91 protein-coding genes (2 of these 91 cut by a window edge) are annotated in these 115,343 nt (G+C 41.1%); 51 read left to right on the top strand and 40 right to left on the bottom strand.

Features of this window, described 5'->3' with window-relative positions:
• The 4 genes from L2672_RS05730 to L2672_RS05715 all read left to right on the top strand — a co-directional run.
• Positions 1 to 534, top strand: the end of a protein-coding gene (locus tag L2672_RS05730) for a YifB family Mg chelatase-like AAA ATPase (protein WP_248994877.1). 993 nt of this gene lie to the left of the window's left edge; only the last 534 of its 1,527 coding nucleotides appear in the window; its start codon lies beyond the left edge, outside the window; its stop codon occupies positions 532 to 534.
• 76 nt (positions 535 to 610) lie between these two features.
• Complete coding sequence (locus L2672_RS05725; protein WP_248994876.1) at positions 611 to 1,558, top strand: acyltransferase; 948 nt, start codon at positions 611 to 613, stop codon at positions 1,556 to 1,558.
• Positions 1,559 to 1,564: 6 nt separating this feature from the next.
• Positions 1,565 to 2,491, top strand: coding sequence for an acyltransferase (locus tag L2672_RS05720; protein ID WP_248994875.1), 927 nt, complete (start codon positions 1,565 to 1,567; stop codon positions 2,489 to 2,491).
• 223 nt (positions 2,492 to 2,714) lie between these two features.
• Positions 2,715 to 7,172, top strand: coding sequence for an EAL domain-containing protein (locus L2672_RS05715; RefSeq protein WP_248994874.1), 4,458 nt, complete (start codon positions 2,715 to 2,717; stop codon positions 7,170 to 7,172).
• A 71-nt stretch (positions 7,173 to 7,243) separates the two neighbouring features.
• Here the strand turns inward: L2672_RS05715 and L2672_RS05710 are convergent, their stop codons facing one another.
• Positions 7,244 to 9,253 carry a S9 family peptidase gene (locus L2672_RS05710; protein ID WP_248995102.1) on the bottom strand — a complete coding sequence of 670 codons (2,010 nt, stop codon included), beginning with the start codon at positions 9,251 to 9,253 and terminating at the stop codon, positions 7,244 to 7,246.
• 175 nt (positions 9,254 to 9,428) lie between these two features.
• A complete protein-coding gene (gene dgt, locus L2672_RS05705; RefSeq protein WP_248994873.1) occupies positions 9,429 to 10,895 on the bottom strand; it encodes a dGTPase in 1,467 nt (488 codons plus the stop codon).
• A 190-nt stretch (positions 10,896 to 11,085) separates the two neighbouring features.
• On the opposite strand from dgt, the gene L2672_RS05700 reads away from it, so the two are divergent.
• The 3 genes from L2672_RS05700 to L2672_RS05690 all read left to right on the top strand — a co-directional run bounded on the left by L2672_RS05700 (position 11,086) and on the right by L2672_RS05690 (position 13,218).
• The gene (locus L2672_RS05700; RefSeq protein WP_248994872.1) at positions 11,086 to 12,330 is read left to right on the top strand and encodes a serine hydrolase domain-containing protein; all 1,245 of its coding nucleotides are present in this window, start codon (positions 11,086 to 11,088) and stop codon (positions 12,328 to 12,330) included.
• Positions 12,331 to 12,482: 152 nt separating this feature from the next.
• A complete protein-coding gene (locus L2672_RS05695) occupies positions 12,483 to 12,734 on the top strand; it encodes a DUF2999 family protein (protein ID WP_248994871.1) in 252 nt (83 codons plus the stop codon).
• A gap of 16 nt (positions 12,735 to 12,750) precedes the next feature.
• Positions 12,751 to 13,218, top strand: coding sequence for a hypothetical protein (locus L2672_RS05690; protein ID WP_248994870.1), 468 nt, complete (start codon positions 12,751 to 12,753; stop codon positions 13,216 to 13,218).
• Positions 13,219 to 13,305: 87 nt separating this feature from the next.
• Here the strand turns inward: L2672_RS05690 and L2672_RS05685 are convergent, their stop codons facing one another.
• The 8 genes from L2672_RS05685 to L2672_RS05650 all read right to left on the bottom strand — a co-directional run bounded on the left by L2672_RS05685 (position 13,306) and on the right by L2672_RS05650 (position 26,818).
• Positions 13,306 to 13,938 (bottom strand): HAD-IA family hydrolase, encoded by a 633-nt coding sequence (locus tag L2672_RS05685; protein ID WP_248994869.1) that lies wholly within the window; start codon positions 13,936 to 13,938, stop codon positions 13,306 to 13,308.
• Between the two features lie 316 nt (positions 13,939 to 14,254).
• The gene (locus L2672_RS05680; protein ID WP_248994868.1) at positions 14,255 to 16,258 is read right to left on the bottom strand and encodes a family 43 glycosylhydrolase; all 2,004 of its coding nucleotides are present in this window, start codon (positions 16,256 to 16,258) and stop codon (positions 14,255 to 14,257) included.
• Between the two features lie 127 nt (positions 16,259 to 16,385).
• Positions 16,386 to 17,888 (bottom strand): L-arabinose isomerase, encoded by a 1,503-nt coding sequence (gene araA, locus L2672_RS05675; RefSeq protein WP_248994867.1) that lies wholly within the window; start codon positions 17,886 to 17,888, stop codon positions 16,386 to 16,388.
• Positions 17,889 to 17,918: 30 nt separating this feature from the next.
• The gene (locus L2672_RS05670) at positions 17,919 to 18,614 is read right to left on the bottom strand and encodes an L-ribulose-5-phosphate 4-epimerase (RefSeq protein ID WP_248994866.1); all 696 of its coding nucleotides are present in this window, start codon (positions 18,612 to 18,614) and stop codon (positions 17,919 to 17,921) included.
• Entirely contained in the window at positions 18,611 to 20,275 is a 1,665-nt protein-coding gene (locus L2672_RS05665) for a ribulokinase (RefSeq protein ID WP_248994865.1), read from the bottom strand. Before L2672_RS05665 ends, L2672_RS05670 begins: the two co-directional genes overlap by 4 nt.
• A gap of 296 nt (positions 20,276 to 20,571) precedes the next feature.
• Complete coding sequence (locus L2672_RS05660) at positions 20,572 to 22,134, bottom strand: sodium/sugar symporter (RefSeq protein WP_248994864.1); 1,563 nt, start codon at positions 22,132 to 22,134, stop codon at positions 20,572 to 20,574.
• 313 nt (positions 22,135 to 22,447) lie between these two features.
• Complete coding sequence (locus tag L2672_RS05655) at positions 22,448 to 23,944, bottom strand: tryptophan halogenase family protein (RefSeq protein WP_248994863.1); 1,497 nt, start codon at positions 23,942 to 23,944, stop codon at positions 22,448 to 22,450.
• A gap of 63 nt (positions 23,945 to 24,007) precedes the next feature.
• Complete coding sequence (locus L2672_RS05650) at positions 24,008 to 26,818, bottom strand: TonB-dependent receptor (RefSeq protein ID WP_248994862.1); 2,811 nt, start codon at positions 26,816 to 26,818, stop codon at positions 24,008 to 24,010.
• A gap of 520 nt (positions 26,819 to 27,338) precedes the next feature.
• Between L2672_RS05650 and L2672_RS05645 the strand changes: the two genes are divergently transcribed.
• The 4 genes from L2672_RS05645 (at position 27,339) to L2672_RS05630 (ending at position 33,371) form a co-directional block, all read left to right on the top strand.
• Positions 27,339 to 28,340: a LacI family DNA-binding transcriptional regulator gene (locus L2672_RS05645; RefSeq protein WP_248994861.1), complete on the top strand. Its 1,002-nt coding sequence runs from the start codon at positions 27,339 to 27,341 to the stop codon at positions 28,338 to 28,340.
• A 416-nt stretch (positions 28,341 to 28,756) separates the two neighbouring features.
• Entirely contained in the window at positions 28,757 to 30,250 is a 1,494-nt protein-coding gene (locus L2672_RS05640) for a lytic polysaccharide monooxygenase (protein WP_248994860.1), read from the top strand.
• Between the two features lie 242 nt (positions 30,251 to 30,492).
• Positions 30,493 to 31,554, top strand: a complete 1,062-nt coding sequence (locus tag L2672_RS05635) for a polysaccharide lyase family 7 protein (RefSeq protein ID WP_248994859.1) — start codon at positions 30,493 to 30,495, stop codon at positions 31,552 to 31,554.
• 167 nt (positions 31,555 to 31,721) lie between these two features.
• The gene (locus tag L2672_RS05630; RefSeq protein WP_248994858.1) at positions 31,722 to 33,371 is read left to right on the top strand and encodes a SulP family inorganic anion transporter; all 1,650 of its coding nucleotides are present in this window, start codon (positions 31,722 to 31,724) and stop codon (positions 33,369 to 33,371) included.
• Positions 33,372 to 33,451: 80 nt separating this feature from the next.
• Here the strand turns inward: L2672_RS05630 and L2672_RS05625 are convergent, their stop codons facing one another.
• On the bottom strand, positions 33,452 to 34,132 hold the full coding sequence (locus L2672_RS05625; protein WP_248994857.1) for an oligogalacturonate-specific porin KdgM family protein: 681 nt from the start codon (positions 34,130 to 34,132) through the stop codon (positions 33,452 to 33,454).
• A gap of 508 nt (positions 34,133 to 34,640) precedes the next feature.
• On the opposite strand from L2672_RS05625, the gene L2672_RS05620 reads away from it, so the two are divergent.
• The 6 genes from L2672_RS05620 to L2672_RS05595 all read left to right on the top strand — a co-directional run bounded on the left by L2672_RS05620 (position 34,641) and on the right by L2672_RS05595 (position 42,491).
• Positions 34,641 to 35,408: a gluconate 2-dehydrogenase subunit 3 family protein gene (locus L2672_RS05620; RefSeq protein WP_248994856.1), complete on the top strand. Its 768-nt coding sequence runs from the start codon at positions 34,641 to 34,643 to the stop codon at positions 35,406 to 35,408.
• A 3-nt stretch (positions 35,409 to 35,411) separates the two neighbouring features.
• The gene (locus tag L2672_RS05615) at positions 35,412 to 37,181 is read left to right on the top strand and encodes a GMC family oxidoreductase (protein ID WP_248994855.1); all 1,770 of its coding nucleotides are present in this window, start codon (positions 35,412 to 35,414) and stop codon (positions 37,179 to 37,181) included.
• Positions 37,178 to 37,855, top strand: coding sequence for a c-type cytochrome (locus L2672_RS05610; protein ID WP_248994854.1), 678 nt, complete (start codon positions 37,178 to 37,180; stop codon positions 37,853 to 37,855). Before L2672_RS05615 ends, L2672_RS05610 begins: the two co-directional genes overlap by 4 nt.
• A 245-nt stretch (positions 37,856 to 38,100) precedes the next feature.
• Positions 38,101 to 39,684, top strand: coding sequence for an alkaline phosphatase (locus L2672_RS05605; protein ID WP_248994853.1), 1,584 nt, complete (start codon positions 38,101 to 38,103; stop codon positions 39,682 to 39,684).
• 13 nt (positions 39,685 to 39,697) lie between these two features.
• Positions 39,698 to 41,608 (top strand): alkaline phosphatase, encoded by a 1,911-nt coding sequence (locus L2672_RS05600; protein ID WP_248994852.1) that lies wholly within the window; start codon positions 39,698 to 39,700, stop codon positions 41,606 to 41,608.
• A gap of 115 nt (positions 41,609 to 41,723) precedes the next feature.
• On the top strand, positions 41,724 to 42,491 hold the full coding sequence (locus L2672_RS05595) for a hypothetical protein (protein WP_248994851.1): 768 nt from the start codon (positions 41,724 to 41,726) through the stop codon (positions 42,489 to 42,491).
• Between the two features lie 39 nt (positions 42,492 to 42,530).
• Here L2672_RS05595 and L2672_RS05590 read toward each other — a convergent pair whose 3' ends face one another.
• Positions 42,531 to 44,243 (bottom strand): sensor domain-containing diguanylate cyclase, encoded by a 1,713-nt coding sequence (locus L2672_RS05590; protein ID WP_248994850.1) that lies wholly within the window; start codon positions 44,241 to 44,243, stop codon positions 42,531 to 42,533.
• A gap of 352 nt (positions 44,244 to 44,595) precedes the next feature.
• Here L2672_RS05590 and nhaC point away from each other — a divergent pair, with 352 nt between their 5' ends.
• Positions 44,596 to 46,074: a Na+/H+ antiporter NhaC gene (gene nhaC, locus L2672_RS05585; protein WP_248994849.1), complete on the top strand. Its 1,479-nt coding sequence runs from the start codon at positions 44,596 to 44,598 to the stop codon at positions 46,072 to 46,074.
• 9 nt (positions 46,075 to 46,083) lie between these two features.
• On the opposite strand, the gene L2672_RS05580 is transcribed toward nhaC, so the two are convergent.
• A complete protein-coding gene (locus L2672_RS05580; RefSeq protein WP_248994848.1) occupies positions 46,084 to 46,992 on the bottom strand; it encodes a LysR substrate-binding domain-containing protein in 909 nt (302 codons plus the stop codon).
• Positions 46,993 to 47,161: 169 nt separating this feature from the next.
• On the opposite strand from L2672_RS05580, the gene xapA reads away from it, so the two are divergent.
• From xapA to L2672_RS05565, 3 genes are all read left to right on the top strand, one after another.
• Positions 47,162 to 47,992 (top strand): xanthosine phosphorylase, encoded by an 831-nt coding sequence (gene xapA, locus L2672_RS05575; protein WP_248994847.1) that lies wholly within the window; start codon positions 47,162 to 47,164, stop codon positions 47,990 to 47,992.
• Between the two features lie 8 nt (positions 47,993 to 48,000).
• Complete coding sequence (locus tag L2672_RS05570; RefSeq protein WP_248994846.1) at positions 48,001 to 49,263, top strand: NupC/NupG family nucleoside CNT transporter; 1,263 nt, start codon at positions 48,001 to 48,003, stop codon at positions 49,261 to 49,263.
• A 107-nt stretch (positions 49,264 to 49,370) separates the two neighbouring features.
• Positions 49,371 to 50,264: a DMT family transporter gene (locus L2672_RS05565; RefSeq protein ID WP_248994845.1), complete on the top strand. Its 894-nt coding sequence runs from the start codon at positions 49,371 to 49,373 to the stop codon at positions 50,262 to 50,264.
• Here L2672_RS05565 and L2672_RS05560 read toward each other — a convergent pair.
• Together L2672_RS05560 and L2672_RS05555 are read right to left on the bottom strand one after the other, a co-directional pair.
• Entirely contained in the window at positions 50,261 to 51,640 is a 1,380-nt protein-coding gene (locus L2672_RS05560) for an NAD(P)/FAD-dependent oxidoreductase (protein WP_248994844.1), read from the bottom strand. The genes L2672_RS05565 and L2672_RS05560 overlap by 4 nt on opposite strands.
• Positions 51,641 to 51,679: 39 nt before the next feature.
• On the bottom strand, positions 51,680 to 52,231 hold the full coding sequence (locus L2672_RS05555; RefSeq protein WP_248994843.1) for a GNAT family N-acetyltransferase: 552 nt from the start codon (positions 52,229 to 52,231) through the stop codon (positions 51,680 to 51,682).
• Positions 52,232 to 52,382: 151 nt separating this feature from the next.
• On the opposite strand from L2672_RS05555, the gene L2672_RS05550 reads away from it, so the two are divergent.
• The 4 genes from L2672_RS05550 (at position 52,383) to L2672_RS05535 (ending at position 56,107) form a co-directional block, all read left to right on the top strand.
• Complete coding sequence (locus L2672_RS05550; RefSeq protein WP_248994842.1) at positions 52,383 to 53,084, top strand: spondin domain-containing protein; 702 nt, start codon at positions 52,383 to 52,385, stop codon at positions 53,082 to 53,084.
• Between the two features lie 11 nt (positions 53,085 to 53,095).
• Complete coding sequence (locus L2672_RS05545) at positions 53,096 to 53,821, top strand: spondin domain-containing protein (RefSeq protein WP_248994841.1); 726 nt, start codon at positions 53,096 to 53,098, stop codon at positions 53,819 to 53,821.
• Between the two features lie 79 nt (positions 53,822 to 53,900).
• Complete coding sequence (locus tag L2672_RS05540; protein ID WP_248994840.1) at positions 53,901 to 54,632, top strand: response regulator transcription factor; 732 nt, start codon at positions 53,901 to 53,903, stop codon at positions 54,630 to 54,632.
• Positions 54,632 to 56,107, top strand: a complete 1,476-nt coding sequence (locus L2672_RS05535; RefSeq protein ID WP_248994839.1) for a sensor histidine kinase — start codon at positions 54,632 to 54,634, stop codon at positions 56,105 to 56,107. Before L2672_RS05540 ends, L2672_RS05535 begins: the two co-directional genes overlap by 1 nt.
• Positions 56,108 to 56,217: 110 nt before the next feature.
• On the opposite strand, the gene L2672_RS05530 is transcribed toward L2672_RS05535, so the two are convergent.
• Together L2672_RS05530 and hemE are read right to left on the bottom strand one after the other, a co-directional pair.
• Positions 56,218 to 56,436 carry a hypothetical protein gene (locus tag L2672_RS05530; protein ID WP_248994838.1) on the bottom strand — a complete coding sequence of 73 codons (219 nt, stop codon included), beginning with the start codon at positions 56,434 to 56,436 and terminating at the stop codon, positions 56,218 to 56,220.
• 292 nt (positions 56,437 to 56,728) lie between these two features.
• Positions 56,729 to 57,793, bottom strand: a complete 1,065-nt coding sequence (gene hemE, locus L2672_RS05525) for a uroporphyrinogen decarboxylase (RefSeq protein WP_248994837.1) — start codon at positions 57,791 to 57,793, stop codon at positions 56,729 to 56,731.
• A 450-nt stretch (positions 57,794 to 58,243) separates the two neighbouring features.
• Here hemE and rsd point away from each other — a divergent pair, with 450 nt between their 5' ends.
• Positions 58,244 to 58,711: a sigma D regulator gene (gene rsd, locus L2672_RS05520; protein WP_248994836.1), complete on the top strand. Its 468-nt coding sequence runs from the start codon at positions 58,244 to 58,246 to the stop codon at positions 58,709 to 58,711.
• A 74-nt stretch (positions 58,712 to 58,785) separates the two neighbouring features.
• Here rsd and L2672_RS05515 read toward each other — a convergent pair whose 3' ends face one another.
• The 3 genes from L2672_RS05515 to L2672_RS05505 form a co-directional block, all read right to left on the bottom strand.
• Complete coding sequence (locus L2672_RS05515; RefSeq protein ID WP_248994835.1) at positions 58,786 to 59,835, bottom strand: MJ1255/VC2487 family glycosyltransferase; 1,050 nt, start codon at positions 59,833 to 59,835, stop codon at positions 58,786 to 58,788.
• A gap of 20 nt (positions 59,836 to 59,855) precedes the next feature.
• Positions 59,856 to 60,365, bottom strand: coding sequence for a phosphatase PAP2 family protein (locus L2672_RS05510; RefSeq protein ID WP_248994834.1), 510 nt, complete (start codon positions 60,363 to 60,365; stop codon positions 59,856 to 59,858).
• Between the two features lie 215 nt (positions 60,366 to 60,580).
• A complete protein-coding gene (locus L2672_RS05505) occupies positions 60,581 to 60,841 on the bottom strand; it encodes a uroporphyrinogen decarboxylase (protein ID WP_248994833.1) in 261 nt (86 codons plus the stop codon).
• Positions 60,842 to 61,203: 362 nt separating this feature from the next.
• On the opposite strand from L2672_RS05505, the gene rraA reads away from it, so the two are divergent.
• The 12 genes from rraA to hemB all read left to right on the top strand — a co-directional run bounded on the left by rraA (position 61,204) and on the right by hemB (position 72,345).
• A complete protein-coding gene (gene rraA, locus L2672_RS05500) occupies positions 61,204 to 61,689 on the top strand; it encodes a ribonuclease E activity regulator RraA (protein WP_248994832.1) in 486 nt (161 codons plus the stop codon).
• Positions 61,690 to 61,845: 156 nt separating this feature from the next.
• The gene (locus L2672_RS05495; protein ID WP_248994831.1) at positions 61,846 to 62,895 is read left to right on the top strand and encodes a formimidoylglutamase; all 1,050 of its coding nucleotides are present in this window, start codon (positions 61,846 to 61,848) and stop codon (positions 62,893 to 62,895) included.
• A 454-nt stretch (positions 62,896 to 63,349) separates the two neighbouring features.
• A complete protein-coding gene (ubiE, locus tag L2672_RS05490) occupies positions 63,350 to 64,105 on the top strand; it encodes a bifunctional demethylmenaquinone methyltransferase/2-methoxy-6-polyprenyl-1,4-benzoquinol methylase UbiE (RefSeq protein ID WP_248994830.1) in 756 nt (251 codons plus the stop codon).
• The gene (locus L2672_RS05485; protein WP_248994829.1) at positions 64,105 to 64,725 is read left to right on the top strand and encodes a ubiquinone biosynthesis accessory factor UbiJ; all 621 of its coding nucleotides are present in this window, start codon (positions 64,105 to 64,107) and stop codon (positions 64,723 to 64,725) included. Before ubiE ends, L2672_RS05485 begins: the two co-directional genes overlap by 1 nt.
• On the top strand, positions 64,722 to 66,371 hold the full coding sequence (gene ubiB / locus L2672_RS05480) for a ubiquinone biosynthesis regulatory protein kinase UbiB (protein WP_248994828.1): 1,650 nt from the start codon (positions 64,722 to 64,724) through the stop codon (positions 66,369 to 66,371). The genes L2672_RS05485 and ubiB overlap by 4 nt, the downstream gene beginning before the upstream one ends.
• 106 nt (positions 66,372 to 66,477) lie before the next feature.
• Complete coding sequence (gene tatA / locus L2672_RS05475) at positions 66,478 to 66,708, top strand: Sec-independent protein translocase subunit TatA (protein WP_248994827.1); 231 nt, start codon at positions 66,478 to 66,480, stop codon at positions 66,706 to 66,708.
• A 6-nt stretch (positions 66,709 to 66,714) separates the two neighbouring features.
• The gene (gene tatB / locus L2672_RS05470) at positions 66,715 to 67,122 is read left to right on the top strand and encodes a Sec-independent protein translocase protein TatB (protein WP_248994826.1); all 408 of its coding nucleotides are present in this window, start codon (positions 66,715 to 66,717) and stop codon (positions 67,120 to 67,122) included.
• Positions 67,123 to 67,125: 3 nt separating this feature from the next.
• Complete coding sequence (gene tatC / locus L2672_RS05465; protein ID WP_248994825.1) at positions 67,126 to 67,884, top strand: twin-arginine translocase subunit TatC; 759 nt, start codon at positions 67,126 to 67,128, stop codon at positions 67,882 to 67,884.
• A gap of 129 nt (positions 67,885 to 68,013) precedes the next feature.
• On the top strand, positions 68,014 to 68,577 hold the full coding sequence (locus tag L2672_RS05460; protein WP_248994824.1) for a hypothetical protein: 564 nt from the start codon (positions 68,014 to 68,016) through the stop codon (positions 68,575 to 68,577).
• An 8-nt stretch (positions 68,578 to 68,585) separates the two neighbouring features.
• A complete protein-coding gene (locus tag L2672_RS05455; protein ID WP_248994823.1) occupies positions 68,586 to 69,386 on the top strand; it encodes a TatD family hydrolase in 801 nt (266 codons plus the stop codon).
• Between the two features lie 10 nt (positions 69,387 to 69,396).
• Positions 69,397 to 71,331, top strand: a complete 1,935-nt coding sequence (locus L2672_RS05450; protein ID WP_248994822.1) for a sensor domain-containing diguanylate cyclase — start codon at positions 69,397 to 69,399, stop codon at positions 71,329 to 71,331.
• Positions 71,332 to 71,334: 3 nt separating this feature from the next.
• On the top strand, positions 71,335 to 72,345 hold the full coding sequence (gene hemB, locus L2672_RS05445; protein ID WP_248994821.1) for a porphobilinogen synthase: 1,011 nt from the start codon (positions 71,335 to 71,337) through the stop codon (positions 72,343 to 72,345).
• Positions 72,346 to 72,422: 77 nt separating this feature from the next.
• Here hemB and L2672_RS05440 read toward each other — a convergent pair whose 3' ends face one another.
• Positions 72,423 to 72,830: a hypothetical protein gene (locus L2672_RS05440; protein ID WP_248994820.1), complete on the bottom strand. Its 408-nt coding sequence runs from the start codon at positions 72,828 to 72,830 to the stop codon at positions 72,423 to 72,425.
• A gap of 272 nt (positions 72,831 to 73,102) precedes the next feature.
• On the opposite strand from L2672_RS05440, the gene L2672_RS05435 reads away from it, so the two are divergent.
• Entirely contained in the window at positions 73,103 to 73,594 is a 492-nt protein-coding gene (locus L2672_RS05435; RefSeq protein WP_248994819.1) for a TIGR00645 family protein, read from the top strand.
• A gap of 69 nt (positions 73,595 to 73,663) precedes the next feature.
• Here L2672_RS05435 and L2672_RS05430 read toward each other — a convergent pair whose 3' ends face one another.
• From L2672_RS05430 to L2672_RS05420, 3 genes are all read right to left on the bottom strand, one after another.
• Positions 73,664 to 74,638: a coiled-coil domain-containing protein gene (locus L2672_RS05430; RefSeq protein WP_248994818.1), complete on the bottom strand. Its 975-nt coding sequence runs from the start codon at positions 74,636 to 74,638 to the stop codon at positions 73,664 to 73,666.
• Positions 74,639 to 75,154: 516 nt separating this feature from the next.
• Entirely contained in the window at positions 75,155 to 76,798 is a 1,644-nt protein-coding gene (groL, locus tag L2672_RS05425; protein ID WP_248994817.1) for a chaperonin GroEL, read from the bottom strand.
• A 57-nt stretch (positions 76,799 to 76,855) separates the two neighbouring features.
• A complete protein-coding gene (locus tag L2672_RS05420; protein WP_248994816.1) occupies positions 76,856 to 77,146 on the bottom strand; it encodes a co-chaperone GroES in 291 nt (96 codons plus the stop codon).
• 203 nt (positions 77,147 to 77,349) lie between these two features.
• On the opposite strand from L2672_RS05420, the gene L2672_RS05415 reads away from it, so the two are divergent.
• The 3 genes from L2672_RS05415 to L2672_RS05405 all read left to right on the top strand — a co-directional run bounded on the left by L2672_RS05415 (position 77,350) and on the right by L2672_RS05405 (position 81,066).
• On the top strand, positions 77,350 to 78,717 hold the full coding sequence (locus tag L2672_RS05415; protein WP_248994815.1) for an MATE family efflux transporter: 1,368 nt from the start codon (positions 77,350 to 77,352) through the stop codon (positions 78,715 to 78,717).
• A 54-nt stretch (positions 78,718 to 78,771) separates the two neighbouring features.
• A complete protein-coding gene (locus L2672_RS05410; protein ID WP_248994814.1) occupies positions 78,772 to 79,140 on the top strand; it encodes a hypothetical protein in 369 nt (122 codons plus the stop codon).
• Between the two features lie 114 nt (positions 79,141 to 79,254).
• Positions 79,255 to 81,066: a methyl-accepting chemotaxis protein gene (locus L2672_RS05405; RefSeq protein WP_248994813.1), complete on the top strand. Its 1,812-nt coding sequence runs from the start codon at positions 79,255 to 79,257 to the stop codon at positions 81,064 to 81,066.
• Positions 81,067 to 81,174: 108 nt separating this feature from the next.
• Here L2672_RS05405 and L2672_RS05400 read toward each other — a convergent pair whose 3' ends face one another.
• Complete coding sequence (locus L2672_RS05400) at positions 81,175 to 81,750, bottom strand: FxsA family protein (RefSeq protein WP_248994812.1); 576 nt, start codon at positions 81,748 to 81,750, stop codon at positions 81,175 to 81,177.
• A 283-nt stretch (positions 81,751 to 82,033) separates the two neighbouring features.
• Here L2672_RS05400 and cutA point away from each other — a divergent pair, with 283 nt between their 5' ends.
• The 5 genes from cutA to L2672_RS05375 all read left to right on the top strand — a co-directional run bounded on the left by cutA (position 82,034) and on the right by L2672_RS05375 (position 88,438).
• A complete protein-coding gene (gene cutA / locus L2672_RS05395; RefSeq protein WP_248994811.1) occupies positions 82,034 to 82,357 on the top strand; it encodes a divalent-cation tolerance protein CutA in 324 nt (107 codons plus the stop codon).
• Positions 82,354 to 84,228, top strand: a complete 1,875-nt coding sequence (locus L2672_RS05390; RefSeq protein WP_248994810.1) for a protein-disulfide reductase DsbD — start codon at positions 82,354 to 82,356, stop codon at positions 84,226 to 84,228. Before cutA ends, L2672_RS05390 begins: the two co-directional genes overlap by 4 nt.
• A gap of 172 nt (positions 84,229 to 84,400) precedes the next feature.
• Entirely contained in the window at positions 84,401 to 86,035 is a 1,635-nt protein-coding gene (locus L2672_RS05385; RefSeq protein ID WP_248994809.1) for a cation:proton antiporter family protein, read from the top strand.
• 195 nt (positions 86,036 to 86,230) lie between these two features.
• Positions 86,231 to 87,373: a galactokinase gene (gene galK / locus L2672_RS05380; protein ID WP_248994808.1), complete on the top strand. Its 1,143-nt coding sequence runs from the start codon at positions 86,231 to 86,233 to the stop codon at positions 87,371 to 87,373.
• Between the two features lie 33 nt (positions 87,374 to 87,406).
• A complete protein-coding gene (locus L2672_RS05375; RefSeq protein ID WP_248994807.1) occupies positions 87,407 to 88,438 on the top strand; it encodes an aldose epimerase family protein in 1,032 nt (343 codons plus the stop codon).
• Between the two features lie 109 nt (positions 88,439 to 88,547).
• Here the strand turns inward: L2672_RS05375 and pmbA are convergent, their stop codons facing one another.
• On the bottom strand, positions 88,548 to 89,906 hold the full coding sequence (pmbA, locus tag L2672_RS05370) for a metalloprotease PmbA (protein WP_248994806.1): 1,359 nt from the start codon (positions 89,904 to 89,906) through the stop codon (positions 88,548 to 88,550).
• Between the two features lie 146 nt (positions 89,907 to 90,052).
• On the opposite strand from pmbA, the gene yjgA reads away from it, so the two are divergent.
• The 3 genes from yjgA to L2672_RS05355 all read left to right on the top strand — a co-directional run bounded on the left by yjgA (position 90,053) and on the right by L2672_RS05355 (position 92,289).
• The gene (yjgA, locus tag L2672_RS05365; protein WP_248994805.1) at positions 90,053 to 90,601 is read left to right on the top strand and encodes a ribosome biogenesis factor YjgA; all 549 of its coding nucleotides are present in this window, start codon (positions 90,053 to 90,055) and stop codon (positions 90,599 to 90,601) included.
• Positions 90,602 to 90,766: 165 nt separating this feature from the next.
• Positions 90,767 to 91,648 (top strand): LysR family transcriptional regulator, encoded by an 882-nt coding sequence (locus L2672_RS05360; RefSeq protein ID WP_248995101.1) that lies wholly within the window; start codon positions 90,767 to 90,769, stop codon positions 91,646 to 91,648.
• Positions 91,649 to 91,791: 143 nt separating this feature from the next.
• Positions 91,792 to 92,289 carry a hypothetical protein gene (locus L2672_RS05355; RefSeq protein WP_248994804.1) on the top strand — a complete coding sequence of 166 codons (498 nt, stop codon included), beginning with the start codon at positions 91,792 to 91,794 and terminating at the stop codon, positions 92,287 to 92,289.
• A gap of 105 nt (positions 92,290 to 92,394) precedes the next feature.
• On the opposite strand, the gene L2672_RS05350 is transcribed toward L2672_RS05355, so the two are convergent.
• The 5 genes from L2672_RS05350 to tldD all read right to left on the bottom strand — a co-directional run bounded on the left by L2672_RS05350 (position 92,395) and on the right by tldD (position 98,970).
• Positions 92,395 to 93,543: an ABC transporter permease gene (locus tag L2672_RS05350; RefSeq protein WP_248994803.1), complete on the bottom strand. Its 1,149-nt coding sequence runs from the start codon at positions 93,541 to 93,543 to the stop codon at positions 92,395 to 92,397.
• Positions 93,540 to 94,736, bottom strand: a complete 1,197-nt coding sequence (locus L2672_RS05345) for an ABC transporter permease (protein ID WP_248994802.1) — start codon at positions 94,734 to 94,736, stop codon at positions 93,540 to 93,542. The genes L2672_RS05350 and L2672_RS05345 overlap by 4 nt, the downstream gene beginning before the upstream one ends.
• Positions 94,737 to 94,741: 5 nt before the next feature.
• Positions 94,742 to 95,722, bottom strand: coding sequence for an HlyD family secretion protein (locus L2672_RS05340; protein WP_248994801.1), 981 nt, complete (start codon positions 95,720 to 95,722; stop codon positions 94,742 to 94,744).
• Positions 95,709 to 97,223 carry a TolC family protein gene (locus L2672_RS05335; RefSeq protein ID WP_248994800.1) on the bottom strand — a complete coding sequence of 505 codons (1,515 nt, stop codon included), beginning with the start codon at positions 97,221 to 97,223 and terminating at the stop codon, positions 95,709 to 95,711. Before L2672_RS05335 ends, L2672_RS05340 begins: the two co-directional genes overlap by 14 nt.
• Positions 97,224 to 97,521: 298 nt before the next feature.
• A complete protein-coding gene (gene tldD, locus L2672_RS05330; protein ID WP_248994799.1) occupies positions 97,522 to 98,970 on the bottom strand; it encodes a metalloprotease TldD in 1,449 nt (482 codons plus the stop codon).
• A 531-nt stretch (positions 98,971 to 99,501) separates the two neighbouring features.
• Here tldD and L2672_RS05325 point away from each other — a divergent pair.
• Entirely contained in the window at positions 99,502 to 100,584 is a 1,083-nt protein-coding gene (locus L2672_RS05325) for a fimbrial protein (RefSeq protein ID WP_248994798.1), read from the top strand.
• Positions 100,585 to 100,617: 33 nt separating this feature from the next.
• Here the strand turns inward: L2672_RS05325 and L2672_RS05320 are convergent, their stop codons facing one another.
• The 9 genes from L2672_RS05320 to L2672_RS05280 all read right to left on the bottom strand — a co-directional run.
• The gene (locus tag L2672_RS05320; RefSeq protein ID WP_248994797.1) at positions 100,618 to 101,457 is read right to left on the bottom strand and encodes a carbon-nitrogen hydrolase family protein; all 840 of its coding nucleotides are present in this window, start codon (positions 101,455 to 101,457) and stop codon (positions 100,618 to 100,620) included.
• Positions 101,381 to 105,685 carry a YhdP family protein gene (locus tag L2672_RS05315; RefSeq protein ID WP_248994796.1) on the bottom strand — a complete coding sequence of 1,435 codons (4,305 nt, stop codon included), beginning with the start codon at positions 105,683 to 105,685 and terminating at the stop codon, positions 101,381 to 101,383. The genes L2672_RS05320 and L2672_RS05315 overlap by 77 nt, the downstream gene beginning before the upstream one ends.
• Entirely contained in the window at positions 105,685 to 107,175 is a 1,491-nt protein-coding gene (rng, locus tag L2672_RS05310; protein WP_248994795.1) for a ribonuclease G, read from the bottom strand. The genes L2672_RS05315 and rng overlap by 1 nt, the downstream gene beginning before the upstream one ends.
• Before the next feature lie 78 nt (positions 107,176 to 107,253).
• The gene (locus L2672_RS05305; protein WP_248994794.1) at positions 107,254 to 107,838 is read right to left on the bottom strand and encodes a Maf family protein; all 585 of its coding nucleotides are present in this window, start codon (positions 107,836 to 107,838) and stop codon (positions 107,254 to 107,256) included.
• Between the two features lie 77 nt (positions 107,839 to 107,915).
• Positions 107,916 to 108,407 carry a rod shape-determining protein MreD gene (mreD, locus tag L2672_RS05300; RefSeq protein WP_248994793.1) on the bottom strand — a complete coding sequence of 164 codons (492 nt, stop codon included), beginning with the start codon at positions 108,405 to 108,407 and terminating at the stop codon, positions 107,916 to 107,918.
• Positions 108,404 to 109,348, bottom strand: coding sequence for a rod shape-determining protein MreC (mreC, locus tag L2672_RS05295; protein WP_248994792.1), 945 nt, complete (start codon positions 109,346 to 109,348; stop codon positions 108,404 to 108,406). Before mreC ends, mreD begins: the two co-directional genes overlap by 4 nt.
• An 80-nt stretch (positions 109,349 to 109,428) precedes the next feature.
• Positions 109,429 to 110,478, bottom strand: a complete 1,050-nt coding sequence (locus tag L2672_RS05290) for a rod shape-determining protein (RefSeq protein WP_248994791.1) — start codon at positions 110,476 to 110,478, stop codon at positions 109,429 to 109,431.
• A gap of 179 nt (positions 110,479 to 110,657) precedes the next feature.
• The gene (locus L2672_RS05285) at positions 110,658 to 115,223 is read right to left on the bottom strand and encodes a DUF6701 domain-containing protein (RefSeq protein WP_248994790.1); all 4,566 of its coding nucleotides are present in this window, start codon (positions 115,221 to 115,223) and stop codon (positions 110,658 to 110,660) included.
• 34 nt (positions 115,224 to 115,257) lie between these two features.
• Positions 115,258 to 115,343, bottom strand: the 3' end of a protein-coding gene (locus L2672_RS05280; RefSeq protein ID WP_248994789.1) for an MSHA biogenesis protein MshP. Its footprint extends 358 nt past the window's final position; 86 of the gene's 444 nt are visible here — the last part of the coding sequence; its start codon lies beyond the right edge, outside the window — the gene reads right to left on this strand; it ends in the stop codon at positions 115,258 to 115,260.

Genomic DNA, 115,343 nt, shown 5'->3' with positions numbered 1-115,343 from the left:
TCGCGCGCTGCCGCCAAATTAACCTTTTCTAGCCGCTTTCAATTAATTGCTGCCATGAACCCAAGCCCATGTGGAGACACCGAACATGCACGTTCAACTCCCGACCAAATTAATCGATACCTTTCAAGATTATCAGGGCCTTTTTTAGATAGATTCGATTTAACCATAGATGTACCCAAGCTCCCTTCTGGCGCATTAACTCAACAAACCGTCACATCAGAAAGTAGCGCCACTATCGCTAAAAGAGTTAATGCTGCCCGAGACATTCAACGACAGCGCAATGGCTGTTTAAACAGTGAGTTAAGCCCCAAAAAGCTCAACCTTTACAGCGGGATTAGTCAACAAGACTTACTGTTTTTAGAACAAAGCGTCACTCAATTAGGGTTATCAGTGCGCAGTTTTCACCGTATTCAACGAGTTGCAAGAACCATCGCCGACTTACAATGCAGCCAACTTACTGAACGAAAACATATCGCTCAAGCCTTAGGTTATCGTGCAATGGACAGACTTTTAGCCAGTTTGAACCGTCAATAATTAAGAAAAAAAACACTACTGATTGAGCTAAACCAACACAACGAGTAACATAGGCCACCATTTAAAGGAGGGATAGATGTCGTTGTTTTCACAAATTAAAGGATCGATAGCGTTTATTTGCTACGTTGTTAATACACTTTTCTGGGCCTTGCCTATCTTAGCGTGCGGAATAATTAAGCTGATCCCTCTGAAAATTATCGATAAAATATGTAGCTATCTTGCGGATGCTTGTGCTTCTGCGTGGATATATGGCAACGTCATCACCGAAAAATGCTTGCACCCCGTCAAATTTGAAGTTAGTGGTGATACCCACTTTGATCGCAAGCAATGGTACATGGTGATTGCTAATCATCAATCATGGGTGGATATATTAGTGTTACAACGCACCCTAAATGGCAAAATTCCCTTTTTAAAATTCTTTTTGAAACAGCAACTGCTTTATGTTCCTGTACTCGGTCTGGTGTGGTGGGCATTAGACTTTCCATTTATGCGCCGCTTTACCACAGCACAACTGAAAAAGAATCCATCACTTCGCGGTAAAGACATTGAAATAACTCGCAAAGCCTGTGAAAAATTTAAAACTAAGCCGGTTAGTGTGATGAACTTTGTCGAAGGGACTCGCTTCAGTACTGCCAAGCACAACAAACAAGCGTCACCATATCAATATCTATTAAAACCGAAAGCGGGAGGGATGGCCTTTGCGCTTTCAGCAATGGGTGAACACATTAATAAGTTAGTTAATGTTACTTTGTACTACCCCGGTAAAGTGCCTTCTTTTTGGGAATATTTATGCGGCCAAACACAGGTGATCAAAGTCGATATTCGTATCACTGATATTCCAGATACATTGCGAGGTGACTATATCAATGATCGCCAATTTAAAATTGAGTTCCAAGAGAAACTCAACCAAATCTGGTTAGCAAAAGACAAGAACCTTCAACGTTTTCATCAAAATAGTTCTATCGACACAGAAATCAACACCTCCTGTGACGAGCACAAAATAAAGTCAAAGCAAGAGGTATAAAGTCCCATGTTATCGTTTTTACCAGGCCCAGTATTATTTGCCATCAGTTCAATTTTGCTTTTCATCAATACTATACTTTGGGCATCACTCATTAGCATCGGCGGCTTCATCAAACTCATACTGCCGATTAAGTTTTTACGACTTGGGCTGGCAAAAATCATGAATCGTTTCATGTGGTGCTGGGTTGTCTGTAATGGTGGTATTTTGGCTTTAATATCCAAAATGGAATGGCAAGTAGAGGGGATGGAAAACCTTAAGCAAGATGGTTGGTATCTTATTATCAGTAACCATTTAAGTGGCTTCGATATTGCAGCGCAAACCTACTTACTGCGCAATCAAATCCCTATGCTGAAGTTTTTTTTAAAGAAAGAATTACTTTATGTGCCGATTATGGGGTTAGGTTGCTGGGCACTAGACATGCCCTTTATGAACCGCACTAGCCCAGCAAAATTACGTAAAAACCCCAAGTTAAAAGGCAAAGATTTAATCGCCACACGCAAAGCCTGTGCTCGCTTTAAAGACCTCCCCACCTCCATCATTAATTATGTTGAAGGTAGCCGCTTTACCGAAGAAAAAAGGCTCCGCCAACAGTCACCTTACCAACATTTGTTAAGGCCTAAAGCGGGCGGTATTGCGTTTACTCTGTCAGCCATGGGAGAGCAATTTACTAACTTACTTAATATTACCTTAGTTTATCCAGATGCTTCGCCAGACGAGGATATTCTATTTGGCGTCATGAGTGGCAAAGTCAGAAAAGTTATCATGAAAGTAGAGTTATTACCGGTTCCTCAAGTGGATGCAACGGCTTACTTTTCTCAAGCTGATTACCGCGTAGACTTCCAAAGATGGTTAAATGAGATTTGGGCAGAAAAAGACGCTCAAATAAATGGCATTATGCAAGCATACAACAATAATCAGAGCCCAAAAGCCTAACAGTTAAATTAGTTCGGCATCTAAGTTAATGTAAACTATACTTATGTAAACAGTGTTAACCAGCAAATGTTACAGCTTTGTGTGCGATAATAAATTGAAATTTCGCTATCAAAAGTTATTATTGCTGTAAACTTTTTTCATAAATATAACAACTAACTATAGGTGCCGTTTGATACTCCGCATAATAACCTTTTTCAATGTTAGTATCCTGCTTGCAGTAATCATGCTTGCCGCTCCCGCCACGGCACAATACTTAGGTAAATATGCTGATATTTCTGAGTTAAAATTTGAGCACTTTAGTACCGATGAAGGGTTAAACCAAAATAGCATCACCACCCTGTTTATGGACAGAGCTGGCATGTTATGGATTGGCACCCAAGATGGCTTACATAGTTATAACGGTGTTGATTTTAAAGTTTACCTTAAAGATCCCAATAACCCCCAAAGTTTGGCAGATAATTACATTACCGACATCATTCAAGCTCCAGATGGCGCATTATGGATTGGTAATTACAACAACGGTATTAATCGATTAGATCTTCAAACGGGAATCATTACCCGTTATGGTAAAAAAGACGGATTAGATGATGGCCAAGTGACTCAACTTACCATTATCGGTGACACATTATGGATAGGTACCCGTGCGGGATTATTCATGATGTCGTTAAAAAATCATAAAATCACCCCCATTACTTTAGGAAATAATCCACAGGCTGAAATCACCAGTTTAGCTAACGTGGGGGATAAGTATGTTATTGTTGGAACAGAAAAAATAGGCACATTTGCCATTGATTCTAATACGATTAATCGCCTAGATCTGCCAGTAAAAACACCCGTATACCGTTTACGCTCTACTTCAATGTTCTCGATATGGTTAGCGTTAAACAACCAAATTTGGCGTTATGACTTAGATACTCATGAAAAGGAACTTATCTGGCAATTACCTACCAGCAAAGGAAAATCGAATTCAATTACTGACTTTATCATTGCCAATGACCAACAAATTTGGGCTATTGGACATGATGCAGGCTTAATTGAGCTCTCTCAAAAAGGTGAAAACTGGCACGCTAAATACCACAAAAATAAACAAAGTAAATCGAGCAGTATTAATGAAAATACCCTGCAAACTCTGATGCTAGATCCCAATGGCACTTTATGGATTGGTACATTATTTTCAGGAATTGAGAAGCTCAATTTAACCCATCAATATTTTGCTCATCTTTACGATAATACCGTGCCAAATACTAAGCTAGCGAACAAAATTCGCTCGATCTATCGAGATCACAAACAGAGGCTTTGGCTAGGCACTGATGGGCAAGGGCTTAAATACCTTAACCAAGATTTAAAGTATGTATATTTCAATCATCAAATAGCCCAAATATTAGATATTCCGGTAAGTGAGCTGAGCTTATATGTCAACGACATATTAGAAGATCATCAACAAACCCTGTGGTTTGCAACCAATTTAGGAGTTTTCACCCTAGATAAAAATGATAAATTAACCCAAGTAAAACCTGCTAACCCTTTATTTCATAACGACCTTTTATTCAGAAGCCTAGCCATTGATGACAAAAACCGTGTCTGGTTGTCAAGTAACTTAGGCATGTATTTTATCTCCAAAGATAATCAACAAATGTTGCCCTATAATTTTGGCTTCCAAAAAGATTATTCACCGTATAAATATCAAATTTTAACGCTATATTTCAGTGATGGATATTTATGGTTAGGCACCACAGGAGGGATTGTAAGACTCAAACCTGAAGAAAAAGAGCTGATGTTTGTCAGTAACGAACCAGAAAACCCCTATAGCCTGAGCGACAATCGAGTCAGAGACTTTTTAAAAACTCAAAATGGAGATTTTTGGGTCGCGACTCATGCTGGCATTAACAAGCTCACAACAGATTATGGTATTTTTAAGTTTGATCGTGTCGCAATCAATAATAAATTCACTACGACAACCGTTTATAGTTTGTTAGAAGATGAAAAGCAAAACTTATGGTTAAGTACTAATAGAGGCATATACCGCTATAACCCTGCAGAGAAATCTTTCACTTCGTTTAATACCAGCGAAGGACTACAAGGTGCAGAATTTAACGGCGCGGCGAGTTTTAAAGACACTAATGGCGATATGTGGTTTGGTGGCATTAATGGGCTAAACTACTTTGCTCCACAGAAAATCCCCTTAAAAAGACCGCCAATAAAACTTGCATTAACCCAGTATTCAATCGGCGCAGTAGATCATTCTATTCTTGATTTAAGCAAAACCCCTCATATAAAAATGCCCTATGAAAAACAAATAATTAGTTTTGAAATTGCCGCATTAAACTTCAGTTACGGCAATATTAGCCAATACAGTTATTTTCTGGAGGGCTTTGACAAAGAATGGCACTCCTTAAATAACAGCAACAAAATTATCTATACCAATTTATTGCCAGGCGATTACAAGTTACTTGTTAAACACGCTTTAGGCTCAAATGCTTATGATGAAAATGAGCTTATTGTGCCAATTAGTGTGATACCGCCATTTTACATGAATAATATCGCTTATTTTCTATACGGCATTCTAGGCTTCGGTTTACTGTCTTTTATTATGTATTCACGTCATAGCAAACAAGAAAAGCAAAAAGAGTTTGAGCAAAGCATTCGCGCGTCTGAAGAACGCTTAAAACTGGCTCTTTGGGCTTCTGGTGATGGTATGTGGGACTGGAATATTGAAAAAAACAAAGTTTATCGCACCAATATGGTGCCGCAAATGAGTTTTGAAAATTCAGATGACCTACTGATCAACAATATCCATATTGAAGACCGGACTCGAGTAGAAAAACTTTTAAAAGAGCATTTAAACGGACAGAGTGAATTTTTTGAAGCTGAGTATCGAGTAGAAACAGGTAACGGTAAATGGACTTGGTTACTTGACCGCGGTCAAGTTGTTGAACGTGATACTAAAGGCAATCCTGTACGTATGGCGGGCACTCATAAAGATATTACCAATCGAAAAGAAACTGAGAATGAGTTAAAGCTCTCTTCGCAAGTATTATTCAGTATGAATGAAGCCGTTGTGGTAGGTGAACTTGATTATAGCATCCGCTCAGTGAACCCTGCATTTAGTCGTATTACTGGCTTCAAGCCACGTGAAGTGACCGACAAACATTTCTTATTCTTATCTATGGGTAAGCATTCGAAAGAATTTTATATGGCCGTTGAAGCACACCTTCTGCGTCATAAACATTGGGCGGGAGAAATTAAAATTCGTACCCGTGACCGTAAAGGCATTCTTGCATGGCTTGAAATCAATCAAGTTATTGATAACAAAGGTGAGACAAGTCATTTTGTAGCCGTATTTACCGATATTACTGATCGTAAAAAAGCGGAAGAAGATTTACGTGTTTTAGCCAACTTTGATCCATTGACTAATTTACCTAACCGAACTTTATTTCAAGATAGGCTAAAGCATGCCATTACCAAAGCAAACCGTTCCAATCAAATAGTCGGATTGCTGTTCTTAGATTTAGATCGCTTTAAACATATTAACGATTCAATGGGGCACCATATCGGTGATTTATTGTTGAAAGCGGTGGCCAGTAGATTACAAAGCTCTATTAGAGAAGGCGATACCGTAGCCAGACTCGGTGGCGACGAGTTTACCTTAATTTTAGAAGGCATGAATAAGCCAAAAGCGGCAACCGTAATTGCTGAAAAAGTGTTGAAAGCATTTGAAGCGCCATTTTTACTCGATGATAAAAACCTCACCATTTCACCATCTATTGGGATCAGTCTATTCCCTATCGACGCAACCGATATGACATCACTGATTAAATATGCTGACACCGCCATGTATCACGCAAAGTCATTAGGCAGAAACAACTTCCAATTTTATACCTCTGAGTTGAATCAATACGCCGTTCGTCATGTTGAGTTAGAAGCTGGCCTTAAACAAGCCATTGAATTAAAAGAATTATCATTAGTTTATCAACCTAAATTTGATGTCAAAACCGCTAAAATTGTCGGTTTAGAGGCTTTGTTACGCTGGAATAGTAAATCACTAGGGGTAATTTCTCCGGCAGAGTTTATTCCACTTGCCGAAGAAACTGGGATAATCAATGAAATTGGTCACTGGGCCATTAGCGAGGCTTGTGAGCAATTAGCACAGTGGTATCAACAAGGGTTTGATGATATTACTGTTGCCGTTAACTTGTCGGCCAGACAGCTAAAAGCAGATATTATTTCCACCATTGAAGTTGCTCTGGCAGTATCAGGTTTGCCTGCAAGCTCATTAGAGCTAGAGCTGACGGAATCCATGATTATGGGCAACCCTAAAGACTCGGTGGAAATTTTAAATCAGCTTAAAGCAATTGGATTAACCATTTCAGTAGATGATTTTGGTACCGGTTACTCAAGCTTAAGTTACTTAAAACGTTTCCCTATCGACACCTTAAAGATTGATCGAGAATTTGTTCGTGATATTACCGAAGACCCTGATGACGCTTCTATTACCAGCGCCATCATTACCTTAGCACACAGTTTAGAACTCAACGTGGTTGCTGAAGGAGTTGAAACCAAAGAGCAGTTAGCCTTTTTACATAAAGGAGGCTGTGATCAAGTACAAGGATTCTTGCTGAGTAAGCCTCTGAATCCGGATGATTGCTTAGCTCGCTTAAAGCAAGAGCGTAACAAAGGTTAATTCATCTAGTGACAAAAAAGGTTGCCCTATGGCAACCTTTTTAATGTATTACAAATCAATTATTGTACAGCTTATTGCCCACCTGGCTCAGCAAAACGAGTCATCCACTGTTCCACTTGGTTGTACCAATAAATAGAATTATTGGGCTTCATAATCCAGTGGTTTTCATCTGGAAAATAAATCATTTTAGACTCAACACCACGGGTTTGTAGAGTACGGAATAACTCAAAACCTTGTCCCACTGGCACACGGTAATCAAGTTGACCGTGGATCACTAAAGTTGGGGTATTAAAGTTTTTAGCCCCATAGTGTGGCGAAATAGACTGATAAATTTCAGGGTTGTCCCAGTAGTTACCAAAACGTGGGCTATGTACTGCAAAATCAGCCGCCATTTGTGAATACATGTTATACACTGCAGCATGAATTAATAAGGCATTAAATGGGTGTTCTTCACCTAAAATGATCGAGGTTAAATACCCGCCATAACTGGCTCCCCCCGCCACTAAACGCTCGCTATCAATCCAGTCCTGTTGCTTAAACCATTCAGTGGCTTTAAACACATCTTCTAACGACTTATTTTTCCAGTCTGGGTTGATGCTGTCAGCAAAATCTTGGCCAAAGCTATTTGAACCATGAAAGTTAGGCCATGCGGTCACATAACCCCATGATGCAAAGGTTTGCGCATTCCAACGATAGTGGAAACCATCTGAAATAGCACTATGGGGGCCACCGTGAATTAACATCATTAATGGATATTTTTTACTGCGGTCAAACCCAGGAGGATAATGCACCCACATTTGAATATCTTGATCGTTATAGCCTTTATAAGTCACCGACTCATAAGTGCCCATGTCAACATCGGCTAAGATATCGTCGTTAAAACTATCTAAGCGAGTTGTTTGACCATTTCGAGGATTAATACTGACTAAGCGAGCTGGGTACAAAAAGCTATCATTAGCCGCCACTAAAGTGCCATTAGCAGCAATATCTGGCTTATTAAAGTTAGTCGATTTGGTAATGGCTTTGACCTTATCTTTTTTCGCATCGATGTGAAAAATTTTACGTGTTGCGGCATCATCAATCGCGGCGTAAAAACCTTTGCTATCAGGGGTCCAAACTAAGTTACCAACTGAACGGTCCCAATCTTTCGCTAAGGTTGTAAAACGCTTTTTAGCAATGTCATAAAGCATTAACTTTGCAGTATCCGCATAAAATCCTTGAATTTTTTGACGGGTAAATGCCAGTGTTTTACCATCAGGGCTAAACATTGGATTAGCATCTGGGGCATTATTGTCAGCGGTGATGTTAACCGCTTTGTCACTGCCAATTTCAGCTAAGAAAATATCAATTTTAGGGTCAACCTGATTGTCAGAACCATTGCTGTTAAATGCAATCCAACGCTCTGTTGGGTCTACATCATAACTGCTAGCACCTTGTGCTGAACGCGGTAGTTCAATGGCCAACTTTTGGGTGATGGCTTCAACATCTCCGCCACTAGCGGCAATACGAAATACATGGGCTTGTTTATCTTCTTCAATCCAGTGATCAAAGTGAGAATATGGCAAAGCATTCCATTGTCTCGCAGACACTTTACTGTCGCGGTCAGCCTTTAATTGCTCTGCAATTTCATCCCAGCTTTTACCAGGGTACACACGGCTGATAAAGTAAATGTGTTGTCCAACCCATTTAATGCCGTTGACACCGCTGGGTACGTTAGTCAGGCGTTGCGCTTCACCAGGTTGTCCCATTGGCAGCAAATAAACCTGACCCACATCGTCTTCATCACGCTGACTTACAAAGGCTAACGTTTGCCCGTCAGGTGAAAATACCGCTTGGCTGACACTCAATCCTTTCGCAGTAATTGGACGTTGCTTGCTGCCATCAGGATTAAATAACCACAGTTGAGTCGAACCTTTATCACCCTCTACATCGTACTGAGTGACTGGGGCAATAATAAAGTCGCCTTGTGGAGAAATAGTTGGATTGCCAATACGGCTAAGTTGCCAAAGCACATCTACCGACAGTTTTTTAGTTTGTTCAGCCATTGCTGATGCCATAGGTAGCATCAAACACAGCAGCATTACGACTTTTTTCACAAGTCGACTCCTTGTTTTTGTTTGTTATTTGTTATTTATTGTTTTATGAATTTCAAGTTTTTTAGTTAGTGACTTAACTTAGTCTTACCCAAGCAATACAATAATGACTCATTGTTAACGTCATTGTCGGGTTTGACACTTAAATAAAACTTAACGGTCATTAAAACTCATCAATTACATGAAAAGCCCGATATTCATCGTAGGCAAACTGATCGGTCATGCCACTGATATAATCAATAATTAACCGAGTTCTGAAGTAAAACTCTCGACAAGATTCATCAGCAATAACCCCTTGTAAATGATTATCTTTAATCGCTGTTTGGTAGGCAGCGAGATGTTTAGAGGAAAGCTTTTTAAATAAACGTTTTGGGTACAGCGGAATTGCCACCTTAGAGTCTTGCATGATCAGCGCTGTAAACTGGGTTTGAGTTAGCTCAAGTAAAGGTTGATAACACTGCATTAATCCGCTAATGACTCGATAGCCTTGCAATTCTCTTGCTTCAACTTCAGGGTGACAAAACGCTCTCTCAAGCGCCACTTTTTTAAACGTTTCCACTATCATATGGTTAACGCTGTTGTCTTCAATTAATGCTGCATTAAAGCTACCGTTAAACACCGCTTCAAGATTATCAATGAAGCGTTTTTGCGCGTGCTGAGGTAAACGCCCATTCACCCCCACTCGCAAAAATACAAAAAACATACTGTCGTTATCATGAGCACTGTTTGAAGCTTTCGCTAAAATATCATCCATGACGTTTTGCTCAGCAAGATTCAGGTGTGCAGCCAGTTGTTTAAACTTATCACTTAAAGCCTGCTTCATTTCGGCCACGGTTAACACGCCTTTTTCAACAGCATCTTCTAGGTCGGCAATACCATAAGAAATATCATCTGCGGCTTCCATAATGTAGGCAAATGGAGAGCGGCAATGTGGCGCAATGTTAAGGTTTTTTCTTAACTCAGCGACGTAATCAGTTTCACTTAAATAAAAACCCACTTTCTTTTTTAAATAACTGAAAGGATCATCATCTGCTTTATTGGGCTTAGGCTCTGTACCACAACGGGTATACTTCAAAATACCTGATGCTTGTGAATACGTTAGGTTTAATTTCAGCAAAGTATGAATAAGTCTTAATCCTTGAGCATTACCTTCAAAACTAATTAAATCTCGGGCAATATCTTCAGGTAGCGCTGTAGAAGCGTTTTTTTGATAAATGGTTTGTAAGTTAGATTGAAGCCAATCAATTAATGCCGCTTCACCAAAATGTCCAAATGGTGGATTGCCCACATCATGCATAAGGCACGACATTTCAACCAAGGTTTCAAGCTCTCTAGCATAGCCAACTAAACCACCTGACTCATTTTCATCTTTTGTTTCCAGAGCATCACAAATTAGCTGGCTAATGTAGCGCCCGACTTGCTGAACTTCCATTGAATGCGTTAAGCGACTGCGAACTGCGGCATTACGCTCCAGAGGAAACACTTGGGTTTTCTGCTGTAAGCGCCGTATTGCCGCAGAATTAATAATCCGCCCTCGATCACTTTCAAACTGCCTTAGTATTGGGCCTTTAGAGGCAAATTTTTGAAAAGGTCGGTCAGTTTTAATTTTTTGACTAAAGTGGATACTCATAACAAAGCTCTGGCATATAAGATGTTGAAGTAAAACTACAATACCTTATTTTAGCTTACAACACCTCTACAGATTGCGCCCTTCCACAACTCCGTTTGTAGGATGCCACCATTCAAACGCGATAATGAGTTTAGTCAAAAAAACCATAAAGTGTGATTAATCAATTTGTACGAAACACTTAGAGAGCAATATGCCTGATCACACTCAGCAACATGAACATGTCGATTTAGTGGATGTAACAAACATCCACCAGTTTTACGCTGATCCTCATAACCGTGTACAAATGCAATTTCCCACGCCAGAAAACCAATATACATGGCAGCATATGTCACGGTTTTACCCCACTGCAGAAATCCTTCGTTCAGGGGCTGTTTTTGAGCTTAAAAAGCATTTAGACAACAGTATTGAACACATTAAGTTTCCATTTAAAGGCACTCTAAAAACTGTTGAAGAACATCTAGACACTGCGCCCATTGATGCCTTTATTGTCATTAAGCAAGGTGAATTAGTTTTTGAGCGATACAACAGCATGCGCCCAATAGATAAGCACAACTGGTTCTCTAATGCTAAAGCCACTACCGGTGTGTTATTGGCGATGTTCATTCATGAAGGTCTTATTATTGCAGATCATAGTGTAAGTGAGTACTTACATGAATTAAAAGGAACAGCATGGGATAGCGTAACCGTACAACACACTGCAGATATGTGCACTGGGCTAGATTCAACAGAACACGATGAGCCTCAGCACGACTCTCGCACCAATCCTGAACAAGGTTGGTTTAAGTGGGCAGCCAGTATCGACCTTGTTGCAGGACAACAATCACTTTCTCCCTTGGAAGTCGTGGCGACAATGCAACGTCGACAAGATCCGGGACAAAGCTTTGAATACAATTCAATTAATACATTTGTGTTAAGTCGTATAATTGAGAGGGTATCAGGAAAATCGCTTAACGAACTGTTTTCAGAACGGTTTTGGCAAAAAATGGGCGCGAGTGCAGATGCCTATGTGGCGGTCTCTAAAAACGAAGGTTATCCACTACACTTTTTCTCGGTAAATTCAAATTTAGAAGATATGGCTCGCTTTGGTGTGGCTCTGACTCCCAGCGCAAAAAGAATGCCTAATGGCCAGTTTGTTGCCGATGGCGTAATTAAATTGATGCAAAATGCAGGTGACACCAAAGCCTATGGCAAAGGATATGTTGGCCAAAAGTTTATGCAGTCATTTAGTGAAGACCGCAACCTGCGCAATGGCTTTCAATGGGATGCTATTTTTGAAGATGGTGACCTTTTTAAAGGTGGCGTAGGTGGACAAGGTCTTTATGTTTCACCGACAAAAGATGTGGTTATAGCTTGGTTTTCTACCGGAGACGGCACTCACCAAGAAGAAACGATGGCCCGCTACATTGCTAAAAGTGTCAGTTTAATAAAATTTTAAGTTAATCTGAGGCGCGAATAAGAGGTTTGCTCATGTTAACTTATTCACTCCACCATTGAGCCACTTCATGTGGCTCTTTTAGATATTCTGCTTCGCCCCATATCAATGCTAGAATAACGGCCATATTCACTTAACTAACAACAGGTAATGCAATGAACCCAATTATTGCCATCTTAAAAGAGCACAACATTAGTGATGAAACCATTCATCAGCTATTTCAAACTTTAACCGAAAACCCATTAATGGCCATGAATAGTATTAGCCAGCTGGGTATTCCTGCTGAGAAATTGCAGCAGTTAATGGGCTTAGTCATGCAAAACCCAGCATTAATCAAAGAAGCAGTTGAAGAGTTAGGGCTAGACTTTGCTAAAGTTGAAGCAGCCAAAGCACAATTACAAAAATAAATTTATGGAGCGTTTTATGCCTACAACCAAAATGTGGTTAGTCTCATTACCAATAATGTTTGCCTTAACAGGGTGTAATGGGACAGAGGAAGTTAAACAACCTCAACCTGAACAGCCTAAAGCAGAGCAAATACCTGCCAAAGCTGACGTTCAAGCGACAGAAACTAAACATGTAGAGCAAGCTGATAAACTAGTTTCAGTTAAACCTCAAATATCACCTCAAAAAGGGATAAAAATGATGCAGGGTACAGTACGCTACATGAACTTGGAAGGCGGTTTTTGGGGAATTGTAGCTGACAATGGTCAGCAAATATTGCCACAGTCATTACCTCAAGAATTTAAACAGGACGGTTTACGTTTAAGTTTCACATCAAGTGAAATCACTGACATGATGACCATTCAACAATGGGGCACATTATCTAACGTCAGTGATATCAAAGTGATTGGTGAAGTCGACAGCAAAGCGAATCACCCAACTCACTAAATTATCACTATTTACCCTGTTGTTGGGTACATAAATACCAAAGCCATTGGGTAACCCAATGGCTTTTTTAGCTAAAAATCTATATCTTCAGCTGAGGAAATAATCATTTTCAATGTTGAATTCAGCCTGAACATCAACCACAAACATCCCTGCTGACTTGGCTGCAATAATGCCTTTTTCAGCATCTTCAAATACAATACATCGTTCAGCGGCGACGTCCATCAACTCTGCACAGCGTAAGAAGGTATCTGGAGCAGGTTTAGGTTGCGTTACTAGATCTGCTCCTACAATAAAATCAATGACATTTGTTAACCCACAATACTCAATAATACTCACGGCTTCTTCAGTGTAAGCACCTGTTCCAATTGCCATTGGGCGGATATTTTTATTGGCTATTGCTAACTCAGACAACACCGTTGGCTTAACAAAATCCTTCATAGTACGTTTAACGATTGCTTCTTTAAATTGATTCACTTCAGCTAGAGTATGATTCAAAGTGACTTGAAAGCGTTCAACTAATATCGCCGCGGTTTCAATCGTCGGCACCCCAGCTAAAGAACGCATTAATTGAGGATTGATAGGAATACCAAAATGGTTAAGGGTTAAACGCCATGCATTTTCATGTAACTTACCACTATCAATTAAGGTGCCATCCATATCAAATATGATCGCATCATAATCTGGATATAGGTTATGGGTAAGAAGGTTTTTGTTGAGCATGTTATTGTTACCAATTTGAATAATAAATTAAAATAAAGCCTGTTCACATTAATGACTTTTTTACCAATAAGGTGATTTAAATTATTTACTTCAGTGAAAAATTAAAGAGAACGATAGCTTAATATTACTAACTAATGTTATGAGCATCCCAAAATAGCTAGTTAGTTTGTAAGAATAAACCAGCTCAAAATAAACTTTTAATTACCATTAAAAAATGGAAAACATAAAATTTAATCTGAGCTAATTTAATCTGAGCTATTTTAACTAGCAAATTTTAGCTACATGCTTAAACGACTTTATTGTCCTGATAGTGTGTTTATTCAACGACTAAAACATCAACATTTCGAGACTGTTCAGGAATAAATTTCCACTGTTGGCAAGCACCTTTCCAGTTCGCCCACAACGCAATGTTTGCGCCCGATCTCGTAGAGCATCCTGCAACCTCGACTACCAAACCATTAATTTTTGAAATAATGGCAAACCACTCAGCACTAATATGCTTGATAGAAAATTTCTCACAATCAGTATTAGCAGAAGATTGTTGAATATTCGCACCGAGGTTAACCGAGCAATTAGCAACACTTAATGCTTTGCCAGTAGTTTTGGCCATAATGCGATAATACCCATCTTCAGTAGGCTCAACCTGCCACTTTTGGCAATCATCATTTAATAGATCAAACTGCTGAACATTACCACCTTCATCTTTGTTACAGTTAGCTAAATCCATGGCTTTACTACTTTTTTTAGAAATAATTTCATAGCTACCTGCAGCAATGCTTGGCTCAGGGGCTAATAAATCTAAAAAGAAGCGCTGTTGCTGGTTACCATTCGCTTGGTAAATTTGTAAATTTGCACCATTATTATTACCGCCAAACTGAATGTCTAATAGCTTGTTAGCTGCCACATTGGCGATGCTATAAGTACCATCATCATTAGCGATAATGTCCCACTTTTGGCAGATAGACCCATTTGAGATGCCCATATTAACATTACTGCCATTAGTGGTTAAGCAGTTTTCTAGCTGTAAGGCTAACCCACCAGCAACAGCACCTATCCAAAAGTGGCCGTCATCGGTTGCCTGCACAATCCATTTTTGACAATCTGAATTATTCGTTTCCCACTGCCTAACATTGGTTCCTAAATATGGTGAACAATTCTCTACATCAAGCGATTTGTAAGTTGCATTAAGTGGAGTTATTTTATAAATCCCGTTCACCAACAATTGACTCGTTGGGAGCGCGGGTTCACCAGAAGGCGCTTGGATTTTTACACCTGTTCCCTCTGGAACACCAAAATCAGGAAAACCATTTTCATCAAATTCAATTTTCTGAGCACGAGCTGTCCGTGAACTTTCTCTTTCTGTTACTCCACAATACCCACTAGCTCGTGCTGTTGCATGATAAGCCATCCAAGTTTCAGTGCCATCAGGGGAGTTGAAAAAAGAGTGATGGCCGGTCCCATATACACCTTTACCAGGATTCTTTGAAAACTGTGCTTCTGTTAATTTGGTCCAAGAAGAAAGATCCATCGGGTCGTCAGAATCATTCATCCACAACATGCCAATAGCATAGTTTGGTGTCCAACAACCACTACCAGAGTAGGTAAGAAATGTTTTCCCGTTACGTCGTAATACCGCTGGCCCCTCATTCACATAACCATCAGTTTCAAAAGCAAACTCAGGGCTACTCAATAACACCCGGCCTGGCGATAAAGAAAGTGGTGATTGCATTCGATTAATATATAAACGTTGTGGTTTATCGCCATCTCTAGGGTCTGCAACGGCAGAATAAACCATATACAATTCGTCTCTTAATTCAAATACCGTAGGGTCTATCGCCCAAATGTCATTAGAAGGATCATAAATACGCCCACGATTTAGCCATTCACCGTTATAAGGATCATCTGAAGTATTTTCTAGTACCCACATTCTCTGGCCAGCAATTGAGCCAATTGTGTTAGCGGTATAATAAATGTACCAAGTGTTATTTATACGGTGCATTTCAGGCGCCCAAAAGTCACAACAAGGTCCGCCTTTTTGAGGAGTATAAACAAGTTTCAGTGGTGAAGTTTTTAATTCCTCCAGTGTTTTGGCTCTGCGCATACTAATACTGTTATATGCAGTACCTATAAAATAGTACCACCCATTATCATAAACGATATTAGGATCTGCTAACTCACCAATTGGTGACACAAAAGTATGTTCCGTAGTGATTAAACCATCCTCTTGAATGGTGCTATCTTGACTATTCGCCATACAATGAGAACTAAACACAAACAAGGTGAGCCAAAAAAATATATAGGTAAGTTTATTTTTTATCATTGTGTTTCCTTACTTTATTTATATTGACAGCAATACTTCAATATCACTTTAACCTTCTGTCGTTAAAGACCTATTTTCACACCAATAAAACTCATAAATAGTAATAAAATGGGAAAAGTAGATAACATTACAACCCTTGAGATAAAGCGTAATATGCTGCATTTTGACGTAATTCATTTTTAAACTGTCGAATATTTGTGTCAGCATCAATAACAGTTAACTCCACTCCCGCCATATCGGCATAATCACTAATATTTTCTGTAGTGAGGGCTTGGCTATATGCTGTATGGTGTGCCCCACCTGCATAGATCCACGCAGCAGCTGCGACCGACAAGTTAGGCCGAGGTTGCCATAATGCAGAAGCAACAGGTAAATGTGGGGTATCTGTAGGTGGCGTGACTGCATCAACTTCATTAACTATGATTCTAAAACGGTTACCCATATCAATAGGCGATACATTGATTGCAGGCCCAGATTCTCCGGTAAATAATAATCTTGCGACATCACAACGCATTCCAATAGTGTGTAGGTGAACATCTAAAACGGGTTTTTCAGCAGCAATAGACGGACAAACCTCTAACATATGGGCTCCTAGTACTTGATCCGTCACACCAAAATTATAAGTATAATCTTCCATAAATGACGTCCCTCCCTCTCGACCTGCAGCCATCACTTTCATGATCCGCACCATCGCAGAAGTCTTCCAGTCACCTTCGCCACCGTAACCATAACCTTTGCTCATTAACCTTTGTGTTGCCAGCCCAGGCAGTCCGGTTAAACCAGATAAGTTTTCGAAACAATTAGTAAAAGCTTGGTATTCGCCCGCCACTAAAAATCGCTCCATTGCTAGCTCTAACCGTGCTTCATTTTTAAGCATTTTCAGTTTATATTCGTCATGAGAAAGCGCCGAACTCACATGATAATCCTGATGATATAACTCCAGCTGGTGTGCTACATCTTGTTCAGAAACATCTGCAATAACATCAACGAGTTCACCTAAACTATGAGCATTAACTTCATAGCCAAATTGAATTTGTGCAGCCACTTTATCACCCTCAGTAACGGCAACCTGGCGCATATTATCCCCGAATCGAGCAACTTTTAGATGCTGACTTTCATGCCAGCCTGCCGCTGCTCGACACCAATCATCAATTTGAGCTTGTACAGGCTCTGTTTGCCAATGACCCACCACCACTTTGCGTTCTTTACGCATGCGAGTGCCGATATAGCCAAACTCACGGTCACCATGCGCACTTTGATGAGTGTTCATATAGTTCATATCGATATCGGCCCAAGGCAAAGCCGCATTAAACTGAGTATGTAAGTGCATAAAAGGTTTAGTCAGCTCTTTTAAACCGGCGATCCACATTTTGGCTGGTGAAAATGTATGCATCCACATGATCACGCCAATGCAGTCATCATCTTGATTTGCGGCTTGGCATACCGCATGAATTTCACGAGGTGACTTTACTGTGGGCTGATATAACACTTCTACTGAAATAACAGATGATTGGTTAAAATCAGCTACGATTTGCTGACTATTACGGGCAACTTCTTCCAGTACTTTGGCGCCATATAAATCTTGTGAACCAGTAATAAGCCAAACTTTTTTCTGAACAAATTGTTTCATATTATTCTCACTTAAACCTTCTGATAGGCATTAATTGTTTTGACCGTAATAAGCATCTTTACCGTGTTTACGTAAATAATGTTTGTCGACTAACGCTTGCTTTAATGAACCTATATTGGGCTGTAAGGTTTTAGCGAGATAAGCCATCTTGGCTATTTCTTCCAATAAAACAGCATGGTAAACCGATTTTGCGGCGCTCTCTCCCCAAGTAAAAGGCGCGTGCCCTGCAACAATCACCATGGGTGATTCAATGGGAGAGCGTTCTCCAAAACAGTTAATAATCTGTGCGCCAGTTTCCTCTTCATAATCACCTGCTATAAGTTGTTCAGTCATTACTGGTGCGCAAGGTATTTCCCCATAAACATAATCTGCATGGGTTGTCCCTAAACATGGAATCGCTATTTGTGCTTGAGACCAAGCTGTCGCGTAAGTTGAATGGGTATGGGTAATGCCGCCAATTTCATGCCAATGACGATATAAATAAGTATGAGTTTTGGTATCTGATGAGGGGTTATATCGACCTTCAACAATGCTATTTTCTAAATCGACAATAACAATATCATCCACTTTTAATTGTTCATAAGGTATGCCACTGGGCTTAATCGCAACCACCCCCTTTGCGCGGTCAACTTGAGACACATTACCAAAGGTGTAAGTCACTAATTTACGATGCTCAAGCTCCATATTTGCTTCATAAACTTCACGCTTTAATTCTATAAAACTCATGACAACTCTCCTTCAACAAACTGCCCGAGTCGAAGATATTTTTTATAAAGCTCTTGATAAGTTGCTACTTTTTCAGCATCAGGTTGATAAGATTTTGCCACTGGCGAATTCATGACTGACTGTGCTGCGGCAACATCAGGATAAATGCCTGCAGCAGTAGCAGCATAAATCGCAGCCCCTAAAGCACAGCTTTGTTCACTTTCTAGTACGTCAATGGAACAGTTCCAAACATCAGCACACGTTTGCATGATGTAATCAGACTTTTTAGATATCCCGCCAATCGTTACAACATGATTAATGACAATTCCCTGCTCTACAAAACGCTCGATAATCGCCTTTGCACCAAAAGCAGTTGCTTGTACTAACGCGTTAAAAATCTGTGGAGCCTGTGTGCCCATAGTTAACCCACTAATAGCCATTGCAACACTTTGGTTAGCGTCAGGGGTTCGACGCCCATTCACCCAGTCCAGAGCAATTACATGAGTGTCGTAAAGATCAATTTTGGCCGCTTCTTCGCCTAATGCGATTAAAGTTTGAGTTTCAATTTTATCGATGAGGGCTTTGCGGGTTGGCTCATCAAGCAAGTCAGCAAAATTAATCTGATTAAGTGGCCAGTTGATGAGATTTTTGAACCATGCATATAGATCGCCAAAAGCAGATTGCCCCGCTTCCAAACCGATCATCCCCGGCATAACAGAGCCATCAACTTGTCCACATATGCCTTTAATGCATTTATCTTCGATAGCTTGATAACTGGCAAGGGTAATATCACAAGTTGATGTCCCCATGACTTTTGTTAATACACCAGGCTTAACATTGGCTGCAACTGCTCCAGCATGGCAATCAAACGCGCTAAAAGAAACAATAACATCAGTTGATAAACCTAACTTCTCAGCCCATTCAAAAGTAAGATGCCCACAAACTTGATCAGCAGTAAATGTCTGCGCAGATAGCCTGTCACGTAAACCATCTAATAAAGGATCAATATCCACAAAAAATGTATTTGGAGGGTAACCTTGCCAACTTTCATGCCACATCACTTTATGACCAGCTGCACAGCGACTAGCTCTAAAATCATTAGGATGAGTCGTACCAGTTAAAAGTGCAGACATCCAATCGCAATGTTCGACCCAAACATAAGCTGCCGCTCGCACAGCTTCATCATGGCGTAATACATATAACACCTTGGCCCAAAACCACTCCGATGAATAAATACCTCCTTGATATTTTAAATAGTTAACCTTTGAAAGGTTGGCCATCGCGGTGATTTCTTGAGCTTCTTTAATAGCACTATGATCTTTCCATAAAATAAACATCGCATTTGGGTTATCAGCAAACTCTGGTGTTAAAGAAAGCGCTTGCCCATGTTCATTAAGTGCAATAGGTGTTGAACCTGTAGTATCAAAACTTATTGCTTTAACTTGCTCTGCAGCACCAGCAGGGGCAACGTTCCATAGTTGATTGACTGCAACAATTAAGCTTTCAATATAATCTAGAGGATGCTGCCTGAACTGACTTTTATTCGGTTGACTATATTTTCCTTGCTGCCAGCGGGGATAGAGCTCAACACTAGTAGCCACTTCAGTGCCTGTTTGAGCATCTACTAATAACGCTCTAACTGAGTCAGAGCCATAGTCAATACCAAGAACATATTCAGCCATATTGTTATCCTTTGGATTTAATATTATTACAACAATTACGTTTAGTTTTTTAATCGATATAAAAATTACTCAAGACAAAACTTATATGCGGACCCGTTATTTAGCTTGAATTCAATACCTGAAATTAATTCTCTTAAAAAAATCAATACAACAATTAAATAGAAACAGATATAGGAAAATTAGTATATGTAAGGGGCATAGCCCACCCCTTTCATATCCACCAACGATAAGTCCTAATTTTAATATACCGAACTTTAATATACCGAACTTTAATAGCTTCAAAAAAATAAAACTTATTACCACCACAAACCATATAACACGATCAATATAGCAACCACACCAAAAGCAGAAATATTAAACGAGGTGGAGGTATTAAAACTAATTAAACTTAAATCAACACTTTCATTTTTTGAATTACCCTTAAACAATAAAGAGGCAATAATACAAATTGCGAAACAAAGTAGAAAAACAATCCCCATACGGTCTAAAAAGGGAAGTGCTGGGTATAAGAATTTTAATATTAGAGAAAAAGCAGCAGACCCTATCGCTGCAGATATTGCACCTGCGGAACTCGTTTTAGACCAAAACATTCCCATTAAGAAAATAACCACAATTCCTGGAGAGAAAAAACCAGTAAACTCCTGAATATATTGAAATGCCTGTTCAAAATTGCCCAACAACGGCTTAGCCGCAAAGAAAGCTATCGTCAGTGAGACCACCACTGAAAGTCGTCCTATCGCAACATAGTGTCGCTCAGGTTTACCCGGCTTGAGCATGGCATATATATCCATGGTAAAAATAGTCGAAATACTATTCGTCATAGAGGCAAGTGATGAGACAATTGCAGCAACCAAAGCCGCAAAAACTAACCCTTTCAACCCGACTGGCATCAAAGACATCATTGACGGATACGCTTGATCGGGTTCAGAAAGTTGAGGATAAAGAATAACTGCCGCGATGCCTGGTAATACTACGATTAATGGCATCAATAATTTTAGATATGCTGCAAAAGCTATCCCCTTTTGAGCCTCACTAACATTTTTAGCGGCAAGTGTTCTTTGGATAATATATTGGTTGAAGCCCCAATAACTTAAATTAACAATCCACATTCCACCGACTAAAACAGAAATCCCTGGCAAGCTAATATAATCTTCATGATCAGGGGCTAATATCATGTCGAAGTGACTCGATACTTCAGTCGTTAATACTGAAAAGCCAGCAATAACGCCTTGCCCTTCTGACACAGCATCCAGAGCAAGGTAACTGAGGAGAAGTCCACCAAAGATTAATAATACAACCTGCAGAATATCGGTATACGCAACAGCTTTTAAACCACCATATAAAGAGTAAGTAACCGATAGAACAGCAAGAAATATCATTCCTTCCATCCAACCGACACCAGTAACTGTTTCAATTGCTAAACCGCCTAACCATAAAATAGAGGTTAAATTAACGAAAATATAAACCACGATCCAAAATAGCGCTAATGTCGTTTTGACACGACGATTAAATCGCTGTTCTAAATATTGAGGCATGGTATAGATGCCATTCTTTAGAAATATTGGTAACATATATTTACCAACAAGAAGAAGAGTTAACGCCCCCATCCATTCATAGGATGCCACCGCTAAACCAATTGCATAGCCTGACCCAGACATACCAATAATTTGCTCAGCTGATATATTTGATGCAATAAGTGATGCCCCTATAGCCCACCACGGCAAAGCTTTACCTGCTAAGAAGTAATCTTCAGTATTTTTACCTCCCTTTTTATCTTCTTTTGAAATCCACAGTGCTATAAATAACAAACCGCATATATAGGCAATAAAGACCCCTATATCTATTGTTTCTAACTTCATAATAATACGTCCTTGGTTTTTATATTTCTAATTTATTATAAAAAACAACCAGCCCACATCCATAACAGATAAACTAAAAAATCCTTTTTACACAATACGTTAAAGGCAAAACCGTTTTTGATCGATTAATAACAAATTCAACTCCCTAGATAGTTTCATAAAATTATAGTTTTTATAATATAATGACTAACCCCACGAGCTTTAATAAAGCTTATTAATTATTATTAAAAAGCTGAACTTTTATAAACCACCCCTGAAACAGAATAAAAAACAATGGTATTAACGCAATAATTAACTGTAATTATTCTAATTATTATATTGTTTTAACTTTTTGGAATATTAATTGTTGTAAATATTCCTGGTGGCTCGGTATTTTATTTGTTGAATGTTGCAATGCTAATGCCCTTTTTTGCAGCATCTCTTTGACGACTTGTAATGAGGAGATATGACATAAGGGATCGATGTCTTTAGGCTTCTGATCCATCCCAGCCAAAATCGAGTACCAGCTGTCTGATGCAAAAAGATCTAAATCATTGTTGACTAAGCGGCCTTGTTCCATGAACAGATTTAACTTCTGTTTCAATGAGCATGGTATCTCAGCAGTTTGCCACCATTGCCAAAAATTTGAATCGGTACGTTGAGATAAACAATAGTGTGCAACGATAAAATCGCGAATACATTCGAACTCGATATCCATTAAGCGATTAAACTCATCAATGGTTGCTTGATGTAAACTTTCCGAAGGCAGCATTTGCATAAAAGTCAGCATCGTTTTCATGATTAAATGAATACTGGTTGACTCAAGTGGCTCGAGAAAACCTGATGATAAACCGACTGCAAGACAATTTTGATGCCATATTTTATCTCTTTTACCGGTGGTAAATTTTATAAAATGCGCTTTGGTAAGCTGCTCTCCATCAATATTGTCGAGCAATAATTTGTAGGCTGTTTCATCATCACAAAAACGACTACTGTACACGTACCCATTACCCGTTCGACTTTGCAAAGGAATTTTCCAACGCCAACCATGTTCATGAGCAATCGATTCAGTATAAGGGGGCAGACTTGTATTTTTTTCAGACTGAATCGCAACAGCTCGATCAACGGGTAAATATTCACTCCAATCTTGATAACCCACATTTAAAGACTTCTCTATAAGCAAAGCATGTTGCCCTGAGCAATCTATAAAAAAGTCTCCTGTAACAATACGATTATCCGTTAATTTAAGTGAGGCTATTTTTTCATTATCTTTATTAACAGCACTGACTTCACATGAAATATGTTCGACTCCATTTTTCAGGGAGAAGTCTTTTAAGTATGCAGCAACTTTAATAGCATCAAAATGCAATGCATAATCAGAAGATGAAAATAAATTAGCTTTATTACCTTGAGGAATAAAAAACTTATTATTTTTTGCCATGACTATTGCTGGAGAAAAATCGGTATATTCTGATTTCAAACCATTTTCATAGCATAAGCTCCAATGATGAAAAAAAGGTAGCGTATCAATTTTACCGCCCACTGAACCGAATGGATGCCAATAATGATGATCAACCCGTAACCAATCAACAAATTTAATTCCTAATTTAAAGGTTGAGTCTGTAACTTTTATAAAGTCTTCTAAAGAAATATTTAAATATCTTAATAAATCAATAATGGAAGGAATAGTCGCTTCACCAACACCAACAGTTGCGATATTAGGTGACTCGATTAAAACGATTTCAACATTAGTATGTTTTAATACGTTACTTAATATTGCTGCGGACATCCACCCCGCGGTTCCGCCACCCACGATGATATATTTTTTCAATTTAAAACTCCTCACCTTAGCTTGAGACCATGATTAATTAAGTCTCAAGCTAAGAATTTTAGTTTAAAAAGTATATCTGCCTGTTAAGAAAAACCTGCGTCCGGTATAGGACAAGTTAGTCACTCTATCGCGGCTATCTGCATACTGAAGTGATCTTTCATTTGTGAGGTTAATAGCCTCTAATGCAATAGAGAACTTATCAGTAAAATTATATGAAGAGCTGAAGTCCAACTGACCATATGAGTCTGTATGCTCAGGAATACCTGATGAGCCAATAATGCCAGTCCTCGCTAACAAGAAACTATCACGCCAATTATAAGCTAACCTACCTTGGAACTTACCGTCATCATAAAATCCTACAACGTTATAGGTGTTCTTTGCTAACCCTTCTAAACCAACAGGTTCTGTGACATTAGGTAAACCAATCGTATCACCCTGCTCATCTTTACTCGTCACATAGGTATAGTTGGCTTGAATACCAAAGTTACTCCATATGCCAGGTAATTCATCAAAATTATATAAGGCAGAAGCTTCGATACCTGAAACAGTCCCCCCTTCACGATTTAAATTGGTATTGGTTACCTGAATTAAATCTTTACCGCCAAGCTCTTTAGTTAAAGCAGGATCAATTTCAATGCTAGGGTCATTAAATGGGCTAGATTGTGTTAAAGTTGAAATAAATTGATCAATTTGCTTATAAAAGAATCCGAGTGAATATGCATTGCCATTATCTGCATAATATTCAAAAGACAGGTCTCCTGAAATCACTTCATAAGGCTGAAGCATAACATTGCCACCGGTTACTGTAACAACTCCGCCCTCTTCAACTGATACGGCTCTATCAACGCCTAAATGCTCCATTGCTGGACGAGACATCGTTTTACCCACACCACCTCGAATAATGTAACCATTTAAAAAATCTAATTTAAAGTTGGCGCTGGGTAAAAAGTTATCAAATTTATTAGTTTCAGAAACAGGAGTCGCCTCTGTCGAAATAATATCAGCTCTGATTTCAACAGCACCAGGTTGTGAAGTTAACAATATTTTTTGTGGAATTTGACGGAAACCTGCAGATTCAACTTGAGTATCACTATAACGCAGACCTAAATCAGCAAACCATTCAAAGTGATCCGCACTGCCCTCAAAATTAAATTGAGTATACAAAGATAATACATCCTCACTTATTTCGCTTGAACGAGATGGAACAAAGGGGGCATTAAATGGGTCACCCGGAATACCAAGTTGAGAGCGAATAGCCAACGTCGCATCTTTATAAGCTTGAATATCAGGGATTCCAAATATATTACTTGGAAACTGACCAGATTCTTTCGACAAATAATTTTGTACGTGGTTTTTAACAAACAGGTTATCATCATAATCTGCTGCACCACCACATGGGCTACAACCAGTATCTACATCGGTAAAATTATCGAAGAACTTACGGTTTTTCGTTCTCTGAGTGTATTCACCACCAAATTTAATAGTACGTAAAATCCCATCATCAAAATTATAGTTAGAATGTAGTTGAGTTTGAAAAACTTCATCATCAAATTGCGCGCTGTCGCCACCATTCCAGTGAGTTCTAATCGCACTAGGGTCATTCAAATTAATACCGGTATCAAATTCAACAACATCTCCCCCACCTGAAGCGGCTAAATTATTAATAGAAAAGCTGACATCTGAACCTGTAATTTGTGGTACGAGTTGTACATAAGTAGGCGAAGCTTCTGCTTTTGAATAAGAAACATCAAATTCTAATTCTAAATTATCGTTTACTTGCCAATTAGCATTGGTACCTACAGCTAATATAGATTGATCTTCACTGTTATCTTCTGACTCTCCATCAATATTAGTGCCTGAGATATCTGCAGAGACAATAGTACCGCCTCGATTGATCACAACATTGCTATAATTACCGGCTTGTGTGGGTAGTTGAAATCCCGCTCCAATATTTTCTCTTTTTAAGTCAACACTTAATGCATCAAAAATGATTTCAACACTATCATTAGGTACAAACTGAATAGAGCCTGCTAACGCTAAACGCTCTCTGCGTTCCTGTTCAGATAAAAACCGCACTCTACGAGGGTGTAAAATAGCGACATCTTTTGGCGCGATAGAGCCATCAGTATATTTCACGTTTCCTTGTAGATTTGATACCGATGATGATTCGCCCCAACGAATCCCTTGATATCGATCAATACGAGTTTCTGACTCTTCATAACCTAAAGCAAACATGACACCCACGGTATCATCTGCAAATGTATTGGAGACTAAACCTGAAAACCGTGGAGTTGTTTCTTTTGACTGGTCTTCGTACCTAGCTCCTCCAGCAACAGTGGCATTAAACCCTCTTGAAGACAAAGGACGCATCGTTTGAAGGTTGATATACCCTCCTAAACTACCATCGGGCAAATATGCTTGGGTTGACTTATAAACATCTGCACCACGAATAACCTCTGAAGGTAGAACTTGAAAATCAAACCCTCGGTCACCATCTGCAGCTGCCAATGTTCGTCCATTTAACCTTACATTATTAAAACGAGGCCCAAATCCACGAATAGTAACCCCATCACCTTCACCATTAGTCCTAGAAATTGAAACACCGGTTAATCGTTGAAGAGACTCAGCGACATTTTGATCTGGGAATTTACCAATATCTTCAGCAACAATACTTTCCTGAACACCACTAGCACTTTGTTTTACATAAGCTGCTTTAGCTAAACTGCCCCTTACACCTTTAATTTGTATAACTTCAACGTTATCAAGCTTCTCACCTTCAGTATTAGCTTCTTCTGCCATAGCCATCTGACTCATCGAACCTGACATTAATATTAAAGATATCGCAATAGACAAATTTGTTTTTTTCATTTTCATAAGGTATCTCCGTCACCTGAATAATTATTTTTATTATGCCTACACAAAAACAACTTAAAATATAAAGTTATGTGTAAGTAACACGGTTTAAATATTAACTTCACTAACCTTATAAAATAACCACAACAAGTAGATCAACACCTTTTTGTAAACGTTTACAATTTTAGTTTAATATACAAAAATACAATAATATACAAATATAACGCTCAATCATCACCTTAGGACAAACATCATATTAAGTATATTCAGTGATATCATTCAAAAAATAGAACCTTTATGACGCAATTAGACTAAACAGTCTTAAACTTTAAAAATAAAATAGAAACAAAACGTATAATCCAAACTTAACAAAATAGAATTAACAAGCTTCAATTACCGGAAAATCTTTCGATAAAAATGAACGGTTGCAGCCTAAAAAAACAAAATAACAAAACAGATTTATTTAATTGGAGAATATCACCTTTACCAAGACGGGTTCATAATATATAAAAGAAATTAAATTCAACTCTAATATATATATATGGCCACTATAAAAGATGTAGCAAAAGCCGCTAGAGTATCAATAGCCACAGTTTCAAGAGTAATTAATAATACGGATAAAGTTGGAGAAGTTAATCGCTCACGCGTTATTAACGCAATGAATCAATTAAATTATACTCCAAATGCTAACGCTAGGGCCTTAGTCAAACAAAAATCATCCACTATCGGCGTTGTTGTGCCTGATATAACCGATCCTTTTTTTGCATCTTTAGCTAACGGGGTAGAAGAAGTCGCCCGCGCATCAAAAATGCAATTATTATTAAGTACAGGTAAGCAGTCAGAGGCTTCTGAGCTTGAAGCGATAAATTTACTGATAGAACGGCGCTGTGAAGCCATTGTGGCATACAGTAAATTAATACCTGATGATAAGTTATGTTTATTGTCTAAAAAATTCCCAAGTTTAATCTTAATCGATCGCTATATAGCTGATATCGCAGACAGGTGTATTTGGTTGGATAATATTGAAGGAGGCAGAATTGCCGCAAGACACTTATTATCATTAAACCATCAAAAATTAGCCGTAATCAATAGCAACTATAAAATTGACGACCCGCTTTTACGCTTAACAGGATTTAAGCAAGTTGTTGAAAAACAAAACTTAACATTACCTAAAAACCTTGTTGTGAGTTACGAGCCAACACTCAAGGGAGGGGAATTAGCCGCACAAGATTTATTGGAGCAAAAGTTAAGTTTTACCGCAGTATTTGCTTATAACGATGCCATGGCCATTGGGGCAATATCGGTATTTGAGGATAATGGTTATAAAGTCCCTAGCGACATTTCCATTATTGGCTTTGATGATGTGTTACTTTCACAATACTCACGTCCAAAGCTGACAACATTACATTACCCAATAAATAAAATGGCCACTAACGCAGCCAAACTCGCGATTACTTACAATGCTGAAAATATTCAGCAAGGATTTGACTTTAAAAACACTCCTCACTTAATAAAAAGAGATTCTACCGCGTTAAAACGTTAAACATATCTCTTTAGAAATGTATTTCAAATAAATTGGTGTGTTAGCTAATCTTTTATCCACAGATCAGATTAAGCAGGTTCTGAATATGTCTTCCTAGCAAAATTACACGTTAAACTCTACGGCATAAATGTAAAAAAAATAAAAAATTCATAAACTTAATCAAAAACAAACATACCAATCTCGCCAGCTGTAAACACAAAAGCAACAGCAAATAATACAAACAACACCTCAATCGCTCACTTAATGAACACGTAGGGGTGAAATCACTATATTTGTCAGAAACTTACCTACTTTATCTTGCAAAGAATTTATAATCACACTCGGCCATTAAAACTTATAAGTTACTGTAAAAAATAGTTTTATATGCTTTTTATCATCATCCCAAATGGGGATACAAAACAATAAAGGTCTTTTTAATGAAAAGTACATCAATTTTAGGCGCAACGTTGGCTTTATCAGCCATACAACTTGCCTTCCCTGAACAACAAGCTCACGCTCATGGCTGGACAGAATACCCAGAAGCAAGACAATCTATTTGTTACGAGCAAGGTGGCCTGTGGTCTGGTACTCCACCTAATGCTGCTTGTGCACAAGCAAAAGCATTATCGGGCACTTATCCATTTGTGCAGCGTAATGAATATGCCATCAATATTGCTGCACCACATTACAATGATATGGATGCTGTCAAAGCCGCTGTACCTGATGGCAGCTTGTGTTATGCCAACGACCCACAAAAGAGTGGTATGGGTGCAGAGCATAGCGAATGGACACGTACAGAAATGCAACCGGGTACATTTGAGTTAGTGTTCAATGCCACCGCGCCGCACAACCCTTCATTTTGGCAGTTTTACCTCACCAAACCAGGTGTTGATGTCTCTAAGCCGCTTAAATGGGGTGATTTAGAGTTAATTCAACAATATGGCAATATCGCTGTAGACGGTGATAAAAAATACCGCATGGAAGTGACCATTCCAGCTGATCGCAGCGGTGATGCGATTTTATATACACGTTGGCAACGAGACGATACTGTTGGTGAAGGATTTTATAACTGTAGTGACATTACCATTTCAGGTGATGGCCCAATTGACCCACCGGAACCAGGCTTACCTTATTTAGAACAAGGCGAGGCATTTATTCCAAGTGATATTAACCTTACGACTCCAGCTCTGGGCGAGTCAGTTAACTACACCGTATTTAATCAAAGCGGTGAAGTACACAGCCACTTTTCATTAACCATTACCGCAGATAACCAAGCAGATTGGGATCGCTTGCTTGCATCTCAAGTCAATGGCTACTACGAAACCAATTATGGTGGACAAGTGTTTATTGGACGCTGGCATGCAGAAATGAATCACTATATGTATTTCAGAAATGAGCTACATAATAACTTCATCAACAGTAAAGATGGCCAAGCTTATGGTGAATTAAGCATTACCCCACCTAACGAGCACATTGAAGCAGTCATTACCCCAGCGGTGTTACGCACCATTGAAAACGCAACGGTAACGCATGGTGATTACGTGGTGCTGACACCTAAAGACAGTGTGGGCGATGTCGAATCGGTAAGTTGGCAACAAATCAGTGGTGCCCCCATAGAAACTGAAATCGGTTCAAACAACGAACTCATTATCAATACCGAGCATCTCGAAAATACCACTTATCAATTAAGCTTCGAACTAACTATTAATGGTGAAAGTGAACAAGATACTGCGGTATACAGTTTTACTATTGAACCCTCTGAGGAGACTCCTGCGCCTGGTCCAGGACCTGAGCCAGGAAATGACTGGAACTCAAGTACCGTTTATACCGGTGGAGAAACCGTGACCCATAATGGTCAAGAGTGGACAGCCCAATGGTGGACCCAAGGTGAAGAGCCCGGTACAACTGGCGAATGGGGTGTTTGGCGCTAATCGAGCTAAATCGCTTAGTTAACGACTAATAGCTCATTGATAAACGGCCACATGTTGGCCGTTTTTTATTATGGACATTTTCTTATGGCGATGTTTTACGATGACACTTAACACCATCGGACAATAAAAATGTGACCATCACCACCGAAGACAAGCTTAATACATGGTTCCGATCACACTATTGTAATACAATAGTATTGTAGTATCTTATAAAACTTGTCAGATATGAAAGGGTGAAAACCATGAAAAAGCGTTACCTGAGTTTGATCGTAGCAGGCCTTATGGCTGGCTGTTCTGCAACCGCTCCAGAGCCACAGGTTAAACAAGAGTTCAATTATGATTTAACCAAATACAATCTTGACCCTGCAAAAGCACCAGCACAAAACTTTGACCTATCAAACTGGAAAATTACCTTACCTGAACTCGCCACTGAAGGTTCAAAAAAGGGCAAGGCACTAGAAATTCAAAAAAATGAACTTGCCAACACCCAAACACCTTACGTACATGACAAATGGTTTTACACTGACCCCAAAACGGGGGCAGTCGTTTTTGTGGCTCCTAATGAAGCGCCAACAACCCCTAACAGTAAAAACACCCGTAGTGAATTGCGCGGCATGTTAGCGCAAAAATATGATGATCCTAAAAACAACTTTGTTGTGGCTTCACATCCAGATGCGGCTGAATATGGCGCAATTGGTGGTCAACTAAAAGCAACCTTAACTGTCGACCAAGTTAGCACCAGTGGTAACTACAAAAAGAACAATGCGTTTGCTGTTGTGATTGGGCAAATTCACGGGTCAGACAACGAGCCATTGAAAATTCTTTATCGTAAATTACCTGAGCATCAGTACGGTTCACTTTCTTGGAATTACGAGCTAAACCCAGTACCTGAACTGCAAGATGCCGTTGACGGTAATGGTAAAAAGTTGCGTAAAGACATACGTCATGACGTATTTGGTAAGCATAACTTACGTCAAGGTTCGGCTGATCCTGTTGACGGTATCCAACTTGGTGAAATGTTCTCTTATGAAGTGAATGTAAAAGGCGACATCATGCACCTAACCTTCACTAAAAACCCTGACTCAGATAACCCAGTCACTAAAACATTTGAGGTAGACTTGGTTAAAGGGAATTACCAAGGCCATGATGTTGACCAAGGTTATCAAAATGACTGGATGTATTATAAAGCGGGTGTTTACAACCAGTGTAATACTAAGAAATCTAGCTCCGATTGTGAGTGGCGTGGTATGGAAGCGGGCGATTATGCACAAGCTAGTTTCTATGAGCTAGAGCTAAACCAGTAATCGTTATTTCCCTACTCTATTAGTGATAGGTATACCTAAACCGTATCACTCATAATTAAACCGTCTGATAAAACATCACCAGGCGGTTTTTTATGTCATTTTGTGATTCATATCTCATTAAAATTTTGCTAAAGTCTCGTAAATTTTGCGTGTGGTAGGTTATCAACGTGTTTAAAGAGCGCTTTAAAGATATCAGTCTCAAAGGTGATTTATTTGGCGGTGTCACTACGGCAATTATTTCATTACCTCTTGCTTTAGCCTTTGGTGTTGCATCGGGCGCGGGCGCAGAAGCCGGTTTATGGGGAGCCATTCTTGTTGGCTTTTTTGCCGCACTGTTTGGTGGTTCATCAACCTTAATATCTGAGCCTACCGGTCCCATGACCGTGATCATGACCGCGATTTTAACCGCCATGGTCGCCAAATACCCCGAATCTGGTATCGCCATTTCATTCACAGTTGTCATGATGGCTGGAGCATTTCAGTTTTTACTGGGTATGTTAAAGCTTGGCAAATACGTCACCTTGATGCCTTATAGCGTAGTATCTGGGTTTATGTCGGGTATCGGTGTAATTTTAATTATTCTACAATTATCCCCTTTGCTTGGTCATGCTGCCCCCGCAGGCGGAGTACTAGGCACCTTAAATGCCTTACCCGACACATTAGCCAATATTGATTTTAAAGAGCTGTTTTTAGGACTATTAACCTTAGCCACGCTGTTTTTATTCCCGAAAAAATATCGTAAATATGTGCCTGCGCAACTCGTGGCATTAATTGCCGTTACCTTAATTTCAATCATTTTCTTCAGTGACGACAGTATTCGCCGAATTGGTGAAATTCCTGCAGGTTTACCTTCATTAGTTATCCCCCACTTTAACAGTGAAATATTCACCACCATGGTGATAGATGCTTTGGTGCTGGGCACTTTAGGTTGCATTGATACTTTGCTTACCGCTGTTATTGGTGACTCATTAACCCGTAAAGAACATGACTCTGATAAAGAATTGCGCGGCCAAGGCTTAGCCAATATGTTGTCTGGCTTTTTTGGCGCATTACCCGGTGCCGGCGCCACTATGGGTACAGTAACCAATATTCAAGTGGGCGCTCGCTCACCTTTATCGGGTATGACCCGCGCTGTGGTTTTAGCACTAGTCGTGTTAGTGGCTGGCGATTTAACCGAACCTATTCCTATGGCAGTGTTAGCAGGTATTGCGGTGTATGTTGGGTTTAATATCTTAGACTGGAGCTTTATTCAACGTGCCCATAAAGTCAGTATGGCAGGCATGGCCATTATGTACGGCGTGATGTTACTGACCGTTTTTGTAGACTTAATTGTCGCCGTAGGTTTAGGGGTATTTATTTCTAATATTATTATTATTGAACGCTTAAGCCGCGAACAAGCCCGTCAAGTTAAGGCCATTAGTGACGCTGATGATGATACCGTCCCGCTCACCCAAAGTGAGCGTGAACTGTTAGACCAAACTAAAGGCAAGGTTCTCTTCTTCTATCTTTCTGGGCCGATGATTTTTAGCGTATCTAAGGCGATTTCAAAACAGCATAGTAGTATTGATGATTTTGAAGCAATGATTTTAGACCTAACCGATGTGCCTATGATTGACGTAACCGTAGGCCTTGCACTTGAAAACGCCATAAAAGATGCCACCGACGCCAATTGTGAAGTGTTCTTGTTGTGTCCGAATCAACAAACTCGTGATCAACTCAATAAATTCCATGTTATAGACTCTCTACCAAAAGAGAAAACATTCCGCTTCCGCTATGAGGCACTTCAAGCTGCATTAGCCCATGTAAAAGAAGCATAAATACATTTCAGGACTGGATACTGAATAACTAAAAAAGCCCGAACTCTGGTTCGGGCTTTTTTATATTTTTAGTTCAAGAATTAGAAGCTATAACGAATACCGACTCGGCTTCTTAACTCTCTATCATTACTGTCATTAGAAATTGACACATCACCAAATTCAACCCAAGGGGTCCACTTACCCATTTTATAATTAATGGTTAAGTTATTTTCGTAATTGGTTCTGTCGTCATCATACAAAAGGTATTCAGAATTATCAGCGTAATAATAGTTACCCTCAAAATTGAATGACCATAAGTTATATTTATAAACAATATTGGCCGTATATCGATGACGATAACGCTTAATATCTTCACCCGGTTTTAAATCTAAACGATAACGCCCACTAAAAGACCAGCCTTTTAGCGCGGCAGGCTGATAAGTTAAACGAATCTGAGGCTTATAAGTCGAACCAGAGTTACCAAACTCAATAGGCATTCCGGGCGCTAACGTCCATTCATCATTCAGCTTAATTTTGTAACCTACATCAATCTCTGTACCATTAGATTGAAGGTTATCCATAAACTCGCCGTTCTCACCTTTGAATTTAAGCTCAAGTGAAATAGACAGGTTATTATCAAAGGTGTTACCCATTTTTATACGACTAGCATGTTGGTCCGTTTCGCCTTTATATTCATGACGAAAATCTATGGAAGCGGCACTTGCATCAAAACATACACTGCTCACAATAGCAGTAATTAACAACAGACTTCTAGATTGCATAAATAACCTCAATAAGTTGCTCCCCACCCCTTCTATTGTATTACAATACGATTATATTAATTGTCCAATACAATATATTTCTATTTGTGATCGCGCTCATTAACAATTGATAAACAAGCTAAAAATAAAACACACAGAACACCTCGAAGCCACAGAGCAGCAACATATTTAACAGTGTACCTACACATAAAAGCACCTTACAGAGACACTATTAGCAGAGAAGTTATCAACCTAAGTCTCTCAACAACAATAGCAGCTAGCTACAACAACATATCATTCAAAATGTAACGACCCATAACTTTATATCATTTGCCTTTCACCCTAATTAGAATATTAAATCAACGTCATTTTGTAATACAAAAAATGAGAAAAACAATCGATTAATATATTCCTAAAAATTGGCCCTATATATTTTGTATACATTCATATTTGGCAACTACACTTAAATGTGTTGGATAAATTTTAGCCACACAGACATAAATTACGCTTTCATGGAGGAAGTAGCTGGATGAAAAAAAATGAAACTGAAAAAGAAGAAGCCGTTGATGTAGGAAGGCGAACACTATTTAAAGCAGCGGGCTTAGTTGCCGCAAGCGCTGCTGTAAGCTCAACAGTCGCCACGAGTTCGGCTGTCGCTGATATCCCCCCGCATCATGACATGAAAGCTACGCAGTATGTTTTTTTGCATCCTGCAGAAGTGACCTTTCTTACCGCAGCTACCGCTAGACTGATCCCCTCAGATGCTAACACCCCCGGAGCACTTGAGGCCGATGTCACTAATTTCATCGATAAAGCATTAGCTAGCCCTTGGGGAGGTGGTTCTGATATGTACGTCAGTGGCCCTTGGAAACCAGGTACACCTGAACAAGGTTATCAACTTAAATTCACGCCATCAGAACTGTACCGCACCGCATTAACGGCCATCAATAAACAACTCGCCGCAGCGAATACCCCCTTTGATAAAATGACACAAACTCAACAAGATGCCTATTTAACCAAATTAGAATCAGGTTCAGTAGATTTAGACGGGGTACCCTCAGCCATCTTTTTCTCGATGTTATTGCAAAATACTATTGAAGGATTTTTAGCCGACCCTAGTTATGGTGGCAATAAAGATATGCTTGGATGGAAAGCGATTGGCTTCCCTGGGGCTTATGTGTCGTGGTATGACCTAGCTGACAAACATGGCATTAATTTAGATTCCAGAACCGCTAATCCAATCAGCATGGCAAATGCTCCAAAACACGATATGTCACATTCAGGGAAGGGGGAGTAACTTATGGCAAAAACACTAGAAGCGGTGGATGCCGTTGTTATTGGTGTCGGAATGAGCGGTTCAATTATTGCCCATGAACTAACCAAAGCAGGACAAAAAGTAGTGGGATTAGAGCGAGGTGCTGGTCGAAATACCGTACCTGACTTTCAAGCCCCTGCAATGCACGACGAGCTTAAATATTCTGTTCGTAAAGGGTTAATGCAAAGTGCTCAAAATGAAGCCGTTACTCTGAGAAATAACACTGATCAGACAGCTTTACCCATTAGACGATGGCAAGCATTTCTTCCTGGTACAGGATTAGGCGGTTCCGCAGTACATTGGAATGGTAATATTTGGCGTTTTCAAGAAGCTGATTTCGTACTGAAATCACATATTGAAAAACGTTATGGTAAAGATTTTATTGACCCAAGGCTGTCAATCCAAGATTGGGGCGTCACCTATGCCGACCTAGAGCCACATTACACGCGCTTCGAAAATCTTTATGGTGCTTGTGGTAAAGCAGGTAATATTCAAGGCAAAGTTCAGCCCGGTGGCAACCCTTTTGAAGCCCCAAGGTCAACGGAATATCCAAACAAACCGATGAAACAAACCTATGCCTGTAGCTTATTTTCTAAAGCTGCTGAAAGCCTAGGCTATAAACCTTTCCCAATGCCATCTTGTACCATGTCACAGCGATATACCAACCCACTAGGGTTAACTATGGAAGCCTGTGTAATGTGTGGTTTTTGTGAACGATTTGGCTGTGAACACAAAGCCAAAGCCAGCCCACAAACCACCATTTTACCTGTATTACTAAAAAGTGATCTTTTTGAGCTCAGAACCCATGCTCAAGTTCAAAAAGTACAACTTGATAAACAAGGTAAAAAAGCCACTGGCGTGACCTATATTAATGCTGCCGGAGAAGAGGTATTTCAACCTGCAAAACTGGTAATTATGAGTATGTTCTCACTTAATAACGTACGCATGATGCTGTTATCTGGTATAGGTAAACCTTACGATCCTAAAACACAAACTGGTGTTGTAGGCCGCAATTATACCTATCAAACCATTAGTGGTGCTCAAGTCTTCTTTGATGACGATGTTAGAGTTAATCCATTTATGGCATCTGGCTCAACCATGTCAGTAATTGACGAGTTTTCTGGAGATAATTTCGACCATTCAGAGCTCGGTTTCATTGGAGGTGCTTATCTTTATTCCAATATTACCAACGGTCAGCCCATAGGTTTTCACCCCGTACCTCCCGGAACACCTCGATGGGGTCAAGAGTTTAAGCAAGCCATGCTGAAACACTACAATCACACGGTAAAACTTGGGGCTCATGGCTCTTCCATGCCCACGCCAACAAACTACCTTGACCTTGACCCAACCTATAAAGACGCGTGGGGACAACCCTTATTGCGAATGACATTCGACTTTACTGAAAATGATATAAAAATGTCGGCTTATATCACCAGTAAACTAGAACAAATAGGTAAAGCTATGGGAGGAAAACAAGTGGTCGCCAGTCCAAGAAAAGGCCCTTTTGATAGCAATATATATCAATCCACTCATAACTGTGGCGGTGCTGTAATGGGGGCAGATCCCAAAACAAGTGCAGTTAACCCCTACCTCCAATGTTGGGATGTCTCCAATGTGTTTGTGGTGGGTGCGTCAGCCTTTGTACACAACGGAAGTTACAACCCCACGGGTACATTAGGTGCGCTAACCTACCACGCCGCTGAAGCATTAACCACTAAGTACCTAAAATCACCAGGACCATTGGTATCATTATGATGAGAATACATATCTTTAAAGCCTGTTTATTGGTCGTTTCAAGTGCCGTCATGTTGCCATCCATAGCAGCAACGCCACTAACTGCTGATATTAATGCAGGTAAAACATTAGCGAATCAAGGTGGAGGAACTACTGCTCCATGCATGACATGTCATGGAGTAAACGGTGAAGGTATGGCTGTTAGTAACTTTCCTCGTTTAGCCGGTTCAAGCCAATATTATTTACGTAAACAGTTAGAAGACTTTAGATCCGCTAAACGTCAGCAACCCTTAATGCAGCCTATGGCAGCCGGACTTAATGATCAACAAATACTGGATGTATCGGCTTATTATGCAAGCTTGCCCTCGACAAACTTGCCCGAGCCAACGGCGGTAGACCCTAAAGCCTATGCTGCAGGTGAACAACTTGCCGAGCGAGGAGATATTGAACGTCAACTTGTTGCTTGTGCAAACTGTCATGGTCCACAAGGAATAGGCCTTCCCCCAGCTATTCCAGCATTAATAGGTCAAAGTAGCGGTTATATAGCTGCACAACTGAATGCATGGCAACAAGGCCAACGCAAAAATGATGATGGCGGGTTAATGGCTGAAGTTGCCAGTAATTTAACCGCTGAAGATATTGCTGCAGTAGCCGCATATTACTCGGCTGTCCGCCAAAATGAGGCTAAACCTTAACAGAGTAAAGAGTTAATTTAATATTCTAAACATGAAAAAGTCATCAACAGCTAAGTTGGTGACTTTTGTGTTTCTGTAATAAGGAAAAACCACTTCCGCCCCCTATTCACACCTCTGTCATAATTTAGACTCAAAAATATCAATTTACTGTAAGCGATTAGTCATAACCGAACTCTATGCTGCTTTGCGTCTCTTTAGTGAAAAACCCAATAGAACGCAACTCGTCAAATAGGATAGACAACGTAATGAATAATACCTTCAAAGCATCATATGCCGTGCTTGCATTAGTTGTTTCAAGTGCACTTAATGCTGACGTACTGCCGTCATATCAAACAAACAGCGCTTGGTATACTGACGCACAAAACAGCATTAACAAAAAGCTCAATAGTAACAATCAGTTTAAAGCTAAAAATGTCATTATATTTGTTGGTGATGGTATGGGTGTTTCAACCCTAACAGCAGCGCGCATTTTACAAGGACAACAAGCTGGAAATAATGGTGAAGAAGGCTACCTCAGCTTCGAAACATTTCCTCATACCGCGTTGGTTAAAACTTACAATGTTGATGCACAAACACCTGACTCAGCTGGCACCATGACGGCCATGATGTCAGGCTTAAAAACCGATGTAGGCGTTATTGGTGTTGATGAAGACATTGTTCGAGGCGACTGCTCAACGGTTGCTGGCAATGAAGTGGTTTCCGCACTTGAGCTAGCCGAAATTAAAGGCTTATCAACTGGTATTGTATCTACCGCACGCATCACCCACGCCACACCTGCAGCCACCTTTGCAAAGTCAGCAGACCGTAACTGGGAAGATATTTCTGACATGCCTGAAGATGCGGTTACTGGCGGCTGTAAAGATATTGCCGATCAATTAGTTAATTTTGAAGCTAACCTAGAGGCTCGTTTCAAAGGCGTAGACGTTAATGGTATTGAAGTGGTAATGGGGGGTGGTCGCCGTCACTTTTTACCCAAAGATGCCAGTTTTAACTCTTCTGATGCCGTAAGTGAAGTAGAAGGTGACAGAACCGACGAACGTGATTTAACTGCAGAATGGCAAAGCCAATATAGCAATGGGGTTTACGTTATGGATCAAGCCGGTTTTGATGCCATAAATACCGAGTCCACAGAACGTGTAATGGGGCTATTTAACGAGTCACATATGCAATACGAAGCCGACCGTCAAAATGACATTGCCGGTGAACCTTCAATAGCCGAAATGACCTCTAAAGCCATTGATATATTAGACAATAACGACCAAGGCTTTTTCTTAATGGTGGAGTCAGGCCGTATTGACCACGGTCATCATGCTGGTAGTGCTTATAACGCCTTAACTGACACGATTGCACTGTCTGATGCGGTAAAAGCCGCGGTAGAAAAAACAGATCCTAACGAAACACTTATTCTCGTCACAGCCGACCATGGCCATGTGTTTACCATTGCAGGTTACCCCAAGCGCGGTAATCCAATTCTTGGCAAAGTGGTAGGCATTGGTAGTGACAAACCTGCAACAGCGTCAGACGGCCTACCCTACACCACCTTAGGCTACACAAATGGTAATGGTATGCATGACTTAGGCTCAGAAACCAACGCAGATGCAGGTTACAGCGAAGAGATTAACGCAGGTAGACAAGACCTGACTAATGTCGACACAACAGCCTCTGGTTTTCATCAAGAAGCCTTAATTCCAATGAGCTCTGAGACTCACTCTGGAGAAGATATCGCACTACACGCTCAAGGCCCCGGAGCACAATTGGTACAAGGTGTCGTTGAACAAAGTGTTGTATTTCATCTTATTGAGCAATCTCTAGACCTAATTCAAGAATAAGCAGGATAACTAAATGAAAAACCTAAATTTAACGCTAGTTGCCATAGCCATAATGAGCTTAACCGCCTGTTCAGATGGCGATGACGGACAAAACGGCACAGATGGTTCAAATGGTGCCACTAGCCTGATCACCCAAACAGCACTGCCCCTTGGCGATGCTAACTGCCCTAATACAGGGGTAAGAATCGACTCAGGTGTCGACACTGATGCAGACGGTACGCTACAAGCAAGCGAAATTAGCGCAACAGAATATGTTTGTGCCCCAGGAAAAACCAGCGTAAGCAGTAATGAGTTGCTAACCAGTGTTAACAACGAATGGTTTCTAGCTGGCCAACAGCAAATTGCTAAAGCACGCCAAACTTGGTTAAACGCAACCGCTTCTGAGGCTGGAGCAAACTCGCAAGCTAATAACGCTAAAACAGCCAGTACATTACAAGTATCGCAAGCGGCCAATTTAGCTTCACTAAAGGGAACGGCTAAAAACATGATTTTATTTGTAGGTGACGGTATGGGTATTTCTACCGTCACAGCAGCACGTATTTTAGAAGGACAATTAAAAGGCAAAATGGGTGAAGAACATAACCTGTCTTTTGATACTTTTGCGTTCTCCGGGTTGGCTAAAACCTACAACGTTGATGCACAAACCCCTGATTCAGCAGGCACTATGACCGCAATGATGAGCGGGGTAAAAACTGACGCTGGAGTCATTGGGGTGAATGAGCAAGTTGAGCGTGGCGACTGTAGCACAGTGGCTGGAACTGAACTGGTTACGGCCCTTGAGCTGGCTGAAATTGCCGGTAAATCAACAGGCATTATTTCAACCGCGCGCATCACTCACGCAACCCCTGCTGCCACTTATGCCAAATCAGCAGACCGTAATTGGGAAGATATTTCCGATATGCCAGCAGAGGCGGTAACAGCAGGCTGTAAAGATATTGCCGATCAGTTAGTCAACTTTGAAGCGAATCTTGAGGCCCGTATTACAGGTGCAGATGTTGATGGCATTGACGTGGTGATGGGTGGTGGTCGTCGACACTTTTTACCCAAAGACACCGCATTTAATTCTCCCGATGCCGTCAGTTCTACCGAAGGTGATCGTACCGATGGTCGCGATCTCACTGCAGAATGGCAAGCCAAGTATGCCGACGGTGTTTATGTTTATGACCAAGCCGGATTCGATGCGGTAGACGCCAATAGCACCAAGCGTTTAATGGGCTTATTTAACGAGTCGCATATGCAATATGAGGCTGACCGCCACAACGACATTGCAGGTGAACCTTCAGTAGCCCAAATGACCGCTAAAGCAATTGATATTCTTGATAACAATGATGAGGGTTTCTTCTTAATGGTCGAGTCAGGTCGAATTGACCATGGTCATCATGCAGGCAGTGCTTATAACGCGTTGACCGACACAATTGCCTTTTCAGATGCCATAACAAAAGCCGTTGAAATGACCGATATGTCAGACACATTAATCATTGTTACCGCCGACCATGGCCATGTATTTACCATTGCTGGTTACCCTAAGCGAGGCAACCCAATTCTGGGGAAAGTGGTGGGAGTTGGCAGTGAAGAACCTGCTACCGCTTCAGATGGCATGCCATACACGACTTTGGGTTACACCAATGGACGCGGCTTTAAAAACTTAGGCACAGAAACCGATGCTGACGAAGGTTATGGCCATGATATTGCTGCAGGTCGTCATGACTTAAGCGATATTGATACTCAAACAGCGGGCTACCATCAAGAAGCATTAGTGCCAATGAGCTCTGAAACCCATGCTGGTGAAGATGTGGGTATTTATGCTCAAGGCCCTGGGGCATTATTGGTTAACGGCACCAATGAACAAAGCGTGGTTTATCACGTAATGGACTTTGCTGCAGACTTAACTACTCAAGCTAACGCAGCTTTAGCAGCCAATTAACCTTTAGCAATACAAAGCAGGGCATTGTTTTGCCCTGCTTTATTACTAACAAACTTGTGTTCATCAACTTGGTAAACAACCGCCAATGCTTAATCTATTGCATCGAGAATTTATTGTGAAAAACAACTACCTATTAACACTCGCCTTAACTACAATTTCCGGTTTATATTCAGCACAAACCTTTGCCCAGTGTGAATTAAACCCAGATATCCTTAACGCTAGTTATCAGCTTACATCATCCTCAAACCAAACAGCCAAAACAGTGCATCAAAGCCAAATTAACCTTTGGCGTCAGGGAAACACCGTTGCGCACCAATATCCACAAACTGACATTACCGAGTCTTGGTATTTGCTGGCTAATCAACAAATAAAACCCAGCCGATATTTTGATGGCTATCAACGTGCTATTGAGTATCAACCGGGTGAAGTGGTTCACGGAAAAACTGAAAAAGATTGGTCTTATCGTTACCAACTGGTATCAAACAAGCTTATTGAGCAGCTCACCTTAGTTAACGAGTCGGGACAAGGCTGCAAGCGTACTCAAAGGTTTAGTAAAAATTCACCAAACGGGTTAGTAACGTTAACTTGGTTACCTGAGCTCAAGCTAATTAGCCAATTTAGTTGGCAACAAGGCAAAGGAAAACAGCAAGTAACTGAAGACTGGAAATTGATTGAGGTTGGGCATAACCCCGCTACTATTAAGGCGTTTTTCAACAATTTATCTCAATACAAAACCACAGATTATGCCGACATTGGTGATGACCATAGTGATCCATTTTTAACTCAAATGGTCACCCTAGGTTTTGTTGAGCATGGTGCTAGCGGGTTTTATGATGTACAAGGTCATGCCCTTGAAGCCAATGGCCACCAGCATAGCCATTAAATGACTCATTCAGTGATTCGCATCTCATCGGGAAAAACATTAGATTGAAAAATCGGTTATCGCGGTCTGTTCAATAACTTGATTTTTGCCGCTATTTTTAGCTTCATACAAAGCTTTATCAGCGGCATTTATCATGGTTTCAAAGCTGTTGAGTGACAAAGGCTCATTGCAATATTGGCCATCAGTTGAACCGGCTACGCCTATACTCGCAGTAACCGTTAACGCCTCACCTTGAGCGGTTAAGTCAATGGCTTCTATTGCCGCCCGCAAACGCTCAGCTTGTATCATGGCGCTTTTTTGCGAGGTTTCAGGTAAAAATATGATAAATTCTTCACCGCCCCACCTAGCCGAAATATCACCTTTACGGCATGTTTGAACAATAGCTTGAGCCACGGATTCCAATACTTCATCGCCTTTACTGTGACCATAAATATCATTCACTGACTTAAAGGCATCAAGATCAATCAATACCACGGAAATATCTCTTCCGTTTCTGACAATCTGTTGCCGAGTAGATTTGGTCGAGCCATAAAACCCGCGACGATTATTTAATTGCGTTAATGGATCGGTATGAGCAAACTTTTCAGCAACCACCTTTTCAAGTTGCGCCACTCTAAATTGTCGCGCCAAAATCGACGCTAATAGAATTGCCTCAAACGCCATCCCCACCTCAATGGCTTTAAAGGTGTAATCGTTATACGGCACTAGAATACCCGCAACAGCCAAGGTAGAAACGGTAATACAAATTGCCGCTGTAACAGAAGATAAAATAAAGATCATCGCAAATGGCTTTTTGGCATAAAGCGCCTTGACACCCATCGCGATAAATAACAATACAAAACAACTATTTAATAAAAATGATAATGCCATTGCAAATAGCAACTGATTAAACACCAGTCCAATTAGCATACCCAATGGAATATAAATAGTAGTCCGCACAATGAAAGCATCTAACTTAGGGGCATAGTCAATGGTTTGCAGTAATGAACGACCAAAATGAAGCCCTGCCACGCTATAGGTGATCATTAAAAAAATATCGACCCAGTCTTGAAAGTAAGGGCCAAAATCAGCGGTAAAAATGGTGTGCAATTGCCCAGTATACGACAAGCTATTAAGCACAAAGCCCACTAGATACAAGCCATATAAGCCATATTCTCGACGACGAATAAAGGCAAACAGCACTAAGTTATATAATGCTAAAGCCACCATAATGCCGTACAACGCACCAAACTGATAACCGCTGGCAATATCACGACTAATGGCCTTTTCAACCGAGTTAAATTGCACCGGCAACGCCATCGGCCCCTTAGTTTCAACCCGCATAATTACTTGAGTCACGCCCACAGGATATGCATGTTCAAACGCATAATATCGATATTGCATAGGCCTTTTGGCAAACGCTACACCATCGCCACCTTTGACATGAGTTAACACTTCACCATTGTGAATTAACCAAGTATCAATGTAATCAATCCAGGGGGTTTCGACTGACAAGCGATAAAGCAGAGCTTCAGCGGTAGTGTTATTTATTGAAAAGGTCATCCAAACCGGATCAACACCAATCCCCAAAGATATAGAGTGGCTGGTTCCTTTAGTGAGCTCTTCAGTTTGAAATTTTTGCCTAGCTTGTTGGAGGGAGATTTTACCATCACGTTCACGAAAATATTCAATGTGCTTTCCCATACTACCATGGGACAAACGGGATAAATCAACAGGCTCAGCCACCGAGACAAAACTGACTTGAATCAACATTAGCACCAAAAAAAAAGCCCAAGATGCCCATGAAAAATAACGGTCATGTACCAACGGTTTATTGTTTTTATTATTACGGAGGCTAAAAGTAAACATAAGTCATCGAAACTTTAGTTAACAAATTGTAAAAAATAATCATACCACTGAAAAGCCCAACAAACGAGAGCCACTTAAGCCTGTAATTCATCCTTAACAAGCAAACTGAAACTTAAGCTAGGTCAAAGACTCGACTTATTGATAAGACTTATGTCAGGATAGCGCCAAAACAAATTATTAACAAAAGTAACAATCAGCATTAAGATAATTTGTGCTGCATAAATTGATCATAATAAGAATAACGACAAGGATCTTCATGTCTTCGCAACCGCAATCAATCACTAAACAACCTAGCTTATTAGATGCTCTTATCCCACTATTTGCCTTGATATTGATGTTAGCGGCAGCGGTATATTTGTTTTCATCAGATAGCTCCTCTGGCGCCAACCAAATTGCTTTAGTGCTAGCGGCTTGCATCGCTATGATTATCGGTTTCAAAAATGGTTTTAGCTGGAACCAAATGGAGCGAGGCATCGTTAAAAGTGTTGGTGTGGCCACTGGCGCCTTACTGATTTTGTTTAGCGTGGGGTCATTAATCGGCACGTGGATTTTAGCCGGTACCGTTCCCACCATGATTTACTATGGCATGACCATATTAGACCCACAGTACTTTTACAGTGCTTGCTGTATTTTATGTGCCATTGTAGCCATTAGTATTGGCAGCTCATGGACTGTGGCAGGCACATTAGGTATTGCGTTAATAGGTATCGCTTCAGCTATGGGGTTAGATATCAACATTACTGCGGGAGCCATTATTAGTGGCGCCTATTTTGGCGATAAAATGTCACCGATGTCTGATACCACTAATTTAGCGCCAGCAGTAGCAGGCACAGATATTTTCAGCCACATTAAACACATGACATGGACCACTGTACCCAGCATTATATTGGCGTTGATTGGGTTTACTATTTTAGGATTAACCGCTGAAGCGTCACCGGTGAAAAGTGAACTGAGTCAGACTCTTGAATTACTTGAGCAACACTATAACGTCGGGGCTCACTTATTAATTCCGCTATTCGTGGTGTTGTTTCTAGCCAATAAAAAAATGCCCGCCTTTCCCACCGTTATTATTGGCACCTTAGCTGGGGCTCTTTGTGCAGTTATTTTTCAGTTCGATAATGTAGTCGATTATGCACAAACCCCTGACTTATTGCCTGCTGTTGCAGTAATAAAAGGGATTTGGATTGCCATGTTTGACGGCTACGTGGCCAATACCGGCAATACAATGCTCGACAATTTACTCAGCCGTGGCGGTATGAGCAGTATGGTCACAACCGTGTGGCTAATTATTTGCGCAATGGCCTTTGGTGGGGTGATGGAAGTGACTGGATTACTAGGGCGAATCCTGCAAAGTATTCTGTCTTTAGTGACCAGCACCTCCAGTTTAATTATTACCACATTAGGCGTGTGTATTGGTGCGAATGTGATTACTGCCGACCAATATATTGCCATTGTGTTACCCGGTAGAATGTTAAAAATGGAGTACACCAACCGTAAACTTGCCGCAGTTAATTTAAGCCGTTCATTAGAAGATTCAGCCACCGTAACTAGCCCGCTAGTGCCGTGGAATACTTGCGGTGCGTTTATGGCCAGTACTCTGGGAGTGGCAACCATAGCCTATCTGCCCTATGCTTTTTTCAATTTGATTTGCCCATTAATTAGTGCAACTTATGCTTACTTCAACGTTAAAATTGAGCCATTAGTAGAGCCTGTAGAAACACCAGCGGTAAGCTGATAATGCATATTATTGTGCTTCAGAAATGCACTTTATGAATAACTGGGCAGCGTCTGAGTAAGAATGGTTATCATAAATAGCACACAAACTGGCAGGAATTTTTTCTTTTAAAGGAACAAATTGAATCCCCTCCCATTGGTGGGCAGTAAAACTTGATGCCACCACGGCAATACTTTGGCTAATGGCCACATATGCCATCAAACTTGTAGGTTCAATAAACTCTTTACCCACTTCAGGAATGAATCCCGCTTGAGTACATTCATTAATTATCAGCGCCGCTGAAGCAGAGTTTTCACGGCGCATAAAACTGAATCGTTGATTACGTAATGCCGATAAGGTGGTTATTTCTTGCTGGGCTAACGGATTGTCTTGCGCCACAGCCACCACAAAACACTCATTGGTTAAGGGTGTGCTGGATAGAGGATGAATCTCTAAAGCATCAGCAAAACGCACTAAGCCTATATCAATGTCTTTATTTAAAATGGCGTGCTTTTGTGCTCGTGGTGACATTTCAATAATATCCACCTCGTAGTCAGCATACTGCTGATTAAAGCTTTTCACCATTTCACCCAACCCTGCCCAAAATGCCGAGCTGACAATTCCTAACCGAATATGTTTACTCTGTTGGCGATCGGCATGCTTCACTTTCTGCATAGAGTGTTCAACAGATCGAAAAATGTGATCACACTCTAACTTCAGTACCTTACCTGCTGTGGTTAAGCTCACATTTCTGGAGTTTCTTTCCACTAATGCAACCCCTAAAACCGCTTCCAACTCTTTAATTTGAGAACTTAATGGCGAATTAGTGATGTTCAAATTATTAGCTGCTTTGCCAAAATGTAAGGTATTTGCTAGCTCAAAAAAATAACGCAGCATTTTAAATGTCACTTTATCTATGAATTCATTATGTTTTTTCATAAAGCGTTTCTCACCATCTATTCTCCTCCCTTCGAGTTTGCTTAAGGAGCATTATCTCATCGCAAAACCATGCTGAAATATAGCATGATTAAGCGGTTTTTAACGATGTTTAGCAAAAATAGCTTTGTTAGTATCGATGAGGTCAAACACTAATGTTTTCGAGGTAATCATGAGCACAGATCCCGTCGTTGTCGCAATTAACACTATCAAACAACATAAACCTAACTTTGAGCCGAAAGCCGCCTTTATTCTAGGTTCAGGTCTAGGCGTCATAGCCGATGAGTTACAAGATAAAGTAGTGATTCCTTATGAGTCATTAGCAGGCTTTCCTGTTAGCACAGTTCAAGGTCACTCTGGAGAATTAGTGCTAGGTACCATGAATGGCGTTGATGTGATTTGTATGAAAGGTCGCGGCCACTTTTATGAGCATCAAACCATGAAAGTGATGACCACTCCAGTGCGTGTTTTCAAGCGCTTAGGTTGTGAATTTTTACTGGTAACTAATGCTGCAGGCTCATTAAGACCCGACCGCATTGATGTTGGTTCATTGGTGGCATTTAGTGATCATATAAACACCATGCCAGAATCGCCAATGTGTGGCCCAAATGATGAAGAATATGGCCCACGTTTCTTTAGCCTTGCCAATGCCTATGACAAAACTTTACGGGCAGAAGCGCTTACGGTGGCAAGCCAAAATGACATTACTTTAAATGAAGGTGTTTTTGTCTCTTACACCGGCCCAAATTTTGAAACCCCTGCAGAAATTCGCATGATGCAAATTATTGGCGGCGACGTGGTGGGAATGTCAGTGGTTCCTGAAGTGATTTCTGCAGCACATTGCGGCTTGCCGGTTTTAGCCATTTGCGCCATTACCAATATGGCCGAAGGTTTAGGCGATGTAGAACTGTCTCATGACCAAACATTAAAGTGCGCCAAACTCGCTGAGGGCAACTTTATCATCTTAATCAATGAGTTTATGAAGAACCACTTTAACTCATAGGAGGCGTTATGTTTGCTATCGGCTTTTTAGGGATTACCGCGCTACTGGTGATTGGTTATTTATGTTCAACTAACCGTCAGGCTATTTCACTGCGCGTTGTTGGGTCAGCTTTTGCTTTGCAAATGGCCATCGGCGCACTGGTGTTATATGTGCCAATTGGCCGCTCAATTTTAGAGGGTATGTCCCATGGTGTTCATGCTGTATTAGACAGCGGTAAGTCAGGTATTCAATTTTTATTTGGCAATCTAGTTAACTTTTCAGTTGAAGGTATAGGCTTTGTTTTTGCCCTTAATGTGCTGCCGTTAGTGGTATTTTTCTCTGCTTTAATTTCAGTACTTTATTACCTAGGCATAATGCAATTTATTATTCGCATTATTGGCGGAGCTGTTGCTAAAGTGGTGGGTACAAGCCAAGCAGAGTCAATGTCGGCAGTATCAAACGCTTTTGTTGGTCAAAGTGAAGCGCCCCTAGTAGTTAAACCTTATATGCCTAAAATGTCCGATTCTGAGTTTTTTGCCATTATGTGTGGTGGTATGGCGTCAGTTTCTGGTACGGTTTTAGCGGGTTACGCTATGATGGGAGTCAATATGGAATACCTACTTGCAGCCTCATTTATGGCGGTTCCTGGCGGTATTTTATTTGCCAAAATTATCGTGCCTGAAACAACTACTCCAACTTACACCATTAGTAAATCGATTACATTTACCGACAAACCGCCGGTAAATTTACTGGCTGCTGCCGGTGAAGGAGCAATGAGCGGTCTAAAACTTGCTGCCGCCATTGGTGCAATGCTAATTGCCATGATTGGCTTAGTTACCTTAGTCAATACTATTTTAGGTGGTGTGGGCGATATATTTGGGGTCACCTTAACCTTAGAGTTAATTTTAGGTTGGATATTCGCGCCATTAGCTTTTTTACTGGGTGTACCTTTAGCTGATATAGGTATTGCAGGTTCGATGATTGGCAAAAAGTTAATTGTAAATGAGTTCGTCGCTTATTCAGATTTGTCACCTTATTTACAAGATCCTAAAATGGTTGCCGAAGCCGGCTTACAAGTTTTAGATGAAAAAAGTAAAGTGATAATCAGCTTTGCCTTATGCGGTTTTGCCAACATTGCCTCAATGGGTATTTTGATTGGAGGCTTAGGTACACTTTGCCCTTCACGTAAAGACTTTATTGCACAATACGGTGTACGCACTCTTATTGCAGCGAGTTGCTCTAACCTGTTAAGCGCTGCTATTGCAGGGATATTTATTTCATTTACCTTGTAATCTCACCCCCTTATTCAACTTTTATATTGATACAATAGCCATAACGAATCCTAGCTGGGTTCGTTATGTCTTTTGCCATTTTCTTTGGCCGCTACTGGAAATTTTTAATGAATATATTATTAGCCATGATACCGGCGTTTTTTTGGGGCACGACTTATGCTGTGACTCAATTTACCTTGCCAGATTGGCCGCCGTTATTACTAGGGGCGTTACGCGCATTACCCGCTGGACTAATTTTATTAATCCTCAAACCCACTGTGCCCGCTAAACAAGACTGGCCAATTATGGGTGCAATAGGCTTAATCAACATTGGGGTGTTTTTCAGCTTAATTTTTGTTATGGCATTAACATTGCCTTCAGCAATATCTGGCGTTGGCATGATATCGGTTCCGGTTTTTGCCATGTTATATCATTGGGTTGTAAGTAAGGTTAAGCCTAAAAAAATACAGGCGCTAAGTGGTGCAATATTAATATTATTGTCTTGGTTACTATTCGACCCCAGTGCAATCAGTTTAAACCCGATGGGATTAGCGGCAATGTTCGGCGCTATTATGTGCATTATTGTTGGCAGCACCTTGGTGAAAGGGATTGGCAATCGGATTCATTGGTGGTCAGTGCTGACATGGCAATTAATTATTGGCGGAGGGTTATTAACAGTTGCGGCTGCAGTACAAATGCTAATAACCCCTGAGCCATATTGGCAAGCGTTTGAGCAATTCAGCCAAACCAATATGCTAGGTTTAGTGTGGATTATTGTATTAAACACCGCAGTAGGTTACGGCATGTATGTGTGGTTATTGCAAAAAATGTCGGTGGTTGATTTCACCTTTGGCGGCATTGCCAACCCTATTGCAGGTATTGTGTCAGGCTTAGTATTGATGAGTGAAAGCTTTAGCTTTTATCAATATAGCTTAATGTTCGGTATGATTTTTATGTCATTGTTACCCAACTTCTTCACCCGATATAAACAACGGCAAAATTCACCAGCAGATACCCCTTAACCGAATCGGTCTTTTAGCCAGCCATAATGATAGTAACCCCATTGCCCTATTCGCTTCACTTGCCCAAAAGGCAGTATGCTTGAAGGGTGCGAGGGTAATGGCTGGCGATATAAAGGCAAGTTTGGCAAGGTTTCACCGGCAATAGCCTGCGCTAATCGATAAGCCGCTTGGCTACTAAAAGAAACGCCCGCACCACAATAACCTAACGAGTACCCCAAGCCATTTTGACAATAAACATGGGGCATGTCGTCAAAGGCCGCTGCAATCCAGCCGGTCCAATTAAACTGCACTTTTTTATTTGCTAATATTGGAAAGCATTTATCTAAGGCTAATTTAAGACGCTGGCCATAAATGGGCTGATGGGCATCTTTACCCCACACAGCGCCACGACCGCCAAATAGCAAACGGTTATCTGGCAACAGCCGATAATAATACTTCAAAATACGGGTATCCATGGTCACTTGCGTTGTGTGAATACCAGCAATGTGTAACTCTTCAGCAGTTAACGGTTCGGTGACGATTACATTGCTTAAAATAGGTAAGTACTTGTTATCTGTGGCCGCATGAAAGCGTTTCGGCGTATAAGCATTACCCGCCATAATCACCTTATTAGCAAGCAATTCTCCTTGGTCAGTTATCAAGCGATGTTGATTATTTTCTTGCTGCCAATCAATCACACAAGATTGCTCGCTCAAGGTCACCCCTTGTTGCAGCACCATGTCTTTGTAGCCTAGCAATAGTTTAAGCGGATTAACGCCAAAACCATCATTAAGCCGTAAAGCGCCATAAGCCTGATGATGATTTAAATACTCGGCTCGAAATGTATCAGCATCAATAAACTCAGCTTGAAATGCCCTAGAGTCAGATGCGCCATTGTTGCTCCCCTCAAGTAATTTATGCTGAATATAATCTGCAGCGGCTTGAAGTTGTTGCAGTGCTTTAGGGTTATGCGCCACTTTTAAGTAGCCTTTTTGTTGTGGCTCACATTGAATATTATGTTGTTGTATAAGCTGTTCGACCCGAGCCACCGCTTGGCTAAACTCAGCATATATGCCCTTTGCTGTGTTTAAATCCCAACGTTTTTCCATCTCGGCATAACCTAAACGCCCAGAGCCTTTCAACACAAAACCGGCATTACGAGCACTGGCACCAAAGCCCACTTGATTGGCTTCTAGTACATGGCAGTCAATATGATATTGACTGGCAAGATAATAGGCAGTCAATAAGCCAGTATAACCCGCGCCAATAATAGCCACATCGGTATGCTGGCGACCTTTTAATGGCGGTAAGGCATGACCAAGCTTAACGGTGCTTGCCCAATAACTCTCACAAAAAGGTTGTTTTGCGGGCGTTGAATTTACCAGAGGGTCATACATGATTCAGCCTTTTAGTTATGACGCAAAATAAGTGAAAAATTAAAATACCAATAACATTTCACAGGCCACACAGTGACAATCATTACCACATAGCACACAAACATACTGTGGCCCCATGTAACGTTGATGCCAGCGTTGAGGGTGTTGCTTTATTAATTTACCACCCGCCTTGGTAAAATATCTCACCGCAGCATTGTTCGGACTTTGTTGCCATAAATGACTCACTCCAGCCTTAGCCCCTTGCTTGATCACCGCATCTATAGACGCTTGTAATAATTGCCCACCCAGCCCCTTACCTCTAGCATGTTCAGCAATGGTATTTGACTTGAAATAGCATACCTCGCTTGCATCAACTCCCCACTCATCAAGGGTGCACCATTGATCTGGTTGCCAATTTCCAGCGGCATACGTCAGCCTAAAGCCTATTAGCTGATCATTTTCAATAATGACAAAATTTGCATTAATACCCTGCTTAATTCCTTTGTGATAAATGGCTTCTAATTCAGCCATATCCATATAACCTTGGCCATGAACTTGCTCACCCAAGGTTAAAACATCTAAAAAGTGCTCTGCAGTCAATTCTTTTATCATATTGTTTATTCTTATATTTTTATTAATTATTAATGCTTAACTCGGTAAATATTGCCGCCAATCACGATGTTATACTTTCGTGATAATTTGGCGATAAGCCAGTGATATCCGTTTGCAATACTGAGCTCATTCAAACAAAAGGAGCTCGGTTATGAAAAGATCAATTATTAGCATCAGTTTATTAGCAGCAGGATTGTTTAGTGTATCAACACAAGCAGCCAACATTGAAGTCAGCGTTACAAATCTTACCCACGGAAATCATTTTACCCCCATTTTAATTGCCACACACGACGGTGATAGCCAATTATTTAACGTCGGTGAAAAAGCGACCCCCGCTTTACAAAAAATGGCTGAAGGTGGGGAAATAGCTGACCTTAATACAGCCGTTACCGGTGCTGGCGGAATGACCATAATGAACCCCGCCAAAGGACTACTTGCCGCAGGTCACACTGCTGACTCAGACATGCTGGATACCGGAGACAACAATTACTTATCTATAGTCGCCATGGTATTACCCACCAATGATGCCTTTATCGGATTAGACAGCTGGATGATTCCCTCTGAAGCAGGCCGCTATACCGTGTACATCAACGCGTATGATGCTGGCACCGAGGCTAATGATGAAATTATTAACGGTGGCGGAATGCCAGGGGTTGCCGGTATTCCTTTTGCACCAAGCGATGATGGTGGTGAAAATGCCAACGGAGTAATGGATGGTTCGCAAAATATGCACGTGCACATCCATCCCGGCGTATTAGGGGATACCGACCCTGCTGGCGGAGCCAGTGACTTAGATAGCCGTATTCATCGCTGGCTAAACCCTGTTGCCAAAGTTGTGGTAACCGTAAAATAAGGAGGTAGCTCATGAAACGCACTGACTTAACATTTAAGCCCAGCTTAGTTGCCATCGTTTTAGCCACCACCCTGCTGTCAGCCTGTGGTGATGACAATGATAATATGCCACCAGTAGAGTCCACTCCGCCTGCGGCAGTAATGCAAACCTTTACCGTTACGGTAACTAATTTAACGGCTAACCAACCCTTATCTCCCGTTTTCTTAGCGGCTCATAACGCTGAAACTTACTTATGGAAAGTAGGACAACCAGCTAGCGTTGCCATTGAGATGATAGCTGAAGGCGGTGACGCGTCAGGTTTAGAGGCATTAGAAAACTTAACCGCAAGTGTAACAGGAACAAACCCCATTTTGCCGGGAATGAGCGAAACATTAACGCTATCGGTTGAAGAATCAGCTGTAGCCAACATTAGCTTAGCATCAATGTTAGGCAATACTAATGACGGATTTACCGGTGTGAATAGCTACAACATTGCCGGTATGGAAGTTGACGCACCAATCATGATGAGAAGAATGGCTTATGATGCTGGCACCGAGGTTAACTCTGAAGCAAAAGGGACAATTCCTGGCCCTGCTGATGAAGGAGAAGGGTTTAACGAACAACGAGATGACATTAACTTTGTGCACGGTCACCCTGGTGTAATAAGCCAATATGATGGCCTTGCTGACTCTGTATTAATGCCCTCACATCGATTTGATAACCCTGTGGTTGCCATAAAAATTGTTCGTACAGAATAAAATTTAATCAATTTGAAATTTTATCACCTCAATTCAGGTCTTTTGCAAAGAACACAAGGATCTGTTTTGAGGAATATGTATGAACAGTTCGGCCAAACACCATACACACACAAGCCCACAACACATATTATTGGTTGAGGATGAACAAGATTTAGCCAAACTAATTATGCTGAATTTGACAGCCCTTAATTATCAAGTGAGTCACGCAACAACCCTTAAACAAGCAAATCAAATTATTGACTTTCACAAAGTCGATTTGATTTTAATGGACAGAATGTTGCCCGATGGAGACGGCATTATGCTTTGCCAACAACTCAGACAAGCGCAAAAAGAAATGCCCATCATGTTGCTTACTGCCAAAGACACTGAAGCCGATGTGGTGCTTGGTTTAGAGTCTGGCGCAGACGATTACCTTGTAAAGCCTTTCAGCGTATTAGAGCTCAGAGCCAGAGTAAAAGCACAATTAAGACGAGGTTTGGTTGAACATGAACATCATCAACAAATTGATTATGATGGTGTCAGTATTAATGCCAGCACCCGCCAAGTTACCGCCTTTAACAACCCCCTTGAGTTAACCGCACGCGAGTTCGATTTATTATTATTTTTAGCCAAACATCCGCAACAAGTTTTTAGTCGACTACAACTGCTAGAAGCCGTATGGGGCTATAACTACAGCGGTTATGAGCACACTGTAAACAGCCATATCAATCGTTTACGAGGAAAGCTTTCTCGTTGTAGTGAACACGACCTAGTAAAAACCGTTTGGGGTGTCGGGTATAAATTTGCTCCACCAGAGGCGCATGCCCACTAATGACCCGTTTATTTACAAGGCTATTTTTAGTCGCAAGCGCCATTGTGTTGATGTTATTTATTGCACTATGGCAATGGTTGCAACTGAACCATGAATTTAGCCGTAATCAAGTTCAGCAGTCTTTACATAAAGAACTAGCTGAACACATGGCGCACATTAACCCTTTATTATCACAAGGGGTCACTTCTGATGCCGCGCTCAAAGAAGCTTTTCATGACTTCATGCTATTAGGGCCAAGCTTTGAAATATACACGCTTGACCCTGAAGGAAATGTGATTGCTTATGATGCAAAAGAAGAAAAAATAAAAAAGCATCGAGTAGACATTAATAATATTGAGCAATTTCTTAACGGCCAAAACTTACCGATTTTAGGCACAGACCCACGCTCAACTGATGTCAAAAAAATATTTTCTGTCAGCCAATTAATCACTGCAAACGGGCTTCATAGTGGATATTTATATGTGATTATAGGCGGCGAGGATTATGACAGTTGGCAAGCGTTAATCAATGCCGAAAATCGCCCCAAAATTTGGGGAGTCACCATAGGTTATTGGATTATTTTCGCGTTGATACTATTAATGCTGTTGCTACACTATTTCACTCGTCCAATTCAAAAATTGGTTAATGATTTACAACACTTAAAAAAGCAGCCACTTGGTCATCAATTAAGGTTACCAAAACGCTATAGAGGCAGCTTAGAGATCAACCAATTAAGTGAACATATCAACCAATTGTTAGTCGAAATACAGCAACAACAAAAACAGGTAAAACAGCAGCAACAAGCCAAGCAAGATTTTTTACTGCACTTGTCGCACGATCTAAAAACACCACTAACCGCGTTATTAGGCTATATAGATACTTGGTTGATTTTACCTAAAGAGCAACGTGATGCTGCGCTAATTCAATACGCTGCAAACTCAGGGCAAACTTTACAGCAGTTACTGGCACAATTGTTAGAATTAGCGGCGCTTGAAAATGGTCAAATAGAAGCACAGGTTAAGCAAGTAGACTTAAATGAATTATTAGCTCAAGTAAGGCAAACTTTCACCCCCAGAGCAGAAAGCTTAAATGTGAGCCTTAAGCTAGAAAACCCCAACAACCAAGTTATTTTAACCGACCCACAATTGATGCGCCGAGTATTAAATAATTTGGTTGATAACGCCCTACGTTACACCCCAAGTGGCGGCACTATTTCTATTTATACCCAGCTAAAACAAGGGCAACTATGGCTTACGGTTGAAGACACTGGCGCCGGAATGCATCAACATGAAGTAGAAGCATTAACCCAGCTATCCCTAAACCAAGGTGAGTCAAAACCGGTCTATGTTAAATACGACAATGACAATTCGCTGCCCCAATTAGGCGTCGGCCTCGCCATTGTCAGGCAACTACTCACACTCTTGAGATGCCCAATTAATATTAACAGCACACCCGGTGAAGGCAGCCAGTTTATGATTGAAATAGCCCCACAATAAGAAGTTCAACAGCCCCCCCATACAACAAAGCCATCTAAATTAGATGGCTTAGTGTTATATGGGTAATACCTTATGCAATACCTGCAAAAGTATCACTCAAACGCTAGTTGTTATGCGTTCGCAATTGATTGGTAAAGCGCTTTAATTTTGTGGAAAAATAAACTCGCAACACCGGCGGCTAAACTGCCCCACATTAATAAAACGGCTGCAACGGTAACAAACTGACCCATGTAGTAATCAGCATTAGCAACATAAATATAATGAGTACCAGGAAGCAACGCAGCGAAGATAGCAAAGAACACTAAGGCAACAATAATTTGAATTTTCATAATTAACTCTCTTTAGGCTAAAGCTGCTAGATGTGGCTTCCATCCCATCAGTAAACAAAGCTAGTCAGCTAAACAATATTTTAATTTCAGGCTGGAGAAATTATCAAATTAACCAACATAAGAGTTTTGCAAAGATCACAAATTAGAATATAAACTTTTGAGTTTGTGACAAAGGCCACTAATACAATAAAAACAGCTATTTATTAACCGTCATCACTCACTTGTTGGCCATAAAAAAAGACGAGCAAGGCTCGTCTTTTCTGGCATCATCACAATGCATTAGCTTGCACTATTACTTATGATATTTAGCCGATAACTCATGTACTGAGTTAATGAAAGCCCCTGCATGTTCAGGGTTAACATGTTGGTGAATACCGTGGCCTAAGTTAAATACATGACCAGTACCTTCACCATAAGAAGCTAAGATTTGATCTACTTCTTGGTGGATACGCTCAGGAGAAGCGTAAAGTACAGATGGGTCCATGTTGCCTTGCAGCGCCACTTTTTCACCAACACGACGACGAGCATCGCCAATATCAACGGTCCAATCTAAGCCTAAAGCATCACAACCGGTTTCAGCCATTGCTTCTAACCATAAACCGCCACCTTTAGTGAATAAGGTAACCGGTACAGTGCGGCCATCGGCATGACGAGTTAAACCGTCAACAATTTTTTGCATGTAACGTAATGAGAATTCACGGTAGGCGTGATGTGATAATGCACCGCCCCAAGAATCGAAAATCATTAACGACTGCGCGCCATTGGCAACTTGTGCATTTAAGTACAAGGTCACTGAATCAGCCAGTTTGTCTAACAATAGGTGCAATGTTGCTGGCTCTTCGTAAGCCATTTTTTTGATTTTCTCAAACGCTTTGCTTGAACCACCTTCAACCATGTAAGTGGCAAGAGTCCAAGGCGAACCAGAAAAGCCAATTAACGGTACTTCGCCTTTTAGTTCACGACGAATAGTGCTTACTGCGCGCATTACATAACCCAGTTCCATTTCTGGATCTGGTACTGCAAGTTTTTTAATCGCGTCAATGGTATCGGTTGGACGCTCAAAACGCGGACCTTCACCCGTTTCGAAATACAGACATAAACCCATCGCATCGGGTACGGTTAAAATGTCAGAAAAAAGAATTGCAGCATCTAAGTCGTAACGACGTAATGGCTGTAATGTCACTTCACATGCTAAGTCTTGGTTTTTACACAAAGACATAAAATCACCAGCTTCAGCACGTGTTGCCTTATATTCAGGAAGGTAACGTCCCGCTTGACGCATCATCCATACAGGAGTTCTGTCTACAGGTTGTTTTAATAAAGCACGTAAATAACGATCATTCTTTAGTTCTGCCATAGGGGCTATATTCCTAGATTGTTATGAATTTTTGCAGGTCGGTAGTTTAGCACTTACGCGATTAATGTAACTAATTATGGGGAATTTATGTGAGCTAATCCTAATATCTGTTTTCAATAATGTGAAAAAAGCCTAACGATTGATTACAAAAGCAACAACACATTCATCGATGGCACATTATGAAGATAAATAGTTGCACCAATGGTGTGCGTTTGATATAAAAAGCATGCGCTAGCAAGAACAATCAAGAAGCTTGATTAATCGAGCCCTTACTATGCTTAATTCACCCAGTGATAGTTACCTATCGCTGGGTTTTTTATTGCCCCATAAAACCAGTGTCGGTTGAATCTGGTCTATCCTTTCGCAAAAAATAATAAAAACAGTTGATCAACTCAGTCGTTGTCAAATACAGTAGTTGTTACGATAAAGTTGCAAGCTAGGTACATAGTCATGCTTACAAAACTAGAAAAGGCAGAACAACGCTGGGGCGGTGCCAATAAATTAATTGACCAATGGTTAACCCACCGCAGAAACCTACTCATTAAATACTTTGCAATTGCAGGGCTTGCACCCACTTCGACCTCGAATAATAGCCTACCTGATACCAACCAAATTAAAGACTTTTGTCAGCAATTAGTGGATTACGTTTCTGAAGGTCATTTTGAAGTTTACGATAAAGTGGTCAGCGAATGTGGCACCCATGGTGAAGCCAGCCGAGAAACTGCGCAAAAGTTATTACCCATGATCAGCGAAAGCACCGATACGGCATTAGACTTCAATGATAAATATACCGAGTCAACCGACGATAAAGTTTTATATCAATTAGATACTGATCTGGCCAAACTAGCGCAAGCGATGGAAAGTCGATTTGAATATGAAGATCAACTACTTGAAGTGCTTCACAGTAAACACTCTTAATGAAGTAAGCATTGCAATATTGTCAAAGTCAGGCTAATTAGCCTGACTTTTTTATTGGCTTAACAATATTGAGTTTACTGTCGCTTTTGCCAGTTATCAGGCAGTTCCACCTGCGACCATAACTCATCACATAACAACTGAGGTTGCTGCCAATCTCCCGCTTTAATCCAATCAACTAATGCATTTCCCACCTTAGGATACTGAATAGGCTTTGGCGACGGGGCTTTTAACCATCGAGACACTTTCACTGGATCTAATACTTGCATGCTATCTGCCGCAGCTAATAATTCTAATGCAGCCACATTAGAAGCTTGCTCAAATTGGCCAAGTAAGGGTTTGACTAGTAATTTTTTACCCAATGACATCGCTTCACTGGCTAATTCAAATCCTGCATTGCCAATTACCCCACCACACTGAGCAAGATGTTGCTTAAAACCTTCATGGCTAAAACCAAACCATTTGATATGTTCCGCTAAAGGCTTAATGGGTTTCACACTGTGATAAACAAAGAATTGGTAATCCGAAAACGGTGTTAAAAATCGCGCAATTTCATCGGCACTTTCAAAGGGTAAGTACACTAAAATTTGCTGGGAATATTGTGCCGTAGAGCATGGCACCTCGACAAATGGCGGTAAAATAGGAAACCCAAAATGATGCCAGTGACAACCTAATGTAATGTCCGTTGGGGCAAAATGATTAATAATCACCTCATCTATCCAATTTCCACCTTGTTTGGGCACTGGATATTGTAAAGCGGCCTGATGGCTAATGGATATCGATTTCACTCCTTGTTGCTTAGCTGCCCATGCCGTCACCGGCTCAAAGTCATTAATCACTAAATCGTAACCTTTAACCTCTAACTCGCTGACTTCATTGAAAATCGATCGACTCAATGATTTTTGCGCTGTTTTGAGTAAATTAACTCGACCACGTTCAGTGACAAATGAGAGCCCCTTACACTGCTGGTAATCACCAAAATCTTCCATATCAAAATACTGTTCTGCTGGCCGGCCACTGAATAAAAAATCAACCTTTAAACCACTTTGCTTCAACGCCTTAGCCATCACTCTTGCTCGACTAATATGACCATTGCCAGTTCCTTGTACACCGTACAGAATTCTCATACTACCAACCCTTATAATGGTTAAATAATGCGTTCAACTAACACCATTGAGCCAATCCCTAGCCCCATTCCAGCCGAAATATCCAACGGATAATGTACCCCTAATGCAATGCGAGATAAGCCCACCGTGAATGCCCACAAATACGTCACTGGGGCAAGTACAGGAAAACAACTATGAACAACACAGGCAAAGATAAATGCCCCTGCGGTATGACCAGACGGTAAACTAAATTTATCAGAGGGTTCGAAATGTCGGTTAAATCCCACGAGTGCAAAACAAGGCCTTTGACGGCGAATGGCATTTTTTAACAATAGATACAACGGCAGTTCGATGACAAAACCCAGCAATAATAAATTAAAAAAATGCTGACCTTGGTGATTTAGAAACAACAGCGCCACGGATAAATACACATAAAAGTGCCCATCACCAGTTGCTGATACCTTTAATGCTGCCGTTGATAAATCTTGCTTGCGGGTAAAATCCACAATGGCATAAAACAGGTATTGATCTGCTTTGGTTATTAAGTTCATTGCCACTCCTACTAACAGAATTCCTATAATGGCAATTTAACCAATACCAATGACTGTAAAGTGACAGATAATCGAAGAATTTATGACACAAACAACGTAATAACCTTCACTGTACGAAATCACTTTAGCAAGGAAACAATGGCAAATACTTGAAGAAACAAAAAAGAGGATACCAATGGCATCCTCTATTTAGGTATTACGGCTGACAGAAAATATTAACTTACTGCTTCAGCAACTGGAGTCTCGGCATTTTTACTGCGATAAATTTTCACTAAATGATAAATATTAATCCCAGCAACAAAGGCATTCATACCTGCAACCGGCCAGGCATCAATGGCATAACCGTAAGCAGCAAACAAAGCACAACCGACAAAGTTTAACCATCTCAGTAAAATGATGTCTTTCATCATTAATGAAATAGCGACCATAACAGATGCAACATAACCCAAAATTTCAATCATATTAATACTTTCCATAAGAACCTCTTCTTCAGGCTCTCTGCCATCCGTCAGCGTTATGAGGGATCCGTGCCTCTAAAGCAAATAAAACAACTATTCAGCTAGCGACATTACAACTGCTTAGTTAAATATAGATGACACAGTAAACGGACGAACGTTTGTGGAATCATCGACCACTAAATGCTATTAAACGGCCATTGTTCTCAAAAATAAATACTGTGTTTTATACATTGTATTATCATTTATACTTGATTTGCAACAATGACGTGACGAATAACGCTTTTAATTTCTTAAAAACCCCATATAATTCATTTAACTTTGCTTTATTAGCAATTTAACCTGTTCAATCAGCTCGCTTTGGCAGCCACTAGGAGTTTTCTATGGAATACAACACCTCAGAACTATGCGACATGTATATCGATGTGGTCGACGTTGTCGAACCTATGTTCAGTAATTATGGTGGCTGCAGCTCATTTGGAGGCTCAATCAGCACCGTAAAATGTTTTGAAGACAACGGTTTGATTACAGAAGTACTGCAAGACGACGGAGAAGGAAAGGTATTGCTAGTTGACGGCGGTGGTTCATTACGTCGCGCATTAGTCGATGCCAGCATAGCGGAGCTTGCGGTAGCCAATAACTGGGAAGGTATTATTGTTTATGGCACAGTGCGTGACGTTGATGCACTAGAAGAACTGGATATTGGTATTCAAGCTATTGCTTCAATTCCCGTGGGTGCAGACGGCAACAGTGTGGGCGAATTAGAAATTCCAGTAAATTTTGGTGGGGTTACCTTCTTACCAGGCGACCATATTTATGCGGATAACACTGGGGTGATTTTATCACCTGAACCATTAGATATTGACTAAATGCTCAATCACTAATGTTACTAATCGTCATAAAAAGCTGCTCACTCTAGCTTGTTAAAATACTTGCTAACAGCGTTAGATTTTTGATTGTAGAATAAATTAAAAGCCAGCCATGCTGGCTTTTTTTGTCTTTAATGTCAGTTAACGAGATTTAAAATGTTTACTCAATTACAACAGGCTGAGTTAAAAAACCTATTACATTGCCGCCAAGGTGAAACCAAAATTGGTGAAAAAGTCTCCCTTTTACCCGCTAACACTACCGATAGTGAATCATTATGCTCGGCGCTAAAACAGGCTGCGCTGCGCGGGGCTAAGTTTGCCATTGTAGGTATTAGTGAAGACATTGGTCCGCGGGCAAACTTAGGCAGAGGAGGTGCTAACGATGCTTTTAATAGTGCCATCAGTCAATTTATTAACTTACAGTCGAACCGATTCTTATCCGGTGAGCAAATTATTATTCTTGGTCAAATCACATTAGAACAATGCCTTAAAACGGTTAATGAAGCGAGTTCTCTTACCGCATTACGCCAAGCCACTGCACAGTTAGACGAGCAGGTTATTGAGGTTATTAGCCACATATTTGCAGCAGGATTAGAGCCCATTGTTATTGGTGGAGGACACAATAACGCCTATGGTTTGCTGACCGCAGCAAAACAAGTATTTAATCAGCCACTTGCAGGCATAAATCTTGACCCTCACAGTGATTTCAGGCCCCGAGAAGGACGCCATAGCGGCAACGGATTTAGCTATGCTGCAGCCAATGGCGCGTTAAGTCATTACCATATTCTTGGGTTACATGAGCTTAAAAACAGTGAAGCCACCTTAGAGCAACTTAGCTTATTTGGTGCTAGCTGGCATAGTTTGCAACAAATCTGGATACGTAGAGAACTCAGCTTAACCCAAGCCCTTGAACAAATTTGCCCGATGTTAAATAACACGGGGTTACCCGTCGCATTAGAGCTAGATGTTGACGCCATTAGTAAAATGCCCAGTAGCGCCTCCACCTTCGCCGGTATCCCCTTGTTAGATGCGTGCCACTATATTTATACGGTTGCCAAACAATGCCAATGTGCCTACCTGCACATTGCTGAAGCAGCTCCTCAGTGTCATGAAGCAGGAGTAGAGGCAGGCCAAAGAGATGTAGGGCAAGCAGTAAGTGAACTTATTTATAGCTACCTGCAGGGCAGACTCCCCAGTTTATCCTGAGTTATCACCTGAGCAGACGAATCAGGCTCAACACGGTAGCTTTTTACTGAAGATTTATGCTCTAATGCGGGGCAAAATTAGCCACAAAATGGCTAAGTATCAAGTCAGTGATTAGAGATGATCAAAATGCCATTACTTTCGTATTTAACCTGAGTTGCGAATAAGAGATTAGCTAATATACTGATTCATTTAGTTTTTACTTTAAAATACATTTCTAGAGAGGTATTTTTGCTTAGAACAAGGCAAATTTGTGCGTCAATAGCTAGCCTATTGCAAACAAATTTAACGCAGTTATCAGTAAAAATAGGCTCTAGAAAGCAAGTTATTATGCGCAGCTCAGGTTATTTAATTTAAGCATTTGATTGTTATCACACTCTGCTATATCAGAGATGTTGCAATTAGCAGTAATAGCATAAACTGACCGTTATTTTACGCACATTATAGGAATATACCCATGTCTGAGGGCGATCAAAAAAACACCCACTTTGGTTACAAAACCGTTGAAGCTGAGAAAAAAGCGGATCTAGTGGCGGATGTATTTCATTCTGTTGCAGCAAAATACGACATCATGAACGATGTGATGTCTTTTGGTATTCACCGTCTTTGGAAGCGCCATACTATTGAAGTGGCCGCAGCACGCCCGGGGATGAAAGTACTTGATCTAGCAGGTGGTACCGGTGACTTAACCGCTAAATTCTCTCGCTTAGTGGGCGATACTGGCCAAGTGGTTTTAGCAGACATTAACGACTCAATGCTAAAAGTTGGCAGAACAAAACTGCGTGATAAAGGCATTGTTAGCAACGTTAACTATGTACAAGCCAATGCTGAAGCCTTACCTTTCCCTGATAACCACTTCGACATTATTACCATTGCATTTGGTTTACGTAACGTAACCGACAAAGATGCTGCACTACGTTCAATGCAGCGCGTGCTAAAACCAGGTGGCAAGTTATTAGTGTTAGAGTTTTCAAAGCCACAGCATGAAGTCATGCGTAAAGTGTACGACATGTACAGCTTCAAAGTATTACCTAAAATGGGCGCATTAATTACCCAAGATGCTGACAGCTATGAATACTTAGCCGAGTCAATTCGTATGCACCCTGACCAAGACACCTTGAAGCAAATGATGGTTGACGCTGGCTTTGAGCAAGTGGATTACACCAACATGACCGATGGCGTTGTGGCACTGCACCGAGGCTTCAAATTCTAATGACAGTCAACCATTTTGCTTTGTTAACCTGTGCAGCCATTGAAACAGGATTAACTAAACTGCCCGCCTCTGCCCAGCAAGAGTACGCACGTTTAAAAAACTTACACGGCAAAGTGTTTTGCATTGAATTAAGCCAATTGTCTTGGCCAATATACTTAATATTTGCCAAACAAATTCAGGTGATGAGCCGCTTTGAAGGTGACACCCATGTTACCGTTAAAGCGGATGCCTCAACCCTTTATCAATTAAAGGAAGGGGCGAACCTTACAGAGCTGATCAAACAAGATAAACTTAGTATTGAAGGTGATTTGCAATTATTGCAGACCTTTAGCCACTTTATGCAACATATAGAGTTTGACCTTGAAGAACCTCTGTCTCGTTATATTGGTGATGGTTTAACCCATAAAGTGGTCTCAACATCTCAGCTATTGGGCCAAGAGCTTAGCACAGTGTTTAATAAAACCTTGTCGCACCTTAGCCAATTAACCACTGAAGAGTATCGATTAGCGCCCCATAAGATCGAATATATTCATTTTCGTGATAATCTAGAGCAACTTGTTACGCAAACCGACCAGATCGAACAGCGTATAGCCCAATTAAGAGACACTTTGACGTCATGACAATAGCGAGTATCAAGCGTGGTTACCATGTCATTAAAACCGTTCTGCATTTCGGCCTTGATGACCTTATCTTAAAAAACAAATCGCCATGGTACTTCAAACTGATCCGAGCCAGCTTCTTTTGGCTGCGTAATCGCCATAAAGACAAAGGGCCAGCTGAGCGTTTAAAGCTTGCCATGCAAGAGCTGGGGCCAGTGTATATTAAGCTTGGTCAAATGCTGTCAACTCGCCGCGACTTACTTGACGATGAATGGGCATATCAGTTAGCTATGCTACAAGATAGAGTCCCTCCATTTGACTCAGCCCTAGCCCGCAGCGCGATTGAAGCTGAGCTTGGCGCAAGTATTGAAACCTATTTTGATCACTTTGATGATACGCCGCTAGCCAGTGCGTCTATTTCTCAAGTCCATACGGCTACCTTAAAATCTAACGGTAAAGAAGTTGTTCTTAAGGTATTAAGACCCAACGTAGAGGGGATGATCAATGCCGACTTAGCGTTAATGGTGCAAGCGGCTAATTTGCTAGAAAAACTGCTTGGTGAAGGCAACAGGCTTCGCCCAGCTGAGGTGATTGATGATTACCGCACCACCATTTTAGGCGAATTAAACCTAAAACTTGAGGCATTAAATGCCATTAAGCTGCGTAACAATTTCTTAGATTCTGATGCTTTGTATGTGCCGTATATTTATGAAGAACACAGCTACCAGCGCTTAATGGTTATGGAGCGCATTTACGGCATTCCGGTCTCCGATACCGAGCAACTTCGCGCCCAAGGCACTAACTTTAAATTACTGGCTGAAAGAGGCGTAGAGCTGTTTTTCACCCAGGTATTTAGAGACAACTTTTTTCATGCTGACATGCACCCCGGTAATATTTTCATCAGCACTGAAAACCCTGACAACCCTCACTATATTGGCCTAGATTGCGGCATTATGGGCACCCTCACCGAGGTCGATAAACGCTATCTTGCGGAAAACTTTTTAGCGTTTTTCAATCGCGACTATCACCGTATTGCGCAACTCTATATTGAGTCTGGCTGGGTATCTGAAAACACCGACGTATTGGCATTTGAACAAGCCGTGAAAGTAGTCTGCGAGCCTATGTTTAATAAACCTCTCGATGAAATCTCGTTTGGCCATGTTTTACTAGAGCTTTTCAGAACCGCACGTCGATTTGATATTGTGGTGCAGCCTCAGTTGGTGTTACTTGAAAAAACCTTGCTCTACATTGAAGGGCTGGGACGTCAACTTTATCCACAATTAGACTTATGGCAAACCGCAAAACCATTTTTAGAAAATTGGATGTCAGAGCAAGTTGGCCCTAAAGCCATGTTGAAAAAGGCTAAAACTAACGCTCCTTATTGGGCAGATATGCTGCCCGAGTTACCAGAGTTAATTTACGACAACTTAAAAGTGGGTCGAAAACTGCTGGGTACGCAACAGCAAATGCTAGATAAATACTTGCGCTATCAACAAAAATCACACAAAAGTAACTATTTACTTATCACTTCCGCCGTATTGTTGATCTGTGGCACAATATTAATTAATCAAAACGATACACTATGGCCCGCTTATATCAGTATCGCCTCAGGGGTAATACTGTGGATAGCTGGATGGAGATCTAGGCCAAAAAATCGTAAATTTTAGCTAGCACTAATTTATTAGAGGTTCATAATACATTTCAATAACCGACTCAATGGTTGTGTCGATTTATGAACCAAAACACCATTATCTATTGAAAAGAGGAAATCTCATGGGCGGCATCAGTATTTGGCAGCTTTTAATTATCGCACTTATCGTAGTTTTATTATTCGGAACGAAAAAACTTCGTTCATTAGGTGGTGATTTAGGTGGTGCTGTAAAAGGCTTTAAAAATGCCATGGCATCTGAAGATGAGAAAAAATCATTAGAAGATACCACTGCAAGCGCAACCAAACAGGCTGAAGAAAAAAAGCCAGAGTCTAAGGACAAAGAACAGGCGTAATTTATTATGTTTGACGGTATCGGATTCATGGAGCTTCTGCTCATAGGTATTCTGGGGCTAGTGGTATTAGGGCCAGAACGTTTACCTGTAGCAGTTCGCTCAATTTCCGGGTGGATCCGTGCGATTAAACGCATGGCAAACTCAGTAAAAGATGAACTTGAGCAAGAGCTAAAAATCGAGCAGCTACACGCCGACTTGAAAAAAGCAGAAAGCAAAGGTTTGTCTAATTTGTCACCTGAACTACAACAGTCTATTGATGAGTTAAAAACTGCTGCTCAGTCGGTCAACCGCCCTTATCAGGTAGAAGACGTTAACCCGACTCAGTCACCTGCCCCTGCGGCAGAAAAAGCATCTGATAACCCACAAGCATCATCAACAGACACTAGCAACTCTAGTCCAAAATCAAACGGATAATTCATGTCGCAGCAGCAACCGCTAATTAGTCATTTGCTTGAATTACGTAACAAATTACTTAAAGCAATTGGCAGTGTTTTATTAGTATTTATTGCCACAGTTTACTGGGCAAATGATATCTACCACTATGTCGCATTGCCTCTAATGCAGTCATTACCTGAAACAGGTAGCATGATTGCAACTGACGTTGCTGCACCATTTTTTGCGCCATTTAAATTAACCTTAGTGTTGTCATTTTTTGTGGCCATTCCCTACGTGTTATTTCAAATTTGGTCCTTTGTGGCACCTGGTTTGTATAAACATGAAAAACGCTTAATAGTGCCCTTATTAGCCAGCAGTACTTTATTGTTTTATTTAGGTATTGCCTTCGCTTACTACGTTGTATTCCCTGTGGTGTTTGGTTTCTTTACCAGCGTCGCCCCTGATGGAGTGCAAGTGGCAACCGATATCAGTAGTTATCTGAGCTTTATTTTAAAGCTGTTCTTCGCCTTCGGCTTAGCCTTTGAAATCCCCGTTGCGGTTGTATTACTTTGCTGGGCAGGTGTCACTACCCCTGCTGAGCTACGCCAAAAGCGCCCTTACATCGTGGTCGGTGCATTTGTTATTGGCATGCTGCTTACTCCTCCTGATATTATTTCACAAACCATGTTAGCGATTCCTATGCTGCTGTTGTTTGAGGGTGGGTTATTAGCTGCTAAAATGTATACGCCAAAAGAAGACGAACAAGAATCAGAAAACGAACACCCTGAATCGGGAAGCTAATCACCCCATAAAAACACTAATGATTAGTTAACCGGAACCATCTATAGGGACTTAATGATAACTGGATAACCCTGTGGCCTAAGCCTATAGAGGTTGTCCAGATTTCAGTTTATAAAACAAGGAAAAATCATGCGCTTAACTTGGATTGCCGCCGCAATTATTGCAGTAACAGGCACTGCACACGCCAACTCAGGTCTTGAACAGCAACTTTCACTCTGTGCGGTTAAAACAGATAAACTCGACCGCCTTATGTGCTTTGATGACCTAGCAGCCAAAGTGGCTCATGCCAACAAAAATAACACTGCCGTCCCAGTAACGCTTCCTGCAGTTGTGGCTAAAACACCTGCAGCCACTAAAGTGCCCCCAGCCCCAGCAAGCGCGACGGCCCCAGCCAATGTGGTAACTGAGCAAGTTGCTCCAGTTGCGAATACTGCAGCGGCTTTTGGGTTAACACAAAAAACAGCGGTAGATGAAATCGACAAGCTGTATTTTGAAGTAGCAAAGGTCAACAAAGATCCCTACGGCGCATTAGTCATTACCTTGACCAATGGCCAAGTATGGAAGCAAAATGAAACTAAGCGCTTCAAGCTGAGCAAAGGACAAACTATTTTCATTGAAAAAGGGGCGTTCAGTTCATTTTTACTCGGCAGCGATGATCGTAATTCAACCACTCGAGTTAAACGCATAAAGTAATCTACAACATGACTCGACACATCGACATTGCCGTTAACCTATTGAGTGCCAACTTAATAGATAATGCCAGTGAAATTATTTCTCAGGCGGCGGCAGAACAGGTTTCGCCATTAATTGTTATTGGTAGTGAATTAACTGAAAGCCGCCAAGCAGTCTCCTTGTGTCAGCAATATGCACAGCAATTGTATTGCACGGTAGGTGTTCATCCTCATTACGCGCGCCTATGGACAGACAGTAGCGCAGAGACAATCAGGCAATTGGTTAAAGACAACAGTGTGGTTGCAATTGGGGAATGTGGATTAGATTATAACCGTGACTTTTCACCAAGAGACCAACAACGGTTAGCATTTGAAGCCCAGTTACAACTCGCTTGCGAACTCAACCTGCCCATTTATATGCATTGTCGAGATGCTCACACTGACTTCATTCAATTAGTTAATCAATATAAAGATCAGCTACCTAAAGCGGTATTACATTGTTTTACTGGTGATAAACAAGCACTAGATGAGTGTTTAGCGGCTGGCTTATATATTGGCATAACGGGTTGGGTATGCGATGAAAGACGCGGCCAAGAATTAGCCGAGCTAGTGAAGTATATTCCTAATGACCGCATTATGGTTGAAACCGATGCCCCCTACTTGCTGCCAAGAAGTATGCGTCCCAAGCCTAAATCCAGTAAAAACTTACCACAATATTTGCCATATATTGTTCAATCCATTGCAACACTTCGCCAGCAAGATTATGCAGAATTAGCCCAACACTGCTATAACAATAGTTGTCGTTTTTTCAATATTGCCCATATTTTGTAAGCAAGGGATTATGCCGCTAAAAATATATTCAGTTAACTTAAGTCAACAGTTTTTCATTTTGATACTGCTTTCGTGTATCGCCATCCCGTTGACCTCAACAAGTATGGCGAACACTTATGGTCATCCGACACTAGAACTCTCAAAACAAACTTCATCAAGTATTGATTTGCACAATTGGCTACTGATTCAAACTCAACAAAATATTGATAATTTAACCGCGTTAGAACGCCTTCCAAGCAACTCTTGGCGTAACTTGACCAGTAAAGACACCCGCCTGCTGGGGGCAAGTAATATGTGGGTCACCTTTAATGTTACCGCTCCCGATGATTATCTTAGCCGTATCATCGCTTTAGATAATCCCTTATTAGACAGCATAACCTTGTACCATAAAATAGATGGAAAATTAGTGAATACTGTCAAAATGGGCGACAGTTATGAGTTTAATAAAAGGCCATTACAAAGTAATACGTTTTTATTTCCTTTTGAGTTAACACCAGGGGAAAACCATCAATTTTTATTCAATATCAATACCAACGGCAACCCTAACCTACCACTCGTGTTATGGTCGTCAAATGAGTTAACCCAAGTCATTGAAACCGAAAACCTACTTAATGGTTTACAAATAGGCACCCTAGTGGCGATTGGTATATTCAGCTTATTTATTGCCTTAGCGTCTAATTCATTTAGCTTCAGCTATTACACCGGTTATGTGTTATCGATGACCGTGCTAATGTCGACGGTTCACGGGGTTTCCTTTAGATACCTTTGGCCTGAATGGCCTCAAATGCAAAATGTTATTTTCCCTATCATTATCCCGATGATATTAGGGTTTAACCTCATGTTTTCCGAAAAAGTATTACAACTAAAATACTTTGACCTCACCATGTTAAAATATTGTCGCCTTATGGCGGCAACGTGCTTCATGTTAACCATCATTTTACCCTTTATTAGTTACGGTTTAGCAATATGGATTCTAATGCTAGCAGTGACGATTGTGTGCCTTGCTTTAACCATATTTGCAATTATTCAAGCAATAAAAGGTCATCAAAATGCACGTTTATATGCCATTGGGCGTATTTCTCTATTGTTCGGCAGCGTGATTTCAGGAGCTATCTATTTTGGCCTATTTGACATTGGTTTAGCCATGCAAACGCCCATCATGCTAGGGGTAACTATTGAAGTCATCACCATGGCTGCGGTATTAGCAATTCGTTACAACGATGAACGAAAAGCAAAACTGGCCATTCAACAACAAGCATTGGAACAAGCGGAACGTTTACGTGAAACCCGAGAAGAAGCACTAAAAGCAGAGGCTGAAGCGAACGAACGGCTAGAACAAATGGTACAAGAGCGCACGTTAGAACTTGAAATCACCTTACGAGAGCTCGGCGAAGTAAACCAAAAACTAACCCAGCAAAACACCGTTGATAGTCTAACAGGGGTTAAAAACCGTGGTGTATTTGATAAAAGGTTAATAGCAGAAGGCAGAATTAGTCGCCGCCAACAAACGCCAATGGCGATTCTTATGCTTGATATAGACAAGTTTAAAGAAATTAATGATCGCTACGGCCATCTAGCGGGCGATCATACTTTACAAATTATTGGCCGCACATTATCTGACAATTTAAAACGCCCAACCGATCTAGTGTCACGTTTTGGCGGCGAAGAGTTTGCTATTATCTTGCCAAATACTGATGAACATGGCGCTATTCAAGTAGCTGAAACCATTCGTCAAGCCATAGAAAACCTTGCCATAAAGTGGGATAGCTTAGATATTCCACTAACAATTAGCATTGGCGTATCTGTGGCAATAATAGACAGTGATCAACATCCAACAATGTTACTCGCTCAAGCTGATAAAGCCTTATATCAAGCTAAGCGAACAGGACGGAATAAAGTCTGTCCATACACGCTTGAATTAGAGAACAACAAACAATCGGAGTAAAAAGTGAACATTATTACCAGTGCTTTTCCTCAGCGTAGAATGCGCCGCATGCGTAAACATGAGTTTAGTCGTCGTTTAATGTCTGAAAATCAACTCACCGTGAATGATCTCATCTACCCAATGTTTATTCTTGAAGGTGAGCAAAGAGTTGAGAAAGTAGCTTCAATGCCTGGCGTTGAACGCTTATCGATTGATTTACTCCTAAAAGAAGCAGCAGAGCTTGTTGAGCTAGGTATTCCATTAATCGCCCTATTCCCAGTTACACCTGCCGACAAAAAGTCACTTATGGCAGAAGAAGCCTATAATCCAGACGGTTTAGTACAACGAGCTGTTCGTGAATTAAAAAAAGCGTTTCCTCAACTAGGTGTTATGACCGATGTAGCATTAGATCCATTCACTACCCATGGTCAAGACGGCATCATTGACGACACCGGTTATATTTTGAATGACATCACCACTGACATTCTAGTAAAGCAGGCACTTTCACATGCGGAAGCTGGGGCAGACATTGTTGCACCGTCAGACATGATGGACGGCAGAATTGGCGAGATCCGCAAAGCATTAGAAGCTGCAGGCCATGTAAACACCCAAATTATGGCTTACTCAGCCAAATACTCATCTAACTATTACGGCCCATTTAGAGATGCTGTCGGCTCGGCAGGTAACTTAAAAGGCGGTAACAAGCATAGCTACCAAATGGACCCAGCCAACAGCGATGAAGCATTACACGAAGTTGCTCTGGATATTCAAGAAGGGGCTGACATGGTCATGGTTAAACCTGGTATGCCATACCTAGACATCGTGCATCGCGTTAAAACCGAATTAGCCGTGCCAACATTTGCCTATCAAGTAAGTGGGGAATACGCCATGCACATGGCCGCGATTCAAAATGGTTGGTTAGCTGAAAAAGCCATTGTGATGGAATCACTCCTATGCTTTAAGCGCGCAGGCGCAGATGGCATTTTAACCTACTTTGCTAAAACAGCAGCCCAGTGGCTTAAAGAAGATAAATAAGCCTCTGTTGCGCATAAAAAAACCAGCAAATTTGCTGGTTTTTTTATGTCGAGTTAATGCTGGCCCATGTACTTGTTTTAGAGTGTTAACCATTGCACAAGTTGACCAGCATCAGTCACGGCATAGTGACGTTTAATCAATTCACCATTAGCATCAAACACTAAAATTTCAGCCGAACCTGCACGATACTGACTCATAAACTTCTGCCCGTCAGGTGAGCCAACTCTTGCGAGTAAAAACAATGCTTCATCACCCAGTTCAGCACGAGCAGCGTTCATCTGCTCAGTTTGAGAATTACTCACCGTAAGGTTGGGATCATACACAAACACCATCGCAGGTATTCCCTGGCCAATCTCTTCATGAGTTGTTTTAAATCCCTTTGGCATCACATTAATAAGCCCAACAAATAATAGAATAATGGCCACAATAACGATGATTGAAATCATAGGTTTGCGACTTTTTGTACGAGTATCAGGCGTGGCCATGATGCTAAATCCTTAAAAAGTTGACGAATAAACGGATGACTATTTCAGCTTATTGTAATAGGGCTATCTGAAGTAAAAATTAACTTGCAGAAAAATCGTTATTAGCTGGTTAAAATGAACCTAAAGCCGCTCTTTTGCCATTTAATATGCTGATAGCGCATCATCAAGCTTGCCTCTACTGAACGGTAAAGCTAAAGTTCAACCTCTTATTATTCACCCCCCTTATCGGTCGATTCGTTTCGAAAGTTTTTATTTAAAAGGTTTTAAGTCTCATGGAAAAAGTGTTTGAAAAGTTAATGTATGCATCACGCTGGATCATGGCGCCTATTTATTTAGGTTTAAGCTTAGTTTTATTGGCTTTAGGTATAAAGTTCTTTCAAGAGGTTTTTCACCTACTGCCTAATATTTTCCAAATGGCTGAAGTAGATTTAATACTGGTAACACTGTCACTTATTGATATTACATTAGTGGGTGGCTTGCTAGTGATGGTAATGTTTTCAGGCTACGAAAACTTCGTCTCCCAACTAGATGTTGGCGAAGATAATGAAAAACTAAGCTGGCTAGGAAAAATGGATTCAGGCTCATTGAAGAACAAAGTGGCCGCATCTATTGTTGCAATTTCGTCGATTCATTTACTGAAAGTATTCATGAATGCTGAGAATATCGAAAACGACAAAATCATGTGGTATTTGCTCATTCATATTACTTTCGTACTTTCAGCATTTGCTATGGGTTATTTGGATAAAATTAGCCGCACTAAATAGCACAACTCATTGTTTGAGTGGGGTCATAAGTCATCTTTGACCCCAGGTAATATTATTAAGTGAATGTGATTAAATAACCCTTAAACACACGGCATACGCATAGAGGTTTCTTGAGCTAAATGTTGAATCAGCTTGAGCCCAAATATACCAACTGTTTCCTCTAGGTCTGTTTTGTCGCACCATCCCTGCACCTAATCCACCATTTGCAACTGTATATCCTCCTCCGGATAATTGATACCCCGATGGGCAAGTCGCTGTTACACTTCGATTGGTAACAGTAAAAATAGATGAGGGCATGGATACACTTCTAACTTCCAATCTTGGTGAGAGCCTACCGACACCAGCGCTAACGGTATCGACTTCGCATAAAACACTGCCATTTGGGTAAATAACTCTAATAGACGACCCTACCCCGCAATAAGAAGATATTCTATTTTGCTTAGCCCTTAACTGTACGTATAACCTGCTAATTTGACTATTAAGATAACTAACACGAGATTGTAAAGAAGCTATATCGCTATCGTTGCTAGATATCCTACGATTAATAATGGAGATGTTTCTTTGAATTACTTGGATCATCTGCTGCATGGTTTGATCTGATAAAATTATCGCAGCAATGTCGTCTTCATTGTCGCTAATTCGTTCTTCAAGTCCATCAATACGAGCCGACATATTATCGATTAGCTGGTCTTGCATATTGTTCCATAGGGTTAGAGCTTCAATATCACTCTCATTTGTCTCAACTCTCGCCTCTAATGCGCCAAGCGCAGTTTGAAGCGCCAAAATTAATGTATCTTGGTCAGCTTGTGAACTGACAAGTTCATCAATTTGACCTTGTAAAAATGCTACTGCTGTTGCTAAATCGGCACTTAATATATCAATTTGATTTTGTAGAGCTTGAAAAGGCTGACCATTAGCACCGGGAAAGGGTTGTTCGCTATTTCCGTTACCATTACCGTTACCTGCAATAGAAGAAAATGATGCTGTCCCTAAAAGCAAGCTGCTTGCTAACACTACAGCGAGAGAGCTAGGTTTAGTTTTCATAATAAAATCCTTTTAATTTTCAGTAGAACGTTTGTACATTACGCTAAGGTATAAAGTGTAATTGCCGAATAACTATAGGTTAGCAATACTAATGTGGCGAATTTTTGTTCAATAATTTGAAAGGGGAGTTTTATATACTCATTAAACAAGCTCGAAAACTCATTGAAAAGTATCAGCTATATTTACATTCCCCAGCAATAATAAAAATGGGGTCAGTGTTAATTAATGCTAATCCCTAAAGCAAAGCGACAATTTGTACTGCTAAATTCAACTTTGACAAACGACCCGCTTAGTTTTGATAATACTTTCAATAGATTAATTGATAAAAAATTAACTCTGACCCCATAATTTTAGGTAAAAAAAAAGCCCCGATACCATTAGGTATCGGGGCTTTATCTTTTCTTCTACAAGAAGTTTGGCTTTAAGCTTTTAGGCTAAGACCAGCATCAATGCATAGCGCAGGAAAAATGCCTTTATAACAGCAACACCGCTATAAAGAATTTTAACCAGCTAAGACTACATCATGCCGCCCATTCCGCCCATTCCACCCATGCCGCCCATATCTGGAGCCGCTGGCGCTTCTTGTGGGATTTCACCAACCATAGCTTCGGTGGTGATCATTAAGCCTGCAATTGATGAAGCAAACTGTAATGCACTACGGGTTACTTTAGTTGGGTCTAGGATACCCATTTCTAACATGTCACCATAAGTGTCGTTACCTGCGTTGTAACCAAAGTTGCCTTCGCCGTTTTTAACGGTGTTTGCTACAACTGATGCTTCTTCACCTGCGTTAGTCGCAATTTGACGAAGTGGCGCTTCCATTGCACGTAGCGCAATAGTTACACCGTGCTTTTGGTCTTCGTTAATCACTTCAACATCTTTAATTTTGCTTGCTACACGAACTAGAGCAACACCACCACCTGCAACAACGCCTTCTTCTACTGCAGCACGGGTTGCGTGTAGTGCATCTTCTACGCGAGCTTTTTTCTCTTTCATTTCAACTTCAGTGGCTGCGCCCACTTTAATGACTGCAACACCGCCAGCTAACTTAGCCATACGCTCTTGTAGCTTTTCTTTGTCGTAGTCAGAAGTTGACTCTTCAACTTGTTGCTTGATTTGAGCAACACGTGCAGAAATTTGAGTTTGTTCACCAGTACCATCAATGATTGTGGTGTTATCTTTAGTGATAACAACGCGTTTTGCTGTACCTAAATCTTCTAGGGTGGCTTTTTCAAGCTCTAGGCCAATTTCTTCAGCAATAACAGTACCGCCAGTTAAGATTGCGATGTCTTGTAGCATCGCTTTACGACGGTCACCAAAACCTGGGGCTTTAACCGCTGCTACTTTAACAATACCGCGCATGTTGTTTACAACAAGCGTTGCTAAGGCTTCGCCTTCAACATCTTCAGCGATGATCATTAATGGCTTGCCTGTTTTCGCTAACGCTTCAAGCAATGGTAATAATTCACGGATGTTAGAGATTTTTTTGTCTACTAACAGAATGAATGGGCTGTCTAGCTCAACGCTGCCAGTTTCTGGCTTGTTGATGAAGTATGGTGATAAGTAACCACGGTCAAACTGCATACCTTCAACAACGTCTAATTCGTTTTCTAGCGCTTGGCCTTCTTCAACAGTGATAACACCTTCTTTGCCCACTTTTTCCATTGCAGTTGCAATGATTTCACCGATTGATTCATCAGAGTTAGCAGAGATAGTACCTACCTGAGCAATCGCTTTAGTGTCGCTACATTCTTGTGATAATGTTTTTAACTCAGCAACAGCAGCAATAACGGCTTTGTCGATACCGCGCTTCAGATCCATTGGGTTCATACCAGCGGCAACAGCTTTTAAGCCTTCAGTTACAATGGCTTGTGCAAGTACTGTTGCAGTTGTTGTACCGTCACCGGCTGCATCATTGGCTTTAGAAGCAACTTCTTTGACCATTTGTGCGCCCATGTTTTCAAACTTATCTTCTAGTTCGATTTCTTTTGCTACTGATACGCCGTCTTTAGTGATTAGCGGTGCGCCAAAGCTTTTGTCTAAAACAACGTTACGACCTTTAGGGCCTAATGTTACTTTTACTGCGTTTGCTAGAACGTTAACGCCCGCTAGCATTTTTACGCGTGCGTCATTACCAAATTTAACTTCTTTTGCTGCCATTGTTGATGTTCCTTTAAAATAAATTGTTTAAGTGGAAAGTCTAATGATTCTGGAGGCTTAGCCTACAACAGCCATCAGGTCAGCTTCTGATAGGATTAATACTTCTTCCCCATCAATTTTTTCTTTTTTCACGCCGTAGCCTTCGTTAAAAATAACAACGTCGCCCACTTTTACGTCAAGAGGCTTAACAGTGCCATTTTCTAAAAGACGACCGTTACCTACAGCAAGAATTTCGCCACGAGTTGATTTTTCTGCCGCGCTGCCAGTCAGTACGATGCCACCAGCTGAAGTTGTTTCAACTTCTAAACGCTTAACAATTACTCGGTCATGTAATGGACGAATATTCATCTATGAACTCTCCTAATGATTTGATGCCCAAATATCGAGGCTGTTTATGAATAAAGGCTTTTGCCTTTGATGGAAGTTATATGGGGGTAATAGATCACAGTTCCAAGGGCTCAGATAAAAAAAATCTAGAATTTTTATGTCGGTTTTATAAATCCTCATAATATCTGGTAGAATTCGCGTCCTCTGAATCGAACGACGTGTACATGAAAGATAAACATGGGTTGCTAAGTGAACCAATTGGTCGTGTTTTATTTAATATGACCCTTCCAAACCTGATTGGTATTTTAACCATTCTGGGTGGCAGCTTAGTGGATATCTATTTCATTGGCCAGCTTGGCACTGAACCTTTAGCTGCGGTGAGTTTTACTTTTCCAGTTACCTTAATTATTGCCAGTTTTGCTATTGGTATTGGTGCTGGAGTATCAACCAATTTAGGCAGATTAATTGGCTCAGGCAACGCCGACAAAGCCAAGGTGTTTTTATTCGATACCTTCATACTGACCAGCGGCATCATTTTGTCGTTATGTGTTCTCGGTTTAGCCGTTATTGACCCTTTATTTACCCTGCTTGGCGCTAATCATACTAGCTTACCTTTTATTCATGACTATATGTTGTGGTGGTATTTAGGCGCGCCTTGCTTAGTCCTTTTGATGGTGGGCAATCAAGCATTAAGAGCAACAGGCGATGCTCGGTCTCCCGCGAAAATTATGATGTTGGCCGCCATAGTTAACTTGATATTAGATCCATTGCTTATTTTTGGTATTGGCCCTTTTCCTCGTCTTGAAGTTCAAGGGGCGGCTATTGCCACCACAATATCGTGGTTTATTGCTTTAGGACTTTCTGGGCGATTACTGATATTCAAACGTAAGTTGTTACATCGCGCTGAGTTTGTTACTAGCAGAATGGTAGAAAATTGGCGTTCATTAGCGCATATTGCTCGTCCTGCGGCTTTGATGAATGTCATAAACCCCATCGCCAATGGCATTTTAATGGCCATGTTAGCCAGAATTGATCACGCTGGAGTGGCAGCATTTGGGGCGGGGATGCGAATAGAGTCGGTACTGCTTTTAGTGGTTATGGCGCTGTCTTCAAGTTTAATCCCGTTTATTGCACAAAACCTTGGCGCAGGGCAAACTCAACGGGCAAAAACGGCTTTGTTATCATCATTATGGTTTATATTGGCGTTTCAAACCCTGTTGTATATTCCGATGTACTTTTTTGCACCGACTATTGCCAGCCAATTTTCCAACGACCCTGTGGTGGTAGAATGGCTGTGTTTTTATATTATTGCGTTGCCTGCGGCTTATGGGCCATTAGGAATAGTGATTATTGTTGCCAATAGCCTAAATGCTTACCATAGGCCACTTAGCTCGCTAGTCATCAACTTATGTCGTTTGGTGTTATTAATGCTGCCGTTAGCGGCGTTAGGTTCATATCTAGGTGGGGTTAAAGGGCTGATGCTCGCTTTACCCATCACTAATACCATAATGGGTATTGCCTGTTATGTTTTGGCGACAAAAATTTCAGAGCCAAAGATGAAACCTTATTCACCCCCTATTGTGGTTGACTAGAAAGTTATCCTAAACTGATTGAGTGCGCTTCACTAACTCATGGTTTGACATTATATGACTGAACATCACGCCTCTTCTCAAACACCTAGCATTACTCGTTCATTAAAAGCTGCAATGATGTCGGCATTAATTTGTCCGGGCAGCGGCCAAATGTGGTTAGGAAAAAAGTGGCCTGGTATCGGGTTTATTATCGTGTCGCTGGTGAGTTTAATTGCCATATTCAAATACACCATTGACCAAGCTCAGGTTGTAGCAGATAAAATTGTTGCGGGTGAAATTCCGCTGGAGTATTACGCTATTTATCAGCAAGTCACCCAAATCACCCAAAACGGTGATACTTGGGTGATTTGGGTAACATGGTTATTTGCCGGTAACTGGCTGTTCAGCATCATTCACGCTTATTGGCTTGGACGTAAACCATAACCCTTAACATTGCACTTTCATTCCACCTTACTACCACTGCTACTAAATTGATTTTAAGCCATTTCCTACTATGCTGAATTAACTTAAGGAAAAATTATATTGTAGGGGGCAAGGATGTTCGACTCAAACATCACCTTGCGTAAAAAGCTCATTATTCTTATTACTGCTGTGACTACTGGCTTGTTGTTTCTGCTTGTTTTCTCATTTTATTTTTCAGTCAAACATGAATCATTAAACGGTCTAAAAAGTAACATTCTTGATATCAACATTTTGGCGTTGCAATTACGTCGAAATGAAAAAGATTATTTGCTCAGAAAAGACCAAAAGTATTTAGATAAATTTCATCAAAACTATCAGCTGATGTCATCAAAAATTGAGCAACTAGATGTTGAAAGTAAAATTTTGGACAAACAGTCTTTAATTAAAAACTTTGCCACTTATCAGCGCTTTTTCGAACAATTAGTTGATACCGTACAACGGCAAGGCGTTGACGAGAAAAGCGGAGTTTATGGCCAACTTAGAGCAGCGACTCATCAACTAGAAGCCATATTGGATGAACATAATAATAGTGCCGAGCTTATTTCTAAATTAATGATTCGACGTCATGAAAAAGACTATATGCTGCGTCAAAATGACAAATATATTCAAAGACTGCATGCTGAAGCAGATAAATTAACCCAATTGTTATCCTATTCACCAGACTCCGTAGCCTTGTTATCAAATTATCTATCAGCGATGGATGCTTACGTTGATTTGAATACTCAAATAGGCTTAACCCCTAAAACGGGTATAAAAGGCAACATGCGTGCCGCGACTCATGAAGCTGAAGCGCAATTAAAACAAGCCACTGAACATGTTAACCAATACATTGAGCAACAACACTTAATTTCATTTGGCATTTCATTGCTATTGTTTTTGGTTATCTCAGCAGTACTCATTATAGCTATTGCTAAGCTCAGCCAAAATATCAGAAAACCGATTACCGAGGCGGTTGAACAACTCAATAATATTATCAACCAAAAAGCCTTTTCACAGCGGTTATCTAAACATGCCGATGATGAGTTTGGCACTATTGTTGATGCAATTAATAAGTTCATCATGTTTGCTGAACAAATTAACCAATCAATGACCGAATTACGTCAAGTCACCAAAGAGGTTGAGCAAAAAGCCATACTCAGTGAAGAACAATTACAATTACAGGCTCAAAAGTGTGATGCTGTCGCCACCGCCTCCACAGAGCTTGAATATTCAGTAGACGAAATTGTTCAAAGCTCTCACAGTACCGCCGAAACCACAAAGCAAATCTCTGGCTTTGTTGATGATGGCAAAGAGCAACTTGAAAAAATGCAAACCAAGTTTAGTGAGAATGCTGATAGCTTAGTGAAGTCAGCAAAAGACATTGAAGTATTAAAAATTAAAGCGCAAAGCATTAATAACTTTATTGGGGAAATTCAAGGAATCGCCGAGCAAACAAATTTACTGGCGTTAAACGCCGCCATTGAGGCTGCTCGGGCTGGAGAGTCTGGGAGAGGCTTTTCGGTTGTGGCTGATGAGGTTCGCTCTTTAGCGGCACGCACACAAGAGTCCACAGTTCAAATCACTCAAATTATTGGTGAATTGCAAAACCTCACAGAACAAGCTTTTACAGATGTTAGCGTTTGTAAAGATGTCAGTTTAACTAATTTGGATGAGGTTAGCCGTTCAAGTAAAGTGTTAACCGATGTGATAAATGAAGCCGAGTCAATTCACCGCATGGCAACCGCTATTTCTACCGCGATTGAACAACAAAGTTGCATGATAAAAAACATTAATGAAAATATTATTGAGATCAAAGACAGTTGTGATGTGTTAACCGATCACGCAAGTAACAACCGCCAAACCTGTTCGTTGGCCAATGAAAAAACCTTATTAATCGGCAACTTTTAGGCAAGAAACACCATAGTTAATTCGCCGATTTAGCGGCCTTAAATAAACAAAAATGCGCTTACCTGTTTAACAGACTAAGCGCATTTTTATATCGATAAGATTAACCAATTAACGTTTGTCATCTTCTGGCTTGTTGGTGGGGCGTTCAACATCCCCTTCAATAATATCTTTGTCTGCTTCAATATGATGCGAGCGAGGCTGTGGATCTTGCTTGCGCTCAAAGTCACCGTCAAAAGTATTACCTTGATTATCAAACGGGTTACCACTGCCAAATGGATTTTGTCCTGGTTGACCAAAACCACCGTTAAAGCGCCCATTCGCCACTACTTGTAACTGCATACGTTTATACATATAAGCCGCAATAGGGCTACGGGTGATAGGAGTTAACAACAATAAGCCAATAAAGTCAGTGACAAACCCAGGAATAAGCAATAACACCCCAGCAGCGGCGAGCATCATACCTTCAACAATTTCTTGGCCAGGTGCTTCACCTCTTGCCAGCTTTTTCTGCACGGTCATTAATGTGTGCAGCCCTTGGCTTCTCACTAATGACACTCCAACAATTGCGGTAAAAAACACTAAGCCAATAGTGGGCCACACACCCAGTGCATCGCCTACTTGAATTAATACCGACAGTTCCATGGCGGGTACAATAATAAACACTAACAATAAGATTAAAAACATGTGAACCTCGGTGGTTAAAAGACTATTTGAAACATATTTTGTTACACAGCAACAAAGCATAAATGACAAATAATCCTTAATAGATGAAAACTATATGGGGTTTATCCGGTCTATTTTCAAGAGACGTCACGAATATCAAACATAACCGTGAAATCTACTGCTAAAAATCGTACAGTAAGCCGATTGACGGTTTACATTCCAACTTTGGCATAAATGAAATACACCAAAATGATTTTTAACCAAAGGTTGCAACTTAAGCCAACGCTAAGTTAAAAGAGATACAATGACGCCAGATTTTTTATTGATACTATCCAGCTGCCCTGATGCAGCATCTGCTAACATTATTGCCAAACAATTAGTTGAGCACAAGTTAGCAGCATGTGTGCAAGTTAGCGCTGAAATCACTTCAACTTACATATGGGAAGATGAGGTTTGCCAGTCAACGGAAGTGCAGTTACAGATAAAATGTTTAGCTTGTCAGTATCACGCCATCGAGCAATTACTGATCCAACTACACCCATATGAAGTACCAGAGTTAATCGCCACACCTATCACCCATGGGTTAGCGCCTTATTTAACATGGATAAAAGAAACCACTCAATCATGAAAAAAATATTCGCCTTTATTTTAACGTCTTTACTGTTGGCGTCGACAATTGCTGTTGCACCAATAGCACATAGCAACGGCTTATTCAGTAAAAGTAATTTTGATTTTTTAAGTAACGAGCCAGAATTATTGCCGGTCAATGAGGCATTCTCATTTGATTTTGAACAACAAGGCAATCAATTAAAAATCAGCTGGGTTATTGCTGACGGTTACTATATGTACCGCGACAAATTAACCTTTAAAGCCGATGGGGCGGAGATTGGCGATATTCAATTGCCTCGCGGTAAAAGTCATCATGACGAATATTTTGGTGAGCAAGAAGTTTACTATTCATTTATTGAAATCCCTGTGGGCATAAAAGAAGCTGGTAAAGAAGCTACTTTTAAAGTCACCTTTATGGGCTGTGCGGAAGGCACATTATGTTATCCACCCACTACCCGTGACGTCATTTTAACTGAAGTGGCGGCCAATGATGGCAAAGTGGCTAGCCCTAAAAAGGTGATTGGTGCGCCTGCAACCTCTGAAACAGCAAACGCTACAGCATCTGAGCAACCCAATGCTGCACCCATTACGCAGCAAGATACATTAAGCCAAATGCTGGCCAACGATAGCCTATTTTGGACACTGTTGATTTTCTTTGGTTTAGGCATTGGCTTAGCACTGACCCCTTGTGTATTCCCAATGTATCCCATCTTGTCGGGCATTATTGTCGGCCAAGGCCAAAAGTTGTCTACCGCGAAGGCATTCACCTTATCAATGGCTTATGTACAAGGTATGGCGATCACCTACTCTTTATTAGGTTTAGTCGTTGCCAGCGCAGGAATGAAATTTCAAGCTGCGCTGCAACACCCGGCCATTTTAATCTTTTTAGCCATTATGTTTGTGCTATTAAGTTTGTCGATGTTCGGCCTGTATGATCTTAAGCTGCCTTCTAAGTGGCAAGAGAAAATGAATACCCTGTCTAATAACCAAAAAGGTGGCAACTTAGTTGGCGTATTCTTAATGGGGGTAATTTCAGGCTTAGTTGCCTCACCTTGCACCACAGCGCCGTTATCAGGAGCGCTTATTTATGTTGCTCAAAGTGGTGACTTACTACAAGGCTTTTTAGCCTTGTATGTATTAAGTATGGGCATGGGTGTACCACTATTAGTGCTTGGCACATCAGGCGGTAAAATATTACCTCGTGCGGGTGCATGGATGGATATTATCAAAACCATCTTCGGCTTCTTGCTAATTTCAGTGTCAATTATGATGATTGGCCGAATTTGGGTTGGCTTAGTCTCTGATTTATTATGGGCAGCTTGGGGTATTGGTTTAATTGGTTACCTAATGCACCAAAATAAATTAACTCAGTTTAACTGGAAGCAAACAGTACGTAGCGTTTTATTGTTGCTGGGCTTATTAGCCAGTTTCTCATACGGTTTACAAGCACTTATGGGCGCAATGGGCCATCAAGCACCTAGCTTAACTTCGGCGTCTGGGCAAAACGTTAGCCCAAAAGCGCACCCAGAGTTCATTCGCATTAAGTCTCTTGCCGATTTAGAGCTTGAGCTAGATAAAGCCAGTGTAAACGGTAAAACCGTGATGGTTGATTTATACGCTGACTGGTGTGTGGCGTGTAAAGAATTTGAAGCGATTACCTTCACTGACCCTGCTGTGATGGAACGTATGGATCAAATGGTGCTGTTACAAGCTGACGTCACTAAAAGTGATGCCATTGATATTGAGTTACTTGAGCATTATGGGGTTTTAGGTTTACCCACTTTATTAATGTTTGATAAAAATGCTGATATTCGTGACGATTTACGTGTAACCGGCTTTATGGGGCCAAAAGATTTTGCAAATCACTTAGATTTACTGATTAAAGAATAATTTATTGTAAAATAAACTAATTAAATCAAGCGGCTTTTTATAAAAAGTCGCTTTTTTTATACCTAATAGATTTTTTGTTAGAAACCCCCTATATTTATATCTTTACCCAAAGGTAAAAAATTCTTATACAATACCCCTTAAGTGTTAACTTTTCTCGAACTTATGGAGCACTATGGAACCGGCCATTTTAATAATTACCTTGCTGTGTGGACTGCTTGTGAGCAAAGTGGGCTTGCCTCCTCTGATTGGTTATCTTGCGGCTGGATTTGTCCTGTTTACATTAGGTATCGAAGACGCCAGTTTGCCATTGCTAGAACAACTGGCCACCTTAGGGGTGACACTACTACTATTCTCTATCGGCTTAAAACTTGATATTAAGAGCTTGTTTAAAGCCGAGGTTTGGGCAACTTCTAGCATTCATTTAATTGGTTCTATTGTCTTTTTTATCCCTATTTTAAAACTGTTAGGCTTTATCGGCTTAGAGCAACTTGAAGGTTACAGCCTTAATCAACTGTTGCTGATTTCTTTTGCCTTAAGTTTCTCCAGTACTGTTTTTGCCGTCAAAGTGATTGAAGATAAAGGCGATATGAAGTCGTTATATGGTCGGGTCGCCATTGGTATTTTGATTATGCAAGATATCTTTGCCGTGCTGTTTTTAACCATATCAAAAGGTGATATTCCGTCTGTTTGGGCGTTAGGTTTATTATTATTACCCTTAGCCAAACCCATTATTTACAAAGTTTTTGATAAAGTCGGTCACAGTGAAATGCTGGTGCTTTTTGGCTTGGTAATGGCATTAGTTGTCGGTGCATGGTTGTTCGAAGCCGTTGGCCTAAAACCCGATTTAGGGGCATTGATTATTGGTATTTTGTTAGCCAGCCATCCAAAGTCATCAGAACTTGCCAAATCAATGTACTACTTTAAAGAACTGTTTTTAGTGGCGTTCTTTTTAACCATTGGCTTAAACGGATTACCATCTTGGTCAGATATTGGTTTAGCGGTATTTTTAGTCTTGCTAGTTCCAGTAAAAATTGGACTATTCCTGTACCTACTAACGCGTTTCAAGTTACGTTCTCGTACTGCTTTATTGGCGTCATTTAACCTAGGTAACTACAGTGAATTTGGTTTGATTGTCGCATCTGTTGCTGCCTATAAAGGTTGGTTACCAGCGTCCTGGCTAATTATTATTGCAGTGGCGTTAAGCATCAGCTTTTTATTTGCCGCCCCCTTAAACACTAGTGTGGGGAAAATTTACCAGCGTTTCCAAGCTCGGTTAACTAAGTTAGAGAAACACCCGCTTCACCCAGAAGACAGGCAAATAAAAATTGGTAATCCTAGATTCCTTATTTTTGGTATGGGACGCATTGGTAGTGGAGCATATGATGAATTACGGTTACGTTTTGACGGTGAAATTTTAGGTATTGAACATAAAAAAGAAGTGGTCGATTTTCACCTAACTGAAGGCCGTAACGTGGTACAAGGTGATGCAGGCGATACTGATTTTTGGGAGAAACTTGAGCGCGCTCCAAACTTAGAATTAGTACTACTGGCGATTCCTAACCATGTAGGTAATTTGTTTGCGATAGAACAACTTAAAAAACTTAATTATGAAGGAAAAATAAGTGCCATCGTTCAGTATCCTGAAGATGCAGAGGCGTTAAAGGCTGCAGGAGTGAACACCGCGTACAACCTTTATGAAGCAGCGGGTGCAGGTTTTGTTGACCATGTAATTACTGAACTCCTTGATGAACCTCAAGAAAAAGCCAATAGAGCTGAAAAACAATCTCAGCAAACAGTCGCGCCATAAATACTTGAGCCATCCTTGTTCATTTGAGGGTTTAACGGGTTAATCAAACGCCTCGTATCTTTACGAGGCGTTTTTGTTTATATATGTGTAAATTTAATTTGCACTTTGCTTGTAAATTCACAGTTACAGCAAGTGTAAAGTCGTGTTATAAATCAAAGTAATAACTTAATCACTTTTTCTGGAAACAATTGCAGCATGTCTAACCCAGCTCAACGGGCAACGAAGTTGTTTGTGCAAACTTTTGGCACTCAAGCGGATGATTTATACCAAGCACCAGGGCGGGTGAATATTATTGGTGAACACACAGACTATAACGAAGGTTTAGCACTGCCTGTGGCCATTAACTTTAATACGGTCATTGCGGTTAAACATCGTGAAGATAATTTATTCAGAGCCGTAACGGATGCGTTTCCTGGACAAATAAAACAGTGGAAGTTTGGCGAAGAAGCCGACGTTTCTTGTGACAATGATTGGGTTAACTATTTAAAAAGTGTCACCGCGGCGATGTACCAGTCAGGACTTCAAGCGAAAGGTCTTGATTTGGCGATTGTAGGTAACGTGCCACTAGGCGCGGGCTTGTCATCTTCAGCCGCATTAGAAGTCGCCTTTGGCACCGCCATTAGTTACGCCAGTCAACTGCATTTATCGCCATTAGCGATTGCGCTACTAGCCCATAGAGGCGAAAGCCAGCACATGCGTTTAGATTGCGGCATGATGGATCAAATGATCAGTGCGTTGGCCATTGAAGACCACGCATTGTTAATTGACTGTCTTGAACTTGAAAGCGAAGAGGTACTGATACCTGAAAACCTCAGCCTGATAGTTATTGCGCCCAACATGAACCGTAAAGAATTCACGATGGTATATGAGATGCGCAAAAACCAGTGCGCGCTTATCACTCATCTTTTAGGCCTAGATTCATTACGTGATTTATCATTGCATCAATTAAACCAGCAGCAAGCTAGCCTGACTGAAGAGCAATTTAGACGAGCTCGACATGTGATTACTGAAAATGAACGCACCAGCAAAGCCGCCCGTGCTATCCAGCAAGGTGACATTGCCCGTTTTAGTGAATTAATGGCGCAATCACACCAGTCTTTGAAAGACGATTTTGAAGTGGTATTTACTGAAGTCGACTTATTAGTGTCGATGCTTTCAAAAAAAGTGGGGGCCCGTGGTGGAATTCGCATGAGTGACGGTTGTGTTATTGCATTGATTGAACATGAGTTAACCGATGATGTTATTAACTTAGTTGAACAAGAATATCTCAGCCAGTCAGGCTTAGAAGCAAAAGTGTACTTATGCTCTGCGAGCTCTGGCGCCAGTAGAATTTCCTGATAATTAACCCATAAATGAACATGTGAGGCCCTAATGGTAAGATTTAGTGTGCTTGAATCTTGGCAAGATCCCCGAGGCGGTGAAGTTGAACGTATTCGTTTAGACAACGGTACTATCGCTGTAGAAGTATTAAGCCTAGGCGGCATTATTCGGTCATTATGGGTGCCCAATAACAAAGGTGAACGCCAGAATGTTGTGCTCGGATGTGACAATATTGAAGACTACCTTGCTCAGTCGGCTCACTTAGGCGCGATAGCGGGTCGATTCGCTAACCGTATCGCCAACGGTAAAATGCAATTTGCAGGTCAAGAATACCAACTGAGTGTCAATCAGGCGACAAATTGCTTACATGGCGGTGAACAAGGCTTTAACCGCAAACAATGGCAGCTGGGCACCACAAATGACGGGGTTAGACTAACTTTAATGAGCCCTGAGGGTGATATGGGATTTCCAGGTAATTGTCATGTACAACTTGATTACCGGTTAGTGGGCAACAATTTATACGTTGAAATATTAGCCACCACCGACAAAGCCTGCCCTGTTAATTTAACCCAACATAGCTACTTTAACCTAGACGGCAGCCAAACCAATCAACACCATATAATTCAAGTCGATGCTACACAGTACTTAACTATGAATGATGTGGGTATACCTAAAAGCATTGCAGCAACGGCAGGGTCAGATTTAGATTTATCATCCCCTACACCAATGGCGGTGCAAACTGAGCGCGCAGCACTGGCGGCAACCAATGGATTTGATCACTGTTATGTGATGGATAACCCTAATAATGATTTACAACGTTTTGGCCAGCTTTCAAGCCCACACAGCGGTATTAGTATGACGGTTTACACTAATCAACCTGGCGTTCAGTTATATGGCGCTAACTTTTTACAAGGTGTAGTGGGTAAAAAACAACAGGCATTGAACGATCATCAAGCGGTGTGCATTGAACCACAGTTGCTGCCAGATTCACCCAATCAGCCACATCTGCCAGGTAAAGCATGGTTATTACCCGGTGAAATTTACCATCATATCAGTCGTTATGAGTTTGCTACTCAGGGGTAAATGTGAATCCCCTTGGTTAAAGCTTAAAGGTTAAAGACATTAAAAAGCCCGCTGTAATGACTTGCAGCGGGCTTTTTTTTAATTAGTTAAGCAGCTTTAAAACCAAGAGTTAATTACCTGCTATCTTCATTTCGCTGAGTAAAATACCCCCAGTGCGAATAGAAGAGCGTAAGTCGCGATCTTTTGCTACCCCTTGAATGCCCATAAACATGTCTTTTAAATTACCGGCTATGGTAATTTCTTCAACAGGGTAAAGCACTTGGCCATTCTCAACATAAAAACCAGCTGCGCCACGAGAATAATCTCCGGTCACCGGATTAACCCCTTGTCCCATAACTTCAGTGACAATTAATCCTGTTCCCATAGCTTTAATTAACTCAGCAAAGGTTTGGTTAGTATGGCTTAACGTCCAGTTATAAATTCCACCGGCATGGCCGGTATTGTTAAGGCCTAATTTACGGGCTGAATAACTGGTTAATAGATAAGTCGCTAAGTGGCCATTTTCAATGATTTTTCTGTCTTGAGTCGCGACACCTTCACTGTCGTAGTTAGCAGATGCTAGCGCACCCAATAAATGAGGTTGCTCTTCAATATTGAACCATTCAGGGAATATTTGCGTGTCGATAGCATCTAATAAAAAGCTCGATTTACGGTATAAACTACTGCCACTAATTGCCCCAATTAAGTGACCCATTAACCCTGTGGCAATTTCTGGAGCAAATAATACCGGTAATTTTGCGGTAGCAATTTTGCGTGCATCTAAACGGTCAACCGTTTTATGAGCGGCTTTAATTCCCACTTCTTGAGCACTTAATAAATCTGCAAATTTACGCGCCACGGTATAGTCATAATCTCGCTGCATATTTCCGTCAGACTCTTCACCAATGGCTACGCAGCTTAAACTATAACGGGTACTCGAATAACCATTTAAAAAACCATGACTATTGCCATACACTTTCGCGGTTGAGTGGGCATTAGCGGTGGCACCATCAGAACTTTTAATCCGCTTGTCAGTGGATAAACAAGCTTCTTCCGCAGAAATTGCTAATGTTGCAAGATCTTCAGCGGTTAAGTTCTCAGGGTGAAATAACTGCAAGTCCTGAATATGTTGCGCCATTAATGCAGCATCAGCTAAGCCACTAAAAGGATCTTGAGAGGTATACTTAGCAATATCATCAGCGGCTTTAACAGCTTGGCGAATCGCTTCAGCAGATAAGTCTGACGTAGATGAATTACCCTTGCGGCCATCACGATATACCGTAATACCTAATGCACCATCTTTATTAAACTCAACGGTTTCAACTTCTTTATTGCGTGTTGATACCGATAATCCTTGTTGCTTACTAATCGCCACTTCTGCAGATGACGAGCCCAATTCTTTAGCGTACTCTAATGCCGTACTCACGGCGTTTTTTAGTGTCGGTAACTCACTATCTATAGTGGCTGTAGGTGCTTTTTCAGAAGTCACAAATAATCTCTTAAATGGCTTAAATTAGCGCTAGCATAGCAAATTCACATAATGATTGATAACCACTGCCTGATAACTTTTTTTACACGCTACAATAGTCAAAAAAATGCTATCATTAGCAGATATTTATTTGAGGTTTTAAGATTATGAAAATTGTTGGTGATTCTGAGCACTTTCAGCAACCCTATGATAACGATGAAGACTACGTCAGTCGTACTGAGTTTAAAAAAGAAAGTGAAGAAGCGCAGGCTCTAGGGTTACGTTTAATTGCACTGAGTAAAAGCCAATTAGACAAGTTAGAACTAGATGAGTTTCTATATGATGCGGTGTTAAAAACCAAATCGATTAAACAAAAAACGGAAGCCTACCGCCGCCACTTGCAATATATTGGCAAGCTTATGCGTGGTTATGACCATGAACCCATTCAAGCTGCATTGGATAAGGTGCTCAATAAAAACAATAATGAAGCGGCAAAAGTGCAGATTTTTGAGAAATTACGTGACCGTTTATTAGCTGATGGCGACACTGAAATTCAAATGTTATTGGATGAACATCCACACTTAGATAGACAAAAGCTGCGTCAATTAGTCCGTCAAACTAATAAAGAACTGTCTAAAATGGCCGAGCAGCAAATAGAGCAGTCAAAGTCAGCAAAAGAATTGTTTAAATATTTGCGCAGCGAAATTGAACAATAACCGCCTTTTTGCACCAAAATGGTGCACTGACAACAATCAGTGCACTATTTTATAGAGCTTTAACACAACCACTTCGTAAGCCATTGAAAAATAATGTACAACACTTGGCTCAGGCCTTGCTTAGCTAAATAGTCTCCATAACCAGTAGAGTATTTCATGCTACCTTTGCACACGTCGTTAAGGGGGCTACGCTGTTTTTGCGTTGCCGCTGAGTGTTTAAGTTTTAAAGAAACCGCTAAACGGTTATTTTTAACCCCATCTGCAGTTAGTCATCAAATAAAGCAACTTGAAGAGCATCTTCAACAACCGTTGTTTATTCGTCAAACTCGCGCAATTACTTTGTCAGAAACTGGGCAACAATTTTACCAACGTATTGCACCATTAATGACCCAGCTTTGTGACACCGTTAGTGAGTTTAATCAAACCCAAATACCGCTAGAAGTAAGTATTTCAATGCCGGAGTTTTTTGCTAGCGAGTTATTTGTGCCACAGTTAATTGGCTGGTCATCTAAGTATCCCAACATTAATTTGAAGCTTGATACCATTAAAAGTCGCAGTGAACAGCAAACCAATACTGACTTGTCCATTGTGTTATCGGGTAAAAGGCACAACCAACCTCACGCCTATGATTTATTTCCTTTAGAGTATGTTCCAGCTTGCAATAAAAATCTGTATCAACACATTGTTCATAAAGGGTATTCAGCCCTAAGCGAAACCCCTCTCATTTTGCATAAAGCTAGACCTTACGCTTGGCACCAATGGGCAGAAAATATTGGTTTTGATGAGTTTAAACCACAACAGATTATTCAATTAGACAGTATGTTTAGTGTTGCCAGAGCGGCTGAACAGGGTATTGGAATTGCACTCATTCCCTTGCCGATTAGTCAGACGTGGTTTGATAACCAAAACCTCATTCGATTATTTGATCAAAGCCTAACCAGCCATGACAGATACTATTTGATCAACCATCAAACAGAAACTCCCACAAGAGAAGTGCAATTATTAATTGAGTGGATTGTAGACAAGTTCAAACACCACCTCGGTTAATGGAAACTAGTCATTTAATGAGGCTGCTAGGCATAAGTGAATTTATTTCAACTATTGCAGCAATTTTTCTCGTTTGTCAGCAATGAATGATTTTCCTAAATTAGGCGTGTAGCAAGTGCTACTACTCATAAAGGGATAGAGACATGACTAAATCAAACTTATCGAAATTAATTGCAACCAGCCTATTAGCATTAACGGCAACAAGTGCTTCTGCTGATGTTATCGAAACTTCACCTTATAAAATGGTAGTCATTGAAAACACTCCAGGAGTTGATGCTTTACAATCTGGTAATGTTTCAGAAGGCGTAGCAATTACCCGCGCTGCGAGTAAACATGAAATTGATAGCTATACCCGAAACCTTAATTTGTGTGTCGGTTATACTCGTTTATCGAAACTAGATGAAGCTAAAAAAGCCTGTACTGATGCGGTGAAAACTGCACGATATGCCATAGCTGCACCTGATGTTGACTTAAAAGCCTATGCTTATAATAACCGTGCTGTAATGAAGTTATTAGCTAATGACAACCTAGGCGCACTAGAAGACTTCAGAAAGGCTGCTAAAGTCAGTGATGAAGCTATCTATTCAGACAACCTTAGCCGTTTAGAGTCAGCCATTAATGCCACTGAAACTGGAGTGTAATCATTTGGAAGATGACCAACAACGACAGACAAGCGTAAATAATCCATAAGTCATAGGCAGTTAACCCGGTTAGTTGCCTATTTTTTATGTTCTTTTTCAGCTTATTTATTGGTTGATACTTTCAGCTTCTGATTGGCGATGCTTAATTCCCCACCAAGCCAGCAAACAGGCCAGTGCAAAAATGCCCCATAATTGTATCCAGTGGCTTAAAATTGCAGACCAACCAGCCCCCATTTGATTTAACTTCAACATGGCATTCATTGCCGGAATGGCCGGTATAATTTGTGATATCACGACTAACGGCTCAGGGATCAATGCAGTAGGCCAAACAAACCCCGCCACAAATAGAATAGGCATAGAAGACAATAAATAAATTTGGGTGGGAATATCGCGGCGAACAAACAAGCAACTTAATGCAACCCCCACCGCGCCAGTGGCTAATAAAAATGGCAATATCAGTAAAACGGTTTCAATAAAAGAGCCCAACATACTCACTTGATAAGCATAAAAACAGTAGCCAATATAGAAGCTAGCAAACAACAGATATAAACTGGTAAACATAGCTAGCCTAACTGACAGTAGTTTCAACGGTTTTACCTCTAGCCAATAGCCTTTATTTCGCCACTGCCCCGCCCCTAAAATGCCGGTACCTATTAATAAAGTTTGATGCAAAATTAATAAAAATAATCCAGGCACAACATAAGGCGTATAACCCAAACTGGGGTTAAAAACAGGCACGGCATTCAGGTTCACAGGGCTTAGACTTTTTTGAGCCATAGCTGGGTTTTCTCCTCTAGCTAATAACCCAACCAATTGCACTTGCTTGCTAGCATCCATACCTGCTTCCACCAGCCCTTCAGCCACCGCGGAATAAATTAAAAAGTAACTGGCATCACCGCCATAACTTAATGTGGCGCCTTTGCCTAACATTAAATTACGTCTAAACCCGCTAGGGATGACCAACAAACCATGAGCATGCCCTTGTTGAATCAGGTGTTTGGCTTCATCAATATTGGTTGCATGGGAAACTATTTGAATTTTCGGGCTAGCATCAGCATGTCGAATAAGCTTACGGCTTAACGAAGAATTGTCATGATCAACCACCACTACGGTTTGCTCCGTCGGCACTTGGTTTAAATAAGGTAAAGGATAAAGCACTGAATAAAACACCACGCCGCCAAACAAAGTGACCACAATGGCTTTGTCAGCTAATAATGCTCGCCATTCAGCAAAATACAGTTGTAACAAGCTCATTTATCCTCCTCTGTAATTTGCTGAATAGCACGGCTACTGAAGTTAGTATTCTCTGCTGATAATGGCGTTTTATTAGCCTTAAGCCATAAAACTACCACCACAGGTATTAAAGGTAAAAACATCCAATAAGAGACTAACTGGCCAATCACTTCAAGGGGATCAGCGCCATAACTGATTACATTTACGTGAGTGTCGATATAATGACTTGATGGCATGACTAAGCGCCAATACTGAGCAATCGTCGGCATTTCATTAATTGGAAAAGTGATACCCATAAAAGCAAACGCAGGAGCAAATAAAGCGGTGCAAAAACTCACGCAGCGGGCAGGCTCTTTCATTATTAAGAAAATCAACGTCACCAATAGCCATAATGCCAACAACATGACCGCCTGTGATACCACCAGCACCCCAACTTCACCAGCATGAGGCAAGCTTAAATATTGATATAACAACACTAAAATAAAGCTGCTGTGTAATAACATGATAGGTAGAAATACCATACATTTTGCCAGCACTCTTACCCACAAATCGTGAGGTAACAACACTTGGTTTTGCTGAGTTATCAGCTCTCGATTAAGCGCATTGGTAAAAATCATCATCGCCAAAAGCTGCCACAACGCAATTAACACCGGCGGAACTAAAAAACCCACATAATTGTTATTACGATTAAATAACGCTGTAGTTTGGCTAGATACGGGTGATAAATTCACTGCCACACTGGCGTGATTAACCCCAGACAGCAGCAGTTTTTGCGCCGCAGTTTTTAATAATCCAGCCCCTAAACTCATTTGAATTTGGCTCGAAAGTAATTTACCCACTAATAAATATTGGCTGTTATAACGGATATCAATTGTGGGGGAACGACCTGTTATTAGCTGTTGTTTGAATTGGTGCGGGATCACGACAACTGCATAAACACTCGCTTGGCGCATCGCATCCTGTGCTTGGGTGAGGTCGGCATAAGATTCTACGCTAATTACTGAGTTAGCGGTCATTTGCCGAGTCAGCATTCTTGATATTTGGCTGTTATCTTGGTCAACCACCGCCACGGGTAACTGTTTGGGTAACCCCGCACTAAATAACCACCACAAACATAAAATACTCACTATAGGAATATAGCTCACTAAGGCAACTTGCCAAGGTGATTGCCATAATGCTGCCCATTCCTGTTTTACGTAAGCGATAATACTCACGGTATTTACTCGACGCTATATTGATATAACACCGACATACCTACACGTAAATCTGCAATAGGTTGCTTAGGTGTCAGTTCAACTTTAAAGGTGCGCATATCAAAATCGTGGCCACTTTCAGTGGAACGCCACGTGGCAAAATGCCCCATAACACTCACATGGCCCACAACAAATTGATGGCTTTGATTTAAGGCAGGAATCGTTAAGGTCACTTCTTGGCCTTTTTTAAAGTCTGCTAATTGGTCTTCACGCACTTGCAAAATAGCCCATGCATCTTGCATGTCAATTAAACTCACCACAGGAAAACCACTTGGCGCGAGCTCTCCTGCTTGCAACAAGACTTCACTCACCTCTGCGCTAATAGGCGAGCGCATTTGGCTGTCTGCCAAAATAGCACTGACTTCTTTAACCGCTCCTTCGGCCATTCTTGCGTTACCTGCAGCGGCGGCTTTCGTTTCTACTCGAGCCCCTTCTTGCGCCATTTGGTACATGGCTAACGCGGCTTGCTCGGTGTATTTTGCCGCTTGCCATTGAGTGTAGGCTTCGTCGCGTTTTTGTCTGGCAACTACGCCTTCAGAAAATAAATTTTCTACTCGTTGATAGGTTTTTTCCATCAACTTAGCCGCGGCTTGTGCTTTACGCCATTGCTCTTGAGCTGCGGTGATCTCTTGCTGTCTGGCACCATTTTGCGCTTCAGTTTGTAAGGCTTTAGCCGCATCACGGCCACCTTCAGCTTGCATTAATTTTGCGTCTAATTCTGGGCTACTTATGGCAAAAAGTAAGTCACCTTGGTCAACTTTATCACCGGTACGCACCATAACTTGCTCAACTCGCCCAGGGACTTTAGAGGACACATTGTATTCTCGTGCTTCAATTTGCCCTTGTAAGGTTTGAGGTTTTGGGGTGTACGCTAACCATAACCCATAGGCTAAAAATACCGCCAAAAAACAAAACGCAACAACGGCAACTAATTTATTGGCTCGCATGGGTTGGCTCCTGATGTGTCATTTGCATATTAGTACGGTTAATAAATTCATCTATTTGACCACTCACGGCCATGAGCTTGGCATAGGTTTGAATATAACGATATTTCGCCCCTAACTGCTGAGTCTTCACTGCAGCTAGCTTTAACTCAGCATCCACTCGGTCAATTGAAGTTGATAAGCCTTGATTAAATGCCAACTCTCTTAATTTCAAGTTTTCTTGCGCCAGTGCTAATGAAGTGTTTAAGGCATTTATTTCTTCTAATGCTTGCATCATTTGTCGGTATTGCTGCTCAACTAACAAGCTTAAATCTTGTTGAGTTTGCGCCTTAGTATGCCTTGCTTGTAATAATGCGCTTTTAGCAGCTTGTACTTTACCGCTATGACCGTCACGGCTAAGTAAGGGCACTTTAACTCCAACACCAACCATCCAATCAGGCTCTATTTGCGAAAATAGGCTGTCATCTTTATAAAGGGTGTAATTACCGTATAAGAACACCGTAGGGTAATATCCGCCTTTTTCTAAATCCACCAGCCCATTGGCTTGCACTTCCTTAGCTTCTAATAACTTTAATGCTGGATGGGTTGTGATTGTTAACTGATTAAAACGAGATAATGTGGGTTGTTGTTGAAGGGTAAATAACGACGAAGCTGGCTGAACTTGACGCTGATTCAACATACTAGCTAAGGCAATTTGAGTCATCTCATGCTGACGTTTTGCGCTGGTCCAATTCACTTTGGCATTTTCTAATGCGACCTGTGCATTTAAGCGTTCTACTTTTGCAATTTGCCCTTGTTGCTCAAGTTTTTTTGCATGATCTGCATGTAAAGTTAACGACTCAACTAACTGGTATTGGGTTTCCGTTAGTGCTGCAGTGACGGCAACGCCATAATAACGCTCAACTAGTTGAGAAAATAAGTCACGTTGGCTTAATGCCAATTGCTGTTCTTGCTCAACGACTTGAGCAGCTTGAATACCTTGAGCAGCAGTAATTTTGCCGCCAGTATAAATTGGCCACATCGCTTGTAAACTAGAACGAAATACATCTTGCTCGGTAAATGGAGTCACAAATAACGACCCAGGTATTGCGCCAATTGCCTGCCCTAAAGCCGGTGGTAATTGTGCCGGATCAATAGCCGCCAGTGGGTTAAGATCCCTTAAATCTAACTCTATCGGTTTTTCTAAATGAGTATACGAACCCGTTAAATCAATTGAAGGATAATTAAGTGACTTACCAGCATCTTGTTTGGCTAAGGCACGGTTAACCTGTTGTTGTTTAGCTTGAAGTGTATTGCTGACATTCAAAACCGTTTGCCAAGCCTGTGCAAAGTTCACTTTTGCAATGGGTTCTGAATGCGTTGGTTCTAAGGGGGCTGTAGCCTGTAACGGCAATGATATTAAGGCTAAAGGAAGTATCACCCGAGCCAATAGTCTTGAGCGCCCAATAGGCGGATTACATGATAGATTTTCACTATTATGTGTCAGATTAATCTTTTGTTCCATGTCGTTCATCACCATGTAGAGCTTTTACTCTAATAATTATATGAAGTATAACTGACTAACTGATTATTGGCATTATATTCGATTTATTTTAGTTATTTTTAACTCGGTAATTGTCACTAATTTTGCTTAATTATGATTAAGCCGATTATACGTTCAACAATCAAATATTGATTAATTGAATATCACTTTATAAGGTCATCATTATTTAGTGGTTTTAAAATGGGTACTGAACCTCACAGCTAACAGCTCATATACCCATTTTGTAATTCATATTAAGATTAGCAATAATTTTAATATGTTACGCGGTTCCACCTACTGTTAAACGATCTAACCTCAGGGTCGGCTGGCCAACGCCAACAGGCACGCTTTGACCATCTTTACCACACACCCCGACACCTTTATCTAAAGCAAGGTCATTGCCTACCATTGATATTTGGCTCATGGCTTCGGGGCCATTACCTATAAGGGTAGCGCCTTTGATAGCTTGAGTGACTTCACCATTTTCAATCAAGTATGCTTCAGAAGCTGAAAATACAAATTTACCCGAAGTGATATCAACTTGACCGCCACCAAAATTAGGCGCGTAAATGCCTTGTTTAACGGACTTGATAATGTCGGCTGGATCAGACTCGCCCGCTTCCATGTAAGTATTGGTCATTCTAGGCATCGGTAAATGCGCATAAGATTCACGACGGCCATTACCTGTTGATGTTTGTCCCATTAAACGCGCATTGAGCTTATCTTGCATGTAGCCTTTTAAAACACCCTTTTCAATAAGGGTAGTCCGTTGAGTCGGCACGCCTTCATCGTCTATGCTCAGTGAGCCACGGCGATCATTTATAGTACCATCGTCAATGACTGTGACTAAACTTGATGCAACAGGTTGGCCCACTTTACCGCTAAACGCACTACTGCCTTTACGATTAAAATCACCTTCTAATCCATGCCCAACTGCTTCATGTAATAACACACCTGGCCAACCACTACCCAATACAACGGGCATTTCACCTGCCGGAGCATCAATGGCATTGATGTTCACTTGGGCTTGTCTTACTGCTTCACGGGCAAATTCAAAACTGATGGGCAGTCCAGCATCATCTGTGGTTAAAAAGCGACTGTAATCATGTCGGCCACCACCGCCTGCGCTGCCACGTTCGCGCTTGCCATTTTCTTCTAAAATAACACTGCAGTTAAAACGAACTAGCGGGCGCACATCTGCGGCGAGTGTACCGTCACTGGCAGCGACTAATATTTCTTCATGAACACCAGACAAGCTAACAACCACTTGAATAACCCGAGAGTCTAAACTGCGAATATAAGCGTCTGCTTGTTTTAATAAATTAATTTTGGTGGTTTCGTCCATTGCAGCAATGGGGTCCGCACTATCATAAAGCTTAATGGAATCTGCACGGCTAAAGGCTTTAACTTGATGCTGCTGGCCTGAAACGGCAATGCCTCTTGCAGCTCTTGCTGCGGCATCTAATGCTGCGGGGGTAATTTCATCGGCATAGGCGAAACCGGTTTTTTCACCCGTAATAGCACGCACTCCCACACCCCGTTCGATGTGAAAACTGCCTTCTTTGATAATACCGTCTTCTAATACCCAAGATTCGTGACGGCTCCCCTGAAAATAAAGGTCTGAAAAGTCAATTTGATGTTGGTGAATAATGCTTAAATAATCTTGTAAACCATCTAATGTTAATCCACCTTGGAATAAGCTTTGTTCAACTTGCGATAAAAAAGGCATTCATATTCTCTTTATTCAATCTAATCTGCCCACAATACACCTTAGATAAAGCAGCTAATGTGGGGACAATAAAACGATTATGCCTTAACAAAAACATTTTTTGGCGAATTTCTGCCTTTTTTGAAAAACTCTCGACGATTTTGGTATACAGATAAGACATCAAATTTAATACCCCCATTAAATTTGTAGAAATTTAATTTAAATACAACTACTGATTTGCTTTAAGTGCCACCATAAAATCAAGTAGTTTACATTCAATAACTTGTGATGTTAAAAGGACACTTTTAATTCATAAACAAACATTTTAATACATTTGTATCCCCATCAGTCTTTCTAAATTTTAGAAACAAATCCACCATCTAAAAAAACAACCTTTCACCTTAAAAAACAAACGCTAACCCTTTTAATAAGAATTAATAATTATTATTAGCAAGCGATAACCGCCATCTCCAGAGTTTTAAAAAAAAACTATGAGATAATTAGGATGTTACTTTGCCAGCAAGTTAGTTTAGTCAGCGTGAGGATGGATATATGAATGTTCAAAGCCGTAGTGTTACTTTAACTACAAAAACAAATAAACCTAGTAGGCACCCCTCCCTTCGAGAGCCTTGGAAGTGGCTATTATTTTTATCCTCTCTTGTAGGTATTCTTTTTAGTACCCATACTCTTGCTGCTGGTGTTCCGCCTATCTGCACTGAAAACTGGACTGAAACTCATATTGATATGTCTGGCGGCACTGGGGTAATAAAAATGCCCCCACCTTCAGTTTATCCCCAAATAATCACTAATTGGATACCACTAGGATTACAAACTGTATTTAGTTGTCGATACCAAAGCCAGGCCTATGATGCGACTGAATACCTATTAATGCCTAAAGAGTTTGATTTTACAGGAGGACCCGTTTATGAAACGGGGATCGAAGGTGTCGGCGTACAAATACAGGTAAGAGGTTCTGGGGCTGGAGGGCTTTCAGGTTTTTATAACTTCCCTTGGCAGCCAAGCTGGTCACCAAGCTCTGGGTATTCCAGAGATATTGATTTTAGATTTGAACCTCGTCTTCGTTTAGTTACCACAGGAAGTCATGTAGGTGCTGTCACAACGCCACAAATTGACCTAGGTCGTTTTTGGATTCATCGCCACACTATTGCTAACGATAGACATACGACTCCCTTTCAATTTGGTATAAAAGGCGGTACAAGATTAGTTTACGATAATGCTTGTACTGTTTTAACCCCTGATACCAATGTCGATTTTGGTAATATTAAAGCGTCTGATTTACCCGGTGTAGGTAGTGTTGCAGCAAGAAGAACATTCTCTATTCCGTTTCAATGTCTCGCTAAAGGCAGTGTTAAGTTGCGTTTTGACGGAACCACAGTCGCGTCAAATGAATATGCTTTAGCCACCACTGGGACGGCAAGCGGAGTCGGAGTTCGAATTTTATATAACGCATATGTAAAAAAATATGGAGTAGGTACTGAGTTTAACATTATCGATGCCGCATCTACACCGACTAATAATTTTGAATCTTATTTTCAAGCGGATGTAATCCGAACTGGGCCATTGACTCCTGGAACCTTTACCGCCACAACAACATTTACCTTACTGTATCCGTAACGTTACTGATTAATTTAAACTCAAGAGGCGCACCTAGTTGAAGTTAGCTAATGTGGGGGCAATAAAACGATTATGCCCTTGCACAGGCATTTTTTGGCGAATTTCTGCCAATAGTTGTAAGTCTATTTCAGCCTGAACCCAACCAAGCCCTTGATCAAGTTCGGCTATTACTTTACCCCAAGGGTCGACTATCATGCTGTGTCCCCAGGTTTCTCGGCTACCTTGATTATGCTGTCCCCATTGTCCCGCACCGAGTAAATAACATTGATTTTCAATGGCACGAGCTTGTAATAAAACTTGCCAATGGGCTTCACCTGTGACACGAGTAAAGGCTGAAGGAAGGGCGATAATTTCCGCTCCTGCCATTGTTAAAGCGCGGAATAAATCAGCAAAACGAATATCATAACAAATAGCCAAACCAATTTTACCAAAGGGAGTGTCTACCACGGTAACTCGATGACCTGGGTGAAAGGTATCACTCTCTCGATAAACTTTAGTCCCGTCGGCAACGTCAACATCAAACAAGTGTAATTTGTCATATGAGCCTAATGTGGCTCCTTGATCATCAAATAAATAACTGCGGCTATATACTCGGTCGTCATCAGCTTTCATTGGAATGGTCCCAGCAACCATATACACTTTATGTTGTTTTGCTAATTGAGATAAGGCCTGTTTGAGCTCGCCACTATCGTCAGTTCCTGCATATTGAAGCTGTTGCGACTCATGGCCACCAAACAATAAACAACACTCAGGTAACACCACCAGTTGTGGTTGTGATTCTTGACGAGGCAACAGCTCAAGCTGCTTGTTGATAAAAGCAAGATTGGCTTGAACATCTCTGCTGCTTTGACATTGTAACAAACTGACTTGCATTGCTATCCCTATTCACATTTTGCTTGTTGTATGGCTCTATGACAGCATAGATGCTTTTAGTATTGGCTGCTACGTTAGTAACCACATTAGTAGAATGCTGCTGTTGTGTTTTTGATTTTGGCTCTGATTGTAGTTCTGATTGATTCGTTGATTGCTGCGGATCTTGTTCAACCTTAACTTGTGGCTGTTGGGTATCAATTTGTTGTTGAACTTGGGGTTCAGTAACACCAGGATTTAACGGTGCAGATGATGATTGACTCGCTGGAACCGCTTCAGTTGAATGATTGTCATCCATAACATTCACTCCATTTTCGCGCAAAATCGATTCAGGAATTTCAATTTCTTTACTTTTACGCTCAAGCTCCTGTAACTCAGGTGAATCCATGGTGCCTGTTAATCGAAAACGAATTTCTGAAATCACCTCAATAACAGGTTCAAGTACTTTTGTCAGAGCAAACGCTCCTATTCCCAAGGTCCATGCACTGGTACTCAAAAACACCACTGTAGGTACACTTGAGGCAAGTTGCGGTACAAAACGAATATCATAATTTAAACTTTGGGTCGTTAAATCAGTAAATCCACGCACTCGCATAGTACCGGCCACCGCGTCCATTTCTGTATCGGTGGTTTTAACTACGCCATCTTGAATAGCTAGATTTCCGTTAAAGCTGTCAAAATAGAGCCCTTTACCAAACACATCTGAAAAATCGAAAGACAGTTTACGTAAGATAGAATCGAGGCTAAACAGCGAGAAAATTCGCGCTCCCTTATCACTTATCTCTGACAAATGGCCTTTACCAAAATCAAACTTCAGCTGGCCATTTAAGGTCTCTAGAGAAAAGTCATAAGGAGCACCTTGCCACGAAAAATCACCCACTAATTTTAGAGGCGCATTCTGTAAACCTGGATTAATGCCCAACATAGTAGATAACGTGTCAAATTTTGCCGCAGATAAGTCGACATCAAATTGGGTTAGCGGGCCAGTAGCAGTGTTTTTCCAGGTCCCTTTACCCTGAAAATTAACTATTTTATTCGGCTCTGTTAGTGATATTGTTTGGAATATATATCCATCTGCCGACGGTGTTGCTTGCATTTCTAAATGGCCGAATTGCATATCAAAGACTTTAAAATCATCGACATCAACTGCCAATGGCGGCATATTCTGAAGCATAGAGTCTGGACTTTTTCCGCCATTTTCTTTGGTTTTAAAGTGAGGTGATAAATGCAATTTGTCAGCAACTATTTTTATGCCTTGTTCGCGCCAACTGGGGTAAAAGTCCACCCGACCTACAAATTGTTCTGAATCCACATCAAAACGCCAAATATCTTCTAATGGTTGAGCTAATAAATTTAACTGAGTAAAGTCTTGGGCTAATAAATTAAACTTCCTCACCTTAGCGTTAATTTGCACTAATGGCGGAAAAACCCCTGCCACTTTGGTATCTTCACTTTGCTGACTTGCTGAACCTTTTTTAATAAATCGATCAATAATAGGTTGCCATTGATCAAAGTTGGCTTGTTTGAAATCAACATGTATTCGACCAGCTTGCTTAGCTAATTTATCACCCAATTTAAATTGGCGGCCCAACATTAACTCATAAAATGCTAAATGTTGTTCTTCATCACTAAAGCCGCCCCAAAACTCTGCTTGATTAGCCAACTTGATACTTAACGCAGACTGTTTGTTATCACCCAATAATTCCGCAGTGATCAACCGAGGTTCATCAGCAGCTTTGGTGTAGGGCCGAGGTAAATTAACACTGACCCCATTTAAGTCTGACTCGGCTTGGGCTCTAATACTGTAACCTTGATCGCCAAACATCATCATTAAATGTCCGGTCCAATCAAATTCACCTTGGTAATAATCACTCAGCGGAGTTTCGAAGCTTTGGGGCAAACTGGCAAGATCCCAGCGGCCATCAAATTCCACATCCAATACCAGTTGTTTATTTCTATTTTTGGTTTCAAAACTAAATTGCAATGGCTGCGAGAATAACTGAGCATGAAGGTTTTGCCCCGAAACTAAACTATTTTTGAAACGAACTCCGCCAGTAACTTCAGTTAAATGCACCCCAGGTTTACTGATAAATACAGGATTATTTTCAAAATTCACAGCCCCTTTAATCAGCGGTTTTTGGCCTTCGTATAATGGAATAGATAAATCTAACTGCACATTAATATCTTGGCTTATTTGCACCACCGCTAATGTTTCACCCACATTAGATTTAAGTGGTGAGTCATTGATTACCGCTGTCGCGTGTTGCGCCTCAGTGTGCAAGTCCCCGGTTACCAACAATAATGATTTTTTTCCTAGCTCAGGAATAATCACCTTAGCACCATCTACAGCCACTTTACCGAGCTTTCCTGTATTAATAGTTAAATCCATTAACTTGTTTTCAAATATTGCGGATAAGTCTAATTCAGTCACCTCTGGCCAGTCGGGTTGGAACTTAAATTGACCTTCAGTTAAGTCAAATTCAGCCTGAAATATGCCATTATTTTGTGTATATGGATATTGATTAAACGCCCCATGCCAAACCACTTGAGCTTGATGAATTTGCCCTGCCTGTAAGCCTGAATCTAGATAACTGACCAAATTGGGAGACATGGCCATTAACGGGAAATAATTACTGGCTTTAGTGACATCTAGAATATCGAGATTAGCCGCTAAAGCCATATGTGCGTCGGCTGAAAAATCCATTTTTAACGCAGCATTAAGCTTAATGTCATCATTACTAAAACGAATACTTTCAGCAGTTAATTGCAAAGTTTGTGGATTAAACTTTGCTGTTAATGCCTGCCCAGTTAAGGCCAACGGTTGATTAAAGCCACCCGCAAAGTCTATTCGATAAGCTTGCTGCGGTAACACTGCGGTTAATTCATTATCAGTCCAAATTAATTGTGCATCAATTGGGCTTAACCCAGGAATCTTGCTAATGGGTTGCCACTCTAGTTTATTCAGGTTGGCTGTGGCTAACCAAGGTTGGTCGATTGGCTTATATAATTTTATTGGCCCAATATTCCCTGTTAATTTGATATCTTGCCAAAGCGCAACTTGTTTACGACCAAAATTTGGGATCAAGGGTAACAACGGTGCAATATGCTGCACATTAATTTGATTAACTAATGCAAACATCTGTTGCTGCTTAGAGGCTAAAATGACATCAACTTTTGGCCAATTTTCACCATTAGATGTCATCAACAAATCATGACTTTGAAGATGCCATCCTTGTGCATTTTTTTGCCAAGTGATCACTCCGGATTGAATATCAAAGCGCTGCATGGTTTCAGGGTTGACTTGAACTTTTTTTGAAACCTTTGAAACTAACTTTTGACCTAGCGTTTTAGTATGCGACTCATCATTATCGTGCCATTGTAACCAGCTGGGCTTAAACAGGAGATAACCGTCATCAACACTACGGTTAGCAAAGTTGAACCACGCTTCAATATTCACCACACCTTCAAAATCAATGTTATCTATATTAATTTTCGGGTTCGATCTCCTAGAGGCCCATTTACCAAGATCTAACGCTTCTGCCGCCAGATAAATTTCACCTGTGAGTGAATCAGGTTTATAACCATCTCCCTTCAATGCGATTGCCAATGAAAGCGATTCTTGTTGAGAGGCATCTTGGTCTATATACACTAAGCCTTTCGCCCTGTGCTCATTTGGCGTATTTAACCACTCTAAATTTTCAACAAAAATTGGTTTAAAGTCATGCTGACCATTGAACAATTGTACCGTAACATCGTTAATGGAAAAGTGCGCCAACTGCTCAAGTAATAATGCATATAACCAATCTAAATTAGTGTTTGATGAGGGTGTTTTAGCTGATGTTGGCAGTTCATCTAAATGAATCGCCACATCGACACCATCAAAACTGACGGTTTCAATTTGCGGGCTGAGGGTTAATAAAGATTGCCAAAAATCGAGCTTAATATGTACTTGATCACTGATTAGCGTAAAGGGAATATTTTGTTGTGGTGGCAAAACCAATTGATTAATGGTTATCGATGGACCATAAGCTTGCCATTTTGCTGAAAAGTCCCCTATTTGTATAGTGAGATCATATTGCTCATCTACATAGGTGAGGATATCTTGGCGAACTTCTGGCACATGGGGTAATAAGCCGCGAATTAAACTCACAGCAAGGGCAAAAAGTACTAGCAATATTGCCAGTATCTGAAAAGTAATGCGTCCAAATGTCGCCAAGTGTTGCAATGACACTACATCATCACCACATCATATTTGTTTTGCGCATACATAGTTTCGTTTTGCAGACGAATGCGTTTACCAATGTAAACTTCCAGCTCAGCTAATAAATGACTCTCGTCTCCACTTAAACTCATGTATACCGCGGGTGAACAGTACAATAAAAATTCATCTGCTTTATAAGCACGATTTAAGCGAATGATTTCACGAAAAATCTCATAGGATACAGTTTCAACGGTTTTCATTGAGCCCGTGCCTAAACAAGCAGGACATTCAGCGCAAACCACATGTTCAAGACTTTCACGTGTACGCTTACGCGTCATTTCAACCAAGCCTAAACCAGAAAAGCCACTGACACTGGTTTTAACTCTATCTAACACCAACGCTTCATTCAGGCTATCGAGCACTCGCGCTTTATGCTCATCATTCAACATATCGATAAAGTCGATAATAATGATGCCACCAAGGTTACGTAATCTTAATTGCCTTGCAATGGCTTGAGTCGCTTCTAAGTTGGTATTAAAAATGGTTTCTTCAAGGTTACGATGACCAACAAAGGCGCCGGTGTTAATATCCACTGTGGTCATGGCTTCTGTCTGGTCAATAATCAGGTAGCCACCTGACTTTAACTCGACTTTTCGGCCAAGTGCACGCTGGATTTCATTTTCCACATCATAGAGTTCAAAAATGGGCGCAGGGCCTTCATAAAGCTCTATTTTGTCTTCAATTTCAGGCATAAACTCTTGCGCAAATACCTTTAAATCTTTAAAGGTTCGACGCGAGTCCACTTGAATATGGTCTAAATCACTGCCTACAAAGTCACGAATAATTCTGACCTGTAATGCTAAATCTTGATACAACAAACACGCGCCTTTGCGTTTACGACGTTCGCTGACTTTGCTCCAGACGCGACGTAAAAATGCCGCATCTTGAGCCAACTCCTCTTCGCCAACGTTTTCCGCGGCGGTGCGAATAATAAACCCACCGTCATCGTCAACATAAGGTGTGGTGATTTGCTTTAAACGTGCTCTTTCTTCTTCTGAATCAATTCTTTGTGAAACACCAACGTGACTAGAGCCTGGCATAAAGACTAAGTAACGAGACGGTAAAGTAATGTCGGTGGTCAATCTTGCGCCTTTAGTGCCTAAAGGATCTTTAACCACTTGCACGATAATATCTTGCCCCTGACGAACCAGTTCGGCAATATCACGTACCACAAAGTTACCCTTTTCAACATCGGCAACACACTCAGTATGAGGCACGATATCTGATGCATGTAAAAAGGCGGCTTTTTCAAGACCAATATCCACAAACGCCGCTTGCATACCGGGTAATACACGACTAATTTTGCCTTTATAAATGTTGCCTACTAAACCCCGTTTCATACGTCGTTCAATATGCACTTCTTGCAAAACGCCATGCTCAATTAATGCGACCCTTGCTTCTGTCGGGGTTACATTAATCAGTAGTTCTGAACCTTTCTTACCCTGTGCTTTACTATTCATAAGCCACCAGTTTTACATCGTTTTCATGCGTTAAGTGTCATTAAAAAATCAGTCATCAGACACCGTTTGGGGAATGTATTATACCTGTTGTATTTGTTGCATTAGCTGTCTTGTTTCTACCAAAGGTAAGCCAACAACGGCAGAATAACTGCCTTTAATTTCTGCAACAAAACAACCACCAATGGCTTGAATACCATAAGCACCAGCTTTATCCATAGGCTCTTGAGTCTCAATATAGGCGTGTATTTCAGCATCAGTTAGCTGATTAAAAGTCACATCAGTAATACATAATCGACTTACGGTATGTTGGCCGTTGGTAATGGCAACCGCCGTCATCACTTGATGAGTATTCCCTGATAATTGCTGTAGTATTCGTTTAGCATCTTGAGGGTCGACAGGCTTGCCTAAAATTGCGCCATTTAACACCACTGATGTATCAGAGCCTAACACCTTAGGGTTGGGAAATACTTGCGCGAGTGTTAAACCTGCTTGAGCCTTTTCAATGGCTAAACGCGTGACATAATCCGCAGCAAGCTCATTTTCAAATGGCGTTTCATCAATGTCTGGTGCAACTTGCTCAAAAGAAAAATCAGCGATTGAAAACCCCGCTTGAGCGAAAAGTTGTTTTCGTCTAGGGGAGGTTGACGCTAATACCCAAGTCATTTGCAAGTTTCTCCATTACCATTTAAAAATAAAAATACCCAGTGGCTTAGGTAAGCACTAAACCCTTAAATAATAACTTACCTGACTTTATATCGATGACGAATATTTCTTAGCATCCAAAATACCCACCACCAAATTAACATGCTAGAAATGGCAGGTAAAAACATATCAGTGCTAAAAGCACTGTCACCAACAACGACAAATTCAGTCCAATAAACGATAAGGTGGTATATGCAGATAAATATCGCAATAACTAATGTTTGCTGCCATCGAGGGAAATTACGTAAGCGCTGAAAGTGAAGTTCAACCGCATAAATGACCAGTGCGAAAGCTAAGCCTCTCACGCCTAGGGTCGCACCCAACATGACATCAAGTAATACCCCGAGTACCCATGCGGTTAAAATGCTGTATCGATGAGGTAACGCCATCCCCCAATAAATCATCACCATTAATAACCAGTCAGGGCGCCAAGCAGCTGCAATTTCTGGTAGCGGCATAATTTGGAACATCATCCCTATAAAAAGGGTAATCCAAACAACTAAACGACCATTAGCTATGTGAGCACTCATTGACTCACCTCTGGGTTTTGTGATGCGGATGGAGTGTCATTGGCTTCTTCAGACTGCACATCTTCTGCTGAATCCGTTTTTAATGATTGATTTTCTTCAACTGATATCGGCACAAGCGGAGTATTATCTTCTTCATCAGGCCAAATGAGTAACACATAACGAATCCGATCAAGCGCGGCTAAAGGCTGAGCATTGATGACCGCATAACTTTGGCCATCATCACGGGCCACCGACATTACCCGAGCAACAGGATAGCCTTCAGGAAAGCGATCCCCTAAACCTGATGTGACTAACAAGTCTCCGGCAATAATATCGGTGCTTTTAGCCACATGACGCAGTTCAATTTCATCAATATCTCCGGTGCCATTGGCAATCGCTCGCACATCATTGCGGGTGACACGAACCGGAATACCATGAGTAGAGTCTGACACCAGCAACACGCGACTGGTCAGTTCATTAACCTCAATCACCTGGCCGACGACGCCCTTGGCATCAACAACAGGTTGGCCAACGTAAACGCCCGTTCGCGTGCCGTGATTTAGCACCACAAGCTGTCTGAACGGATCACTGGCCACTTCCATGACTTCAGCAACCACTTTTCTGGAATCCATATGAACCGGCGAGCCTAATAATGCTCTTAGGCGTACGTTTTCTTGGCGAAGGTGTTCAAAACGTTGTAAACGCTCTGACATCAGTAACTGTTGTTCCATTAGCACTTTATTTTGTGCCGATAACATTTTACGAGTGGCAAGTGCTTCGGCTGACCAATCAAGCATGGCACCAGGAACATTAGCAAGATATTGAAGAGGACTAAGCACGGTAGACAAAGATTGACGAATCGGCTCTACACGATCATTAGCAACAAACAAAACCACCGACAAAATAATTGCCAGTGTTAAGCGAAATTGATGAGATACACCACGTACAAAAATTGGTTTCATAAAAAATAATACGGCGAAGTTCGCACATTCTTATGGCGCTGGCCAAAGAGTTTACAAACATCGCCGCTGAGTGGGTTCATTTAGTTCTCTTCTGAGAATAAATCCCCACCATGCATATCGATCATTTCTAATGCTTTACCACCGCCACGAGCCACACACGTTAATGGCTCATCAGCAATCATGACTGGAATTCCACTTTCTTGCATTAATAAGCGGTCTAAATCACGTAATAGTGCACCACCACCCGTTAGTACCATACCGCGCTCAGAAATATCAGAGGCTAATTCTGGTGGAGATTGCTCTAATGCCACCATGACGGCGCTAACAATGCCAGAAAGTGGCTCTTGTAACGCTTCAAGAATTTCATTGCTGTTAAGGGTGAAGCTTCTTGGTACACCTTCAGCTAAATTACGGCCACGTACTTCAATTTCAAGCACTTCATCGCCCGGGTAAGCTGTACCAATAGTATGTTTAATTCGCTCAGCGGTAGCTTCACCAATCAAGCTGCCGTAATTACGGCGAACGTAGTTGATGATGGCGTCATCAAATTTGTCACCACCAACACGAACAGAAGAAGAGTACACTACACCATTTAACGAGATAATTGCGACTTCAGTTGTACCACCACCGATATCAACAACCATTGAACCCGTGGCTTCTGACACCGGTAAACCCGCACCAATTGCAGCAGCCATAGGCTCTTCAATTAAGTAAACTTCACGAGCCCCTGCACCCATCGCTGATTCACGAATAGCACGGCGTTCGACTTGAGTAGCCCCCACAGGCACACACACTAAAACACGCGGGCTTGGGCGGAAAAAACTGTTGTTGTGCACTTGCTTAATAAAGTGCTGTAACATTTTTTCGGTCACGTAAAAGTCAGCAATAACACCGTCTTTCATTGGACGAATAGCTTGAATATTGCCAGGAGTACGACCTAGCATCTGTTTAGCATCTGTCCCCACCGCCGCTACAGACTTCTGACCATTACTATTTCGCTCACCACGAATAGCAACAACAGAAGGTTCATTTAACACGATCCCTTCGTCGCGAACGTAAATTAGAGTGTTTGCCGTACCTAAATCGATCGATAGGTCGTTAGAAAAAATGCCGCGCAGCTTTTTGAACATGTATCAGGCCTGTATTCTGTGAAGTCAGATGAAAAAAAATCAGCTAACTTTATCAATGACACCTCCAATCTACAAGACCGAGAGGGTGAACAATTGCTAATCTGGCGCTTTTTTTTGCAAAAGTGTCATTAATCTCTATAAACTGACCATAAAAATCGTTTTAATCACCCTTTAAAATCTTATTGAGAGACCTCTTGCCAATAAATAACTCTGTCATGACCTCTATATCGACCAAAAAACGCACTAGCTTCAGGATTAACTAATAGATTTGGAGAACTGGTTTGATAATTCCAATACCATTGTAACCAAGTATCGACCACAAGTGGCGATTTAACTTGACCACGATATGGGTTGCTGCCGGTATTCTGCCAATATAGTAACATTTCACCGTTACTGATATCAGTCGAATTATCACTTCTAGCAACGGTTTCGCCAGTGCCTAAAGCGGGCGAATAAGTTTCATCTCCGGTTAATGGAGCATTGATAACAGAACAACTATCAGCCACATTTACCCCCCAAGCTGCGCCATTCCAATATTGGGCATAAACAGGCATTTCTAATATTTCATTTTCAGGGCCATAAGTGTTATCCATAATCACCCGTCCATGACGCAAATCTTGTTGGGTAATACGTTTTGCATTACAGGTGTTGGTCGGCGTTGTGCAGTCCCCACTAATATCCGCACGCATATCTGGGTCAGCTACAAAAGCATAGTCACCGTCATTATCAAATACTTGTACGCCTATATCTAAACCAGAAAAAGGCCCATCTACATTAGGCGCACTTGTTCTAGCAAAATTTGCTTGATAGCTGGCATCAACGGTAGCAACACCGGCCACCCAAGACCCTGCACTAACAGGTAACGCACTTAATCGATTAGATAATTCAACCCCATCATTATTGTTTTCACCCACTAACTGGGCGTTTCCTTTGGCAAAGCTGTGTTGATAATTTTGAGTTACAGCCGAAAAGGTATTGAAGGCACTGATATTCATCGACATAGCAAACGGCTGATCCATATAGCTAAAACTATTACAGGCCGCAATCACACTGACACCACTAATCACAAACCGGTCAGGAACAAATCGCCCAACATTGACCGAACTGGCTTGAGGGATACTGTAAAAACTTGAGCCTAAATAGGTTGCAGGAGGTTTAGCGGTAAACTGGAACACCCCGACTTCACTGATCGATTGTGAAACCGTATTTGTTCCAGAGCTGTTAGCCACATGATTATAATCGCTGTTAGATACACTGCCTAAAACGCCCCCAGAAGGTGCCACTAAATTGGCATCAAGTGAAATATTATCGTGGGCATAATTAGGGGTATTTAGGTTGTCACAATAATTGCTATCGCCATCTGATTGCCACGCTTTAGCTTGCAGCTGCAAGTTAAAAGACTCACCAGCCTTTTTATAGACATTACAGCTACTGTTTCCTGCAGTACATTCAGCGTTGCTGTCTTCTGGCGTCACACACAACCCCACCGGAAAGCTAACAAACTGGTCATCACCTAACATCACCAAACCATCTTCATCGCCAGAGCCGGTATATCTTGCGTCTAATTGCACCTTACCTGCATCTGGGTAGTTAACTTCAATTTCAGCTTGACCTTGGGCATTGAACGCTAAAGGAATTGTGGTTGCTGCCGCACTCGTTTGCCCAATAGCCGTATTATTAACGGTCACTGACTGCGGGTTAATAATGGCGCTGGTATTGGGGTCGCTAAATGTACTCCAAAAATCGATATTTTTACTGACATTTGCAAGACTGGGGACACACTGCTGAGTAATGTCATCTTTTTTCACCGCACTAACAATAATATTAGTTTCAGGTTTATTGGCTAACTTATCAGGCACGTCAAACACAAAGCCGCTGTCATCAAAGGTTAAGGTACAGTTAGCCGCACTGGGTGTTCCCCCTGCAATACTGCACAAGGTTTCACTAAAAGGTTTTGCCCCTGGGCTTGAACCAATCACATCGATAGTAACAGTGCCAGGTGTGTTTTTATTTAACTGTAAAGTGGTTGAGCCACCACTAAAACTCACAACATTACCGCCAACCCAGCCTCCGCCACCGGTAACAGTTGCAGGACTCAATGTTGCGGTAACAAAGTCTGGAACCGTTTGACTACAATCTGCATTAGCACAAGCTTTAATGGTTAAGGTTTCAGGGCCACAGGTCAACCCTGAGCCGGTATGGTCAAACTCAAAATGATCAATCACTACACCAATTGGCGCAGATTTAAGCGCACATATTTCTACGTTATCAATTTCATGGTTATTAGTTGCCCCGCCTGTTGAGCCGGTAATTGACAGTAAAAAGTCATCTGGCACTGCACTTTGCGACGAAATAGCGGCTACATCAAATGCCGGAATAACCTCTTCAAAGCCTGCCCCCGTATTTCGCTCAACACTGACGATAGATTGCCCTAAAACCTGAGAGTCTACGGTGATTCTATATCGATGAGCTGGCACCACATTATTGTTGTCTACTGTCGGTGATAAACAATTGCCAGAGGGGTTAATTGTTCCATTAGCACAAGATCCTCTAAGGTAAGGGTAACCGCTGGTGCCCGAGCCTGAACCACGAATAGCCACCGATTGGCGACGACGACCAGGTCCACTGGGGCCTCCTTCAGCAGAGAAATTACCGTATTCATCAATACCAAAACCTAACCAGCCACCCGCAAAGCCATTAACTGTTGAGCGAGCACCATAACCTAGTGGCCCTCCATAAGCTCCAGCCTGAGGGGTGATCTCTGAGTCTGATAATACAAACGCAATACCATCTGCACCTGAGCCACCATAGGCATAATGGTCAAACTCAATAGTGAATATATTCTCTGCTGCGGGAAATAGTCGTTGATAAGTAGAAGACGTTGCTTGACCTCCTCTTGCCTCAGTAACACGTAAACGATTATTCACTATCGCTGGGGTAAAAGAGCCTTGACTGGTCGAAACTACCCAATCATCGCCAACATCGCTACGGTTAAAGTCATCGGTAAAACATTGTATAACCGGGTTTAATTTTTCAATCGCGATAAAGCTATAACGCTCCCAAATATGACCACGATCAGAATCTCGATAGGTATCCTCATCAATAACCATACTGACATTACTATTGCTAAGCTGACAACGACGCAGCCAGCCACCATCACCACCTCGACGGGTAGTTTTACCCGCCACCAGCATAGGGACATCGGTAAAACCCGTTAATGGCGTGGTGTAGTTACATTGATTATTTAAATTCTGAATACCATTATTAGTGTGTGTTTGGGCATTACCAAAATGATAATTGGTATTTTCACCATTAAGCACCATGCTGCCGCTACCCGAAGCCACGGTCAGATAAGCAATGGTTTCAGGTTGAATTTGATTATTGCTTAAATTCCCCGGCTGACAACGGTTGTTATTAGACCTAACTTCAGAGGTATCCATGGCCAATTGAATACCAGCGTTATTAAATTGCGAGGTACTGGTAAACCAACAGTTATTATTTTGCGTTTGCATTTGATTCAGTAGCACATTTTGGCTACTTGGCAGAGCAACATCAATATAAGGATTATTTGAGCCAATTAAGGCTTGGTCAAATTCAGCCCTGCCTGCTATCAATTGAGTGCCATTCGGTAAATCATAAATCCCAGAGGTCACGGCAATCCAATGGACTTCAGGCATCACATTTGAGGCGACATATCGATTGCTAGGCGAAGGGGGCTCTTGTTGCTCCCAAGTAAAGCCATTCTCAGATACCGTTTTTAATGCAACGGAAGCTGGGCCGTCATTATTAGCATTAGTATCGGTGATGGTTGGCATTAAAAAGACTAGCGGGGTTACCCCTGCAGGAAAGGCATCGTCAAAGGTCACAGTATTACTGGTTGCTTTGCCATATTGAATATGAAAAGTATCAATTGGAGGCAATGCAGAACCAATGTGACCATCACTATTCATGGTTAAATATTTAGCGGTTACTCGACCAAATATTGAGCCAGTATTAAGAGTAATTCTATTTTCACTGTAAATATCAGCATAGATTTCAGCAGGCACATTAGTGCCGTTAATATTTTTGCCATTTAAGGTGAGGTCATTATAAGTGATCACTTGAACACCGGCTTGTTGCAGAGAGTTAATCACCCCACCATTAAGTTGCGAGCTGTCAGAAATAAAAATTCTTACCCCAGAGCTAGCCTCAATTTTACTCGGTGCATCAAGCTGTAATGACTTTATCCAATAATCGCCTGCTGGAAACTGCAAAACCGCCCCGTCCCCAGCACTAATGGCATTAAATCGATAGTCGGTATTAGCGGATGAAAATGTGACGGTACAGTCACTAAATAAGCTTAAACTATTAAATTGTGTTGCCCCTGAATTTCCTAGGTTGATCTGCTCTCCAGAGTTGCAAGAACCGATACTACCTGCCGAGCCATTACTTGATTGAAATGCTTGATTACCATTCATCTTCAAGCCTTCAATTGTACTACCTGTAACCGTACAAGCACGTGTTCCACCAGCAGCAGTATCACAGCTATCATTGGGTAAACCATTGTTGGTATTAATAGAGCAAAAGACTAAATCGTTACCTTGAGTGCCAGAAATATCTGAGCCTGGGTTAATAGTAATCTGCGGAGAATTAATCGTATTACAGCCACTGCTATTAGCAGAATGATGCCCTTGAACAACATTAGGCCAAATTTCTGTTTCATCAATCACATCAAAAGCCGAGGCATGAAAAGTCAGACACCCCAAGATAACCCCAAAAATGTGTCTAAGCTGTAATCTATTAATCACCACGGGCTTCTACCTCTACTTGACGACTGACTCGTAAGCAATTTGTAGTGTCATCGGCTCCGCAACCACCAGTTTCGC

The sequence above is a fragment of the Shewanella gaetbuli genome, assembly GCF_023284065.1.
GTDB lineage: Bacteria > Pseudomonadota > Gammaproteobacteria > Enterobacterales > Shewanellaceae > Shewanella > Shewanella gaetbuli.
Note: the sequence above shows the minus strand (reverse complement) of the source record. Positions and strands in the feature narration are given on the sequence as shown.

What these genes read in the sequence shown, in the direction of transcription:
- L2672_RS05725 (WP_248994876.1), top strand. Translation starts at nt 611, where the DNA reads ATGTCGTTGTTTTCACAAATTAAAGGATCGATAGCGTTTATTTGCTAC.
- L2672_RS05720 (WP_248994875.1), top strand. Translation starts at nt 1,565, where the DNA reads ATGTTATCGTTTTTACCAGGCCCAGTATTATTTGCCATCAGTTCAATT.
- L2672_RS05715 (WP_248994874.1), top strand. Translation starts at nt 2,715, where the DNA reads ATGCTTGCCGCTCCCGCCACGGCACAATACTTAGGTAAATATGCTGAT.
- L2672_RS05710 (WP_248995102.1), bottom strand. Translation starts at nt 9,253, where the DNA reads ATGCTGCTGTGTTTGATGCTACCTATGGCATCAGCAATGGCTGAACAA.
- dgt (WP_248994873.1), bottom strand. Translation starts at nt 10,895, where the DNA reads ATGAGTATCCACTTTAGTCAAAAAATTAAAACTGACCGACCTTTTCAA.
- L2672_RS05700 (WP_248994872.1), top strand. Translation starts at nt 11,086, where the DNA reads ATGCCTGATCACACTCAGCAACATGAACATGTCGATTTAGTGGATGTA.
- L2672_RS05695 (WP_248994871.1), top strand. Translation starts at nt 12,483, where the DNA reads ATGAACCCAATTATTGCCATCTTAAAAGAGCACAACATTAGTGATGAA.
- L2672_RS05690 (WP_248994870.1), top strand. Translation starts at nt 12,751, where the DNA reads ATGCCTACAACCAAAATGTGGTTAGTCTCATTACCAATAATGTTTGCC.
- L2672_RS05685 (WP_248994869.1), bottom strand. Translation starts at nt 13,938, where the DNA reads ATGCTCAACAAAAACCTTCTTACCCATAACCTATATCCAGATTATGAT.
- L2672_RS05680 (WP_248994868.1), bottom strand. Translation starts at nt 16,258, where the DNA reads ATGATAAAAAATAAACTTACCTATATATTTTTTTGGCTCACCTTGTTT.
- araA (WP_248994867.1), bottom strand. Translation starts at nt 17,888, where the DNA reads ATGAAACAATTTGTTCAGAAAAAAGTTTGGCTTATTACTGGTTCACAA.
- L2672_RS05670 (WP_248994866.1), bottom strand. Translation starts at nt 18,614, where the DNA reads ATGAGTTTTATAGAATTAAAGCGTGAAGTTTATGAAGCAAATATGGAG.
- L2672_RS05665 (WP_248994865.1), bottom strand. Translation starts at nt 20,275, where the DNA reads ATGGCTGAATATGTTCTTGGTATTGACTATGGCTCTGACTCAGTTAGA.
- L2672_RS05660 (WP_248994864.1), bottom strand. Translation starts at nt 22,134, where the DNA reads ATGAAGTTAGAAACAATAGATATAGGGGTCTTTATTGCCTATATATGC.
- L2672_RS05650 (WP_248994862.1), bottom strand. Translation starts at nt 26,818, where the DNA reads ATGAAAATGAAAAAAACAAATTTGTCTATTGCGATATCTTTAATATTA.
- L2672_RS05645 (WP_248994861.1), top strand. Translation starts at nt 27,339, where the DNA reads ATGGCCACTATAAAAGATGTAGCAAAAGCCGCTAGAGTATCAATAGCC.
- L2672_RS05640 (WP_248994860.1), top strand. Translation starts at nt 28,757, where the DNA reads ATGAAAAGTACATCAATTTTAGGCGCAACGTTGGCTTTATCAGCCATA.
- L2672_RS05635 (WP_248994859.1), top strand. Translation starts at nt 30,493, where the DNA reads ATGAAAAAGCGTTACCTGAGTTTGATCGTAGCAGGCCTTATGGCTGGC.
- L2672_RS05625 (WP_248994857.1), bottom strand. Translation starts at nt 34,132, where the DNA reads ATGCAATCTAGAAGTCTGTTGTTAATTACTGCTATTGTGAGCAGTGTA.
- L2672_RS05620 (WP_248994856.1), top strand. Translation starts at nt 34,641, where the DNA reads ATGAAAAAAAATGAAACTGAAAAAGAAGAAGCCGTTGATGTAGGAAGG.
- L2672_RS05615 (WP_248994855.1), top strand. Translation starts at nt 35,412, where the DNA reads ATGGCAAAAACACTAGAAGCGGTGGATGCCGTTGTTATTGGTGTCGGA.
- L2672_RS05610 (WP_248994854.1), top strand. Translation starts at nt 37,178, where the DNA reads ATGATGAGAATACATATCTTTAAAGCCTGTTTATTGGTCGTTTCAAGT.
- L2672_RS05605 (WP_248994853.1), top strand. Translation starts at nt 38,101, where the DNA reads ATGAATAATACCTTCAAAGCATCATATGCCGTGCTTGCATTAGTTGTT.
- L2672_RS05600 (WP_248994852.1), top strand. Translation starts at nt 39,698, where the DNA reads ATGAAAAACCTAAATTTAACGCTAGTTGCCATAGCCATAATGAGCTTA.
- L2672_RS05590 (WP_248994850.1), bottom strand. Translation starts at nt 44,243, where the DNA reads ATGTTGATTCAAGTCAGTTTTGTCTCGGTGGCTGAGCCTGTTGATTTA.
- nhaC (WP_248994849.1), top strand. Translation starts at nt 44,596, where the DNA reads ATGTCTTCGCAACCGCAATCAATCACTAAACAACCTAGCTTATTAGAT.
- L2672_RS05580 (WP_248994848.1), bottom strand. Translation starts at nt 46,992, where the DNA reads ATGAAAAAACATAATGAATTCATAGATAAAGTGACATTTAAAATGCTG.
- xapA (WP_248994847.1), top strand. Translation starts at nt 47,162, where the DNA reads ATGAGCACAGATCCCGTCGTTGTCGCAATTAACACTATCAAACAACAT.
- L2672_RS05570 (WP_248994846.1), top strand. Translation starts at nt 48,001, where the DNA reads ATGTTTGCTATCGGCTTTTTAGGGATTACCGCGCTACTGGTGATTGGT.
- L2672_RS05565 (WP_248994845.1), top strand. Translation starts at nt 49,371, where the DNA reads ATGAATATATTATTAGCCATGATACCGGCGTTTTTTTGGGGCACGACT.
- L2672_RS05560 (WP_248994844.1), bottom strand. Translation starts at nt 51,640, where the DNA reads ATGTATGACCCTCTGGTAAATTCAACGCCCGCAAAACAACCTTTTTGT.
- L2672_RS05555 (WP_248994843.1), bottom strand. Translation starts at nt 52,231, where the DNA reads ATGATAAAAGAATTGACTGCAGAGCACTTTTTAGATGTTTTAACCTTG.
- L2672_RS05550 (WP_248994842.1), top strand. Translation starts at nt 52,383, where the DNA reads ATGAAAAGATCAATTATTAGCATCAGTTTATTAGCAGCAGGATTGTTT.
- L2672_RS05545 (WP_248994841.1), top strand. Translation starts at nt 53,096, where the DNA reads ATGAAACGCACTGACTTAACATTTAAGCCCAGCTTAGTTGCCATCGTT.
- L2672_RS05540 (WP_248994840.1), top strand. Translation starts at nt 53,901, where the DNA reads ATGAACAGTTCGGCCAAACACCATACACACACAAGCCCACAACACATA.
- L2672_RS05535 (WP_248994839.1), top strand. Translation starts at nt 54,632, where the DNA reads ATGACCCGTTTATTTACAAGGCTATTTTTAGTCGCAAGCGCCATTGTG.
- L2672_RS05530 (WP_248994838.1), bottom strand. Translation starts at nt 56,436, where the DNA reads ATGAAAATTCAAATTATTGTTGCCTTAGTGTTCTTTGCTATCTTCGCT.
- hemE (WP_248994837.1), bottom strand. Translation starts at nt 57,793, where the DNA reads ATGGCAGAACTAAAGAATGATCGTTATTTACGTGCTTTATTAAAACAA.
- rsd (WP_248994836.1), top strand. Translation starts at nt 58,244, where the DNA reads ATGCTTACAAAACTAGAAAAGGCAGAACAACGCTGGGGCGGTGCCAAT.
- L2672_RS05515 (WP_248994835.1), bottom strand. Translation starts at nt 59,835, where the DNA reads ATGAGAATTCTGTACGGTGTACAAGGAACTGGCAATGGTCATATTAGT.
- L2672_RS05510 (WP_248994834.1), bottom strand. Translation starts at nt 60,365, where the DNA reads ATGAACTTAATAACCAAAGCAGATCAATACCTGTTTTATGCCATTGTG.
- L2672_RS05505 (WP_248994833.1), bottom strand. Translation starts at nt 60,841, where the DNA reads ATGGAAAGTATTAATATGATTGAAATTTTGGGTTATGTTGCATCTGTT.
- rraA (WP_248994832.1), top strand. Translation starts at nt 61,204, where the DNA reads ATGGAATACAACACCTCAGAACTATGCGACATGTATATCGATGTGGTC.
- L2672_RS05495 (WP_248994831.1), top strand. Translation starts at nt 61,846, where the DNA reads ATGTTTACTCAATTACAACAGGCTGAGTTAAAAAACCTATTACATTGC.
- ubiE (WP_248994830.1), top strand. Translation starts at nt 63,350, where the DNA reads ATGTCTGAGGGCGATCAAAAAAACACCCACTTTGGTTACAAAACCGTT.
- L2672_RS05485 (WP_248994829.1), top strand. Translation starts at nt 64,105, where the DNA reads ATGACAGTCAACCATTTTGCTTTGTTAACCTGTGCAGCCATTGAAACA.
- ubiB (WP_248994828.1), top strand. Translation starts at nt 64,722, where the DNA reads ATGACAATAGCGAGTATCAAGCGTGGTTACCATGTCATTAAAACCGTT.
- tatA (WP_248994827.1), top strand. Translation starts at nt 66,478, where the DNA reads ATGGGCGGCATCAGTATTTGGCAGCTTTTAATTATCGCACTTATCGTA.
- tatB (WP_248994826.1), top strand. Translation starts at nt 66,715, where the DNA reads ATGTTTGACGGTATCGGATTCATGGAGCTTCTGCTCATAGGTATTCTG.
- tatC (WP_248994825.1), top strand. Translation starts at nt 67,126, where the DNA reads ATGTCGCAGCAGCAACCGCTAATTAGTCATTTGCTTGAATTACGTAAC.
- L2672_RS05460 (WP_248994824.1), top strand. Translation starts at nt 68,014, where the DNA reads ATGCGCTTAACTTGGATTGCCGCCGCAATTATTGCAGTAACAGGCACT.
- L2672_RS05455 (WP_248994823.1), top strand. Translation starts at nt 68,586, where the DNA reads ATGACTCGACACATCGACATTGCCGTTAACCTATTGAGTGCCAACTTA.
- L2672_RS05450 (WP_248994822.1), top strand. Translation starts at nt 69,397, where the DNA reads ATGCCGCTAAAAATATATTCAGTTAACTTAAGTCAACAGTTTTTCATT.
- L2672_RS05440 (WP_248994820.1), bottom strand. Translation starts at nt 72,830, where the DNA reads ATGGCCACGCCTGATACTCGTACAAAAAGTCGCAAACCTATGATTTCA.
- L2672_RS05435 (WP_248994819.1), top strand. Translation starts at nt 73,103, where the DNA reads ATGGAAAAAGTGTTTGAAAAGTTAATGTATGCATCACGCTGGATCATG.
- L2672_RS05430 (WP_248994818.1), bottom strand. Translation starts at nt 74,638, where the DNA reads ATGAAAACTAAACCTAGCTCTCTCGCTGTAGTGTTAGCAAGCAGCTTG.
- groL (WP_248994817.1), bottom strand. Translation starts at nt 76,798, where the DNA reads ATGGCAGCAAAAGAAGTTAAATTTGGTAATGACGCACGCGTAAAAATG.
- L2672_RS05420 (WP_248994816.1), bottom strand. Translation starts at nt 77,146, where the DNA reads ATGAATATTCGTCCATTACATGACCGAGTAATTGTTAAGCGTTTAGAA.
- L2672_RS05415 (WP_248994815.1), top strand. Translation starts at nt 77,350, where the DNA reads ATGAAAGATAAACATGGGTTGCTAAGTGAACCAATTGGTCGTGTTTTA.
- L2672_RS05410 (WP_248994814.1), top strand. Translation starts at nt 78,772, where the DNA reads ATGACTGAACATCACGCCTCTTCTCAAACACCTAGCATTACTCGTTCA.
- L2672_RS05405 (WP_248994813.1), top strand. Translation starts at nt 79,255, where the DNA reads ATGTTCGACTCAAACATCACCTTGCGTAAAAAGCTCATTATTCTTATT.
- L2672_RS05400 (WP_248994812.1), bottom strand. Translation starts at nt 81,750, where the DNA reads ATGTTTTTAATCTTATTGTTAGTGTTTATTATTGTACCCGCCATGGAA.
- cutA (WP_248994811.1), top strand. Translation starts at nt 82,034, where the DNA reads ATGACGCCAGATTTTTTATTGATACTATCCAGCTGCCCTGATGCAGCA.
- L2672_RS05390 (WP_248994810.1), top strand. Translation starts at nt 82,354, where the DNA reads ATGAAAAAAATATTCGCCTTTATTTTAACGTCTTTACTGTTGGCGTCG.
- L2672_RS05385 (WP_248994809.1), top strand. Translation starts at nt 84,401, where the DNA reads ATGGAACCGGCCATTTTAATAATTACCTTGCTGTGTGGACTGCTTGTG.
- galK (WP_248994808.1), top strand. Translation starts at nt 86,231, where the DNA reads ATGTCTAACCCAGCTCAACGGGCAACGAAGTTGTTTGTGCAAACTTTT.
- L2672_RS05375 (WP_248994807.1), top strand. Translation starts at nt 87,407, where the DNA reads ATGGTAAGATTTAGTGTGCTTGAATCTTGGCAAGATCCCCGAGGCGGT.
- yjgA (WP_248994805.1), top strand. Translation starts at nt 90,053, where the DNA reads ATGAAAATTGTTGGTGATTCTGAGCACTTTCAGCAACCCTATGATAAC.
- L2672_RS05355 (WP_248994804.1), top strand. Translation starts at nt 91,792, where the DNA reads ATGACTAAATCAAACTTATCGAAATTAATTGCAACCAGCCTATTAGCA.
- L2672_RS05350 (WP_248994803.1), bottom strand. Translation starts at nt 93,543, where the DNA reads ATGAGCTTGTTACAACTGTATTTTGCTGAATGGCGAGCATTATTAGCT.
- L2672_RS05340 (WP_248994801.1), bottom strand. Translation starts at nt 95,722, where the DNA reads ATGCGAGCCAATAAATTAGTTGCCGTTGTTGCGTTTTGTTTTTTGGCG.
- L2672_RS05335 (WP_248994800.1), bottom strand. Translation starts at nt 97,223, where the DNA reads ATGGAACAAAAGATTAATCTGACACATAATAGTGAAAATCTATCATGT.
- tldD (WP_248994799.1), bottom strand. Translation starts at nt 98,970, where the DNA reads ATGCCTTTTTTATCGCAAGTTGAACAAAGCTTATTCCAAGGTGGATTA.
- L2672_RS05325 (WP_248994798.1), top strand. Translation starts at nt 99,502, where the DNA reads ATGAATGTTCAAAGCCGTAGTGTTACTTTAACTACAAAAACAAATAAA.
- L2672_RS05320 (WP_248994797.1), bottom strand. Translation starts at nt 101,457, where the DNA reads ATGCAAGTCAGTTTGTTACAATGTCAAAGCAGCAGAGATGTTCAAGCC.
- rng (WP_248994795.1), bottom strand. Translation starts at nt 107,175, where the DNA reads ATGAATAGTAAAGCACAGGGTAAGAAAGGTTCAGAACTACTGATTAAT.
- L2672_RS05305 (WP_248994794.1), bottom strand. Translation starts at nt 107,838, where the DNA reads ATGACTTGGGTATTAGCGTCAACCTCCCCTAGACGAAAACAACTTTTC.
- mreD (WP_248994793.1), bottom strand. Translation starts at nt 108,407, where the DNA reads ATGAGTGCTCACATAGCTAATGGTCGTTTAGTTGTTTGGATTACCCTT.
- mreC (WP_248994792.1), bottom strand. Translation starts at nt 109,348, where the DNA reads ATGAAACCAATTTTTGTACGTGGTGTATCTCATCAATTTCGCTTAACA.
- L2672_RS05290 (WP_248994791.1), bottom strand. Translation starts at nt 110,478, where the DNA reads ATGTTCAAAAAGCTGCGCGGCATTTTTTCTAACGACCTATCGATCGAT.